A 115,343-nucleotide genomic window follows, 5' to 3' on the forward strand; every position below is an offset into this window, starting at 1 on the left:
CACTTTTCGCTACATTGCTCACGGGTTTCTTTGCCAATTACGGCATGAAAATCTCTCACCATCATCGGGTAAGGATGAGGTCCTGCTACCGAGCCTAGTATATAGTGAGTGCTTTCAACGTTAGTTACCCAATCTCGAATTGCTTCACTAGTAGCATCCTTGAGTGTACCTGTCCCCGCCGAAACGGGTTCAACCCTTGCTCCTAAAAGACGCATCCGAAAGACATTGAGCTTTTGTCTTTCCATATCTTCTACGCCCATGTAAATAATACATTCCAAGCCAAAGCGAGCGCAGACGGTGGCTGTTGCTACTCCGTGTTGTCCTGCCCCTGTTTCGGCAATAATTCGCTTTTTGCCCATACGAATTGCTAATAAAGCCTGAGCGATCGCATTATTGATTTTGTGCGCTCCCGTATGGTTTAGGTCTTCTCTTTTGAGATAAATTTCAGGTTGAAAATCAGGACGAGCATAATGTTGACTAAGACGTTCAGCAAAATAAAGAGGATTAGCTCTACCAACATAATCTTTTAATAACCCCTGTAGCTCTTTTTGAAATTCAGGGTCATTTTTGTATTTGTTATAGGCAGTTTCTAATTCAGCTAAAGCGGGCATCAATGTTTCAGGTACATATTTCCCTCCATAAGGACCAAAGCGTCCTAGCTCATCTGGTACATTTGCTGAAGCTTTAATAGGAGTAGCAGTCATAAAAGTGTTTTGTAATTTTAATAGCAGGTGCTATGACAATTTTACAATTATTCATAACCTCTGATGTGAATTGTCTTTATGTATATTATGCAAAAAAGTTTGGCGTTGCTAATTTCATCAGGTGATCCCCGCGCATGGTGAAACATAATTTCGATCCGCTTTGTTCTAAGGCGGACAGACGCGCTGCACAGGCAAGCTGGATAATAATCTGACAAAAAAAGAATGTTCGAGTAAAGATTTAGGGGACATCAATCAACTCAATTAAGAAAATCCATGTCTGGATTCAGCAACGCCAAAGGTTTTAAGAATGTGAAGCCTAATAATTCTCTTAAAGTTATTCTGCTAATGCTTTGTTTTGGCGGTTTTTGCTGGCTAAGCTTTAAACTAATTGATAAGTACACTCATATACAACAATTTAAGCAAGCCAACAATTTACTAAACCTCAAGCAATATTCTTTGGCGATTGATGCTTATGACAAGTTATTGCCAACGATGATCGGGCAAAAACACCCTATATGGGTTAATCGTGGCTATGCTTTTATGGGTCTAAATCAGTATCAAGATATGTTAGATTCCTGCTCTACAGCTATTTTAATCGAGCCAAAAGCTGATTTGGGATGGAACTGTCAAGGGGAAGCTATGTATCATTTGAAACAGTATCAAAAAGCATTAATAGCTTTTGACCAAGCTACCGCTCTTAATGGTAAAGAAGCAACTTTTTGGCTAAATAAAAGTCGAGTTTTATTCCAGCTTCAAGAATATGAAAAAGCAATCGGGGCTAGTGAAAAGGCGATCGCCTTAACTAAAGAATATCAGTCTCAAAATTCAACCGCAGAGCCTAATTTAGCGATCGCTTTTAATCAAAAAGGTCACAGCCTACTTAAACTCAATCAATATTCACCAGCACTAACCGCTTTCAATCAAGCTCTAGAAAACTCTCCTAACTATATATCGGCTCAACAGGGAAAAGGCATTTCTCTCTATAATTTGGGTAAATATAATCAGGCAATTGAAATCTTTGAACAGATTGTACAGCTTAGTAACTTAGCTCCAAAGCAAAAAATAATGAGTTGGCTATATCAAGGAGTTATTTACTGTCAACTTAAACAGCCTGCTACTGCTAAAGAGGCTTTTGCAACGGTTTTAAAGTTCACCTCAGATCCTCAGTCTCAAAAAATTGCTCAGGCAGAATGCGGCATTCGCTAAAGTTCTCAAAATTAACTGTTAACATTTTGATGAAACCAAGCGGTTATAGCGATCGCCAAAGCGTCAGCAGCATCGTCAGGACGGGGAATAAAGTCGAGGGATAATTCTCTGGCAACAGCTTCTTGAACCTCTATTTTGGCAGCGTTACCGTATCCTGTTAGAGCCTGCTTGATTTCTGGTGGGGTAAACTCAACATAGGGAAGACCAGCCTGACCCAAGACGAGCATTAATACTCCTCTTGCTTGAGCTACGGTAATTGTATGACTCATCCGATAAAAAAATAATTTTTCAATCGCCACTAAATCGGGTTGGATCTCATTAACTAAAGTATGAAGATCATCATATATAATACAAAGGCGATCGCCTAAAGGAGTTTTTGCCTGAGTTTTAATGATCCCAAAATCATCTAACTTAACTAGGGTAGAATCTGTCACTTTGCTCGATTGTTGACCAACAATTGTGCCAAATCCCAATGTAGCTATGCCTGGATCTAATCCTAATATTTTTATTTTTGTCACTGTCTGGGGTGGATAAATCTGGCAATTCTCAGCTTGGCAATCATTACGGTGTTAATAAGTTATTTCAATCTCTTAGGTCGTTTCAAGCTAAATCGTTTATGTTTGTTTATGATAACTACTCTGGCTTGGTAAATAAATAATATCCCTAAACTGAGATGAAAAACTCATCTTCTCCAATCAAGAAGAATATTCGCCACAGAAATCGAGTCTTTAAGTGGCTGGCACCTGGATTATTTATCAAACGCTGGCTGTTGTTGAGTGCTGGCGGTTTTTGTTTGGCGGTGGTTGGTACTGCTATTTGGAGTAAGCTAACGCCAATTTATCGCATATTATCCTTTGTTTCCCGAATTTTAGAATTTCTAACTACCGTTATTCCCAGCTATATTTCAGGGCCTATAGTCTTAATTGCGGGAGTTTTTCTGATATTTTGGGGACAATCCCGCACTGTTGACTCAATTACCGACGTTTTAGGAGTTGGTAAAGGTAAAAAGCTAGTGGATATGTTGCACGATCGCCGTCGTCTCAAGCGTGGTCCCAAAATTGTGGTGGTAGGTGGCGGGACTGGTTTGTCAACTTTGTTACGGGGTCTGAAAGAGTATAGTAGCAACATTTCAGCGATCGTCACAGTAGCCGACGATGGAGGCTCTTCAGGCAGATTGAGAAGAGAAATCGGCGTGCTGCCACCAGGAGACATTCGTAACTGCATAGCAGCATTAGCAGACGAGGAAGAATTACTCACCGAGCTATTCCAGTATCGTTTTGAAGCGGGAGATGGTCTTATTGGTCATAGTTTTGGTAATTTGTTTTTGACCGCCATGAGCAAAATTACGGGTGACTTAGAACAGGCTGTAATTGCTAGCTCTAAAGTGTTGGCAATTAGCGGTAAAGTTTTACCTTCTACCCTGAGTGACGTTAGTTTGTGGGCAGAAATGGAAGATGGCAGGATAATTGAAGGGGAATCTAATATCCCCGAAGCTAAGGGCAAAATTAAAACTATTGGCTGTATGCCAGCCAATCCTCCCGCTCTTCCCGCAGCGATTAAGGCAATTAAAGAAGCAGAATATATTATTATCGGACCAGGTAGCCTTTATACCAGTATTATTCCTAATCTTCTTGTTCCTGAAATTAGAAATGCGATCGCCAAAGCTAATGTTCCGCGTATATATGTGTGCAATATTATGACTCAACCAGGGGAAACTGAAGGTTATAGCGTTGCCGATCACATCAAGGAAATCGATCGCGTCAGCAAGGTTAAACTATTTGATGCTGTTTTGGTGCATGGCAAACCCCCGACCACAGTATCTTTACAACGCTATGCCCTAGAAAATTCACATCCAGTTTATCTAGATCGTCAAGAGATTATTGAACTCAACCGTCGTATAGTTATGGCAAACGTCATGGATGAAGATCCCATTCGCGGTCATGTGCGCCACAATTCTATTCAGTTAGCTAGAGTTTTATTGCGATGGTACAGTGGCAAGTGGCAACCCAAAATTTAACGCTTAAGAAGTTATGATTGTAGAGGTTACTTCTGGCTAACTTAAGAAATATTGATAATGGTCAAAAGAGGTAAGGGGAGCAACAATACAAAACAGTTTAATTAGTCTATCTTGATTTGCTGTCCCGACTTAAAGTTACTTGGCTTATTGATAAATATATCAACTGAATATAAAGGAAGTGTATTGTGTTCTGCTAATTACTGTAAAATTTCGATGAACTTTTTTATTTGATTAAAATAATTATGATTTATCGTGAATCTAGTTGGTTATCTTGTTTCCAAATTCAAATTTTCAAGTTATGTTAACCATATTTTTATCAAGCCATCAAGATACTCAAAATTTTGGCTATCTCCTTGGTAAACATCTGCCAGCGGGGAGTAATATTCTGCTTTCTGGTAATTTAGGTGCAGGTAAAACCACTTTGGTTCAGGGAATTGGTCGAGGTTTAAGTATTGTTGAACCGATAGTTAGTCCGACATTTACTTTAATCAATGAATATTTAGATGGTCGTTTACCTTTATATCATTTAGATCTATATCGTTTAGAATCAAGTCAGGTTGATAGTATTTATCCTGAGATATATTGGTCAGGCATTGAGGTTGCGCTTGGTATTACGGCGATTGAATGGTCAGAACGTCTTTTAATTAAACCAGAAAGTTATCTGCAAATAGAGTTGTTTACTTCAGCATCTCAAGGAAGACAAGTTAACTTGCAGCAATATGGCATCGCTAATCAGAATTTAGAGTTTATCCAAAATTTTGCCCAGACTGCTCAACTTAGTGACCAGTAACTGAATCGAGTATTTTAGTCATATATGTTTGACAATTATCATTGATCTACTCAAAATTGTTAATCATGGCGCGATCGCGTCCTGCTTTTTTTTGCCTAATTAAAAATACTGACCAATAAAACTTTTCAATTCAACCAGCTTATAAATTTTTAATAATGTTTTGGCGAGGATTAAACTGTTCTAATTCCCGTAGTTTTTCATATAGCTCTTTTTCTTCAGGGCTAATTTCTTTAGGAGTAAAGATCTGAATTTCTACTAGCTGATCGCCTCTATTACCTAATTTATCAAAATAGCCTTTATTTGCCAAGCGCAGACGTTGACCCGATCGCACTCCGTTAGGTACGCTAACCTTAACTAAGCCATCGATAGTGGGAACTTCAATCGCACTACCTAAAATTGCTTCTGTAGGCGTAATCGGAATCTGGCAATATATATTTCCTCCCTGGATCTCAAAGAAGGGATGGCGTGCCACGGTAATTTTAAGATAAAGATTTCCCCCTTCAATGCCCTGTCCCTTGAGGCGAATCCGCTGCCCGTCAATCATGCCAGTCGGCATTTCTACTTCTAAAGATCTACCGTCTTCGAGGCGAATCTTTCGCTTGCCTCCCCGATATGCCTCATCTAAGCCCAAGGTTAGTTTTGCCTCAATATCTCGACTCTGAGGACGGGTTGATACTACCCTTTCCCGCTTAGTTCTTTCAGGGCGATAGTCTTGACTATCTACTCTCGTGCTTCCTCTGGAATTGTCGCGATTATTGCGTCCAAAATTACCAAAAGAAGCCCCTTTATTAGCAAAGTTTTTACGGCTAATAGACTGATCGTACTGTACCCGCCTAGTTTGGTCTGATAGTACCTCGTATGCTTCGTTAATGTCTTTAAATTTTTCTTCAGCAGCTTTGTTTCCCAAATTGCGATCGGGATGATATCTAATGGCTAGTGTGCGATAAGCTTTTTTAATCTCATTACTAGGGGCATTTTTATCAACGCCCAGCATTTCATAATAGTTACGCACTGTTGGCATATCTTCAGTTGTTAGTTCTTAGTTCTTAGTTCTTAGTCTTTAGCTAATAGCTAATAGCTCTGAAGCTCATAGCTATGAACAGTAACACCTTTGAGCCAATACTTTCAATCGGCAACGTTTTTAAAACCATTCATCGTCCTCATCATCCCAGTCATTTTCATAGGGCATATTGCTGCGGGTAGCATTGCGACCATTGTAACGGTCTTGGGGCGGTGGGTTGTCACGACCACCACGGCTAGTTCTACGTGGTTCTTTTCTAGGTGCATATTGGTCTGAACTGCCGTAGGAATCGTCATAGCCAGGGCGACTCGGCTGCGTGCCATAGCCAGTATCTTCATAAGTATCGTATCCTGTGTTGGGACGACGAGACTCATTATCATAGCCTATATCTCGACTATCGTTATAGGCAGGACGGCGGGGCTGCGTATCATAATCTCCACCATAATTATCGTATCCTGTGTTGGGACGAGCAGCACCACGTTCTGAGGGATAGCCATAACTATCGTTGCCACCGTAGTAATCAGAGGCGCGAGGATCGTAGGAATAATCCTCATCAAATTTATTGTCATCCCCCAAAAATGTCTTCTTAATTGCGCCTAAAAAGTCATCGTCCTCCTCGTCTTCATATTGCAGCCTAACCTCACGATTTAGCTCATACAGAGTGTCTTGCAAGTCGGCTTCTGCCCTATCTAAATTGCGTTCATCATCTTGTTCTAAGCTTTTCAAGATGTCTTCACACAAAACATCAATGCGACGACGATAGTAGCCAGCAAATTGACTACCAAAATCAAGGGTTACTTCTTTTAGTTTTCTTTGTGCCTGATCTGTTAAAGCTTTGGCGCGATTGCGTTTTTCGATTCTCTCTCTTCTAGCGCGATCTTCCTCGGCAAATTTGTCTGCCTCGTCAATCATGCGTTTGATCTCGGCACTACTTAAGGTTGAAGCACCAGAAACCGTAATTCCCTGTTCTCTACCAGTGGTTTTATCTCGCGCGGTGACTTGCAGAATACCATTGGCATCAATATCGAAAGACACCTGAACTTGAGGTACACCTCTGGGGGCGGGAGGAATACCCGTCAGCTTAAATTTGCCCAGGGATTTGTTACCAGTTGCCATTTCCCGTTCTCCCTGGAGGGCATGAATTTCGACTACGGTTTGATTGTTTTCGCCTGTGGAAAAAATATCTGAACGGCGGACAGGAATAGTAGTATTGCGGGGCAACAGCTTTTTCATTACGCCCCCAATAGTTTCTAAGCCAAGGGAGAGGGGCGTAACGTCTAGCAGGAGAATATCTTTGATTTCGTTAGTCATAATACCCGACTGGATGGCAGCACCAATAGCCACTACTTCATCAGGGTTAACGTTTTGATTGGGTTCCAAATCGATGTAGCTACGAACCAATTCCTGCACCATGGGAATGCGAGTTGAACCACCGACTAGAACCACTTCATCAATTTCCATTGGACCAATGCCCGCATCCGAAATTGCCCGCTTAAGAGGACGACGCAGACGACTAACCAAGTCTCCACACAGTTCTTCAAACTTGGCACGACCTAGCTTAATTTCAATGTGCTTAGGTCCATCTTCGGTAGCGGTGATAAAGGGTAAGTTGATTTCGGTAACCGATACTCCAGATAGTTCGATCTTGGCTTTTTCCGCTGCTTCTGTAAGCCTTTGGAGAGCCTGGCGATCGCTTTTTCTGAGGTCAACTCCTTCCTGCTTGAGAAATTCTTCAGCTAACCAGTCTACAATACGGCGATCAAAGTCATTTCCCCCTAGTTGAGTATCCCCGCTGGTAGCTCTAACTTCAAATACGCCTTCACCAATATCAAGAATAGAAACATCAAATGTTCCTCCCCCCAGGTCAAATACCATGATGGTTTGGGGACGACGTTCATCTAAGCCATAAGCTAAAGCAGCAGCAGTCGGTTCATTGATAATGCGTAGTACTTCTAACCCTGCAATCTGACCAGCATCTCTAGTTGCTTGGCGTTGGGAGTCATTAAAGTAAGCAGGTACGGTAATTACTGCACCAGTAATTTCTTCTCCTAGATAACGTTCTGCTTCTTCTGCTAGTTTTCGTAGAATCATAGCGGAGACTTCTTCAGGGGCAAATTCTTTTTTTAGCTTAGGACAGCGAATTTTGATGTTGCCTAACTCGTCTCGCTTGATAGTGTACGGCACTCTTTTTAATTCTGGTTGCAGTTCACTATACTGACGACCCATGAATCTTTTGACACCATAAAATGTGTTGTCTGGATTGAGAACACTTTGCCGTCTGGCAAGTTGACCTACTACCAATTCGCCATCTTTATTAAAGCCAACTACAGAGGGGGTAGTTCTCATTCCTTCTGCATTGGCAATTACTGTGGGTTTACCACCCTCCATTACCGCTACTACGGAATTGGTTGTTCCCAAATCTATGCCGACTACTTTTCCCATGTGTGCAATGGTCTCCTAGAATCGTTCCCCAGAATATATATATTACGAGCTTTTAATTCGCTTTGGCGGGTTTAAGCTATTTTTTATTTATTGTCTCTAGTTTACTGTAAGAAAAACTGTGTAATTGTAAAGCTCATTAACTAAATTTTCTGTAAAACCAGAAAAAGGATGTAAATAAAAGGCTCACTCAGAGGACATCTAAAAAGTTTTTTCGGCTAAATCTTGTGAATCTAACCATTCGAGATGTTCTTTGAGACTAGATTAAACTAAATCGCTATTAATTTCCATTCATCCTGTAAATTTAAGTACGATTAACCATAACTAAATCTCGGTTTTTATGTACCAAGAGGATTTAGTATAATTATGTCTGCGCGATCGCTAAAAACTAACCGTCTAATCAGTTTAATCCCACCAGTTTTTCGCTTAATTCCCAAAGACGATTACCTTTATTGTCATCCATTGCCTCATTAGAAATTTCTTGCTTAAAGGCTGCGCGATCTTCCTGCTGACGATTTCCCCAACTATAGTAAACTCCAGACTCATTAAATCCAGAATCGGCGACAACTTTAGCGACTCTTTCTCCCGCTAACTCCTCTGTAACATAGCCTTTAGTTACGTTTTTCTGAAACCAAGGAAAAATAGTCCGAAACAAGGAATAGTGATTGCGGAATAAGCCAGTTTCGGCTACACAACCAGGATAAAGAGCATTGAAAACAATTCCTGTAGACTGATGATAGCGATCGTGCAATTCTCGCATCGTCAGCATATTACAAAGCTTACTATCTTTATAGGCTTTTCCAGGCTTAAACTTCTTACCATCAATCATAGTAATAGGTGCTTTAAAACCCTCTTCCATACCTTTTAAGTCCCCCAAGTTAGGAGGTGCGGGAATAGGAATTTTACCTCCCAATTCTTTCGGGTTCGCGGTAACAGTACCTAAAATTACCAGTCTTTTTTCTGGCGCGGAGGACTTTTGTAAATCTTCCAGCATTAAGTTACATAAGAGAAAGTGTCCTAAATGATTAGTAGCAACGCTTAACTCATAACCTTCTTTGCTGCGCTGGGGTTCTTTTTCTAAAGGAAGATAAACGGCAGCATTACATACCAAAGCATCGAGAGATTTACCAGTAGCGCGAAAATCGGCTACGAACTGACGCACACTGTCTAAAGAGGCTAAATCAAGCTGAATAATACTATATTTGTCTTTAGGTATACCTACTTCTGCTGCCACCTGTTCGGTTTTAGGCAAATTACGGCAAGCCATGACTACGTGCCAGCCTCTTTGGGCTAGAGCTTTGGCAGCATACAAGCCAACTCCAGAAGATGCCCCTGTTACGACAACGGTTGATTGCTTTTCTACCATCTTGTTAAAAATCTATTGATCGTTTACGCCTGTCTTAAAAATCTCACACTATATACCCTAAATTGATCGGCAAGTTATAAAGTGTCATGAACCTATCACGCTTACAAATTCTCTAATTTCTGACTTCTAATTTCTTTCTTATAATATGGGATATGTAGAATAAAACACTTAGAGGTTCAATATGAAATAATAAGCAGCTAAGATTTACAGTGTAAGTGTAATGTAATTTAATTAGTTAATGTTTCTATGAACCTAGCAGCAAATCATATTTATCCTGTCTTGTGGTCAGAAGATAAAGTATTATTAATCGATCAAACTCGTTTGCCAGGGGAATATACTATGGTTGAAATTAGCCGTAGCTCTGATATGGCGCAGGCAATTAAAACTATGATTGTGCGAGGTGCGCCAGCTATTGGAGTTGCAGCAGCTTATGGAATGTATTTGGGATCAAGAGAAATTAAGACAAGCGATCGCGCTAAGTTTTTGCAACATTTAGAAGCAGTAGCTGATTTATTACGCCAGACTCGTCCGACAGCAGTTAATTTGTTTTGGGCAATCGCGCGAATGTTAAGAACCGCCTATGAAGAAATTGGCACTATTGATGAGATAAAAATTACTCTACTCGAAACTGCCCAAACAATTCAAGCTGAAGACTTGGCAACCTGTCAGGCGATCGGCGATCATGGTTTGACGGTTTTGCCCCAAACGCTAGGGAAATTAAGAATTTTGACCCATTGTAATGCTGGTTCTCTGGCTACTGCTGGCTATGGTACTGCTTTAGGGGTAGTTCGCTCTGCTTGGCGAGAACAACGTCTGGAGAGAGTTTATGCCGACGAAACTCGCCCCCGCCTCCAGGGAGCAAAATTAACAGCTTGGGAATGTGTTCAAGAGCATATCCCTGTAACGGTGATTGCTGATAGTATGGCTGCTCACTGTATGCAGCAAAAGATGATTGACCTAGTGGTAGTGGGGGCGGATCGAATTGCTGCCAATGGGGATGCTGCAAATAAGATTGGCACTTATTCACTGGCGATCGCAGCCCAGGCTCATCAAGTTCCTTTTTACGTTGCTGCACCCTTTTCGACAATCGATTTTGACTTAGTTAGCGGTAGTCAAATTCCGATTGAAGAAAGAGATGCTCAAGAAATATATCAGATTAATGATATTGATATTTGTGCCAAAGGTGCAGAGTTTTACAACCCTGCTTTTGATGTCACCCCTGCCAGTTTAATCACGGGGATTATTACCGAAAAAGGAGTGATTAAACCTGACTTTTTAATCGATCATCGTCGTGCTGTAGCTTAAAGTTTGGCTCGACACGATCATCACCGCACTCTTAAATGTTTTGAATTTGCCAGTTTTAATTCATATTTAGCAAGCCATTCTATAGGCTGATAAGTTCTAAAAACATGATCCCACCAATCTACAGCCAACCCGAAGTTACTGTCCCATTGATTGTTCTGGTGATGAACGTAGTGGACAGGCATTTTCATCCAAAAACATTGAGTAGGATTGTAGTGCTGTATCTGATGAGCATAAGAAGCGAATGCTGCAAAAGCTATCGTCCCTAAAACCATAATAGTTCCGAACGAAAGAGAAATAAAAAAAGCTGGTAATACCAATAAGGCTACCAGACTAAAATCTAGAAAATCTCCCAAAAACCCTTTGGTTGTATTGCTGCGATGATGACCATAGTGAGCGGTAATTCTGTTGCCAAATACAGGCCAGATGTGCATTAAACGGTGAACCCAGTATTCCAGAAAGCTACCAAAAATGAAAGCAAATATAAAACACGCGATAGACTGCATTATTTTTTAGTTTGTCCTGAAGTAACGTTTTGTAAAGCTTAGTATATAAAATAATTTTTAGTCTGTCCTGAAGACGACTTTATTGAGTTTACTCTATAAGGCGTTACTAACTGGGTAATGTCCAAACTAGCTTCAAACAATAATATAGCTAATACAGAGCAAAATGCCTAAAGCCAAGCCAAAAATTATCTCAATCAATAACGCTCATTAAAATCCCTGGACGACCTAAGTGAAATCCTTGTGCATAGTCAATTTTCAAGTCCCTGACAGTATCTAAAATATGCTGATTTTCCACAAATTCAGCCACAGTTTTTAACCCAATTCCCTCTGCTATATGATTAATCGCTTCTACCATTACTTTTGAGGAATTATCATTATTTAGTTCTCTAATAAAAGAACCATCTATTTTCAAATAATCTACAGGTAAGTTTTTTAAATAAGTCAAAGAAGACATTCCCGTACCAAAGTCATCTAAGGCAAAACTACAGCCTAACTTTTTGAGAGAAGTAATAAAGTTGGCAACTTTGCTAAGTTCAGCAATAGCTACAGTTTCGGTAATTTCAAAGCAAAATATGTCAGGGGGAAGATGATAATCAGCTAGTCTTTGCGAGAGAAATTCTAAAAATGATTCTTGATTTAAAGATGCACCCGAAAGATTGACGGCAAAGCGATGATTTTGCCAATGTGTCGGATCTTTATTAACTGCCAGCGTCTCTAATAAAGTATTAATCACCCAGGTATCAATATCAGGCATTAAAAAATTACGGTTGGCAATATCTAAAAAAACATTGGGGCTAATAATTTGTCCATCTTCATCCGTAAGACGCAAGAGAATTTCAAAATACCGTTTTTGGTCGTTTGTTTCCAAGGGAGTTATAGCTTGAGCATAGAGACTAAACAAATTATTTTTGATAGCTGACTGTAGACGTTGAACCCAGCGAAGCTCAAGCTCTTGCCGATCTTTTGAATGAGAAATAGCTTCTGGATAAACAGCAACGCAGTCTCGACCTCGCCCTTTAGCTTTATATAAAGCTAAATCGGCAGCTTCTAACAGCAAACGAGGAGCATCTTGTGAGTTGGGGACTGTACTAGCTACACCGACGCTAATGGTAACAATGGAGTTGACGGTGGAATTGAGATGAGGAATGTTTAATTTTTTGACGGCAACTCTCATGGCTTCAGCAACTTGAATTGCCCCAAACTTAGGTGTTTGGGGCAGAATTACCGTGAATTCTTCTCCTCCATAACGAGCTAAAATATCAGCGGATCTTTTTAAGACGGTAGTTAGTGCTTGAGCGACTTTTTGCAGACATTCATCTCCCTGTTGATGACCGTAAGTGTCGTTATAAATTTTGAAACAGTCTACATCGCATATAATCAGTGACATAGGTGCAGAACCACGCCGTAGTCTCCGCCATTCTATATTCATTTGTTGATTGAAATAGCGACGATTGTAAATATGGGTGAGGGGATCGATAACGGCCTGTAGAGATAGTTGCTGGTGCAGTAGTCCTTGTTTAATGCCAATAGCTAACTGAGTAGTTAATCTTTTGAGCAGTTCAATTTCTTCTACTTGCCATTGTCGGCATTCAAGCTGTTCGGCAATTAACCAGCCCCATAAAACATTAGTATTATTAACAGTACGATCTATAACCTTAGGACAATTGATTAAAATAGGTGAGATTAATTTGGCTTGAGATTCAAAGACAAATGATGTTTTGTTGGCATCAAAATGACCACAATTTTCAATAGCTTGAATCTTACCCATAAGATAATCCCGATATTTTTCTTGGTTGGGACATAGATAATCCCAGGGAATAGTTGTGTGAGGATCGATCTTAATATCTGTAGCCGAAGAATAGGCTTCTAAAGAAACAATTTTTTTATCTAAATGAGCCAAGCAAACAAAGTCACAATCTAAGAAAGATCTTATCTCTTTAGTTGCAGTTTTTAATATAGATTTTAAATCTAAAGATTGACGAATGCGATCGCTAATTTCAAACAATAATTTTTGTTGGGCAACATCTCTGACTAAACGTTGATTCAGACTTTGCAGAGAAAGATGAGTTTCTATTCTTGCTAATAATTCTTCTTTCTCGATTGGTTTAGTTATGTAATCTACTGCACCTGATTTAAACCCATGTATTTTATACTTGGTTTCTGCTAAGGCAGTCATAAAGATAATAGGAATATCTTTAGTTTCGGGGTGAGTTTTTAAATTGCGACAGGTAGCAAAACCATCAATCTCAGGCATCATCACGTCTAATAAAATCAAGTCAGGATGAGCAAGTAAAGCAGTTTTAATAGCCTTGTCTCCACTTTGAGCTACCAATAGTCTATAGCCAATATCTTTTAAATATTTAAATAAAAGTTGTAAATTGTTTGGAGTATCATCAACAATCAAGATAGTCTTGGATGATTTACGATTTATTAATTTAGTCATCTAATAATATCTATATGTAACTTTGATCACATATATTATTTGTAGCTGATTTTGTACTAATAGTAATGGGTCAAAACACCAAGCTTACTGTTTTTAAAAGTTTTATTGAACAATTAGATCTAAGTCAAAACACTCAGTAAGCTCTGATAATAATGTTAAATTTATCAACTAACTGTCAGAAATATAATTTATCTAGTTAGTCGACTCGTTATTATTACTGATTTTAAGATTTAGACCTTGGGTAATTACTGAATTATGCTAGTGAATTGCCAATAATAGCTTTTTGGAAATCCTTTTGTATCCGAATCAATTCTAGCGATTAATAAAATTGCGGATAAAACTTTCTAGCTTCTGCTGTTGAAAACTATTAGTAAATTGTCGTATCTCTTGAGCAAAAGCTTGGTACTGAGAGTTTGATAATTCTAAAGAATTTATTTTTGATTCTAAAGCCTCCATATCGCCGATATCGGCTAGTTTTAGTAATTCGTTCAACTTCTGTTGAGAAGGAGTGACTAATGTAGACAAATCTGTTTTTAGAGCTAAATCTTTTTGCCAATCTAGCTCTAAATAATTGTCTAATAATTCTAACAATTGTGCAAGATCTACTGGTTTGGCTAGAAAAGCATGACAGTTAACGTTAGAAGATTCAAGTATAGATTGACCGTTAGCCGAAATAGTAATAATCACTGTATTTTCTAGCTCAGGCTCTTGTTTGACTTTAGCAATCATATCTTTGCCATCCATTACAGGCATAGCCAAATCTGCTAAAATAGCGTTTGGTTGAAAAGTTTTGGCAATTTCTAAACCTTCTTTGCCGTTACTTGCTTCAGCTAAAGTGAAGCCGAAAAGCTCTAGGTAAGTTATTAGTAAGAAGCGATTATCATCATCATCATCCACTACCAATATTTTGACTGAAAAACTCAATTGCCCTCCCGTTGGAAAAATAGATCCAGACAAAGTGGGTAATAAACTTGTTTCTGCTAAGGGAAGTTCTAAATCAAACCAAAAAGTAGTTCCCTGAGAGATTTTACTTGTTAGTTCGATTTTTCCGCCCATCAGTTGAATAATATCTTGACTAATAGTTAACCCAAGACCAGTTCCTTCTCGATCCGAACTACTTTTGCCTTGTTTAAATGGTGCAAAAATTTCAGTCAATTCATCGGCGGGAATGCCTTTTCCTGTATCTTCAACTTGAAAGCGAATTTTTGTAAAGCGTGTATAAGAGTTATCAGGGTTTGGAGTATATGGTTCAAATTCTTCGACATAGCCGACTTTTAGCATCACGCTACCTACATCGGTAAATTTAACGGCATTGCTAAGTAAGTTAAATAAAACCTGTCGCAATTTAGTCTCATCACTACAAACGGCTTTAGGTAGCAAGGGCAAGATTTGCGTTTTAAAGCTTAAACCCTTTTGCTGGGCGCGAAGCTGAAAAATACTGGCAATTTCCTCTAAAAATTGAATTAAATTAAATATCTGCGGTTCTAATGCTGATTTTTGGGCATTTAATTTAGCAAAATCGAGAATGTTGTTAATTAGGGTTAGTAAATGTTGACCTGACTGATGAATAATATTAACTGAATGGAGCTTTTGAGGATCGAGCCTAAGTTCATCTTGTAAAACACCGCTAAAGCCAAGAATGCTATTTAAAGGAGTGCGTAATTCATGACTAATGCGGGCGATAAAATCATCTTTGGCTTGGCTTGCTTGCTCTAGCTGCTCGCGACTTTGGGCTAGTGCTAGTTCCGTTTGTTTGCGATCGCTGATATCTTCAACTATAGCGATAAAATGGGCTGACTCTCCTTGGGCTAATATAGCTAGACTAAAAGTCAGATTAGCCCAAATGACTGAACCATCAGCACAAATATAACGTTTTTCATAGGTGCAGCTATCGAGTATCCCAGCTATAATTTGAGGAACGTATTTTTTATCCAAGGCTAAATCTTCAGGATAAGTAATGTCTTGAAATCTAAGTTTCATTAGTTCTTGACTGGTATAGCCTAAAATATCGCATAGTTTTCGATTAACCCAAAGAAATCTTCCTTCTAAGGAGATGTGCGTTATACCTACGGTTGCTTGCTCAAATGTATTACGACAGCGATTTTCGCTCTTTTCAAGGGCTTTTTTTGTTTGCATGGTAGCAATAGATTGTCCAATATCTCTAGCCATCAACTCAATTATTTCTCGTTTGTAAGGCTCAAAATCTTTACTAGGAGGAGAAACAGAAACGAAATTTAACGTTCCGTATAGCATCCCGTTCACAAAGATTGGTGTACCGATAAAAGATTTCAACTGAAAATTGAGATATAAAGGATGATTTTGCATCTGAGGTATCTCGTCCACATTGAAATAAGCAACTGTTTGCTGCTTTTCTATTACTTCTGCGCAAAAAGTATGTTGGCAAAGAGTCTCAAATCCAGCGTACACTTCTTCCATTGGGGACTGTACTGCTACAACTTTGTAGATCTGGTCTTCAATTTGACTGACAATACCAGTGGAAAGCTCGAATATATTACACCCTGTAGATATATATTCGGCAAATAAATCTTCTATATCTTCATAATGATTTGTCGCTATCAGATGTATCTGCCTAAGTTTGTCACTAAAATCTGCAAGAGTTTGAGTACGTTCATTTACCCGCTGTTCTAAATCACTATTTGCTTGGAGTATTTGTTGTCGAGCTTGTTTAATTTCGCTAACATCTCGACAAACATAAATTAAATTAGCTTGGAGAGTAAAAGTTAGTTCTGCACAAAAAGTATGACCGTCGCGATGTCTAGCTAGAACTTCCCCACGCCATTTCCCTTGTTCCATCAGAATCGGAAATATTTCTTGGTCAAATCGAGCTAGTTCTTCAGGTTCGTAGAGAAGGCACCAAGATTTACCAATTAATTCTGGTTTAGCATAGCCAAAAATTTCTGCGTGAGCCTGATTGAGATAAATAAATTTATCATCATTGAGTACTGCAATGCCATCGCTGGCGGTTTCCAATGCCGTTAACTGACGATTTTTTTCTTTTAATGTTTGGTTCAACTGTAGCTGAACTTGCTTGAGATCGTCAATTTGAATAAAGCTAATGACAATGCCATCGTTTTGGCGTTTCTCTGTTTGATAGAGGTTAATGCGCATTAAGAGATAGGAATTGCTGTGCTTAAGCCTAACTTCTAATTTTATGGCTTGTTTGGTTTTAATTACCTCTTCTAATAACTCAGTCAAATTAGGACATTCAATCTTATAAGTAAGTTCTTTTAAAGGACGCTCTATATCTGTGTTGCGTAAAGCGATCGCCTTGGTAGCCGCAGGAGTAAACTTGCGAATCTTTAGCTCTTTATCTAGAAAAATTACCCCAATATCCGTACTTTTGAGCAGGTTATCAATATCGTTATTTACTTGAGTTAGTTCTAAAATCTTGGACTTATATTCTAGATTAACGGTGTGCAGTTCTTCATTAGAGATAGTCAATATCTCATTAAAAGCTTCTTGTTCTTCGTTAATGGTTTCTAATTCTTCTACTAATGCCTGAAGATTTTCGCAAGTCTGCTGTAGTTCGTGTTCCAACTCTAAGATTCTGCGTTGAGCTTTATTGTCAATTTCTAAGTTGAGTTGGTCTGCTTTTGTAAAGTCTGAGGGATTATTAGATTCAATTTCTTGTTCAGACATGGCTATCGGCTATAGATAAAACTGGCGTTGCTGATTACAGATCTGATTTTGCACCCTCGCTTATCTTCCCGAAGAGAAAACGCGACCTTCCCATCCAACATAAATGCGATTTCCTAAAGTGCAGCTTATCTGTAAATCGTGCATCTAAGATAACTTAAAGTCCCCCATTATTGGGAATATTGAGGAAGTAGTTCAAAAGTTGTTTTTTTTTAGTTCTATAATTAAACTCACTCTCTCAACCTGTTTGGGAGCTTGAATTTGCTGATAAAGATCGATTGCATCTTCAAAACACTTCTGGCTTTTGCCGTGCCGATCGCTTTTTAAGGTAATACCCCATTGAACATAGGCTTCTGCAAGGTCGCATTTAGCGGTAATTTGATCGAGTAATTCTATAGACTGCTGATGATAGTTATGAGCGAGGCTGAAGTTACCCGCTTGGCGTTCGATACAGCCTAAACCGATTAAAGATTTGGCTTTTATTTGAGTATAGTGGCTCGATTGAGAAAAGGCGATCGCTTTTTGCCACATTATTTTAGCTGGCTTTAGTTCTTGATGATTAAAAAGTATTTGTCCGAGAATTTGCATAAAATAAGCAAAGCGTCCTGTATTGTAGGTTCGATCTTCTAAATCTACAATTAATCGATAAAGCTTGCGCACAAGATGATTGGGTTCATCGGTAGTTCCCAAATAAGAATTTACCAATGCTAATCCTAAAGCTGCCTTTTCTGACCAAGAATGATGCTTGGTATTGTTAGCCAGAGCGATCGCCTGTTGAAATAAACCTGCTGCGGTAGTTAGTTCCCAAAGGTCGATATGATACAGTCCTAGACTTAAGAGAGAATCGACCTCCAGCATCCGCCAGTAATATAGGTCGTGTTTATTGGCTAAAGTCACAGCAATTGATTGCAGACAGTGTTGGCTGGTGGCAATAGTCTCTTGCTGATGAGAAATTGCCTGATGCACTTTTCCCGTAGTCCAGTATAAATCTCCTAAAATATTATTTAGTTCGCTACGATGGCGATCGTTTTTCACCCTGTCTATAATTTGGTTAATAGCATTTAAGAGCGGTTGAATGATACCCAGGCGATTAAGAGTTGTGCCTAAAGTTAGAAATTGTCCCCATTGGTTTTCTCGACTATAAAGAATAACTTTAGCTGCACTGGCATAATCTTCAGTTGCCGTGTAGTGATAGTATGCTTCTAAAGCAGTTAAGCCATCTTGAATATTATTGATTCGGGTAATACTCTCCGTCAGAAACATCGCAATCTGACAATGGGTTTGTTGCCATTCTGGTTGAGATAGCTGCAACCTCGATTTTGCTTCAGCCTGTACCATTGGATGTAGCCAGTATTCACCCTGAGCAAATTCTAACAAAGAACGATTACGCAGAGATTTGATTACTCTTTGCTGCTTAGTTACATCCCACAACAGACAAAGTAATCCTGGTAAAGTGATTTTGGCTAAATCTTGATAGCGATAACAACCTAAACGGCAAAGCAGCAAATAAGCCTGGGCATCCAAATCTTGCAGACGATTAAATTGGCTGACAACTAAATTTTTTAAATCTGTCTCAACTAAAGGATCGTGACTATTTTCCTGCCAATATTGCTCTAAATCCCCATCATAATCTTCTCGAACAATGCCACACAGGATGCCCATTACCTTGGCATTGCCACCATAGGTTTGATGAATCTGAGCAATTGCTTGATTGTTCGTTTCAATGTGATGTGCCGTAAAATATTGTTGCCAAGCAGCTAAATCTAATCCTGATAAACGATAGTGTTCTAGGTTAATTTCTGCTTCGCACAGGCGATCGCGACTAGTTATTATAGTCACTGAACGTACTTTAGTATCGGCTAAGATTCTCAGTAGCTCAATATAGTCGCGATGAGCGTCAATAAGTTTGCCGTGCCTATCTAAAGCAGGTTCTAGATTGTCAATTAAAATTCCTACCGTGTGCTGTTCTAAATATCGTTTAAATCTGGCTAGGGTAACGCCAAATTCTTTGCCCGATTCTTGATGCAAATCTCGCTGCAACCATTCTTCCACCACACTATCTACCGAAATAATATTGGCTGTCTCTTTTGCCATCAAGACTTCTAAAATCAACTCAAAACCTTGATTAGCTAAAAACTGTTGCGCTAACGTGGTTTTGCCTATTCCTCCTTCCCCTTGTAGTACAATAATTTTGTGATTTTGCTTGACTAAATTTTGGAGAGTGGCGATCGCTTTTTGTCTACCAATAAAGCTAGAATCGCCATTAATCTGGTCAATAGCCACAGCCAAGTTTTCGATATTTTTCTTGTCTGTATTATTTAAAGACTGAAGTTGTCTTTTAATCAAGCTGCGAAAATTATTTTTAGTTACCTTTTTATCCCAGGCTGCCGATAACAATTTCCAAAGTAGCGAACCCGTATCCTTTACGTGTCCTTCTGTACAGCCGTATTCGTCCGCAATTTCCAGATATTTCTGGCGTTGCCAAACTTGAGTAACAATAGCCTGCTGTAGATCATTTAGATGCTTTTGGGTACGATGATAAACTTCTCGATCTACCAAGGCTATTACTGCTTCTATATCCATAGTTAAAGCTATTATAAGCAAGTAATAATTAATATAGTTAAATTTTAGTTTTTTAGGTTTTGCAGTTATTGACGCTTACCTACTTAAATAAACATTTAAATTAAAAATTTATTTTTTGCTAATATTTTTTAATTCTGACTTAGGTGAATACTTCTTAAATATATGCTATTTAGTAAAAGCGCTTAAGGAGTTAAATGCTTGATTACCGAAAAATTAGCGACTAATTTAACAGACGAGGAGAGGTCTGAATAAACCTATTCATAACAGAAATTGCGATCGCTTTTCTATCGGTCAATATTCTAGAATTAGAACATGGCAAATAAACACCAGAAAATCTCATGGTAGCTTCTCCACAAAATTCCTATCTAACAACCGAAGAATATCTGCAACTAGAAACAGCTAGCGATATTAAGCACGAGTATTTCGACGGTGAAATATTTGCTATGGCTGGTGCAACTGACACTCATGTAACTATTGCCTTGAATATGGCTATATTATTACGCAATCACCTTAGAGGATCGGGGTGTCGGGTATATATATCGGATATGAAAGTAAGGATCGAGGCGAAAAACCGTTTTTTCTACCCTGACGTAATGGTGACTTGCGAAACAAAAGATCGAGAAAATACTATTTATAAAGAGTTTCCCCTTCTAGTTATTGAAGTGTTGTCAGATTCAACAGAAGCTTTTGATCGCGGTGATAAATTTGCTGACTATCAGTCTTTGCCCAGTCTACAGGAATACGTTTTAATTAATACAAAAAAAGCCAGGATTGAATGTTTCCGTCGTACAGATGATGGTTTATGGCTATTGCAATTTTATGAGCTAGATAAGATAAACTTTGAATTAACTAGCGTAGATTTTTCTGGAAAGATTGAAGAAGTCTATCAAGAAGTTGATTTTTCTTTACCAACAGATTCAATAAATAAATAGACTTTTTATAGTAAAGCGATCGCTTTTTCCTAATTAAAACTTAGCTAATACGATTAGAGTTTAAATTACTTAATATTGTATAAGAGTTTAGCAATCGCCTTTATTTCAACAACTCGATTGAGCGAAGGCGCATATCCACCCTCGTTCAATTTTTCAAAGTATCAAAAATTTGAAATTTCTAATTACCGTGTTCTATCGGTTTATTTTTCAGGGTTATTTAATTCTAACAAGATTTGTTCAGAGTTATTACTGCGTTTTAGACTTACCAAGTTAATATTTATTCTTTTTAAAGCTACTTATAATCTATTCTTAACCATTAATTTAATTTATTTTTACTTATTGGTGAGATTATCAAGCGTGGACTGACTTATTAAGATCAGAATGTAGTTACTAATTGTTAACTACTGATTATCAATTATTTAATAACTTTTCTATCTCAAATTTACATGAATAATTCTATTGAATTAAAACAAATTAGTCGCTACGATTCAGGCATTTTTGATGAAGGGGCAGCCGAAATTACGGCTTACGATCCTCAAAGTCAACAGTTATTTGTAATTAATGGCGCAAACAGTACAATTGATATTTTAGATGTTAGCGATCCGACCAATCCTACCTTTACCAAGGCGATCGCCATTGAAGAGTTTGGCGGTGGTATTAACAGTATTGCCATAAAAGACGGTACAGTTGCCGCAGCTATTGAAGGGGAATCAGCACAAGATCTTGGTAGCATTGTCTTTTTTGATACGGACGGTAAAGCCTTAAATCAAGTGACTGTAGGGGCATTACCCGATATGGTTACTTTTACTCCTGATGGGACAAAGGTTCTAGTCGCTAACGAAGGCGAACCAAACGAAGACGATCCAACTGATAATCCAGAAGGTTCGGTTAGCATTATCGACATTTCAGGTGGGGTAGAAAATGCTACTGCAACTACTGCTGACTTTACGGCTTATAACGGACAGGAAGAGGAATTAAGAGGCAGAGGAGTTAGAATTTTCCCAGAGTCAAACTTTGCCAACGATGTTGAACCAGAATATATTGCTGTAAGTCCCGATGGTAGTCAGGCTTTTGTCACGCTTCAAGAAAACAATGCGATCGCCGTAGTCGATTTAGAGACGGGAGAGGTAAGCGATATTCAACCTCTGGGTTTGAAAGATTTTAGTCGCGGTTTACCAGAACTAACTAACTACACTTGGGATCTCAGCGAGGAAGTATTAGGTAAGACTCCCGCAGGACAAGAGATACTTTTGGGTGGTATGTCTGGTCTATTTTATGAAGGAGAAACTAAAGATGGTAAGTTAAAGTTTATCGCCACACCCGATCGCGGCCCTAATGGCGAACCGACAGATCTTGATGGCGATGGCGTAAAAGAAAGACCATTCCCGCTACCAGATTATCAGGCGAAGCTAGTTCGCTTTACTCTCGATCGCGACTCTGGGGAAATCGCGATCGCTGATGAAATAGAATTAACTAGAAAAGACGGACATACTCCCATTACTGGCTTACCCAATCTTCAGGCTGGTGAACCAGGTACGGCATATACAGATGAAGAACCCATCGACCTTAATGGAAATCTCCTAGCCAACGATCCTTTTGGCGCAGATCTAGAATCAGTTATCGTCGCGCCTGACGGTAGTTTTTGGCTGTCGGATGAATATCGTCCTGCTATTTATCATTTTGATGCCAAAGGAGTATTAATCGATCGCCTTATTCCTCAAGGTACTGCCGAATCTGTGGGACATCCAAAGGGTTCATTTGGGACAGAAACCCTACCCGCAGTATATGCCCAACGTCGCAGTAATCGTGGTTTTGAAGGCATGGCGTTAAATACTGACAACGGTAATCTGTATGCTTTTATTCAAAGTCCCCTGGATAATCCTGATGTAAGTGACTCAAAAGCAGAAGCAGCAGGCGAAAAGAGTGATTTTAATTCCCGCAATTCTCAGGCATTAAGAATCTTAGAAGTAGACCCTACTACAGGAGAACCAGTAGGGGAATATGTTTACTTCCTTGAAGGTTCGGAAGAAGTAGATAAAATTGGGGATGCAGTATATGCAGGGGACGGTAAATTTTACGTTATCGAACGGGATTCTGGTACAGATGCCGACTCAAAAAAGTTTATCTTTGAGGTAGATTTAACAGGCGCGACTAATATCCTTGGTACAGATTTAGCTACTGCTACGGGAGAAGATACGGCCTTAGAAAGTATGACTCCTGACGAGTTGGCAGCAATGGACATCCAGCCTGTCAATAAAACTGAGGTATTAAATTTACCTTCTATTGGCTACACCGCAGGAGACAAGCCTGAAGGATTAGCATTGTTAGATGATGGATCTTTCGCCGTAATCAACGATAACGACTTTGGTTTGTTAGACGAAGAAATACCTGGGGATGGTTCAGTCCCTTTCAACCCCGATCCTACCCAAACCGTCTTAGGGCTAATTGAATTTAGCGGGTCAAATGGTTTAGATCCAAGTGATGAAGATGGAATTAATATTCGCCAAGAACCTGTATATGGACTGTATCAGCCAGATGCGATCGCAGCCTATGAAGTAGATGGCGCAACCTATTATGTCACGGCTAATGAAGGTGATGCCAGAAGTGAAGACGAACGAGTCGAAGATTTAAAACTAGACCCTACAGCTTTTCCTAAGGCAACATTACAAACTGATACTGAAATCGGACGTTTAGAAGTCTCTAACATTGATGGGGATCTTGATGGTGATGGTGACTATGACCAATTAGTGTCCTACGGTGGACGTTCTTTTAGTATTCGTGATGCCCAGGGAAACTTAGTTTTCGATAGTGGCGACCAACTGGCACAAATCACTGCCGAACAAGTCCCCGAAATATTTAACTCCGACGGTACAGTAGATTCTTTTGATAGCCGTAGTGATAATAAGGGAGTTGAAGCTGAAGGGGTAGTAATCGGCGAGATAGATAGTAAAAACTACGCTTTTGTCGGTTTAGAAAGAGTTGGTGGTGTAGCAGTGTATGACATTAGCGATCCTGCTAATGCTGAGTTTATTCAATACATTAACCCCATCGATAAAAAGACAGGAGACGCTTTAGATCTTGCCCCTGAGGGCTTACAGTTTATCTCCGCAGAAGATAGTCCTAATGGTTCACCATTATTAACCGTATCCAATGAAGTCAGCGGTACGGTTAGCGTATATCAAATCGATATTCCCAAACCTGAAGTAAATACTTCTGAAGAAATCGAATTTCTCGGTGAAGCTAGTTTTGCCACTGGTACGATGTTTGAGGATACAGAAGTTGGGGGAATTTCTGGTTTAACTTATGATGCAGCCAACTCTACCTATTATGCCCTTGCCGACGATCGCAGTACTATTAATGATGCTCGTTACTATGATGTATCCATAGATCTAAGTGACGGCAGCTTGGATGATGGGGATGTAGATTTTACAGGAGTAACAACCCTACTCAATGTAGGAGAATCACCTTTTTCTCCTTCTAGTCTCGATCCAGAAGGCATCACTTTAGCCAAAGATGGAACATTATTTATCTCTTCTGAAGGAGATGCTGATAATTTAGTCGATCCCTTTATCGGCAAGTTCACCCCAGACGGACAAATATTTAATGAGTTAGATATCCCCGATAAATTCTTACCAACAGTCGATCAAAGTAGCGGTATCAGAAATAATGAAGCCTTTGAAAGTCTTACCACTACCCCCGATGGAAAATCTCTGTTTACAGCTACCGAAAATGCTTTATTTCAAGATGGCGAACCAGCTTCAATTGAATCTGGTAGTCCAGTTAGAATCACTCAGTATGACTTAGCCACAGAAAAAGTTGTCGGCGAATTTGTTTATGAAACCGATCCTATTCCCGTACCTGCCGATCCTGCTGATGGCTTTGCCGATAATGGTTTAGTAGAATTACAGGCTACAGAAGAATATGGTAAGTTTCTGGCTTTAGAACGTTCATTTGCCGAGGGAGTAGGTAATAACATCCGACTCTATGAAGTCAATCTTGGCGATGCTACTGATGTTAGCAAAACCGATAGTCTTAGTGGTGCAGATATTGAACCCGTAGATAAAGAGTTGTTGTTAGATTTTGGCGATTTAGGAATTGAGCTAGATAATAGTGAAGCTGTATCTTTTGGCGAAACTTTGCCTGACGGAAGGCAGTCTCTTATTGTTGCCAGCGATAATAATTTTAATGATAGTCAAAAAACTCAATTCTTAGCCTTTGCTGTTGGCGACTCCATAGAAGAAGGTAATACTTTAATAAGTTCTGGCGATCAAGAACTGGCTACTTTAACAGGAATTAATTCTGATAGTTTTATTTAATAGTAAAGTTGGTTCATTATTATAGTGCTTGATTCTCAACAGCGGAGTGGAATATGCTAAGGCGCGTTTTGGGTAAGAAGCTTCTTACTCAAAAGCCGCCGTCCCTACACGGGAGCATTTCCTCCGCTCAATAGAGCGATCGCATTTTTTTCATGTTCAAACTGTAAAAAAATATTATTGTTAGAACATAGCTAGAGCGATCGCATTTTGAAATTACCCGATAGGCAATAATCTGACTCTAAAACCATCGTCTTTGACCGAAATGATTGCCCCGTTTTCTAATTCTCTGCTGCATTGAAACAAAACATCATCTAGATATTCTTCAATTACTTCTCTGCTTTCATTGCCTAAGCGAAATAAGACAACACTGGGTAGTTTTGCGCCACTCACAGCCAGCAAGTAACCAAAATCCAAGTCAACAGTTAAAACAATTCTTTTCTCTTTTTCGGCTTTAAGCAAAATCTCTCGATCTTCAAGTTTTTCTAAACCTTCTTCAATTAGATGAATGGCATCATAGCCTTGTTTTCTCAGTTTAGCTGCTGTTCGAGGCGAAATTCCCATATCTGCAAAAAACTTTATCCTGCTAATTTATTTGCTTTGGGATAATATTGCTCTCTAGCTAACCATGCACCATAAACTAAAGATTGCTGAATATCTTCTACTTCTAAATAAGGATAGTCAGCAATAATATCTTCTGTAGTTTTGCCGTTTGTTAGTAGATTTAAGACCAAAGAAACGGGGACACGCATTCCACGAATACAGGCTTGTCCCGCCATTATCTTAGGATCAAAAGTAATTCTATCAACGTTAAGCATATAATTTCTATTTATTCATACATCAAAATTTTATTTTAGTTTAGCAGTTACCTCACAAAGATAAACTTGATTACAAATCATTTTAGCGATCGCCTTTCTATTCAATTTTTTAAGCTGTTAAAATATTTATGTTTTTTAATTGTGATATCAGACATTTATAATTTTTTCTCGCTATGCCAGGATTTAGGATGTAGTAAATCTCTCTAATATCGATGAACAAGCTAGAAGAAATTCAACAAATAGCCTCTCAAATTATACTAATTTTAGACAATCCTCAATCGGTAAAGCTTCAAGTAAAGCAGATTACATTAGCTCAGAAGCAACTAAGGGCAATTAAAAAAGAAATTAATGCGCTAATTCGTAATATCAATCAGCAAGCAACCCAATCTGGTACTGATAGTCTTGTATCTGTTGGTTTAGATGTTTTTGGCAAACATAAATGGGCTGGAAGAATGAGGGCGGAAACTAGACGGGCAATGGAAAGAGACAAAAAATCTGCCCGTCAGCCATATATGGAATTGAAAGAAGCGATTGATAAATTGATTTTAGAAGGGGATAGGCTTAAGTTAAAAGCAGATGAATACTTGATAGCACATTGATATAATAGTGGATATTTTTTGATCGTCAATATGATTCAGTACCAAGTTGCCATACATTTATGTATCCATTATCGTCACCAGCAACTATAGTTTTACTGTCTTGACTAAAACTTATAGAGTTATACCTTTTAAACTTTTGACTGGAAGCAATGGATAAAGTTTGTATAAGCTTACCTGTATTAATATTCCATAAAAAGATGTTGCCACTAATGTCGCTAGTAGCTAAAATCGTCCCATCATGACTAAAAGCAAGACCTTTCTCATTTTCACTGACAATAGTGTCAGGATACTCTGAAGAATAATCAAGAGTACGAATTAGTTCGCCTGTTTGAGCATTCCAAATATGAGCTGGTTTATCCTCAACAGCTTGAGCAAGTAGCTTTTCATCAGGACTAAAAGCCACATCCTCTGAGTATGGTGTACAGCGAGAATAAATAAACTTGCCAGTACTCAGGTTGAAAACTAGTAATATATCGACACACTCATAGAAATCATTAGGACATAAATTTCCAACAAAGGCTATGATTCGACTATTCGGAGCAACTGAAAGTGAGAAAAAAGTTAAATCTTCATCTTCAATAACTTTGATTAAGTGTTCTGTTTCTATATTCAATAGTTTGGTTTTATTTTTAAGTTTGGAAATAATTTTTTCTTTATATGCTTTATATATTTTTTTGGAATATGAGTGTAAAAGTTTTTGTTTTTTTAAATTCCAAGTTTGAGTGATTCCATCGTTACGCTCAATCGTAATATTTTGATTAGAGTCAATTTGAACTGATTTAATATCTTTCCAAAACATTGAATCAGACTGTCTTGAAACGCAGGTAGTATCAAAAGTAGCTAAGAAATCATAGTTTATCAGTCGATCTTCGATTATACCTTTATTATCTTTGTATTTTTTTATTTTGTTTAATTCAAAAAGGCTCGAACAATTATAATTCACATTCTTTTGAAATTTATAACTGTTAAATTTTATTTTCAAAGCTTGGTTAAAAGCAAAGTTAGCCTTTTGTTCTTTTCCTGATTTTATATAGATAAGACCTTTATTGTACCAAGCTCTATATTCATCAGGCTTTATTTTAATTACTTCTTCAGTTTCTTTTATTGCTTCATCATATTTACATAAATTCATTAAAATAGCACTTTTTGTTAATAATGCTTGCGTGAAATTTGGTTTTAAAGCAATAGATTTATTTACAGCTATTAAAGCTTCTTCCCAATCTACTGTTTTCCATAAAGAACGAGCTTTATACCACCAAGCTTCAGCACAGCTTTTATTGATTTCAATCATTTTTTCAGAACAAGTTAAAACTCCGCGGTATACTTCCAAGCCATATAGATATTCTGCTTCTTCTAGTAATTGATTTATTTGTTCGCAATAATAATTTGAATATTGATTTATATCGTTAGCAAGTGCAAATCCTCTCTTAATCAAATTTGACGAATATTTAGCTATATTAGGACTTGTAGATAAAATAATATTTTTGTTTTTTTCCATATCTATTAGCCAAATTTTGTTTTTAATTCTTTGAGTTTTTTCATAGCACTATTAATTTGCTTATCCAATTCATTAGCCATATCTGCTAACAAATCTTGTCCGACTTTTTCTGCTTCAATGATTTTAGTTTTAAGTTGAAAAAGTTCGGTTTGTTCTAAAGTTGTAATTTCTAATTGGATGGATTTTAAACGATCGCGACTTTGGGCTATTTGTCTAATAATGCGAATCAACTCGAAACTAATTCCTTCGCCTTTAATTGATTCGGGACTATTTTCCCAATCTTGTAAAATCGATTTGAGTTTTTCTAAATTACCGTTTTCGTAGGCGATATTAGCTTCCGCCATTAATTCTTGTCTGCGTTGACGTTCTTCGTCATCAGTTGCCAAATCTGGATGAATTTTTTTTGCTACTTCGCGGTACAGTTTCTTTAATTCTAGTGATGGCTTGAAATCTCGATCCGATTCTAAAAATGCTATGTATTCTTCAATTTGAGCTTCTATGCGATCTAGTTCTGTATAGCGAATACCAATTACTCGCATATATTCATTTTCAAAACTACTTAATTCAGCTTGAAAAGTGACTAAATTTAATTCCTTTTCAGCCAACTCGGTTTCTAATACTGCTAATTCAGCTTTCTTTTTTTCTAGTTCTTCTTGTTCTGGCGTAAGTTTATGTATAATTTCATGTTCCATAATTTCGCATAAATTACGATATAAAATTGTGTTTCCACAATCCTAATCTTGAAACTTATACAAAGACTTCAGTAAGATCAGCTAAAGATAAAAAATTGTATTGGCTTTTATTCACAAAAGCGATCGCTTTTTTCTCACTTCCCCAAAATATTAAAATATTCCTTGTCAGAAACTTACCCCATCATGTATCATTAGTGATTGTGGTTAAAACTGGCAAATCTCACCTAATAGATAAAAATCTAGTCCACCCCCTCAGTCGCAGAATACAAGTGATTTTCGCTTTTACTTCTAAGACTAAATTAGTGAGTTTTCACAGTGTTTATTCACCATAGAAAACAATCTCGTTACGGGGTTAGTGAGAAATTTATAGGGTTTGCTGCCTCCTCATTGGGGATACTGAAGAAGCAATTTTTCTTTAAGTCTTAGAGGGTACAAGGTAACTTTGAAGGTTGGCAACAGCAATAAGCTGAATGCGAGCGTAAATCTTAGAAAAAAAATTATATATTTGCTGCTGTACATCTTGTTAATAGCGGTTCGACCAAGAGCGATTTTATGTAAAAACATGAATGAGATTCTAGGAAGTACCGGTCAAGATGGTTATTTTTTGTCAGTTGATGTTGCACCGCCTTTTGATAGCAGTAATCTGCGGCAATACATCTAAGCCCAAAGCTCTTGAGAAATAGAGCTTAATCTATTATGTTGCAATTATAGAGGAGTTTAAACTCGTGTCTATCGGCATTCTTGGCACTAAAGTTGGCATGACCCAAGTTTTTGACAAAGAGACAGGAAATGCAGTTCCCGTTACTGTTGTTCAAGCTGGACCGTGTATCGTAACTCAAGTCAAAACTAAAGAGACGGACGGTTATAGTTCAGTTCAAATTGGCTATGGAGAGGTAAAAGAAAAAGCTTTGTCCAGGCCTGAACTGGGTCATCTTAAAAAAGTTGGTGCTAGTCCTCTACGCCATCTGAAAGAGTATCGTCTGGAAAAAACTGAAGATTATGAACTAGGCAAAGCTTTAGACATATCGGAAATTTTTAATACTGATACTACCGTTGATGTTAGTGGTAAAACGATGGGTCGTGGTTTTGCTGGTTATCATAAGCGGCACAACTTTAAGCGTGGTTTGATGAGTCATGGTTCTAAAAGCCATCGTGCGCCTGGTTCAACTGGTGCGGGAACAACTCCTGGTCGTGTCTATCCTGGTAAGAAAATGGCAGGACGCTACGGCGGAAAACAGGTAACCACCCGCAAATTAAAAGTTGTCAAAATTGATGTTGAGCAAAACTTGTTACTTATTAAAGGAGCAATTCCTGGTAAGCCTGGATCACTGCTTAGTATCTCTCCCAGCAACATTGTGGGGCAGAAGTAGTAGGGCAGAAATAACAGCTTGTTATTTTGAGAACATAAAGTATAGATAACAAATAACTATGGTTAATTGTGTAGTCAAAAATTGGCAGGGGGAAGATGCTGGAGAAGCAACCCTAGAACTTAAAGTAGCCAAAGCAGAAAACGCCGAACATATTGTTCATCGTGCATTAGTTCGTCAGCTAAATAATGCTCGTCAAGGTACGGCATCTAGCAAAACTCGAGCAGAAGTTCGCGGTGGTGGACGCAAACCTTGGAGACAAAAAGGAACTGGACGCGCTCGTGCAGGTTCGATTCGTTCTCCATTATGGCGTGGTGGTGGTGTAATTTTTGGACCAAAACCCAGAGATTTCAGCACCAAGATGAACCGCAAAGAGAGACGTTTGGCGTTGAGAACAGCTTTTAGTTCCCGCGTTGAAGATATAGTTGTTGTCGAGAATTTTGGTTCTGAACTTGACCGCCCTAAAACAAAAGAAGTTTTAGCAGCTTTAGACCGTTGGGGTGTTGAACCTGACTCTAAGGTTTTACTGATTCTTAAAGAGGTTTCTGATAACGTCAATTTGTCTACTCGCAACATTGCTAAAGTCAAACTAATTAAGGCAACTAACCTCAACGTTCTTGATGTGCTTCATGCCAACAAAATTGTCATCTCGAAAGATGCTTTAGAACAGATACAGGAGGTTTACAGTGACTAGATACCAAGAGAGAGATTTAGCCGACTTGATCCTCAAGCCGATCATTACTGAAAAAGGCACGATCCAGATGGAGCTTGGTAAATACGTTTTTGATGTATTGCCTAAAGCAACCAAGCCCGATATTAGAGCAGCTATTGAAAGCCTGTTTGATGTCACTGTTGTCAAGGTAAATACTTTGACTTTGCCTCGTAAAAAGCGTCGAGTAGGCAAGTTTTTGGGTTACAAGGCTCAATATAAAAGAGCAATTGTCACGCTCAAAGATGGGGATTCAATTGCCCTATTCCCTGACGTATAAAACGTAGATCAAAATATAGAACTCGAAAAAGCTAATCTAAAAGCAAATTATGGGTACTCGTTCATTTAGACCATACACACCAGGAACACGCCAAGCGATAGTTCCCGATTTTTCAGAAATTACCAAAAGTACGCCCGAAAAATCTTTAACCAAATACAAACATCGTAAAAAAGGGCGTAATAACCGCGGTGTAATTACTAGCCGTCGTCGTGGCGGAGGACACAAACGTCTTTACCGTATTATCGATTTTCGGCGTGATAAGCGCAATATCCCAGCCGAAGTAGTTGCGATCGAATACGATCCCAACCGCAATTCTCGTATTGCTCTAGTTCAGTATGAAGACGGCGAAAAACGCTACATATTGGCTGCTGTAGGGATGAAAGTAGGCACACCAATTATTGCCAGTGAAAATGCGCCAATTGAGGTTGGTAATGCCTTACCTCTGAGCAAAATGCCTCTAGGTGAAACTGTTCACAACGTTGAGCTTGTAGCTGGTAGAGGCGGACAAATTGTTCGGGCTGCTGGCGCTGCTGCCAAGGTAATGGCAAAAGAAGGGGATTATGTAACTATTGGTCTTCCTTCAAAGGAAGTAAGAATGGTGCGCAAAGAATGCTATGCCACTATCGGACAGGTTGGTAACGTTGAGTACCGTAATCTTAAGCTGGGTAAAGCAGGTAGAATGCGCCATTTGGGTAGAAGACCTGAAGTTCGCGGTAGTGCGATGAACCCCTGCGATCACCCTCATGGTGGTGGTGAAGGACGCGCTCCTATTGGTAGAAGCGGTCCTGTTTCCCCTTGGGGTAAACCAGCTTTGGGTAAGAAAACTCGCAAGAAGAACAAACCTAGCAACAGGCTGATTGTTCGTCGTCGTCGTTAATTCATTATTAATTGAAAAAATATGAGTCGTTCTTTAAAAAAGGGACCATTTATCGCCGACAGTCTCCTCAAAAAAATTGAGAGGTTGAACGCTGGTAACAAAAAAGAAGTAATCAAAACTTGGTCGAGAGCTTCAACTATTTTGCCTCTAATGGTGGGACATACAATTGCCGTCCACAATGGTCGCCAGCACATTCCTGTGTTTATTAGTGACCAGATGGTCGGACATAAACTGGGAGAATTTTCTCCTACCCGTACTTTTAGGGGTCATTCTAAAAGCGACAAAAAAGGGAGACGCTAGATATTAAGTACCACTATGCCAATAGATACTAATAACGAAGTAAAGGCGATCGCTAAATACATCCGGATGTCTCCTTTTAAGGTCAGACGGGTGTTAGATCAAATTCGTGGTCGCCAATATCGGGAAGCATTAATCATTCTCGAATTCATGCCTTATAAAGCCTGCGATCCAATTTTAAAAGCATTGCGATCGGCTGTGGCTAACGCAGAACATAACAACGGCTTAGATCCCGCAACTTTGGTAGTCAGCAAAGCTTTTGCCGATGGGGGTCCTGTTCTCAAACGTTATCGTCCTAGAGCGCAAGGTAGGGCTTATCAAATTCGTAAGCCAACCTGTCACATTACAGTGGCTGTTGCTCCTGAAGTAACCAATTAGAATCCTTAAAGTTCAGAATTTAATTAATTACTATTACGAGGAAACATTTGTGGGACAAAAGATACACCCAACGGGCTTTCGTCTGGGTATTACCAAAGAACATCAATCTTGCTGGTACGCTGACGCTAAACGCTATCCAGAATTATTGCTAGAAGATCGTTTAATCAGGGAATACGTTAACAAAGAACTGAGCAATGCGGGCATTTCTCAGGTCAAAATTGAGCGTAAAGCCGATCAAATTGATTTAGCAATTCACACCGCTAGACCTGGTGTGGTTGTCGGTCGTGGTGGTTCAGGGATTGAGAAATTAAGAACTGAATTACAGGCGAAGGTTGGTAACGCACGCCAAATTCGGATCAACGTCATAGAAGTACCTCGCGTGGATGCTGATGCAGCCTTGATTGCTGAGTATATTTGTCAGCAGTTAGAGCGAAGAGTTTCTTTTCGTCGAGTAGTTCGTCAAGCGGTTCAAAGAGCGCAGCGGGCTGAAGTCCTGGGTATTAAAATTCAGGTCAGTGGTCGCTTAAACGGTGCAGAAATTGCCCGTACAGAATGGGTTAGGGAAGGTCGAGTCCCTTTACACACCCTTAGAGCAGATATTGATTACTCTTATCGCACTGCCTTAACTATTTACGGAATTCTTGGAGTTAAGGTTTGGGTATTTAAAGGCGAAATTATTCCAGGACAAGAAGAAGCAGCAGCCGCTGTTCCTAGTCAAGCTCCTCGCCGTCAACGTCGCCGTCAGAAATTTGACGATCGCTCTGAGTAATAACTATTAACAAGACTTGTTTAGCAAAATAATACTATTATGCTTAGTCCCAGAAGAACGAAATATCGTAAACAGCATCGCGGTCGCATGAGAGGCATGGCTTATCGCGGTAGCACCTTGAACTTTGGTGATTACGCTCTCCAGGCAACAGAACCCTCTTGGATTACCTCCCGTCAAATTGAGGCTGCCCGTCGAGCTATGACGCGCTACGTCAAACGGGGTGGTAAAATCTGGATTCGCATTTTCCCAGATAAGCCCGTGACCATGCGTCCCGCCGAAACCCGTATGGGTTCTGGTAAAGGTTCTCCCGAATTTTGGGTAGCAGTGGTCAAGCCAGGCAGAATCATGTTTGAAATGGCTGGTGTAACTGAAGAAGTGGCAAAAGAGGCAATGCGTTTAGCGGCTCAAAAGCTACCGATCAAAACCAAATTCATTACTCGCGAAGAGGATTATAACTAATATGGCTTTACCCAAAATTGCTGAAGCCAGAAAACTCAGTGATGAAGAACTGGCTGAAGAAATTCTAGCAGTTAAGCGACAGTTGTTTCAGTTAAGGCTAGAGCAGGCAACTCGCCGTTTAGAAAAACCTCATCTGTTTAAACATACAAAACATCGTCTTTGTCAGCTATTAACTATAGAACGCGAGCGTGAAATCGCTGCTGAAGGAGAAAACTAGATTATGGCAGTCAAAGAAAGAGTAGGGGAAGTAGTTAGCGACAAAATGGATAAAACCGTCGTGGTTGCCATTGAAAACCGCTCTCCTCACCCCAAATACGGCAAAATTGTCGTCAGAACCAAAAAGTATAAAGCTCATGATGCCGAGAACCAATGTAAGATTGGCGATCGCGTGCGGATCAAGGAAACTCGTCCCCTCAGCAAAACCAAACGCTGGACGGTCGAGGAAATAATTGAATCCCAAAAATCCTAAATTCTACTAACCTAATTTTCCTGGTCGAGATCGAAAATGATTCAACAACAGACCTATTTAAATGTCGCTGACAACAGTGGCGCACGCAAACTAATGTGTTTGCGCGTAATTGGCAAAGGCAATAGTCCCTATGCCTTTATCGGTGATGTCGTAGTGGCAGTGGTCAAAGACGCTTTACCCAATATGGGAGTCAAAAAATCTGAAGTTGTCAAAGCAGTAATTGTAAGAACTAAGCAGTCTGTCAGTCGCCCTAGTGGCATGAGCATTCGCTTTGACGATAACGCTGCAGTAATTATCAACGAACAGAATAACCCCAGAGGTACGCGTGTCTTTGGTCCTGTGGCAAGAGAACTGAGAGATAGAAACTTTACCAAGATCGTCTCTTTAGCTCCTGAGGTAATTTAAATGACGAAAACCAAAAAAGCACCAATCCGCTATAAAATGCACGTCAAAAAAGGGGATACCATCCAGATAATCTCTGGACGTGATAAAGGCAAGGTCGGTGAAATATCCAGAGTAATTCCCAAGACAAGCCAAGTAGTTGTAGAAGGCGTGAATGTACGTACCAAACACGTCAAACCTCAGCAAGAAGGAGAATCAGGTCAAATTGTGACTTTTGAAGCTCCCATACACAGTTCTAACGTCATGCTCTATTCCAATAAAGAGAAAACCGTTAGTCGTGTTGGCTATACCTTTACCGAAGAAGGTCGTAAAGTACGGATGCTCAAAAAGACAGGCGAGATTATCGACTAGTTTTTTAGGCATTTGTAAAACGCTGATAATTTTAAATTTATAGTTCCTGACCAAGCCCAGGAAAAGAAAAACATCATGGCAAAATCGTTAAAATCTCAGTATTTGGAAGATATTGTTCCCAAGTTAAGCGAACAGTTTAGTTACGGCAACCTTCATCAAGTTCCCAAAGTAGTCAAAATCGTCATTAACCGTGGTTTAGGAGAAGCATCGCAAAATGCTAAAGCCCTAGAATCATCCCTAAATGAACTATCTGTGATTACAGGGCAAAAGCCAGTGGTTACCAGAGCTAAAAAAGCGATCGCGAGTTTTAAAATTCGTCAAGGAATGCCCGTGGGGATGATGGTTACCCTCCGTGGTGAACGGATGTATGCCTTTCTAGAGCGGCTGATTTGTCTGGCTCTACCTCGTATTCGCGACTTTCGCGGTATTAGCCCCAAAAGCTTCGACGGTCGAGGTAACTACTGTTTAGGAGTTAGAGAGCAGCTGATGTTTCCCGAAATTGAATACGATAGCATCGATCAAATTAGAGGGATGGATATTTCAATCGTCACTTCAGCAAACAATGATGAAGAAGGACGAGCTTTACTCAAAGAAATGGGAATGCCTTTCCGTGACAACTAAATTCTTAGTATCTAAATATAAAAATAGGAAATAATGGCAGCAACCGATACTATTTCAGATATGCTGACCCGCATTCGTAATGCCTGTATGGTCAAGCATCAAACTACTAAAGTTCCTTCTACTCGTATGACTAAGGCGATCGCTCTAGTTTTACAAAGTGAAGGATTTATCGACAGCTTTGAAGAAACAGGGGAAGTACCCCAGAAATTCATCGAAATTTCTCTCAAGTATAAAGGCAGAAATCGTCAACCAATTATCAGCACCCTTAAGCGGGTAAGTAAACCAGGACTAAGGGTCTACTCTCGTAAAAAAGATATTCCTCGTGTCCTTGGCGGTATTGGTATTGCGATCGTTTCCACTTCCCGTGGAGTAATGACCGATAGAGAAGCTCGCAGCCAAGGAGTTGGCGGCGAAATCCTCTGTTATGTTTGGTAATCAAAGAAGAGGACTAAATTATGTCTCGTATTGGCAAACAGCCTATTCCCATTCCTGATAAAGTAAGCGCGCAGATTTCAGGACAGCACGTCACAATCAAAGGACCAAAAGGTACTTTAGAGCGCAACATTCCTCAACCTATTGAGGTAAAACAAGAGGGTGACACCATAGTCGTAAATCCGACCGATGGTTCTCGTATTGGTCGTCAACGTCATGGTCTTTGTCGTACCCTAGTTGCCAATATGGTTGATGGAGTATCTCAAGGATTCCAAAAGCGTCTGGCAATTCAAGGGGTAGGTTATCGAGCCCAGGCTCAAGGCAAAAAGCTAACTCTTAACGTTGGCTATAGTAATCCTGTGGAGATGGAAATGCCAGACGGTATAGATGTGGCAGTAGAAAATAGAAATACTGAAGTTATTGTTAGTGGCATTGATAAAGAAATAGTAGGCAACATTGCTGCTCAAATTCGAGGAGTAAGACCTCCAGAGCCTTATAAAGGTAAAGGAATACGCTACTTTGATGAGCAGGTCAAACGCAAAGCTGGTAAGACAGGTAAGTAGAAATTATGAAGCTTTCACGTAGAGAATTAGTCAAACGCCGTCACCGTCGAGTACGCAAAGCAGTAAATGGTACGCCCGAACGTCCCCGTTTATGCGTTTTCCGTTCCAATAATCATATTTATGCTCAAGTTATTGATGATGTGGCACAGCACACTTTAGCAGCAGCATCGGACTTTAACGTCAAATCTGGTGGTGCTACTTGCGAAGTCTCGGCAGAAGTCGGCAAACTTGTAGCTCAAAAAGCGATAGAACAAGGAATTGCTAAAGTAGTCTTTGACAGAGGGGGAAATCTTTACCACGGTCGAGTCAAAGCTTTAGCTGATGCTGCTCGCGAAGCAGGGTTAGATTTTTAAATCAAAACAGTAATATTAAACTATGGCTAAATCCAACTCACGTAAAAAAAATCGCTCTAAAGAAAAAGATTCTAACTGGCAAGAACGAGTAGTTCAAATTCGTCGCGTCAGTAAGGTAGTCAAAGGCGGTAAAAAACTTAGTTTTCGCGCCATTGTCGTCGTTGGCAATGAAAAGGGACAAGTAGGTGTAGGCGTAGGTAAGGCGGCTGATGTCATCGGCGCAGTACGTAAAGGCGTTGCTGATGCCAAAAAGCAGTTAGTTGAAGTCTCTCTTACCAAAGCCAGTTCTATTGTTCATGTAACTAACGGTGTTGCTGGTGGGGCAAAAGTATTTATGCGTCCTGCTGCTCCTGGTACTGGGGTAATCGCTGGTGGCGCAGTCCGTACTGTTTTAGAACTAGCTGGGGTAAAAAATATTTTGGCAAAGCAACTAGGTTCTAATAGCCCCCTTAACAATGCTAGAGCAGCTATGAATGCCCTAGACGGTTTGCGAACCTTTGCCGAGGTTGCAAGAGAAAGAGATATTCCTTTAGAACAGTTATACGCCTAATCATTGAACATTTATCATTGAACATTTATCACCATGAAGCTAGAGAATCTTAGTCCCAAAGAGGGATCAAAAAGACGCAAAAAAAGAGTGGGTCGCGGTATTGCAGCGGGACAGGGAGCTAGCTGTGGTTTTGGTATGCGTGGTCAAAAATCTCGTTCAGGTACAGGAACAAAGGCTGGCTTTGAGGGGGGACAAATGCCTCTTTATCGCCGAGTTCCCAAATTAAAGCACTTTACTCTCATCAACCAAAAGCACTATACCACAGTTAACGTAGAAGCTTTAAGCTCTCTTGCTGCTAACACAGAAGTGACCCTAGACTCTCTATTAAAGAACGGCATTGTTACTACCAACGATGGTCTTCTTAAAATTCTGGGCAATGGTGAACTAAAAGTAGCCTTAAACGTCAAAGCAGCAGCTTTTACTAAGAGTGCAATCCAAAAAATAGAAGCTGCTGGCGGTAGCTGCGAAGTAATTACCAAGTAGATAAAAAACTACTCCACTTCACTCTAAAGGGAAGCGATGAGTTATTGCAGCTAGGCATCATGATTGGTTTATCATAAGAACCTAGGGTAGAAAATTAAATTTATATAATATTTCTCCGTAAATAACTTAATTTAGCACCAAGCATATAAGAGGTAAACCTATATGGTTAGAGAAAAAACTCCATCGGCACAGGAGACATTTTTACAGATGGCAAAAGCTGCTGGTCTTCGAGGCAGGCTGCTTGTAACCATTGGTCTTCTGGTGTTGGTAAGACTGGGGGTATTTATACCCGTTCCAGGAATTGACCGCGAGGTCTTCGGTAATTTTATTAATAGTTCAGGAAATTCTTCAATCGTCGGATTTTTGGACATTTTTACTGGCGGTGGTATTTCTGCCCTGGGAATATTTGCCCTGGGAATTTTACCCTTTATTAATGCCTCTATCATTATGCAGTTGCTGGCAACCGCTATTCCTAGCCTGGAAGATCTGCAAAAAAATGAGGGAGAAGCGGGAAGACGTAAAATTTCCCAGATCACTCGTTACGTTGCTTTGGGCGGAGCTATCATTCAGAGTTTTGGTATCACTTTAGGTTTACTGGTTAATAACGGCATTATTGAAAAAAGTATTTTTCCCATTGGCGAAACCGTACTGGCTTTAACCGCTGGTTCAATGTTCGTTATGTGGATATCTGAGTTGATTACCGAAAAGGGCATTGGTAATGGAGCTTCACTATTGATTTTTGTTAATATTGTAGCGGTATTACCCAGAACTTTAGGAACTACAATTGAATTTGCTCAAAGCGGTGGCAGAAGCGAGATTGCTCAGGTAGTAGTTCTTTTGCTGGTCTTTTTGGCAATGATTGTCGGCATTGTATTTATTCAAGAAGGAACTCGCCGTATTCCCATTATTTCTGCTCGCCGTCAGGTTGGCAGAAGAGTATACCGTGAAAGAAGTAATTATCTGCCTTTGAGATTAAATCAGGGTGGAGTAATGCCAATTATTTTTGCATCTTCAGTGCTGTTTCTTCCCGCTCAGTTGATTGGATTTATACCTGGTGATGGGGCAGTTAAAAACGTGTTTAATCAGATTGCCGCAGCAGTGCAGCCTGGAAACTGGGCTTATGTAGCGGTTTATCTAGTTCTAATTTTGTTTTTTAGCTATTTCTATGCTTCTTTGATCGTCAATCCTGTAGATATGTCTCAAAATCTTAAAAAAATGGGCGCATCTATTCCAGGGATTAGACCAGGTAAAGCAACTAGTGCTTATTTAGAAAAGGTGCTTAATCGTTTAACACTTTTGGGCGCAATTTTCTTGGGGTTAGTGGCAACTATACCTACTTTAGTAGAAAGTACTATTCCCGCAGGTACTACTGTATTTAGTGGATTTGGTGCGACATCTTTACTTATTTTGGTGGGCGTGGCAATTGACACAGCCAAGCAAATACAAACCTACGTAATTTCTCAACGTTACGAAGGTATGGTTAAGCAGTAAAAACGGTGGAGCGATCGCGGTAAGCCTAAGCCCATTAATTATTTGGTTTTAGGCTTGCTACTTCCAACAAAACTTTTTAAATAAATAAATTGGTATGACAAAGCGATTGATATTCTTGGGACCTCCTGGTTCAGGAAAGGGAACTCAAGCCCAAAAACTATCTGAACATCATCAGATTCCCCATGTGTCCACTGGAGATATCTTAAGAGAAGCCGTGGCTCAACAAACTTCCTTGGGAAAAGAGGCTAAAGATTATATGGATAAAGGAGAATTAGTTCCTGATACTCTAATTCTTAACCTGATTCAAGACCGACTATCTCATGATGATGCTGCCAACGGCTGGATACTTGATGGCTTTCCTAGAAATGTCAATCAAGCTGCCTTTTTAGAGGAACTATTGATTAAATTGAACCAGAATGCTGACTGTGTGCTTAATTTAGAAGTTCCTGATGATGTTTTGGTAGAAAGACTGCTGGCAAGGCAACGTAAAGATGATAATGAAGAAACTATTCGTCGTCGTTTAGAAGTTTATCATCATAACGCTGTACCAGTAATTGACTTTTATCATCAGAAGCAGACCTTAAAAACTATTGATGGGAATCAAGAAATGGAACAGGTAACTAAATCTTTAAGCGAAGCAGTATCTTAGGCAGTTTAATTTTAGATGGCGCTTGCCAATTTATGGCTTTCACCGCTTAAGACAAATAAAAATGTAAAATACATATAGGTTGCTGTATTAAAAAAATGCTTGAGGCATTTGCCAAGTAAACCGATGAATAGTAAAAGTTGCCGTTAGCTATTCATCTAAAAATAGCGGAGAATATGAAGATTGGCTAAACAAGATTTAATTGAAATGGAAGGGACTGTGACCGAATCTCTGCCTAATGCAATGTTTCGCGTCGACTTGGATAACGACTTTAATGTACTAGCTCATATTTCAGGTAAAATTCGGCGTAACTACATTAAAATTTTACCAGGCGATCGCGTCAAAGTTGAGTTAACTCCTTACGATTTGACTAAGGGTAGAATAACTTATCGCCTCAAAAATAAGTAAAACACTTTTTTTTGGTGATTTTATTGTGTTTGACACAAAAACAAATTAATAGATATAATAATAGGCTTGCAGTGTGGCCAAAATAAGGCATGAAAGTTAGACCATCAGTAAAAAAAATGTGTGAAAAATGTCGCGTAATAAAAAGACGTGGCAGAGTAATGGTGATTTGCAGCGGTAATCCTAAGCATAAACAGCGTCAAGGATAATTGTTAGTCGCTACACTAGGTATGCTTAATTCATTTACTTTTAAGCAGTCAAAAAGATTAAAAATAAAAACAATTAGGGAGATAAAAACGTGGCAAGGATTTCTGGCGTAGACCTTCCTCGTGATAAGCGTGTGGAAATCGCGCTAACCTACATTTTTGGTGTAGGTCTATCACGAGCGCAAAAGGCGATCGCTGAAACTGGAGTTAATCCAGATACTAGGGTTCGCGATCTTGAGGATGAAGATACAGCGAAGCTTAGAGCATATATTGAAGACAACTATCAGGTAGAAGGTGACTTGAGGCGTTGGGAATCAATGAATATTAAGCGTCTGGCGGATATCGGTACTTATCGCGGTCGCCGTCATCGTATGGGCTTACCTCTTCGAGGTCAAAGAACTCGCACTAATGCTCGTACTAGAAGAGGTAGAAGGCTTACCGTAGCTGGTAAAAAGAAAGCTCCAGGTAAGAAGTAAATAATTAATTCACCATATTTAAGTATAACCACATCACACGAAAAGTAAAATGGCGCAACCAAAAAGAAGAACTGGCGCAAAGAAAAACAAAAAAAACGTTCCCAATGGTGTGGCTCATATTCAGTCCACATTTAACAATACCATTGTAACAATTTCTGATACAAGAGGAGACGTAGTATCTTGGTCTTCTGCTGGTGCAAGTGGTTTTAAAGGAGCAAAAAAAGGCACTCCTTTTGCGGCACAAACAGCAGCAGATAGCGCAGGAAGACGGGCAATGGATCAAGGAATGCGTCAAGTTGAGGTTATGGTAAGCGGTCCTGGGGCTGGAAGAGAAACAGCTATAAGAGCCTTACAGGGTGTAGGTTTAGAAATTACTTTAATCCGTGATGTCACACCTATCCCTCACAATGGCTGTCGTCCGCCTAAAAGACGCAGAGTATAGCCGTAGTTAGCAATTATTATAGTTGCGACTGGGTAGAGTATATTTATTTAATTTCCATCTTGATTTACCAGATCGCTTGTCGAATAGAAGGGAGAGTAGCCTGTGGCGCAATTTCAAATTGAGTGTGTAGAATCTAAAACCCTAAAAAACCAGCACCAATATAGCAAGTTTATGCTTGAGCCTCTAGATAGAGGTCAAGGTATTACTTTGGGTAACGCCTTAAGAAGAGTTTTGTTGTCAAACTTGGAGGGTGCAGCTGTTACAGCAATCCGCATTGGTGGAGGCATGGCAAAAGATGGCAGCAAACAAGAACATAAGTTTGGGTTTGCTACTCATGAATTTGCCACCATTGAAGGAGTTAGAGAGGACGTTTTAGAGATTATTCTCAATATGAAGGAAATAGTCCTCAAAAGTTATACCAATCAGCCTCAAATAGGTCGTTTGGTCGCTACTGGACCAGGAACCGTAACCGCTGCCCAGTTTGAGTTACCTTCTGAGATAGAAACCGTAGACTCTAATCAGTATGTTGCTACTATAGCAGAAGGCACAAGCTTGGAGATGGAATTTCGGGTTGAAAAGGGCAAAGGCTACCGTGCAGTAGAAAGAGGCAAAGAAGAAGGCAGTTCCCTAGACTTCCTCCAAATTGACGCTGTGTTTATGCCCGTGACCAAAGTTAACTATAGTGTTGAAGATGCCCGTGTAGATGGTTCAGGAATCCGCGAACGTCTAATTATGGAAATTTGGACTAACGGTAGCGTCAAGCCTGAAGAGGCGTTGTCTCAAGCTGCTGGAATTGTCGTGGAATTATTTAATCCTTTAAAAGATCTGACTTTAGAGGCAATTGAACCCGACTATGTAGAAGACGAAGATCCCACTAGCCAAATACCCATCGAAGAATTGCAGTTGTCGGTTAGAGCTTACAACTGTTTGAAGCGAGCGCAAATTAACTCTGTATCTGACTTACTTGATTACACTCAAGAAGACCTGCTGGAAATTAAAAACTTTGGGCAAAAATCTGCTGATGAGGTGATTGAAGCTTTGCAGCAACGTTTGGGAATTACTCTATCTCAAGAAAAATCAGCAAAATAAACATCAACCAAATATTATCAATCATGCGTCATCGATGTAAAGTATCACTACTAGGATTGCCAGCCGATCAAAGGAAGGCTTTGTTACGTTCCTTGGCAACTGAAATTATTCGTCATGGTCAAATCAAAACTACCAAAACTCGTGCTAAAGCAGTCCGTAGCGAGGTTGAAAGAATGATCAGCTTGGCTAAAGATGGTTCATTAGCAGCTAGAAGGAGAGCTTTAGGCTATATCTATGACAAAGATCTAGTTAGCGAGCTTTTTAAAGCTGTCCAGGATCGCTATGGCGATCGCCAGGGCGGTTATACTCGCATCGTCAGAACCAAAAGCCGTCGTGGCGACAATGCAGAAATGGCAATTATCGAGCTAGTTTAACTGGGTGTTGCACAAATGGCTGTAGTCTGCCAATCTCCAGGAAACTCCTCAACTAGAATAGCCTTAGTTATTCAGTATTTAGGAACTAACTTTCACGGCTGGCAAAAACAACCAAACATCATAAGCATTCAGGGCTGTATTGAAAAGGCAATTTCTGAAGTTGTGGGTCATCCAGTACTTGTTTATGGGGCAGGTAGAACTGATTCAGGTGTTCATGCAGCTGCTCAGGTGGCTCATTTTGAGTACGAAGGATCTATTCCTGCTTATAAATGGGCGAAGATCATTAACGCCAGACTGCCAGAAGGTATACTAATTAGAGCATCGGCTCAAGTAAAGGGTAACTGGCACGCTCGTTTTTCGGCTGTTTGGCGACGTTACCGCTATACCATTTATACAGATGAGCAACCTAATATATTTGTCAGTCAAACCTGTTGGCATTATTACCAGTCAGTCTTGCAAGAATCTTTAATTCAACAAGCTTTATACCCTTTAATTGGCGAACATGACCTATCAGCTTTCAAGCGTACGGGTTCAGATAGAGCCGATGCCAGGGTGGAAGTACAGACTGTACAATGTTATCGTCAAGGAGCATTCTTGTATCTAGAGATTCAAGCAAACGGCTTTCTGTATGGCATGGTTCGCCTTCTGGTGGGAATGTTGGTAGAGGTGGGAATTGGCAAGCGATCGCCCGAAAGCTTTACTGAAATTTGGCAAAATCAACGTCGAGATCTGGTCAAATACTCTGCTCCTGCTAAGGGTTTATGTTTACTGAGGGTTGGTTATCCTGAATTTCCTTTTGCTAAACATCTCTGGTTTGATACCCAGCCCAATTTTCTTTTAGCTTAAATAAAGTTCTTATTTAAAATAATTCACAAAATACTATTACTCTGACAATGAACAAAACTCCCTTACCAAACCAACAAACCATAGAGCATAAGTGGTACATAGTTGATGCCGAAGGACAACGCTTAGGTCGTCTGGCTACCGAAATTGCCATGATCCTACGCGGCAAAAATAAGCCTAGCTTCACTCCAAATATAGATACTGGGGACTTTGTGGTAGTAATTAACGCTGAAAAAGTCGTGGTCACAGGCAGAAAAAATGAGCAGAAGCTTTATCGTCGCCACTCTGGTAGACCTGGAGGCATGAAGACTGAGACTTTCGATCAGCTACAAAGAAGGATTCCTGAACGTATTGTCGAAAAAGCAGTCAAAGGAATGCTGCCCAAAAACGTTATGGGACGCAAACTATTTACCAAACTTAAAGTTTACACAGGTGCAGATCATCCCCATGCTGCTCAAATTCCTGAAACTTTAAACATTAACACTATTCCAGCGAGGAACTAAAACATGGAAGGAACACAAGATCGAGTAGTGTACTGGGGTACAGGTCGTCGCAAATCGGCGATCGCCAGAGTTCGTTTAGTACCAGGTGAAGGAAATCTGACCGTTAATGGCAAAACGGGAGATGATTATTTTAATCGTATCCCTAGCTATTTAATGTCTATCAAAGGTCCTTTAGAAACCTTGGGTTTTGAAAACGAGTACGACATTCTGGTCAATGCTCATGGCGGTGGTTTAACTGGTCAAGCAGATGCTGTTAAACTAGGCGTTGCTAGAGCCTTGTGCAAACAAGATCCCAATAATCGTCAGCCTTTAAAAACAGAAGGATACCTAACTCGCGATCCTCGTTGTAAGGAACGGAAGAAATACGGTTTGAAGAAAGCTCGTAAAGCTCCTCAGTTCTCTAAACGATAATTTTTTAAGCTATTAGCTTCTTGACACAATAGCTCTATGAGGGAAACCCTCAAGACCGCTTTGTGTCGCTTTTAGCCGTTAGCTCTTAGCTTAACGATTGCACTTTTGAAATAGTAACAACCTAAATTAAAATTAGTTAATGGCTATGTATTAAAGTAATCAATACATTGTTTGAAAGAAAAAATTATGCCTAAACCTGAAATACACCCAACTTGGTATCCAGATGCCAAAGTAATCTGTAATGGCGAAGTCGTCATGACTGTCGGTTCAACTCAACCTGAAATTAGCGTTGATGTATGGTCTGGTAATCATCCTTTTTATACTGGTACACAAAAAATCATTGATACAGAAGGTCGAGTCGATCGCTTTTTACGTAAATACGGTATGCTCGATGCCAGCAACGATGCTGAGTCTGACGCAAAAAAATAGCCATTTAAGACAAGGTATAGACCCAGTAGTTAGCTTCAATTGACTGCTGGGTTTGTTGTATTTAAATTAATTTTTTTAATAAATCATTTTGCTTTTTATAAAAGACTAAAATTATGGCTGAAGCATACCTATTAGACAAACTAAAATCTGTAGAGCAAACTTTTCAAGAACTTACCTATCGTCTAGCAGACCCCGATATTGCAACTAACCCCGATGAACTACAAAAAGTAGCTAAAGCTCGATCTTCTTTAGAAGAAACCGTTATAGCATATCAAGAATGGCAGCAAGCAACAGAAGAGTTAGCAGAGGCAAAAGAAATTTTCAAACAAGCTAACGATCCTGAGATGAAGGAAATGGCTAGCATGGAGGTAAGTGAACTTGAATCACAACTTGAGCAGCTAGAAACTAAACTCAAAGTCCTTTTATTACCTCGCGATCCTAATGACGATAAAAACATTATGCTAGAAATTCGTGCAGGTACAGGAGGTGATGAAGCTAGTATTTGGGCTGGAGATCTAGTCAGAATGTACTCTAGATATGCCGAAGGTCAAAACTGGAAAGTATTTTTGCTTAGTGAATCCGCAGCAGATATGGGTGGTTTTAAAGAAGCTATTTTAGAAGTCACAGGAAACTCTGTGTATAGCAAGCTAAAGTTTGAGGCAGGAGTACATCGGGTGCAGCGAGTACCTCAAACCGAAGCAGGCGGGAGAGTTCATACCTCTACGGCTACAGTGGCGGTGATGCCTGAAGTAGATGATGTTGAAGTGCAAATCGATCCCAAAGATATAGAGCTTAAAACCGCTCGTTCTGGTGGTGCTGGAGGACAAAACGTCAACAAGGTAGAAACTGCCGTCGATTTAATTCATAAACCAACAGGAATTAGAATCTTTTGTACCGAAGAGCGATCGCAATTGCAAAACCGCGAACGAGCAATGCAGATTCTAAGAGCCAAGCTGTACGATATTAAGTTGGCAGAACAACAAAAAGAAGTCAGAGGTTTAAGACTGTCTCAGGTAGGAACAGGCGCACGATCTGAGAAAATTCGTACTTATAACTATAAAGACAATCGTATTACCGATCATCGTCTGGGACAAAACTTTGCTTTAGCTAACTCCCTTGAAGGAGATATCGATGTCATGATTCAATCTTGTATCTCTCAAGATCAGCAAGATAGATTAGAAGAATTGGCTAGCTCTCCAAATACTGCTCAGGCTTTAATTTAATTGAAAACTAATTGCTACGCTCAAATATTACGGCTTGGATAGATTAATAAATATTCTGAATGTAAATATTCTTTTTAAGCTAATGTCTTCTCACCAAGAAAAACCATGCTGCTAGAAGTTAAAAGAATTATAGTTCCACCAGGACAAACGGTAGTTTTAGAAAATATTAGCTGGGACGAATTTGAGGCTATTTTAGAAGATTTGGGAGAAAGTCGCGGTTCTCGCATAGCCTATGACAATGGAAAGCTAGAAATAATGACACCTTTACCTGAACATGAGATTAATAAAGAATATATCAGCGATTTTGTAAAAGTTTTGCTCGAAGAACTAGATATTGAATTTTGTCCTTTAGGTTCTACTACTTTTAAAAATCAGGCAATGTTTAAGGGGATTGAACCTGACAGTTGTTTTTATATCCAAAATGAAGCAGCAGTCAGAGGTAAAAACAGATTAGATTTAACAGTCGATCCACCACCAGATTTGGCTTTAGAAGTAGATATCACCAATCGTAGTCATCCAGAGATATATCAATCTTTAGGCGTAGCTGAACTATGGCAATACAAAAGAGGTGAGCTAAAGTTTTTATTGCTAGTAGACGGTAAATATATTGAGTCTGAAACAAGCTTCAATTTTCCCAATTTTTCTTTGCTCGAAGTTATTCCCCAATATTTAAACCAATGTCGTACCGAAGGCAGAAATAAAGGCATGAAGGCTTTTCGTAGTTGGGTAAAAGAGCAATTATGAAGATATAAAAGGTATGCCAGAAAAATTCGATAGCTAAAGGCTGAGATTGCAAAAACAGGATTTGTTTATTTACCTAAACGTGGCAAAGGTAGTCATGAACGTTAGCGACATCCTTTACTCAGCAAAACATTAACAATTTCAGGCAAGGATGGAGATGATGTCCCACTATACTTAGAAAAACAGTTAGCTAAGTTATTAGTAGAATTAAACGAGATAGAAGAAAAAGATTCATGAATCAATACAGCATGATTATCCAATGGAGTAATGAAGATCGGCTTTTCTTAGTTACGATTCCAGAATTTGAAGATCGTGTTATTATGCCTTGCACTCACGGTAAAACTCGTGAAGAAGCAATTCGTAACGGAGAAGAAGTGATTGAAATGTATTTAGAATCTTGGCAAGCAGAAGGACAATCTATCCCTGAACCAAGCACTCTACAAATTGCTTAAGTTTTCAAACTCAAGGAAGAATAGAAACATGAGGTTTTTGGAAAGGCAAATACCATGATTTAAAACAATTTATCTTAACGAAAGACTAGTATCAATTCTACATACATAAAATGAGATCGAGCGATCGCTTTAATAGATTCTAATTTTTTTATTCAAATTAGCAACATCAAAATCTAAATGACCCAACTAAACTAATTGGGATTAAGACAATTTTTAAATTTATTTCCTTATTGCTAGTAGCTTTAGGACTATTTCTTAGTTTATGGATTATAGTTCCTGCGCCCACCTTATTCTTACTAATTTTTGGTGTGGGTGTACCAGAGCTTAGTCCTTGGATAGTGGGATTGGATCTAATTGCCTTGAGCTTTATATTGGTCAAATTCCAGCCTAACTATCTTTACATCGCTTTTTTCTTAGCAAGTTTGATGGCTCTTGCTCTTAGTCTTATTCCTTTAATGCAGTTTGAAGCAGCTAACGCTGGATTTCAGCTACAGATGGAAACTAGATTAGGCAAAGACTATCTTCAGCAACTGCCGACAGCTTTAATTGCTCAAATGCGTCCTCAACCTTTTGTATTGGCAGATGTATTTCGAGGAATTACTCTCAAAGATGTACGAATTCAGCGTGATATTCAGTTTGCTAGTCCTGATGGTCAACGGTTAAAGCTTAACGTTTATCAACCGTTAGCTTCTGGTAAACATCCTGCTTTAATTGTCATCTATGGTGGAGCTTGGAGACAGGGTGAACCTAGTAATCACGAAACTTTTAGCCGTTATATTGCTGCTCAGGGTTATTGTGTAATTGCTGTTGATTATCGTCATGCGCCTGAATATAGATTTCCTACTCAGCTAGAAGATGTTCAAACGGCTTTAAATTACATTCGCGATCGCGCCGAGCGATGGGAAATCGATCTCCAAAGGGTAGCATTAATTGGGCGATCGGCAGGAGCGCAACTGGCTACAATTATCGCCTATCAAAATCAATCAACAATTAACTTTAAAGCTATTATCAACTATTATGGTCCTGTAAATTTAGTAGATGGATATCAACATCTTCCGCTACCAGATCCAATTAATACTCGTCAAGTTTTAGAAGATTTTTTAGGTGGTACGCCTAAAACAAAATTAAAACTCTATCAGCAAGCTTCACCCATTAACTACGTCCAGCCTAAACTACCTGTATCTTTATTGATCTATAATGGCAAAGATCATATAGTTCAGCCTACATATGGCAAAATGCTTTATGAAAAGCTGCTAGCTAATGATAATAAGGTTATTTTGTTGACAATTCCTTGGGCCGATCACGCTTTTGATACTGTTTTTTCTGGCGTAAGTAATCAACTTGCATTATATTATACTGAAAGATTTTTGGCATGGAGCTTACACAGTAATTAGTGTGGATTTTTACGTAAATTAGTTAACTCTTTTCTTAAAGATAAAGGCTGATAGCCAAGAGCAAAAGCTTTACTACTATCTAAAGAAGTGTCAGGCGATCGCGGTGCTACGGCAGCTACATCTGACTGTTTGCCAGGTTTAATTAGATTTGTTGGTAATTGCCAAATGTCCGCCAACAATAAGCCAAAATCATAACGAGAAATTCGCTCTTTTCCTCCTAAATGTAATATCCCCTGCACTTTTTCCACCGCTAATAACAATCCTTGAGACGTAGCTCTAGCACTAGCAGGTGTACGAAATTCATCAGTAAACAAGTTAATTTCTTTACCTGCTTTTAAGTTGCTAATCATTCCCTGCATAAAGCTAGCAGCGACGGGAGAAGGCGCACCAAACATCAAAGGCATTCGACAAATTGCGATCGCAGGATATACCTCGCGCATCTTTTGTTCGGCGGTTACTTTTTGTTCGCCATAATAATTGATCGGGCAAACAGGATCGGTTTCTTTATAAAAAGGCTTTTTACCATCAAAGACTAAATCTGTAGATGTAAAGGCAAGAGGGATATTACGTTCGCCACACAGACGAGCAATATTTACCGCAGCCGTAACGTTAATTGCCAAAGATTCATGAGGGTTAGTTTGACAAAAATTAGGTTTAGAAGCAGCAGCAGTGTGAATCACCCCATCAGGCTTGATATCTTTAAAAAGTCGATCAAGTGCAGCAAAATCCTTTAAGTCAGTCTTATATAAAGTCGCTCCAGGTATTTTTACCTCATGACTAAAATAAGTCCCGTATACTTGCCAGTTAGTTTGGGCATAATGACACAAGTTCCAGCCTAAAAAACCACTTGCACCTGTAACTAATAGTTTTTTCATCGATAATAAATCTGTCAATAACGTTAGACTAAGTGATAATTTTGCATAACCTAGTTCATCTAATCACGGTTGCACCACATTTTATTCCTGAAGTGCTAGAAAAATCGTCAATACGTAATCCCATAGCCGTCAGCTTAGGCGCGATCGCTGGTTCTCTCAGCCGTTATTATTTGAGCATTTGGCTAGCTCAACGATTTGGCACAAGCTTCCCCTACGCAACTTTATTTATTAATTTAACTGGTTCTTTTGCAATGGGGCTATTAACAACTCTAGTACTCGAAAGAGCATTATTAATTTCTCCAGAGATGCGTTTACTAATTGCTGTCGGGTTTTTGGGTTCTTATACTACTTTTTCGACTTATGAGCTTGATAGTATTAGTCTAATACGAGATTCTCAGCTAAATGAAGCATTTATATATTGGCTAGGTAGTGCTGTATTGGGTTCTGTTGTGCTTTATCTGGGAATTATTACAGCTAGATTACTTAGAATATAGTTGCTCTAGTTGTTTGACGGTTATTTTGGCAATAGGAAATATTTTGGTTGTCGCGCTCGCCAGAGTTAAATCTTGATATTGAGCAAAAGCTAAATTTTCTCTAATCGAAATATCTAAAGATGGTTGAGCTTCAAGTATATCGAGAATGTCAGTTGCGATCGCTTTTATATCTTGGATATTTTGCAAATCATTGCTCAAAAATGATATCAAGATATAATATCATAAAATTGATTGCAATTGAAATGTGGGCGTTACTTTCGGTTTCATACCTAAAATCAGCAACGCTAAAATGTGAAATAATTAATATGACTGATTTGAGCAGCAGTGTATGAATAGCAAGCAACGTCAAACTCTTGCTGCTATTTTCTCTACCCCCATTCGTTCTGATATTAAATGGATAAATATAGAAAGCTTATTTAAAGCTCTCGGAGGCACAATTTCTCAGGGAAAAGGCTCAAGAGTTCGAGTGTCTTTAAATGGAGTTAAAGCGGTGTTCCACAACCCTCATCCAGAAAGAGAAACAAATAAGGGTGCAGTCAAATCAGTACAGGAATTTTTAATTAATGCTGGCGTGAACAATCACGATTATTAACTCAAAACCAACTATGAAATACAAAGGATATACAGCATCTACTGAAATAGATGAAATAGAAGGAATCTTGTTTGGCAAAGTATTAGATATTAAAGATGTAATTACGTTTCAAGCTAATACCGTAGCCGAGTTGGAACAAGAATTTCATAATTCCGTAGATGACTACTTAGAATGGTGCGCTGAAATCAACGAAAAGCCAGATAAATCTTTTTCAGGTAAGCTACCTTTTAGAACATCTGGAGAACGTCACCGCCAAATTTATTTGGCAGCAGAAAAAGCTAACAAGAGTATTAATGCCTGGATGGATGATGTTTTATCTGAAGCAATAAAAGCTAGTAATTTGTAAAAATATAAATTACCTTCATTTTTTGCAAAACTCGCTAATTGTTCATTTAAAAAAAATACAGTTGTTCAAGTTGACTAGGGGTAATTTTCGCAACGGGAAATATTTTAGTCGTTGCCGTCGCCAGAGTTAAATCTTGATATTGAGCAAAAGCTAAATCGTTGATAGTAACTGGGATATGTAAAGCGGGTTGAGTTTCCAGCCAATTGCGAATTTCTATAGAGATAGCTTGAATTTCTGCTGAGGTTAACTTAGCATCAATAGTTCCTAAACGTAGATAAAAGTCATTATCTATATCGTCAGCAGTCGTATGATATTTATGCAGCAGACCAAATTGCTGTAAGTCACGGCGCAGATTATCTATTGCCAGAGAGACGCTATTATTTAACCATGACCAACCAATCAATACAGGTATAGTTTGATTGTCTGCTGGTTGGAGTTGAAAAGAACGCTCATAAAGATGTTGGTTGCGACTGAGAAAATTGTAATCGGTATGGCGATCGCACCCTCCAAACCTTATATTTAAAGGAAAATCAACTCGATTCTGGAGATAGTTGACTAAACCAGGAAAATCTATATATCTGGTTTCTTCTCTACGTTCATAAAACCATTTATTAATTACCCCAGCCTCAGTTTTATAGCCTTCGCAGCCAATAATTGTCCCGTGAATCTGTTCTAGCTGATAGGGGACAAATTTATCTTTAATTAATTGATTTGTAAGACGGGTTTGTAACTTTTGAATTAGGTTAATTAACTGAACAGGTTTATCACCATAAAAACTAATCAGGCTAAGGTTCATGATCGAACACGCTTGGCTTTTGACTTTATTATTAACCAAAGTTTTGAATTTGTGCAGAAGTCTAAGATTCAATAAAGTGTGCGATCGCCATTTACTAACGATAAAACGATAAATGGTATTAAGTTTGTACCTTCATGATTTCTGACTCAATGTCTTGTAAATCTGTAAGTAAACTGCCCAAGTAATTTGTTTGAGTTGGATAGGCAAACTCAATATCATGTTTAGCAAATTCAGATTTGATGCCCAAATTAATTTGCTGTTGAGCATCCATATAGATACTGTAATCATTACTATCAATAAAGTAGACCACTTCAAACTCCAAGCAATACTCTCCATAGCCTGAAAAGTGGGCGCGATCGAAAACTGTATGTTGAGTTTGATTAATAACTTGCTCTAATACAGCAGGAATTTGCTCTAATTGCTCTGTGCTGGTTTCGTAGACTACGCCCAACTTGAATACTATTCGACGTTGACGCATCCGTTTAAAATTGCGAATCCGAGAACTAGTTAAATCTGTATTGGCAATAACTATTTCTTCGCCACTGATGCTCTTTAACCTTGTAGTTTTGATGCCCACATAATCGACTGTACCCAAATAATCGCCCACAATAATAAAATCTCCCAACTCAAAAGGGCGATCTAAGAGGATTGAAAAGTAGCTAAATAGATCCTGTAATACGCCTTGAGAAGCAAGAGCGATCGCCACACCGCCAATTCCTAAACTAGCTACTACCGCCGAGATATTAAAGCCTAAATTATCTAATAAAAATATAATTCCAATTAACCAAACAACAACTTTAATTGCGGGAACTAAAGCATTAATACTATTTTCTATATTGGCATTGTCGTGGTGATAGGTAATCCAATATAATTTGACAGCATATTCTGCGATCGCCGTTAGTAATCTAATAGCCAATATTGTTGAGGCGAGAATTACTAAAACCTCAACTACGCGACTTAAGATCGGATGTAAAGTTAAATTGCTAATGGCTAAATAAATACTACCAATATAAGTAATGGGCATGAAATTTTTTTCTAAAATTCTGACAATTGCATCATCATAAATATTTTCAGTTTTAGCTGCCCATTTGCTTAAGTTTTTAAATGTCCAAAGCTTGACTACTCTAATGATAATAATGCAGGATAAGAAGATTGCTAGAGCTAGCAAATAGTCTCCTAGTTTGTTGTTTAATAATTCCCACGATAGAAAATTTAGGTTCATAAAATAATTTAGCCAAATCTAAATATGTGCCTGTATTTATTTCTCACTAATGAAATAATTTTGGCTCTATCATTACATCGATTTAATTAATTTGCCTACATCCAAATCGGCATATTTTTCCAAGCTTTAATGTCTTTGTAAATCTTTATTAACTAGATGAGAAAATCATCTAAAGAAAGACGACAGTTTATTATGCGACAACTATATTCAATTACAATAATCTTGTATTAATAAATTTAGCTTATGCGTTTAGGAACTTTAGTCGGCTTTTTGGCTATTTTAATTGCTCTTTATATTTTGTGGCGAATTAAACAGGTTTTGCTGCTAGCTTTTGCTGCGGTCGTTTTTGCCACGGCAATTAATCAACTTGTCAAGCTATTACAAGCAAAATTTAAATTAAATCGCCGAATAGCGATCGCCATTTCCGTTGGTGGAATATTAATATTTATTGTTGGCTTTATTGCTTTAGTTATACCCCCTTTCATTGAACAATTTAAAGAGCTAGTTACTTTAGTTCCTGATGGTTTAGAAAAGCTTAATGGTTGGAATAAATGGTTACGTAACTTTTTACCAAATAGGTTAATTGAAGATTTTCAGGGTATAGAAGCTTTAACGCAAAATCTTAGATCCTGGATGAATGGATTAGTTAGTAATTTTTTCGATCTATTTTCTAGCACATTAGCAGTATTTCTTAATTCACTATTAGTAATAGTAGTAACGATTATGTTGCTGGTTAGTCCTACTCCTTATAAGCAGGTTTTCTTATTAATGTTTCCTGCTTTTTATCGTCGCCGAATTCAAAGCATCTTGAAAAAGTGTGAAAAAAATTTAGGGGGATGGTCAATCGGCATACTGTTCAATATGGCGGTTATTGCTATTTTAAGCGGTATTGGGCTATGGGCATTGGGAGTTAGGCTACCTTTGGCAAACAGTTTATTAGCAGGAATGTTAACTTTTATACCAAACTTAGGACCTGTTTTAAGTGTTGTTCCCCCAACAGCAATGGCTTTGCTAGATGCGCCCTGGAAAGCATTAGCCGTGGTCATTCTTTATGTTGTTATTCAACAAGTTGAAAGCAATATTCTTACTCCTATTGTGATGAAGAAACAGGTATCCTTGTTGCCTGCAATTACTTTACTTTCTCAAGTGGCTTTTGCCGTTTTTTTTGGTGTTCTGGGCTTATTTTTGGCTCTACCGATTACCGTAGTGGCTCAAGTTTGGCTCAAAGAAATAGTAGTTAAAGATATCTTGGATCTTTGGCAGCCAAAATCAGATAAATATGGCTTTATTCCTCACAAATCAAAAGCAAAAAATAGATTATCAAATAAATAACCTAAGCGTGTGAGTTATTATATGAAATACTTAAATGTTTGCTACAAATGATTAATTTTGATTCCTTCGGGACTTGGGGACTGGGGGACTGGGGGACTGGGGGACTGGAGGACTGGGGGACTTGGGGACTTAGGGACTTGGGGACTTAGAGACTTGGAGACTTGGATATCGATAAAACCGAAGGTTCCCCCCGTCACCCCGTCACCCCGTCACCTGATTCATATCTTTCTTTTTTGGAATTCATATTATTTGTCTGTTATTTTCCCCTAGCCAACTTCAGCTAAAGCAGCATTAATAGTTAAAGAATCTGCCCCAGGTAAACAAGCGTGTTGACTAATATAGCGTTTCCAGGCTTTTGTCCCAGGCTGCTCAGCAAATAGCTGTAACATATGACGGCTAATAGAATTAAGTCTTGTTTCTCTATTAATCCAATAGTCAATGTAGGGAATCATTGCCTTAACAATCTGCTGACGTGTCAAAGGAGTTGTGTCTTCTCCATAAATATCTCTATCTACCGTAGCGAAAATATAGGGACGATCGTAGGCAGCCCTGCCAATCATAGCTGCATCTACAAACTGAAGGTGTGTTTTCGCTTGTTCAATATTAGCAATACCACCGTTAATCTCAATAAAAAGATGGGGAAAATCGTGTTTAAGACGATACACATCTTCGTAGCGCAATGGAGGAACATGACGATTTTCTTTAGGACTCAAACCCTGTAACCAAGCTTTACGCGCGTGAATCGAAAAGTTAGTGCAGCCAGCCCCCCAGACAATACGCACAAAGTTAACCATGTCTTCATAGCGATCGCACTCGTCTACGCCGATACGATGTTTTACAGTGACAGGGATATCTACTGCCTTTTGCATCGCTTCTACCCCCGCAGCGACTAATTCTGGCTGGGTCATTAAACAGGCACCAAAGTTCCCGTTTTGCACCCTGGGACTAGGACAACCAATATTTAAATTAAGACCGTCGTAGCCCCAATCTGCGCCAATCTTGGCACATTCTGCCAACTGAATAGGATCATCTCCTCCTAGCTGTAATACCAAAGGCTTTTCTTCGGGAGAAAAATCTAATAGCTTATGGCGATCGCCATGAATAATTGCCTGGGTAGTAATCATCTCTGTGTACAGCAAAGTGCGACGACTGATTTGACGCATAAAATAACGATAATGACGATCTGTACGATCCATCATTGGCGCAATACTCAGAGGATTATTAACAATGGCTTGTTTGTTTAAATTATTGCTGTTCATAGTGCCATTTATCTAATGCTGATTAGATAGTAGTTCTCGCCTTGCCTCAGTTGCTAATATTTTAGATATATCTCATCAAACTAAAAAAATTATAAGCTTATGGCTCGTTTAAATATTCATAGTCTGTCGATGCAAATCAGTCGTATGTTTGAGCAAGGGCAGTCTTTTTTCTGTGCTATTAAGGTGCAAGACTGGCTGAGAGAAAGAAATGAAAACCCTGATGATTATGATATTTTATTTCATGAAAAACCTGCACCGCCAGGATCGGGATTAATCATCATGCGAGAAATTGAGTTGCGTCGCAAAGACGGCAAACCAGTTGAGGCTTGGTTACAAGAGGATATAAATAGCTATACCTAATTGAACTGAACCTGAGTGGGTATTTCTCAAACTATACGACCATAATCTAGTTTAATAGATGCGATCGCTATTTTGCAGAAGGCGATCGCATCTATTAAATCAGCATCAAATAATTTACTTACTTATTCCAGGCATTTCAATAAATAATGGTAGTTTTTTGATGCGATCGCACCATTGATTTATAGCAGGATATTTATCTAACATTACACCGCCTTCTGGAGCTAAAGCAATATACGGAAAACAAGCGATCTCTGCAATGGTAGGGCGATCTAAGGCTAACCACTGATGTTGGTTTAAATGTTGTTCGATTATAGTTAGAATTGACTCTGCTTTTTGTTGTGCCAGTTCTAAATCAACGGCAAGGCCGAACTTTTTGTTGAGCCTTGCATCATTTAGACCACGAGCAATTTCGTTTGCTGCTATGGATAACCATTGAGTTACCTTTGCCATTCCTAGTGCATCGCTAGGAAACCAAGCTTCACCGCCATGTTTTTTAGCTAGATAAACTAAAATTGCTTGGGAATCTCTCAAAATTAGACCGTCATCTTCTAACACTGGAATTTGTCCCAATGGATTTAACTGCAAAAATTCTGGTGATTTGTGTTGTCCACCCATAAAATCAACGCTTACTAGCTCATATTCAATATTAAGCAAGGATAAAAATAAACGTATTTTGTAGCAATTTCCTGAAAGTTCTAAATCGTATAGTTTCATAGTCGAAATATTTTGAGTATCTTGTTTGATATTAGATGGATAGATTTGGTCAAATTCTAAGACGTTGCCATCAGGATCGCGGATGAAACAGACTCGACGGCGTTCTCCAAGATATATTGGTCCCTCTGTGACTTGAATATTCTCTTGCTTTAATTTTTTTAGTAGCAGATCGATATCTTCGACAACAAAGGCTGGATGAGTAATTCCTGGATACTTGATGGGTTCGTCCATGAGAATGTTGCGTAAGCGTTTTGCTCCATTAAAAATCAAATTAATATAAACGCCATCGGCTGTAACTAACTCGCTTGCTTGGTGTTTGGGAAAATATCTTTCTTCGATAAATCCTAGTTTTTCGTAAAATTTCAGAGCTAAAGCGCGATCGCTAACACGAATGCCTATATGTTCGTAATCAATAATTTTCATGGTTTTCGATTTTTTTATACCGAACGTTCTGTACACAATTATTGTACCGAACAATCGGTATAATGTAAATATGACTAACAAGAGTACCTAAAAAACGGCTTAAATTTCATGTCTAAAGAACAAGCGATAATTAAATTAATTCCCGCTTTTAGAGAGTATGGCTATGAAGGTGCAACCTTATCTTTGCTTTCAAAAGCCAGTAGTTTAGGCAAAGCGAGCCTGTATCATCATTTTCCTGGTGGTAAATCAGAAATGGCTGCTGCTGTATTTGAATATGTCGGTAGTTGTTTTAGCGATGTGGTACTGAAAAGTTTACAGGGAGAAAATAAACCAGAAGCGAAAATTCAAGCTATGTGCAAGAGTCTGCAAGATTTTTATAACGATGGAAAAAATTCTTGTTTTTTAGCTATTATGTCTTTTGGTGAAGCCGATAAACTATTTCACGAGAGAGTAAAAGCAAAACTCCAACAGATCATTGAAACTTTAGCTCAAGTTTTGATCGATGCAAAGATTGAACCAGAAATTGCCCAAAAGCGATCGCAAGATGCCATTGGCACAATTCAGGGAGCATTAATTTTAGTTAGAATTTTAGATGATACCGAACCTTTTAATCGAGTAATCAAGAGCTTGCCAGAAAAGCTGTTAGGTTAATTAGCGACAAGGCTTAAGTAATTGGACAAAATTAAATTCAACGTTGATGCTTGAAGTCAGAGGTCAGAGGTCAATTCGAGCATTCCCTTGCTAGGGCAGCGTTTCCTTGCTAGCGGGTGTGGAACATGGCTCCTGGACGGAGCCGTTTCCACCCGCTCTGACGGCGACGCGGGGTCTGCCCTCTTACCGCCGACGCGGTGAGACAGTTGCGGTGGTGAGACACTTGCGTTGCGGACGGCAGTTTTTGAGGCGAGGAAACGCCCCCGTTTAGGGGGCTTGTTCCACTCGCCTGTTGGGACAGAATACTCTGACCCAACCTCGACAGTTCCTTTAAGCGGGGGAACCCCGCCAACGGACTGTCTCGCAAAACACGCCTCGTCTGTGACCCGTTGGGAGACAAAACCGTTGCGGTGAGGCAGTTGCGTTGGTGAAGCATTGCGGTCTTGGGGGTTTCCCCCATGAGCAAATGCTGAAAGGCTTCCCCGACTTGAGCAAAGGCACGAACCCGAAGGGGGGTTCCCCCCGTTGAGGTACCTGCGGGGGGTACCCCTTGGTTGTCGAGGGCGAGCAAAGTGTCGAAAGGTTTCACCGGCATAAGCAAACTGTCTCACCCTTTAGGGGGTCTCGAAAGAGGTCAGTAATAATTAACTGTAGTTATTTCTGTCCATGTGTTTACCACCAGTGTGCTACCAAAGATAGAGCTTTGTTCACATCGCAAATATTGAATCTTAAAGCAAAAAAAAGCTTTAGCATGATCTCGAAATAACAATATTTTTTACAGTCCCCAATATTCGATTCTTTGCTGTAGCCAACCCGATTTTTGCCAATGATAGATCGCCCGATCGACTTTATTACGTAGTTCCTGGTACTGTAAACCTTTCGGCATCACAATTGCCAATGCTGCCCCAGAAATCCTCTCTGGAAGAAGTTTATAAGCAGGATATTCTTGTATCCAACCTGTAAGTACAGAGCGATCGGCGGCAAAGGCATCAGCTTGTTTGGTTTCAATTAGCTGTAGTGCGTCTTGATAAGACTTTGCACCAATTAAAGTGGCATTGGGTAGTTTATTTCTGACTACGGCGATAGTTGCCGAATTTTCTAGTACAGCTATTTTGCTGTTGTTTAAACCTTTAATATTCTTAATTTCAGCGTTTTTGGTAATGATGCCTGTGCCATCAAGATAATAATAAGGGCTAAAATCGACTATTCTACTACGGGAAGAAGTAAGGGCGACTCTGGCGATCGCCATATCTACTCGATCGTTTAGAACTACCTGCAAACGTTCTTTGTTAGTCACAGGTAAAAACTCTACCGCCTCAGCCTCACCGAGTAATTCTTCTGCTAACTTATGAGCAATATCAATTTCTAGCCCAACTAAATTCCCTTTTTTATTGATAAAGCCCAAAGGACGCAAATTATCTTTTACAGCGACTTTTAGTTCTCCTCTTGAGGCAATTTCTGACCATTCCTCTGCAAGTATTAGTTGCGGGTTAGTTGCTAAAAAAGCGATCGCCAAGCTAGTCGAAGATATTGCCGTAACCAGACTTAAAAGTCTTTGTTTCATTCTGCTATTGCATTTGTTTGCTGAAGCAAATTTAACACTCAATGGTAATTTTGTTGAACAACTCAAATTTCAACTCCTCAATCCAGTAAAATTAAAAACTATTAAAAGGAGGTATGTGAGTGTATCGAGTTTATGGAGATATTCAGTCTGGCAATTGCTACAAAATCAAGCTGCTAATGAATCATCTTGAAATTGAGCATCAGTGGATAGAACTGGACATCCTGCAAGGTGAGACGAGAACCGAGAAATTTATAGCTAAGAACCCCAGCGGTAAAATTCCTGTACTTGAACCTACTCGGAGCGCATTCTCCTTCCAAGCGTTAGCTTGGTGGGGGTTAGCGACGACCAGGATTTAAATAGGCGAGTCTTGAGACTCTATATACTGTTTTACTATTTCTAATGGTGCGCCACCTGTAGAGACAATACAATATGCACCAGTCCAAAAAACTGGTTTATGATAAAACCGATCTAGGTGCGCTTGATAGTCTCTACGTATCAAGCGACTAGAGACGGTTTTTAGAGTATTAACCAGCCTCGATGGAGCAATATCTGGGTACATTTCTACGAGCAAATGGCAATGGTCTTCTTCTCCATTAAAACTAGTCAACTGACACTTTTTGCCTTCGCATAACCTAGTAAATATCTTTTCTAAGTCGTCAAGTATTTCTTTAGTTATTACTTTGCGCCGATATTTAGTTACAAAAACAATATGTACACTAAGTCGATAAACACAGCCTCTAGCCTTATTTAAGCTATTGTTTTTCATAACACACTAAAGTACAATACTCCTATGAGTATAACCCGTAGAGTAACTTTTAGGCTTTATCCCAGTGTGGTGCAGAACAATAAACTGCACTACTGGAGGAAGCTGCATAAATTGCTCTACAACGCCTGTGTGTCTCATAGAACTACCCAGTACAAGCAGTTTGGCGAGTCGATAGATTACTTCGACCAACAGAACTGCTTACCAGCGTTTAAAGAATGCTGGACTGAGTACAAAGAGCTTGGCTCTCATGCTCTTCAGGCGACGGTAAAACGGGTTGATTTTGCGTTCCTACGATTCTTTAGAATCAAGTCAGGATATCCCAAATTCAAGTCTTCTAGATTGTATAAAGGTTGGACGTATCCCTGTAAAGCTGGTTGGAAAGCCTGTACTTCAGGTAAAAATGGTTATCTCAAGCTATCAAACTTAGGTAACGTTAAAATGCGCGGTCAAGCCCGTGACTGGGGCGTTCCAAAGACCTGCACCATTTTGTTCAAGCAAGGCAAATGGTATGCTTCAATAACTGTTGAGTGTGTACCAAGCCGAATACAAACAGGTAATGGTGCAGTAGGTTTGGATTTTGGGACTCATCATGCAGTTGCATATAGTGATGGTACGATTGTTGATAATCCTCGGTTTGTTAAGCAGTCTCAAGAACAAGTTAACCGACTGGCTAAAAAAGGAAGGAGGAAGCGCACTCCTAACTGGAAAAAGAGAATCAAAGCCTCTCGTCGCTGGAAAAGAGCTAATAAAGCTGTAGCTAAAATACAGTCAAAAGTAGCCAGACAAAGACAAGATTGGCAACACAAGTTGGCTTCAGACATAGTTAGCTGTAATAGCTTCGTAGCCACAGAAAAATTAAACCTAAAAAACCTAACCCGTAAAGCTAAGAAGCGGTGCGACCCCGCGTCGCCGTTAGGCGCAAGGGAACGCGCACCAAGACAAGGCAGTAAGAGAAAAGCTCAGAAAACTGGACTCAATCGTAGCCTTTTAGATGTTGGGATAGGTAATCTAAAAAGCCTAATTAAGTACAAAGTAACCGAAGCGGGTGGCATTTACATCGAAGTGCCTACTCGCAAGCTTGCTCCATCTCAGACCTGTCCAGGCTGTGCCGCCAAACGCAAAAAGAACTTGAGTGAGAGATTCCACGTCTGCGATTGCGGTGTCCAACAACCATTAGACAGAGATGTAGCAGCAGCAATGGTTATGATTAATTACGCTAGGGGTAAGGAACTTGCCTCTACAGACGCGAGTAGTTTACCTGCTCATAAAGAGTCGTCAAGCTCTACTTCCTGCGGTAGCATGAAGCAACTTGGGGCGTTGAAGCGTCAGAAACTTACACCAAATCTTTGATTTGGTGTAAGTAGTTCATCTGACTTCAGGAAAATGTCTTTGGGAGTCTAATGCAATACTTAACTATTTAGCACACAACACCAGCTATTTACCTAATGAGCCATGGTCAAGAGCCAATGTTCTCAAGTGGCAGTTCTTTGAACAATATAGCCACGAACCTTATATTGCGGTAGCTAGATTTATTGCTAAATATCTTGGATTACCAGAAGCGCGCAGAGAAGAATTTGAGGCTAAACAAGTAGGTGGTAACAAAGCTCTTGCTGTTATGGAGCGACAACTGGCAGAAACTAAATTTTTAGTCAATGACACACTAACCATTGCAGATATATCCTTGTACGCCACTCCCATCCCATGTTTATTTTAGAAGAATTGTTTCGCGACCTAGATGATGTCTTGATTCAGTCGCTTCAAGTCGGGGAACCTCCGCAACGCTATTGGAAAGCATTCCCTAGCAAGGGAACGCGCCCGAACCCGAAGGGTTATCAGCCTAAGAAGCCTTCTCTCGATCTTGAAAAGGATTTAGCTCAATATGCTTAACCCGAACTCAGGTTATTTACTAACGGGCTTTCACGGACTGCACGTTACTGCTGGCATTATCTTACTGACCATCATGCTGCTCCGCTCTTTTATTCCCCGTATTTATCGAGATGGTCACTATGGGTTAACGGCAATTTCTTTGTTCTGGCACTTTGTTGATGTACTTTGGATCTTCCTGTTTTCTCTAATTTATCTCTGGTAATAAATACAGGGAGTAAAAAGTAGGTTACTTTTGTATCGTTAATATCTACCCCACATAAGTAGTTGTGCAAAATTAATTTCCTATTTGAGATCGGGGAAAGGTAAAGGCTATCGCAACTCGACTTATTCTCAAGTAGGTTGTAAGAAACTGCCAGCTACTTCGACTAACCAATCTACAAAAGTTAGAATCAATGGTTCTTTTGAGTGGTTTTCTAAATACACTGCTGAATAGTTAAAACCGTCTAGCGATACATTAAGAGGCTGGACTAAAAAACCTAACGCCAGATCATCAGCGACATGAATATTGCTGCATAACGCTACCCCTTGACCGGCGATCGCGGCTTGAATGGCTAAACTTTCCTCATCAAATGTCAGTCCTCGATTTGGGTCAATATCGTTTAGCTTTGTGAGGATAAACCAGTTTTTCCAATCAGGAGCGTCTGTGCCAAAGTGAATCCACTCAAAATGCAGCAGAGGATAATGCACTAAATCATCAGGCTTTTTAATTAGATGTTTACCCTCCAACAACCGTGGATTACAGACAGGCAGAAACACATCAGACATGAGCTTACGGACGGTAAACCCAGGATAGTTGCCTTTGCCATAACGAATGGCTAAATCAACCGTCTGCTTATTCAGGTCTACTACATCATTCGAGGTTTGTAGACGCAGATCGATGTCAGGATGAGCTTGCTGAAACTCAGATAAACGGGGAACCAACCACTTGGCTGCAAACACCGTCGTTACACTTACGGTCAAAGTATTAGATTCTGGAGTTTTCGTTAGCTGGGCGATCGCCGTTGCGATCGCGTGCAGGCTTTCGCGTACTGCTGGATACAGGAGTTGCCCTGCTTCAGTCAACGCCAGAGGACGAGGGCGACGGCGAAATAAGGTTACTCTCAGGTGTTCTTCGAGAACTTTGATTTGATGACTGACTGCGGTTGGCGTGACATCGAGTTCTTCAGCAGCTTGCTGGAAACTCAGGTGTCGAGCTGCAACCTCAAAGGTGTGCAAGGCGTTGAGCGGTGGCAGCGAGCGCATATATTTGTGGGTAAGTTTTTCTCATCTTAAACGTGAGCAAATTGAATTTGCAATCCCTCCTTATCCCTTGTTACTTTGAGAAGGAAGTGAAATTCTTAAAGAAATTATGGAATCAGACTTAGACACAATTAAGGTCATCAACACCTCCCAACTCTCGAATAGTTTTCTGGGCGATGTCATCGAAATTTGTATCGTTACTCGCGATTATCAGCAAACAATGGCAGGGTTTGTCCAGTTGGGTATAGATCCCTGGCGAGTTTACACCTTTAATGCTGAAACCGTTACAGAACAGATTTACAGAGGACACCCCGCTGAATATGCAATTAAAGTCTGTTTTGCTCAGTCCAAAAATGTAATCTGGGAAATTATGCAGCCCTTGTCTGGACCGACGATTTTTCAAAAATTTTTGGATCGGCACGATCAGGGAATTCATCACATTGCGTTTAACTGTGGCGATCGCCCCTGGAATGAGCGAATTCAGGAGTTTGAGTCCAGAGGATTTCGCTTGCTCCAGTTGGGCAAATGGATGGGGCAAAATACCTTTGCATTTTTGGGGACTGAGGATGCCACCAGCACCATCTTTGAAACTTACTTTTTTCCACCAGATTTTGAGTACCCAGAGCCTGAAGCCTGATTTCCAGAAGCCCCTTAGTAGGACAGCACATAGATGACGACAGTATTAAAAATTAAAGTAACGAAGCAATCTTCCCATTAACATAAGAACTAACATGAAAGAATTTAACGTGAACCTCAAACAGATTTCAACCGAGCCTGACCCCTATCAACCTTTTCTTTTATCTCAAGGGATTCAGGTTGGAGACTTAGTGTTCATTTCAGGACAAGCTGGTTATGCTGATAACGGAAAGATTGTTGCTGGTGGTTTCCGCGCCCAAGGTGAGCAGGCATTTTCCAACCTCGATCGCGCACTTATAGCTGGTGGCTCCAACCTCAATAACGTCGCTAAAGTGACCATTTTCCTGACGGACATGAGCAACTTTGATGAAATTGTCGAACTCCGCCGCAAGTATTTCAGCCTTCCCTATCCAGCCGATAGCATTGTCGAAGTTTCCAGACTCTACACGCCAGAAGCAATGATCGAAATCGAAGCAATTGGTGTAGTGAGCGAGGTGCGTCGCGACGTTGGTTGAATTTAATAAAAGAGATTTTTGACTGCATCAAAATTGCTGAGAGTCAGTGACCACCATGTCATTCCCATCGAATATTAGGAATTTGGAAATGAGTATTAAAATTAAAGTTTATTCGGACTACGTATGTCCTTACTGCTTTTTGGCAAAACAGACTTTAGATAAAGTTGCCAAAGAACAAGAGGTAGAAATAGAGTGGATGCCTTTCGAGTTAAGACCCTATCCTACACCTACGCTCAAACCTGAAGACGATTACCTACCGAGAGTGTGGCAACAGTCTGTTTATCCGCTGGCAGAAGCAATGGAAATTTCTATTCAGTTACCTAGTATTTCGCCACAGCCATATACTCATTCGGCTTTTGAAGGTTATCAATTTGCCAAAGCACATGGCAAGGCAGAGGCTTATAACGATAGAGTACTAAAAGCTTTTTTTCAAGAAGATCGTGATATTGGAGAACTTGAAGTACTTGTACAGTTGGCAGAAGAAATTGGTTTGCCAAAACAAGAATTCAAGCAGGCTTTAATTGAACGTAGATATAAAGCTATTCATCAGCAGGCTTTGAAACACGCTTATGAGTCAGTAGGAGTAACTTCTGTACCTACATTGGTAATTGGAGGACAAATATTCCTAGGTATACCTCGAAAAGAAAACTTACAACAAGCGATCAAGACAGCAAAAGCGAATTAACGCTTGAAATGACAGCACAAGCTAGATTAATCGGAATTTGTCAACGCCAAATCATCAAGTATTTAAAAAATATGACATCAAAAACCAACGTACCCCATCTTCTTAGTCCTTTAGAGAAAAGCTTATTTTTAAAGAACCGTGTCGTAATGGCTCCTATGACTCGCGGACGAGCAGGAGAAAAAAGAACGCCTAATTCCTTGATGACAGAATATTATGCTCAACGTACGGGTGCGGGCTTAATTGTTTCTGAAGGTACTGCGATCTCTCTGCAAGGTTATGGCTGGACTCATAGTCCAGGAATTTATACTTCCGAACAAATAGAAGCTTGGAAAGAGATAGTTAATGCGGTACACGCCCAGGGAACGCCAATTTTTTTGCAACTATGGCATACGGGTAGAGCATCCCACAGCAGTTTTCAGCCGAATAATCAGCTTCCCATCGCTCCATCGGCCATCAAAATTGAGGGAGCCCAAGCTCATACGCTTGACGGTAAAAAGCCCTATGAAACACCTAGAGCTTTAGAAACCGAGGAAATTCCCAGAGTGATTGAGGAATATCGTCAAGCAGCAGCAAATGCAAAAGAGGCTGGTTGTGATGGCGTAGAAATCCACGGGGCAAACGGCTATCTAATTGATGAGTTTTTGCAGTCGAAAACAAATCAGCGCAACGATAAATATGGTGGCAGTATTGAAAATCGCTATCGCTTTTTAAAAGAGGTGGTACAAGCAGTATTAACTGTTTGGGATGCGGGAAGTGTAGGAGTTAGACTTTCTCCCAACGGTAATTTTAACGACATGGGTTCGCCTGATTACCGTGACGCTTTTACCTATACTGTTCGACAACTAAATAACTATAAATTAGCATATCTGCACCTTGTTGATGGTTTGGCTTTTGGCTTTCATGAATTAGGAGAGCCAATGACCATCGCCGAATTTAGAAAGATCTATGATGGGGTGTTAATGGGTAACTGTGGTTACGATCGCCATGATGCAGAACAGGCGATCGCCTCGGGAAATGCCGATTTAGTGGCATTTGGTAGACTATATATCAGCAATCCAGATCTAGTAGATCGTTTTGTTAACAACTGGGAACTAAATCCCGATGCAAAGATGGATATTTGGTATTCTGCTGGTGCAGAAGGTTATATCGATTTTTCTACTTACAAAGAAGGGTCGTGATTACTAATTATTAATTAGAGTGGCGTACAGTTAAACTAATCTGACTATATCTAAACTTTCCACAAAAGAAAAAAGGTTAGCGCTCACGCCAACCCCAATTATACTGTTACGAAATTTGTAAATCTAAACCTTAGCCCCCTGCAACCGCAGGAACAATACTAACTTCATCACCATCACTTAGTGCTGTATCTGTACCCTCAAGGAAACGGATATCTTCACTGTTGACATAAAGATTTAAAAAACGACGAGGCTTTCCGCTTTCGTCACAAATACGAGCCTTGATACCAGGACAATTAGTTTCTAGAGAGTTAATTAGCTCGTCTATATTACTACCAGCACAGTCGATAGTGGCTTGATTGTTGGTGAACTTTTGCAGGGGGGTAGGAACTAATACTTTAACGGTCATGATCGATAGAAAAAGATTTAATAATGAATAGTTGAACCATTTACCTAGTTGGAAAAAATGATCGATGGTAAATGATAAATGTTAAACGCTGGTTTGTTGCCATTCCAAACGTTCTAGAGTACGAGAGCGTTCTAATGCACGTTCAAAGCTGTCTAGTTTTGGTTCAATAGTTAGAGGCTCACCAATGTATCCTTGTACTGCTTCTTGAGTTTTCAAGCCATTACCAGTGATATAGATAACTGTTTTCTCGTCTGGGTTAATTTTACCTGCTTCTACCAGCTTTTTAAGGACGGCAACAGTAGTACCACCAGCAGTTTCGGTAAAGATACCTTCGGTTTCAGCCAAAAGCTTCATACCTTCAATAATTTCAGCATCTGTAACAGATTCAATGTTGCCGTTAGTTTTGCGAGCAACATCTAAAGCGTAGTAGCCATCTGCGGGATTACCGATCGCAATAGATTTAGCGATCGTATTTGGCTTAACAGGAGTAACAAAGTCTCTGCCTTCTTTAAATGCTTGAGCAATGGGAGAACAGCCTTCTGCCTGTGCGCCACTAAAGCGAACTTTTTTGTCTTCTACTAAACCAACTTTAACGAACTCATTAAAGCCTTTATAGATTTTGGTAAATAATGAACCAGAAGCCAAAGGTGCAACTATATGATCGGGTAGTTCCCAGCCTAACTGTTCGGCTACTTCATAACCAAGAGTTTTGGAACCTTCAGAGTAGTAAGGGCGAAGATTGATGTTGACGAAACCCCAGCCATAGCTATTACCAACTTCAGAACAAAGTCGATTGACCTGATCGTAGTTGCCTTTAACTGCCATTACGGTAGGGTTATAAATCAGGGTACCCATGATTTTTCCTGCCTCTAAGTCCGCAGGAATAAATACGCAACAGTCCATACCTGCGTGTGCTGCGATCGCTGCTGTCGAATTAGCTAAGTTACCAGTACTAGCGCAGGAAACAGTAGAAAATCCTAGCTCTTTGGCGCGAGTCAAGGCTACAGACACTACCCTATCTTTGAAACTGAGGGTAGGCATATTAACCGCATCATTTTTAATATAAAGATTTTTTAGACCCAAACGACGAGCTAAACGATTGGACTTAACCAAAGGAGTCATGCCTGTACCGACATCAATCGGATTTTCGCTTTCAACTGGCAAAAATGCTTTGTAACGCCAAATTGAATTGGGCCCTGCCGCAATAGTTTCACGGCTGACTTGACGACGAATTTCATCGTAATCATATTCAACTTCTAGAGGCGAAAATGTTTCTTCGCAAACATTGAGAGCCTTAAGAGGATATCTTACACCACCTTCTTTGGATATTAGGTTGGTGAAAGTTCTTCCTTTAGTGGTTTTGATGGGTGTTTGGGTCATGATTTATTTTTTACTTCGTCAACAGTGATTTTGATAGTATCACAGGTAAAAAGAACCAGTCAATCATACCCGATAATTTTGGTCGGGTATAAACAAACACTTTAAAAAATGGGTTTTTAGAGCAAAAACGAACGATAAATTGAGACTTTTCCCAGGTTTTGTGAATTAATATAAATTTTTAAGCAAAAACAACTTGATTTAGTCGCTGTTTTTTTAGTAATCTACTAAAACTGTTTACTTAGAAAATTGTTATTTTGGCGACAGATTTTGAATAAATATTTAGATAGCGCGGTTATGATGACTAGTGTTTGCTCAATAACTTTAGCAACTTTCTCCTTCGCCGCAGATAAAAACCCCGATCCACAATCTCATCTAGTCAATAAAATTCAACTACAGAAACTAGATCGATCCTCAAAGGTTAATTTAAAAAATTTAGAAACCGAAACTCGGCAAACTCCTAGAAAGACAAGCTTAAAAAAGATAACTCCCAAACCCATTTCTCCTGTAGCAATTAATCTCATCAAGGAGTTCGAGGGATTTGAAAGGCAGGCTTATATAGATACTGACGGTGAGGCTGTAATTGGCTATGGCTTATCGCAAATAGAGGGTAAACCAGTTCAGGTTGGCGATCGCGTTTCTGCCGAACAAGCTAATGCTGCCTTAAAAGCTCAAGTGCAAGAAATTCAGCAAGAGTTGGATCGAGCTATCAAAGTCAAATTGAGCGATCGCCAATTAAGTGCATTAGCTTCACTCTCCTTTAATGTGGGCGTAGATTATATTGCAGAAAGTACCCTGATCAGAAAAATTAATGCCAAAGATTATGCTGGTGCAGCCAATGAGTTTTTACGCTGGGACAAAGCCAATGTCGGAGGCGCACTGGTACAAATGCCAGGACTAACTAGAAGAAGACAAGCAGAAAGACAGCTATTTTTAGAGGGACAAAGCCTTTAGCCGCATGTAGGGATGAAGAATAGACCTCTTGCACGAACATAAATCTTAGTTAAATATGAAGTCAGAGGTCAGAGGTCAGAGGTCAGAGGTCAGAAATTAACATCGAAAATATCTAAAAAATATTTATGTAAGAAGTCTAATAATGACTAAAGCTTTAATCATGACAAATCCAATCAAGATATTTAGGTTCATCAACCAAATCTTGAGCCAATAAAAAACTAGATATTGTCCAATTCTGATATTTTCTGGCTTCTTTGCCGACTAAGCGACCGTTTTTACCATCATAATATTCTGCCCACTCATCTTTATGTAAGCGTTTGGCTGCAATTTCAATCGCTCTTTTAGCCAAGTCTAAACGATCCATTTTTATCGCTGCTGCTGCCATAAAACATAACAACACTGGCCAATTGCCCCCGTTGTGATATGACCATGGACGATTTTTGGGGTCACAACCTGTAAGTATTTGCCAATCTCTACCTTTGAGGGCAGGAAAACAAATTTTCATTGGCATCCAGCCGACCAAATCTTCCCATTTGGTATCGATGGTGTGCATAATGATTTGCCCCTGTTGACGCATGACCAAAGAAGATAAAATTGCCATCATATTACCCAAAGCAAAGAAACGACAGTCCAAATGGGATGGTCCTAGATTGCCTGCCAAATATCCTCCTTCTTCGGGAAACCATTCGCTTAATTCGGCATAGGGAATAGATTCTGCATAAATATTAAACTGGTTTAAAGCATCTTCTCCATACTCTTCAGAGTGGTAGCGATAAATAACGTTTAACTTTTCTGGATCTAGCCAATAATTGTGACGAATGTGGCTGGTTAAAGCTGCAAGACGACCATCAATTGCTTGGAGAATTTTATCATTTTCCTGATTATTTAAAAGCAATTCTCTGGCACATTTCAAAGTTGTATGAAACAAAGCCTGGATTTCTAAAGGATGCCCATTAATTCCCATACGACGGTCAATCATGCACGCCCCATCAGGAACGAGTAAAGTTGGATACATATCAAATCTTGCCGACAGACAAAGCTCAATAATGAGTCGAATTCCTTTCTGCATTTCTGGAGTATGAGCAAAAGAATTTTCTGCTGTCGCTCTGACATAAGCCCTCAACAAAAACATCCACCATAAACAAGAGTCTACAGGAGTAACTCTACCAATAGCATGATCGCCAAAATCAGCCTTGAGAAATTCTTCACCTCCTTGATGCAGCACTTTAAAACTAGCGGGCATCAAGCCTCTTCCTGGTTCGAGAAAATCTAGCTGTTTTTCCTTAATTTGCAGTTTTAGGGTTTCCAGCAAAAAATTATGGACGACTTCGGATCTACCTCTGATCAGAAAAATCAAGGCTGCCGGAACAAAGTCACGTACAAAACACTGATCGTAATTTAGTGAGGGTGAACTGTAATCACTAGCAGCCAAAGTCCCTATAGGGCGACCTCGATAATAAATGATAGATGATTCAAGAGCTTGCCATGCCTCGGCAGCGATAAGATAACTTTGTTTGGCAATCAATTTTTTTAAATCCCTAGATATGATGAGACCGCTGGTTTTTAATTAGCTTTATCTGCTGTAAGGCGTTTTGCTAGTTAATATAGTTGATTTTATATCATCGTTAGTTTATCAACAAAATTAGGCACTAGTATCATCAAAGTGAAACGCGATCGCTCCTAAAATGTCTAATTTCTGCTCAAAATTCATTTCTTGATCCTGGAAATTGCCATATCGGTATTTACCCGAATATAACCACCAGCAAAGACATTGTAAATTCGCAAAATTGCTTAAATTAGATATTTTGTCTGGTTTTTGTCTACCAAAAGTATGGTATATGCTTAACCTTTTGTTTGAAACCAATTTCAGTTTTCAGACGTACTAAGATTAAGTGTAGATGTTGCTTTTATTAATCAAGTTGCTGGGACGATTGAGTTAAATATGACAAGCTTGAGCTTAGATTCGCGAAAAAAACTATTAAACAGACGTTACTATCTTCATGAATTGATAGCTCAAAGTAGCAACAGTAGAGTTTTTTTGGCTAGCGATCTAGTTTTAAGACATCAAAAATGCGTCATCAAACAGTTGTGTCTAAATTTTTCTTCTGCTCAGGAAAAGCAGACAAGAGAGCTAATCTTCCAAGAAGAAGCCCAAATATTAAAAAAACTTGCTGGTAAACATTCTCAAATCTGCCAATTTTATGATTACTTCAGTGATTCTCACGGTTTATATTTGGTGCAGGAATGGATTCAAGGAGTTACTTTAGAACAAAAATTAAGTAGTCAACAAAAGCTATCAGAGTCTGAAACTAGAGACATTTTACTAAATTTGTTACCTGTTTTAGAATGTATTCATAGCTTGGGAATTGTTCACCGCGATATTAAACCAAGCAACATTATTTTACGGGCAAAAGATAATTTACCAGTGCTGATTGATTTTGGTGTTGCCCACAGGGTTAGCACTCGTCGCCAAAAACTCATAGTTGGTACACCAGGATATATGTCTCTAGAACAAGCAATGGGGCATACAACTTATAATAACGACCTCTATAGTTTAGGTTTAACAGCGATTCATCTTTTAACAGGGAAATCGCCACTAACTTTCGATTTTGAAATAAATCAAAGCAATTTTGAACAACAAAAAAGGACTGCTTCTAATCAGAATCTAATGGTAGTCATCGAACGTGCGATCGCTCCTAATTATAGTCAAAGATTTGCTTCTGCCAAGGAAATGCTTTCAGCGTTGCAGTTTCCCAAAGCAACATCATCTTTAACTCCGACAAATACTCATAAATTTCGCTTAAAATCATGGGCAATATATTTCATGATTGGTATACAGCTTACTTGGGTGTGTCTAGGCTTGAATTACCTAACCTCGGAACTTGATGAGCGACCACCGATAAACTTGTTAGACTCCCAAGCTAAATTGCTTCTCCCAACTGACGATGATATTGAACCTATAGATAAGAAAACCAAGAATTTACCAACTAAGAATAATGCTCTTCAAGCTGTAATTTTTATTCCTGGGACTTCAGAAAGCAAAATCCTTCAGGCTTTAGGAGAACCTGTTTGGCGCCAACCAGGTTTTTGGGCAAATAGTATTGCCTGGTCTTATGAAAATGTTGTTTCCAAGGGAATTGACCTGGGATATGTGTTTGACACTCAAACAAATAAGCTGCGTCAAGCAGAAATAGCTGTTCCACCTGCAACTAACTTTAATACAGTCTACTCTGCCCTAGATTCGCTTTTGGCAGTAGAACCCACCCCTGACTTAAAACAAGGATTACAAGCCGTATATCGTCGTCAAAAAACTACCTATGATTTTTCGGTAAATGGCTTAAAAGGTATTATTCAGCGCAATCAGAAAGACCGCATCTATATAGCGGTTTGGGAAGCAGATTTTCATTAATTTAAATTTAAAGTTTAGATGAATCCAATTGCCTTGCATGAGCGTACTAACAATAGAGGCAGAGTTAAATTAATCTCTGTCTGCCGTGACAATCCTAATTGAGGTTTCTAAATAGGCTAGATAAAAGTTAGGGATACTATCTATCTCTTAGACCTTTTAGGGTTGTGCAGCGATTAGCATGAGTCCCACGATAGTATACGGATTTTGCAACCGCAAAAGGCGATCGCTTGTTCTATTTATTAAAAAATAGGGCAAGTTTCGCTATGAAAAAATTAGCCAGAGATTTAATTTTTATGGAATACAAAGTAGATTTAAGTACACTCAACAGTTCATTTGGTTCTGATGCCAGTGGCGAGGCGAAACTAACCCTTGATGCACCAACTAAAGATACTCGTACTCTGCGAGTTCAAGTTGACGCTAGCGACTTAGAAGATCTTAGCGATATTGGTGGAGTCCACGTTGCCCATATTCACGGACAGTTTGTAGGAAATGCTGACAAGCCTCTCTTAGAACAGGGTGATGGTAGCTTTTTTGATGGGACGGGAGGAGAACCCGTAAATTCAATTCTGCCAACTGTAGCCAATAGTGATGTTGACGGTGATGGCTTTGTTAATTTCCTTGAAGGTCGTCCCAACTATGGTCCAGTAGTTCTCAATTTGACCTCAGAACAGATTGAATCAGCACCAGATGGCACACCACCTCTAACTAATTTCCTCAATTTAGCGACAGCAGGTGAAATTAATCCAGCCGAGCTATTTCCTTCAGGCACAGAGTTTAATCTAGATACTACCTATACCTTCGACTTAAACGATCCAGATCAACTGCGTCAGTATAACAATTTAACGCCCCTAGACGAGCGAGAAGTGGTTGTACATGGTTTGACAATTCCTACAGAAACTTCTGAGGCGATCGACGAAACTGCTATGGGAACAGCACCAGCAGGGATGGATCTGGGTAATGGCGAAGCTTTCCGCATTACTGCACCTGTAGCAGCAGGAGAAATCAAAGCACAAAAATCAACAGATGTTTCTCAGCTTGTAGCCTTAACCGACCATAACTCATTAGTCTCATTTGACTCTAATAATCCTGGTGCAAGTCAGTTTACCGATGTTACTGGAGTTGAAGGTACGTTGTTGGGTATTGATACTCGTCCTGCCGATGGTTCTATTTACGGTATTTCAACTGCCAATAATATTTATACTATTGATGCGGATAGCGGTGCAGCTATTTATGTTAGCACCCTTGATACGCCCTTTGAAGGGGGAACTATATCGGGATTTGACTTTAATCCTGTTGCCGATCGCCTGCGTTTAGTAGGAGATAACGATCAAGACTTTCGGATTAACGTAGATACGGGAGAAGTAACCGTTGATGGGACTTTAGCATTCGGTTCAGGAGATTCTAATGAGGGCGTAAATCCTAACGTTACTGCTGCTGCCTATACTAACTCCTTTGATGGCACTATTTCCACTCAGCTATACGATATTGATACTTTGTTAAATGACGTAGTATTGCAAGATCCTCCTAACGATGGCACATTAGTTACCGTTGGCGATTTAGGCATTGATTTTGATACTCTAGGTGGATTTGACATTGTTTCTGCTGTAGAAGGCGATAATACAGCTTTTGCTGTTTCTAACACGACTTTATATTCGATAGATTTAGAAAGTGGTGCAGCCAATAGTTTAGGCGATGTTGGCTCAATTGATCCTTTAAATTTACAAGGATTGACCGCAGTTCAAGCTCCACCAACAATTGACGAAATTTTAGCCAACTCCAAATTTGTAGCCTTAACTGATAACAATACTTTAGTTTCTTTCGCTTCTGATAACCTAACAGATTCAGATTCAGTAGAAATTACGGGAGTAGAAGGAACATTACTCGGTATTGATACTCGTCCTGCCGATGGCTCTATCTACGGTATTTCTACTGCCAATAATATTTATACCATTGATGCAGATAGCGGTGCAGCTACATACATCAGCACCCTAGATACGCCCTTTGAAGGAGGAACTATATCGGGATTTGACTTTAATCCTGCTGCCGATCGCCTGCGTTTGGTAGGAGATAATGATCAAGACCTTCGGATCAATGTGGACACTGGCGAAGTAACCGTTGATGGAACTTTGGCTTTCGATGAAAGCGATTTCAATCAGGGCGTAAACCCCAATATTACTGCTGCTGCTTATACTAACTCTTTTGATGGTACTGATAGCACTCAGCTATACGATATTGATACTCTGTTAAATGACTTGGTGCTACAAGATCCGCCCAATGAAGGAACTTTAGTTAGCGTCGGCGATTTGGGAATTGATATTGATACTTTGGGTGGCTTTGATATTGTCTCTTCTCTTGATGGAGATAATGCAGCTTTTGCTGTCTCAGACTCAACTTTCTATTCCGTTAACCTTGGTACGGGAGAAGCGTTGAGTTTGGGTGAAATTGGTGAAATTGATGATTCAAATGCTGATAACCTTCAGGGATTAACTGTCGTTACTGATTTTGTCTAAAATAAATCGCCCTTTGTCGATCTCAAACTTGGGAGAGTAAATTAACTCAAAGTCTTCCAAGTTTGAACGTGATGGGGTATGGCGAGGAAACTTCGCCATACCCCATCACTCTGTTGGCGGATTTAGCGACCGTTACTAAAACTGACTAATTTCAGATTTACCGTCTACAATCTTGCCGACTAGAATAATATCTGCCACGCCAACGAACAAGCCATTTTCTAGCACTCCTGGAAAATTATTGATCGTTTTTTCCATTTCCTCAGGGTTGGTAATATGGTCAAATTTTACATCAATAACTAAATTGCCTTGGTCTGTGACCACTGGTCCAGCTTTTTTTACACCCATCCGCAATTCTGGTTTTCCCCCTAGCTTTTCTAAGCTTCGCATCACAGGAGCAACCGCCATAGGAATTACTTCTACAGGCAGCAAGAAAGTTGAACCGAGTTTATCAACTAGTTTGCCTTCATCTACGACGACAATAAATTCTTTAGCTAGAGAATCTACAACCTTTTCACGAGTGTGTGCTGCGCCACCACCTTTAATTAAGTTTTTTTGAGGATCGACTTCATCCGCACCATCGATCGCAATATCAATATGATCGATAGCATCTAGAGTAACTAAGGGGATGTTAAATTTTTTTGCCAATACTTCTGCCTGAAAAGAAGTAGGTACACCGACAATATTTTTAATTTCCCCCTTTGCCAGGCGATCGCCTATATACTCAATAGCATAGGCAGCAGTAGAACCAGATCCTAGTCCGACGATAGAGTCTGATTTTACGCGATCGGCAGCAGCTTTCCCTACCTCTTGCTTCATAGTTTTGACAGGATCGCTCATTGATTTTATCTCCGTATATTATCTTGTTGGATTTATTCAATCTGGGACTTATTTTCGCAGATATTTTCCCAAAACCCTAAAAAAATTACGGTGTCCAATTCCTCCTAGTTACCTAGAGAGTTATTGTCACCGTGTCATTTCATTGAGCGTTTAGCATTTAACATTGGTTTGGAAGTAGGCTTGAAACCAAAAAATGTTCAATGAGTGGTCAAAACCTGAAGCCTATAGCTACAAACGAACTGTTACTGACTAACTATAAATAAATCTAATTATTAGCAGAGGCTAACATTTCTTTGAGTTTAGCTAATTCATCTGCCCAGCGAGGATCTGGTTGAATACTACCCTGCTGTTTTTGACTGCTGCTGCTACTACTAGATTTTTTACCACTACGCTTAGTATTGTTACTAGCGTTAGCGTTGTTGACTTTGGGTTTAGGAGCGTTATTAGCGTTACCTTCTGCCACTGGTGCGCCTTCTTCATCTCCTTTAGAACGTGGTAAAGCCTTTTCAATTTTCAAAGGATTATCCATAAACGATTGACCATTATATTTTTCAATAAATTGGTCTGCTGCTTCATCACTTTCGACAGTAACAAAAGCAAAACCACGACATTTTCCTGTTTTACGGTCTTTAATCACTTTGGTTGTGATCTGTTCAGATTCAGCAAACATAGTTGCCAAGGCTTCGCGATCAATTTCTTCTTTAGGTAAATTACCTACATACAAACGGATAGACATACTGTATCTCCCAAGCTAGTTTAATTTTAAAATAGTGTGCAGAGCGAACGCTTTTCTGATGGCAGCTACGCCAAAATATACTAAATTGTCCAAAAGCTTTATTTATAGATGGAGCTTTTTAAGTAACTATTTCAACTGTACACAAATACGCACCCAAACATTTACCCTTTCTAAAGCTATCCAGAAAAAAAACACTAAGGTTGCACCCTGAAAATGTACCAGCTATTAAATATGACGCTACTAATTACTGCCACAGTATCAAAACACCTGTATAACGCAAAATGCCCATTGATTTGAGTCCATGCTGTGCTTTAGAAAACCCAAAGCAGTTCACATTCAATTTAAAAAATTGAATTATATTTTAAATTCTGCACTATCTCTAATTATTACAGAATGTTTACACCATTGACCAATATGTTCTCTTAAATTTGCTTTTTTTTCTTGACAATCTTCCTTTAGGAGGAAAAATCTAGCCAACAATTGACAATTAACTATCGCCAGATATATAACTAATATTATCTAATGTCAATTAATTGTTACATTAGATAATATTAAAGTCAAAATGTCGTTGTTAAGTCATAGATGGAAGTACACATAAAATGTCAAACTCAATGGAATTATCTTTGGAGCAAAAGTTTAATATTCGCTCTTTTGAAAGTCAGGTAAAAGGGATGAGTCACGAACAGGCTCAAGATTTTTTGGTAAAACTATATGAACAAATGTTAATTAAAGATAATATGTATCAAAACTTTATCCGCCATCAGTGGGGTATAGATTCTCCACCTGGAGCATAAAGATAAATCTGCGCACCTCTTGAATCATGCAGCCTCCTTCTCTTGCTGGTTTCCATTGAAAAAAGCTGGGGTTGATGGGGTTTAGACTCAGGTGAAAGACTAAGAAAATTAAGATTATAGAAACTAATAATACTTTTTTTGCTAGTGTTAGAAAAAAGATATTCGCTATTTAGCTTCTATGTTTCAAAGCTGCTTGATTTGCACTGACTTTACCGATGGTTTGTATCGCTTTGTTGACTGTGTACCTAGTCTGTCTCAGTGCGGTTTAAAAAAAATTGTCTTCTTCCATAGTGTTCCTTTTTGGCAAGAAGGAGAAGTTCCCAGAATAGATGAAGAAAAAGTAGAAAAAGCTAAACAACGTTTTCAGATAGCTTTAGAAAATGCCTCTGAATCAATAGATGTTCAAATCGAGGTTCTTTCAGGCAAACCCCTCGACACAATTCCTAGAATATTAAAGAAACATCAGATAGATGTAATCATGACAGGAACGCCGATCAGAAGTTCGCTGCAAGAAAGCTTTTTTGGTAGTACTAGTACAGGCTTGGCAAAAATCACTAGTCAACCTCTTAATATTATTCGCCCAGAACTGATTACTACCTATACTCGCGAAGAGTTAGACTTGCGCTGTCAGCACCTTTGGCGGTATTTACTTATTCCTTATAATGATAGTGAAACTGCTCACTATTTAATAGAAGAGATTAAGAAATATGCCCAGGATCGCCCAGAAAATTCTCTCAAGCAGTGTATGTTGATGAGCGTGGTTGACGATGGCGGTAGAAAGTCAATGATGGTTGAACAACGGCTGAAAGATGCCCAAAGCAAGCTAGATTCAGTTAAACAAGAATTAAAGGCTTTGGATATTGAAGTTAATACTCTAGTCAAGCAAGGCAATCCTTTACAAGAGATTACCATGACTGCATTAGACTTTGATATTAGTGCGATCGCGATCGCCACAGATTATCGTAACAGCCTTTTGCAGTGGACAGTTCGTAGTTTTGCTAATGACTTGATGCGTAGTAGCTGGTTTCCAGTGTTATTATTCTCGCCTAAAAAGTAAACTTACCATAATTGTAGCTCTTAGCTGTCTTGTCGAGCGTATATGCGGGCATACCGCGACCCATTAGCCCGCATATCTTACGCCCTCATAAAGTTACTAATACTTATGGCGATCGCATTATCAAATATTGCCAAGAAAATAAATTGAAGTTTTTGGGCGATCGCACTATGCCTGTCTAGAGCTTATATCGCAGTACGTCAATCGGTTAGCGGTGCGACCCCCGCGCATGGTTCAGCATCGCAAAGCATTCCCTTGCTAGGGAACGCGCACCAAGAAAGTAAAAAGTAAAAAGTAGCTAAGGTGTACCCACCGCAGGGAGTGTTTTAACACAGCCTCGTATTGCTATATCTCTTGAAACTGTTCTTGAGTTAGTTGGCTCGGACTGACACCCAGCACTACTGCCAACTGCTCACCTTGATAACTAATAAAGCTATTAACTCTACCAGCAATTTCCAGTTCATCGTCGGTAATATTATCAGCTAAACCAAGGCGATCTTGATTAAGTTCAAAATCACGAATCCAATCGAGACTTCCTTTTATATTTTCTAAATAAAACAGATCCTTTCCCTCTTCGCCAAGAAGAACATCAATCCCTCCATTGCCGATCAAAACATCATCACCATCGCCACCGTTTAGTCGATCGAACTGCTGACCACCGTTGAGAGTATCATTGCCAGCCTTACCGTTCAGGATATTTTTCTTAGTGGTGCCAGTTAAGATATCATCACCTAGACCGCCATCAATAATCTCAAGATTAGCAGTATCAATCGATCCTGGTTGAACTTCATACGCACCAATGTCGGTTTGTAGAAGAGAACGTTCTAATCCTCGCTGGTCGGTAGTTAGTTTTTTGGAGTTGTTACCTGCATTAATTGCTGAGGAGTCGGGAAGCAGAGCATGAGTAAAAGTCAAACCGCCATTGTCTTTCAACTCACCTAAGCGAGATTTGGCAGGAGCATCAGCAGTGCCGACTAAATCTCCCTTGACACCATCGCTAAAAGCTTTTGTATTATCTGCATTACCAATTAAATTATTACCACCGCTTGTACCATTGCCTAAAAAATCATCATTTTTGCCATTGCCAGAAATAATACTGCTAGTAAAAGTACTGCTGGAAAATTGAGCAGAGACTCCACTACCGTTGCCTCCAGGAAAATTACGGCTATTCATAGCAGTATTTTTAGTAATTGTACTATTGTTAACTTCTAATATGGTATCAAAAGCATCAATACCGCCACCTTGACCCTTAGCAGTATTACCACTAATCGTACTGTTGTTAACTATAGTTGACCCACCCTCGAAACTGGAGCTAGAAATACCGCCACCTCCATATTTCGTCGAATTGTTGTTGCTAATAGTAGAGTTATTGATAGTAGTAGTAGAGTCAGAATTTGACACACCACCACCACCTTGAGCTGAATTATCGCTAACAGTAGAGTTATTGATAGTTGTTGTGGCAAAGTTGTTCGTCAATACACCACCACCACCTTGAGCTGAATTATCGCTAATAATTGATTTGTTAACTGTCAGATTTTCGTGATTATTAATCCCTCCTCCACCTTCTTCGCCAGCATTTGCGCCGCTGATAGTTAATTTGCCGATGGTCACATCAAGATCGCTATCAGAACCATTATCAACATTAAATACCCGACTCTTGTTATCAGCATCTATGGTTAACTTATCTGCACCTAAGCCAGTTATATTTAGGCTTTTGTCTACAGCTAACTCTCCTAAAGTCAGAGTAATCTTTCCGCCACTAAGGCTAGGATCGAAAGTAATACTATCTCCAGAATTGCTCTCTAGAATTGCTTCTCGCAGGGAAATATCATCTACACTCAAATCACCATCATCTTCATCATCGAGAGTTGTTACTATCCTTGATGTTGGTTCTGGTGGCAGAAACGGGAGATCGTAAATCGAGTCAGTATCGGCTTCAAAAGCTCCAATATCAGGGGCATCAAACAAAACACGCTCAAACCCTTTCCCCCGTTGATCGGTAGTTAGTTTTTCAGGGTTGCTACCTGTATTAATCGCTATACTTTCAGGTAAAAGAGCATGAGTAAAGGTATTTCCACCATTATCCTTTAGCTCACCTAGTTGGGGATCTATTGGCTTATTAGCAGTACCGACAAGATCGCCATTAAATAGATTGACAAAATCTGGCGCACCATCGCCATTGCCAATTAGGTTATTACCTCCAGAGATGATACCTGCACCATTTGCATCATTGTTGTCTACGTTGCCTGCAATGATGCTGCTGGTAATATTTATTTGATCTGAGCCAAGTTGATATATTCCTCCACCTTCTGGAGCCGAGTTATCAGCTATGGTACTGTTGGTTACGGTATTGAAACTACCAAAAAGAGTATGTAAGTAAATGCCCCCACCTAGTGCTGTCGAGGTGTTGCCACTAATAGTACTATTACAAATAGTACTGCTGGCATCAGATCCATCAATATTAATACCAGCACCAATCTCAGCTTGATTACTATTGATAGTGCTGTTGACTATATCAGCAAAATTAGAGGAAATACCGCCACCAGATTTAGCTTTATTTTCACTAATAGTACTATCTATAATCGTGACATCATCATTGTAAATACCACCACCCCTACCAAATTTGGCATCATTTTGATAAATGTCGCTATTTCTAATTTTTATCGATACGGCATAGCCATAAATACCACCGCCACTACCAGATTTAGCTGAATTGCCACTGATGATACTACCATTCACAATTAAAGTATTAGGATCGCCGGAAGTAAAACTATTGCTATTTAAGGAAACACCGCCGCCAGTGTTTTTAGCCGTGTTATTACTAATTACGCTGTTGTTAATGGTTGTTGTTGCATCATACTCTTGGAAATCATCATCAGTATCATTGGAAGTATTATAAATACCCCCGCCATCTTTAGCTGTATTGCCAGTTATAGTACTATTGTTAATAGTTAAATTGTCTGTATTTTTAATTCCACCACCATCTTGCTTGTCAGCATTACCACCTGTAATAGCTAAATTCTCTAAGGTTACGTCTAAAGTTTTTTGAGAGCGATCGCCAATGTTGAAAACTCGACTTTTATTATTACCATCTATAGTCAGTTGACCATTATCAAAACCTTGAAGAGTTAGACTTTTATCGATATTTAATTCGCCACGAGTCAGCAAAATAGTTTTATTCTTCAGGCTATTATCGAAGCTAACTTTACTTCCATCTTGGCTATGGACAATTGCCTCGCGCAGGGAAATGTCATTTGCAGCTAAGTTTCCATCATCTTCGTCATCTAAAATCGTAACAATAGGATTATTTAGACTTAGATTCTCTGGGGAATTTTCCATAATTTTTAAGCTTTAGGAACTTGAAGTATTGTTGAGAAAACTTTCGATAGTTGCAAAATTGCGTAGCGAAGCTATGTCGTAGGCGCGATCGCGATTTCAACTAGATTTTGTACTTGTCTATACTATTCGCAGTAAAAATTTTTCTAAGCGCAGAATCTTAATGTCCTGTATAACAGGTCTTGTTTTAAGAGCATTATTAAGATATATGTATTTTTTAGTTTGTGGCTAAACTAAAATCTCAACTTGGCGATCGCATTCAAGATCGAGAAGATGGAGGACAGATAGTGGTATGTCCCGTCTTAAGTTGGTTGCCGTTATCAGAATGTAATATTAGTTTTTATCTAAAAAACTTTTATCTATAAATTGGCAAAATTTATTTTTCAATTGAGCATACGTTTGGTCAATTATTCTTCTTCAGTATTCCATTGCTTAGATTCCTCGGCTGCTTTAAGCTGCCGTTTTTTAACTTTAGGTTTGGGAGTTGTAATTAGCTTTAGCTGTCTAGGTCGGTCGTCGTCTTGTTCCCCCCGACGACGTTGGGAGGTTCTTTCTTCGCTGGTGTTTTCGGTAACAACTTCGTAGAGAATTGCCTGTTTGTTGCTGGTGTTGCCTTTTCTCAGCACTCTACCCAACCTTTGGATATATTCTCTAGTTGAGCCTGTACCCGAAAGGATAATAGCTATTCTGGCATCGGGAACATCTACACCCTCGTTAAGTACATGAGAGGCGACTAAGGTTTTATATTCACCTGCTTTAAATCTGGTTAGTATCTCATGACGCTCTTTGACTGCGGTTTGATAGGTGATGGCAGGGATCAGAAACTGTTGGGAGATACGATAAACCGTAGCGTTGTCGTTGGTAAAGATTAAAATGCGTTCGGCATGATGTTTTTGGATCAGATCGATCAAGATACGGAGTTTGGCATCTGTACCCAAGGCGATCTCTTTAGCTTCACGGTGCGCTAACATGGCTTTTCTACCCTCGGGCGATCGCGCGCTGGCTTGAACAAATAGCTGCCATCCTTCAAGGCTACCTAAAGATATATTAGACTGACGTAGGAACTTGCTTCTAGTGGCGATCGCTTTCTCATATTTCTCCTGTTCTACAGCCAACAGCTTGACTCTCATCTGTACTATTTTATGTTCGGCTAAAGCACCGCCAGAGAGTTCTTCAGGGGTTTTACGATAGACTATTTTGCCAATTAAGGTATCTAAATGGCGGTGTGTACCGTCGCTACGTTCGGGAGTTGCAGTTAAGCCCAAACGATAGGGTGCGATCGCGTATTCGGCAATTACTTTAAAAAAGTCTGTAGGTAAATGGTGGCACTCATCGAAGATCTGGAGTGCATAGCGATTTCCCAGGGTTTCGGCGTGTATAGCTGCGCTGTGGTAGGTGGCAATCAGAATAGGAGTGCGATCGCGCGAACCACCACCTAATAAGCCTATTTCCGCCTGGGGAAAAGCGGCTTCAATTTGAGCATACCACTGGTGCATCAAATCTAAAGTCGGCACCACAATTAGGGTTGTGCGGGGGGTAGCTTCCATTGCTAGCTGTGCTAGATAAGTTTTTCCTGCTGCGGTGGGTAAAACTACTACTCCCTGTCTTTTGGCTTGTTTCCAAGCCTGTAGTGCTTCTGCTTGATGGGGATAGGGTTCAAACTGCGATACAGCTTTTAACTCTAGGTTATAAAATTCTTTAGCATCATCAATAATGTTTTTATCGTCTGCTTGAAGTGCTTCAACCAAAGGACGATAATAAATTGCAGGTATGCGAAACTTTTCAACGCGATCGTCCCAGGTTGCATAGTCTAACCAGGCTTTTCCCTTGGGTGGAGGATGGAGAATTAAAGTTCCACGATCAAATTTTAATTTAGGCGATCGAGGCATATACAGATAAAATAAAGAACAGGTAAACCTATTTATTAACTATTCAATTGCCAATTAATATTATTAAAGCTAGTTTTTTGACACTTAAATAAAATATTAATCTGCTATTAAACATAGCAATTATTGAATCAATATTTCAAATATTGATATATTGATACCGTATAACAAAGGTACAGAATAGGTAAGACAAGCTAAAAACAAATACAAAACAGCGACCGAGCTTAGTGAATAGTATTATCAACAAAACCTGAAAATCTTCAAGTATAAGTTGGAAAATTTCTGAAATTTAGAGCAATTAATTTTTCTTTCTCTATAACAAATTGTAGGTTAAAAGTCTTTTTAGTATAAATCACCATGTCAAAGGTTTTAGTTACCGGCGGTGCTGGTTACATTGGTTCTCATACTGTAAAAATGCTAGGAGAAGCAGGTTACGAAATTGTGATTTACGACAACCTATCTACAGGTTCAGCGATCGCTGTATTATATGGAGAATTAATTAAAGGTGAACTTAGCAATACCGAACAGCTAGCACAAGTTTTTGCTCAACACAAATTCGACGCAGTGCTACACTTTGCAGCTAGTATTTCTGTTCCCGAATCATTAGAAAAACCTTTGGCATACTATCACAACAATACTTGTAACGTAATTAATGTATTGCAGTGTTGTGAAGAGTTTGGTGTTAATCGGTTTATTTTTGCCAGTACCGCAGCCGTATATGGAGAAATTAAAAATTACCCTGTTCAAGAAACAGCTTCAACTTTGCCGATCAATCCTTATGGTCAATCTAAATTGATGAGCGAGAGGATTATCTGTGACTATGCTCAAAGTTCAAGACTTAAATATGTAATCTTACGTTATTTTAACGTTGCAGGAGCAGATAGTTCAGGCAAAATCGGTCAAATGGGTAAAGCTGCTCACTTGATTCGAGTAGGTTGTGATGCAGCTTTGAGTATTCGTCCATCTGCTAGTATCTTTGGTACAGATTATTCAACTCCAGACGGCACAGGCATCCGCGACTATATTCATGTCGAAGACTTAGCTGCTGCCCATGTAGATGCTTTAGCTTATTTAGAAACAGAATCCCCCAGTCAAATTTTAAACTGCGGCTATGGTACTGGCTATAGCGTTAGAGAAGTATTATCCAAAATCAAAGAGATTTCAGGAGTAGATTTTCCGATTGAGGAGACTCTTCGTAGACAAGGAGATCCTGCTTGTGTAGTAGCATCAGGAGACAAAATTCGCGAAGTTATTGGCTGGCAACCACAACACAATTCTTTAGATAAGATTGTTAGTTCGGCTTTAGAGTGGGAAAAGAAAAAAATTAAGTAGCTAAACTTATTTGATAATGGTGAAGCCTTAATAGTCCGACAACTACGACGCAACATCTTTAGGACTAGCGAAACTAAAATCACCAAGATAAGGTTATGGTAAAAACTGGCTCAAACATCATGAATCGAGACTAAAGCGTGAAACCAGGTATTTTATACGGCGTTAGTGTCGGCACAGGGGATCCTGAATTAATTACTGTCAAAGGATTACGGATCTTACAAACTAGCGATATTATTGCCTTTCCTGCTGGTATTAATAATCGTCCAGGAATAGCTCAAAATATTATTGAGCGTTGGTTACAGCCACAACAGCAAATTTTGCCCTTAAAGTTTCCTTACACTCAAGATGTGGAAGTTTTACAAGCAGCTTGGTCAGAAGCAGCAGACCAAGTTTGGCAGTATCTTGACCAGGGAGTAAACATTACTTTTGCCTGTTTAGGAGACGTTAGCTTTTATAGCACCTTTACTTATTTAGCTCAAGCTTTAGAGCGATCGCATCCAGAAGCAAAGATAGAAACTGTCCCTGGAGTTTGTTCGCCAATGGCGATCGCCTCTGTCTTAAAGATACCTCTCACCATCAACCATCAGCGTTTGGCGGTATTACCTGCTCTACATACAGTTAAAGAATTAGAAATAGCTTTGGACTGGGCAGAGATAATTGTATTACTCAAAGTAAGTTCTGTTTACCAGCAGGTTTGGCAAATTTTAGAGCAGCGAAATCTCTTAAATTCTAGCTATATTGTCGAAAAAGCAACTTTTCCTGAGCAAAAAATATATGATGATCTTGCCAACTATCCTCAGCTTAAACTGTCTTACTTTTCAATTATGCTCATTAACAATAGCTAAACTTTTAAGCTGGTGAAATCAACAAATATTTCAAAGGCTTATGGGTTATAGGTTATATGCGATTATGAACCAAGCTTAAAGGCTTCTAGAAATAAACTAAAGGTTAAACCAATTTTAAATAAATTGAATACGTCTACATAAAGCGATCGCCTGACGGGTAAAAAAGCTGCTTGTTGACGGTTGCGACGACTATAAGCAAACTTACTGGTTAATTCAGTAAAGATAAGCAAAACCGCTGCTGCGGGAACATCCCAGACTGCATCCTGTCCCGCAGTAGTTGCAATTGCCGAACCCATAAAAAATCCAAAAAGAAAACTAATCAAGCTCAAGGCAATACGTCGCCAAGGATTACTAAACATCAATTCTAAGCGTGAGTCTGTAATCTCTACCAGACTGTTAAGACGAGTACGTTGCATTTCAATTATCAATTACTATTTAGTGGGCAACAAAAGCTGATTGGTAGGTAAAATACAAAACTATTTTTTGCCCACCCTACAATGTTTAATGCTTATCAATACGGTTAAAAATCCAAAAAGAACTTACCAAACCAACAAAATGACCAGCGATAATATTGATACAGGCTTGGATAATAAATACATCTAAAGAATTAACAAATTCTGTATTGCTTTGATTATTAAAAACTTTTGCAGGATCAAAAGACAAAGTTTTCGAGAGGACAAGACCCGCGATGGTTTCCGCACCCAATATAGTGATTAATGTACCGACTAGACTAGTAATAATACCAATTTGAATTATTTTGATCGTGGTAGATTTTTTGGGTGGAGCAGTGTTTGGTTGAGCAAATTTAGCTGCCATCTTGCCATATCTAAAGGCAATACAAATACCGACGATTAAACAGATCAATCCACATACACCGCAAAATATGCTAAATCCAACGCCTGGAGTACTTCTTTGCGCTCGATTGGTAATGGCTAAAGCTAAGGTAACAGAAGAGACAACTCCTAAAAATACTTGAATCCAGAATCCAGCTAACCCACCCCACTTGAGGGCATTAGCTGCTTGAAGCATTCGGGCAGATTTTGTAGCTGGGGCAGTACGTGAACTAGGATCTTGGGAAAATGGGGTAATTTCTGATTCTTTTGCCATGGTTGAGTTTTCCTTGGTAGTTGATGATTAATAAAAGTACACTTAATATCTAGTAAATTTTTTGAGGCTAGTTTTCTGAGCAATAAAGGCTATTTTAACTATAGTTATTCATTTAATTATTTGAGATATATCAATCAATAATAAACTAGATAGATGAGAGAGTTAGCGAGGTAGTTGCAAATTTGTCCTTGGAGGCAGATTTGAGGAAAGTCCGGACTCCCGAAAGACCATACTTGCTGGATAATTCCCAGTGCGAGCGATCGCGAGGAGAGTGCCACAGAAAAATACCGCCTTTTCATTGAACATTGAACATTGAACAGCAAAAACTGATAAATGATAAATGTTTAATGATAAATGAGTTTGGTAAGGGTGCAAAGGTGCGGTAAGAGCGCACCAGCAGTATCGAGAGGTACTGGCTCGGTAAACCCCGGTAGGGAGCAAGGACGGAGGGATTATGGTTGGTCTTTTTCCAGTCCCGTTTTTGGCGGTGAGGGACTTCGAGCTACCCAGTCGCCGAAGGGCGCACTGGGTAGCTCGAATTGCTGCTTCTTAAGCAGCTTGTCCAATCACCGCTTTGGAGAGCCGCAAGAGGTGTTTGGTAACAAACATCCCAGATAGATAACTACCCTTGGCTGAAGTTGATGTAGCATTTTGTTACATTATCTAAGTTTGAGAACAGAATCCGGCTTACGTTCTAACTCTCTCTATTCTATTTTGTCCCTAGCTAAATGTTTGCAGATCCCAGACGACAAAAACAATTAGAAAAATTTCTAGGCAAGCTTGGGTTACCGTCTGCTGTAGACGTTGACCTGTCTTTGCTTGATTTGGCTTTGACTCATCCTAGTATCTCTCGCACTCACAACTATGAGCAGCTAGAGTTTGTTGGCGATTCTGTGGTCAGGTTAATTGCAGCAGAACTATTATTAGAAACCTATCCCCAAGAATCGGTAGGGGAATTTGCTGCTATTCGTTCTATTTTAGTAAGCGATCGCGTTTTGGCGGAGTTGGCTGAAAGTTACGGAGTTGAACCATATTTATTGATTGGTACCAATGCCACAGGCAACCCTATCGGCAGACAGTCTTGGTTAGCAGACGCTTTTGAAGCAGTATTAGGAGCTTTATACCTCAGCACTCACAATATGGATTTGATTCGTCCTTGGCTAGATGGGGCATTAAAAACTAGAGCAGCAGAGGTTTTAAACGATCCTGCTCGCTTTAATTATAAAGATGCTCTACAGGAATGGACTCAGAGAAAACACAAAATTTTGCCTGAATACCGAGTTCGGGAAAACAAAGATTTCAAACTAGCCAAAACCGAAGCAACACCAGATCCTTCTTCATATCAAGCTCATCGCTTCATAGCTGAAGTCTGGTTGGAAAATCGCTGTTTAGCTACAGGGATAGGACGTTCTAAAAAAGCTGCCGAACAAGCAGCAGCAAAAGAAGCTCTTTTAGCTATACCAAATGAATGATTATCAATTAATAGTTTTGCGCCAATACAATCAAATAGTAGTATGGGAAAATATAAGATTTTAGCTAGTCTGGTGATAAATCACTGGGCGTGGAATATGCTGCTTATAAAGCAGCATATTCCACGCCCACTAGGAATTAGATAATAAAACAGCCTTTAGAAGCGATGATGAAAAATGATGATCTAAATTTAATCGAAAACGAATCCAGTAATCCTTTAGGTCAAACAAGTTCTACAAACTTATCATCAGAAATTCCTCCACCAGACCCAGAGCGAATGCTGGAGTTATTAGAATCGACAACTGCTGCCGATAGAATGTTAGCAGCAAGGGCTTTTTGTGAATTGAAAGATCCCCGCTCTATTCCTTTATTAATTAAACTTTTAGATGATACTTGCCCTTTGGTTAGAGTTAGTACTACCTATGCTTTAGGTCGCAATACCGATGCTAGTACTGTTGAACCGCTGATTGAATTATTAGCCAGAGATTTTAATGGTTATGTGCGTAAGGGAATTGTTTGGGCTTTGGGCAACAGTAAAGATCGTCGCGCTCTTAAACCCCTAATTCACGCCTTGAAAACTGATATCTCGGCGGTTAGACTTTGGGCAGCTAGTGGTTTAGCGCAGATAGCTCCTTTAGACTATGACGATATTATTGCTGCTATTCCGCCTTTGATTCAAGGTTTAAGACGAGACCCCACCGCAGCAGTACGCAGTAACTGTGCTTGGGCAATTGGGCAACTATGTCGCGAACTACCTTCTAACGTGGTTTATGCCACGGCGATCGATGCTTTAGTTGAGTCTTTGGTTGAAGATGACGATCTTAGCGTCAAAGATGATGCCAGAAGTGCTATTCTCAAGGTCGGCGATCCTGGCGGTCTACAAATGATCGAAGAATTGGAATTTGAAGGATTAATTTAATCGATAAAATATTACATGACAAAACCCCTGATTGTAGGCGTAAGCGGTGCTTCGGGACTGATTTATGCTGTGCGCGCTTTGAAGTATTTACTGGCTGCTGACTATTCAATTGAGCTAGTTGCTTCTCGTGCTACCTATATGGTTTGGCAAGCAGAAGAAAACATTCGGATGCCCACCGACCCAGAAGAACAAGAATTATTTTGGCGAGAAAAGGCGGGAATTATGCAGGGGGGAACCCTTAACTGTCATCGCTGGAATGATGTGGGGGACAATATCGCTAGTGGTTCTTTTCGGACTTTGGGTATGATCGTTATTCCCTGTAGCATGAGTACAGTAGCTAAAATTGCCACAGGTTTAAGCTCCGATCTATTAGAAAGAGCCTCAGATGTACAGATTAAAGAGGGCAAACCTTTAGTAGTTGTTCCTAGAGAAACCCCATTTAGTCTCATTCACCTGCGCAACCTAACTACTTTAGCTGAGGCTGGGGTTAAAATTGTTCCTGCTATTCCTGCCTGGTATCATCATCCTCAAACTATTGAAGATTTAGTGGATTTTGTGGTAGCTCGTGCTTTAGATACTCTCGATATTGATTGCATTCCGCTCAAGCGTTGGAAAAGCAGTTAGCAATTGCTGATACCAAATTAAATAATATTTACTACAAATATCTCGTTAGGGCGAACGGCCGTTCGCCCCTACAAATAATAATGTGTTGTGTCTTTAATTTAAATTGGTATGATTATCTCGATACTGCTTGATATTACGAATCATTTAAAAGCTTACAGCTATAGGTTTTCAAGCGACTCACTCCGTTTTTAAATTCACACCAAGTAGAGCAACATAATTAAACTGAAAATAGAATTCTTCTAGTCCCCCAGCCCCCTAGGTCTCCCAGTCAATCTATACCAAGGTTTATTGTTTCCTGCCTACTTAGACGTAATTACTGGAAAAACATATTGTCTTGCTGCATGAACTAAAGGCAATAAAGCCCCAGCTTGTTCTGTACCGTTAACTCCCAAGTCACTATGACAAAGAAATATTGTTTCTGCTCTTGCCATAACATCTCGCAGGATACGCTCCAAACGAGCTTTATCCATCTCATATTCATCTTCAGGCATCCAGACTCTTCCTGACCATTGTTTAAGAAATAAAGGAGCAGCAAATAGAGTTGCCGCACCGCCCTGTGACCAGAGAGGTGAACTAGCATCCAGCCAAAACTGCCAGGGATGATGCGATCGCAGGGAACGATACTGGAATACAGTAGCTAGGGTAACTGCCTCTACTTGAGGAGAAAATTGACTCATTGGGCGAGGATTAGCGGTAATTGTGCCACGACGCAACAGGTTGATGAATTGGGCTATGGTAGCAGCCTGGGTTTGAAAACTAGGTTCATTTTGTCGCAGGCGACGATCTACTTCCCAAAAGTGTTGGGCGGTTTCCATTAATTCTCGCAGTATTGCCAGCCTGTCACTGGTTAAATGTGCGCCATTGTTTAAAAAGTGCTTAATAGCTTCTGATAACAAAATCGTCGGTGTAAAAAAACTTTGCTGCTGCTGTCGAACTTTGGTGTTTTCAATCCAGCTAACAATTTCTTGATAGGCTATGGTGGCTTGATGTCCCAAACGATCCCAACGGGGAAAAGTTTCTACAGCAGACAAATAAGGATGTTCTGGATCGACATGATAACAGTAGTCGGCGATTAAGCCCGCCCGCACTGGATCGATGTGAGAAGTTAATCGATCATTTTGAAATTTTTGACTAAATACCGTTAACATTTCGGCGATGGAGTCACGGTCAACCAAGCGACCTAAATCGGAGTAAATTAAACCTAATAAGGTAAGTAGACTTCTGACTAAAGGCGAGCTAATGATAGGACGTTGTTCGTTGAGAGGTATCACGGGAATACCTTTAGCAGCCAGAATTTCGATTAAAGTATAGCGGGCAATTTCATCTAAACCAGGGGCAATAATGGCAATATCTGAAGGCTTAAGCCCCTGCTGTTGAACAGCCTGGATTATCATCTCGGCAGTTTGACGCAATAATTCCGCACGGGAAATGGTTTGTACCGACTGAATAGCTTCGGGGGCATCAACGAGATAGGCTGCTTCTGTGACCAAATCTACTGCGGTATCAGCAAAAACGGCTATATTACTAGTAGAAGGAGATAATTTTTCCTGCTGACAGCGAGCAGCTAAACCTGCTATGTAATCTGGATCGGCGTTTAAGCCCAAGCGAATTTTGCCATCGGGATTATAGGTAAAAACGGAATATGCACCTCGATCGAGCATAAACTCAAATAGATCGCGAGCGATCGCTGGATAATCATCTACATCATCGGCAAAAACTGCCTGATAACGGTTTGTCAAGTGTTGCTGATATTGAGGATTGGGTAATAAATAACGCCAGTAAAGCTCGTAAATTAGACCATAGGTCAACAAACCCCGTTCCAAACACCAAGATCGCCAGAGTAACAGTAATTCTCCCATTCTTTGCCAGAGATGGCTTTTATCTTGCTCAACTAAATCTAATCCTGCTAAACCCTGAGATAACATGGTGGAGATATCTTCGGTTGGCACACCGCTAGTCCCCGCTAGCTGCATTAGATCTAAAGTTTGTCTTACCAAACGGTATTCGTTGTCAAATTCACACAAAGCTGACCAATCTGCTTGCGATCGCCATAGCTGAGTTGCTAACTCTTGTTCGGTTTCAGGGCGCAGTCGCAACGGAAATTGTGCCTTAAGATTCAACTGTTCAAAAATTAAGGGAAAGAATAACATCACCTCATCGGTAATAAAGCCTACAGAAGTTTTACAAACTACGGGATAAGTTCCATCTACAGCGAGAACAAGGCGATCGCTTAATTGGCGACGGCTTTGATTATTAGCAGCAAAGACTAAAATAGCAGAAGCTAAATTTTGAGGCAGAGCTTTAATCTTAGGTTTTAATAACTGTTTTCTTACCCAAGCAGAAAATTCCGTTACCAAACGAGAAGTTTTGCCTGTACGAGTTGTTCCTGTAATCCAAAGGGATGAAGTAGACACAATCTATTAACCTATAATCTATTAACCTATAACCTATAACTGAGGGCGACCCCGCGTCGCCGTCAGGCGCAAGGGAACGCGCCCGAACCCGAAGGGCTATAACCTATAACTTCCTACTTCTTACTTATTAGTATATATACGCCCAATACTTGAGTATCATAAAGGTTGTAATCCTGCTCTCTATAATCAAGCAAAAATTCAACCTGATTACTGATGGTGTTGTTTTAAATTAAATGAAACTTCAAGATATTTTAAATGCCAGTAGACGTTGGTTATCTAGCACTCCTGAAAGAGCTTTAGATGCGGCTTATCGAGCAGCAATTAAGATTAAGGCGATCGAAGATGATCATTTTGATGGGCAAATGGTGTCTGCTAGCTCAGTGGAATACTCAGATAGCGTAATAAAAGTATTTCGCAGCGACGTTAATAATTATCTCAGCACCATCAAAGCCAGGCTAGCAGAATTTAGGATTAGCAGAGGTTTACTGATTTTTTCTGATACCCAGCCTAATAATTCTAGTCAAAGTATCGTTCGCTATACTAACGGTTTTAAAGATGCCCGTGGCGAACTTACAGTAGTAGAAAAGTTGGCATATATTGACGCCATTATTTACAAATATAAGAATCCCACGGTTGAAGATGTTGAAGTTATCCCCACCCGCCGTTTAGAGAAAAATCAAAAGAATAACCGTTTAATTATTAACAATAATAAGCGATCGCTTGCCTTAAATCAATCTATTTCCGAGAAAAACGCCAAGGATTCCAATACAGAAACTATTACTGATAAAACTAGTGTCTTGCCTCGTTCTTTTATGCGGACTCTTGGTCGGATTAGGCAGGAAATCGATCCGCAAGCAGAAAATACCGAAGAAGAAGTAGTTAAAAGATTTCGTAAAAGCCGTAATAAAACTGCAATTTCAATTCGTTTTTTATTAATTCTAATTATTATTCCCTTATTAACCCATCAAGTCTCAAAAAGCTTGATTATTATGCCTTTGGTAAAGCAATATTCTGTCGATCATCAACAACAAGTTTTATTTATCAACCAAGATCTCGAAGAAGAAGCTTTTATGGAGCTTCGTAATTACGAAGAAGAACTTCGTTTCAAAAGTATGATTGGTTTAATACCTGCTCTTTCTCCTGAAGAACAAGAAAAGAAAATCATCGAAAAAGCTGAAGAATTATCATTAGCATTTAAAGGTCGAGGAATTAATGCGATCGGCAATGTTTTTGCTGATTTATTTTCTTTATTGGCTTTTGCAGGGATTATTTATTTCTGTAAACGAGAAATTCAAGTTATCAAATCTTTTCTTGATGAAATAGCCTATGGTTTGAGCGATAGTGCCAAGGCTTTTTTAATTATTTTGTTAACTGATATGTTTGTAGGTTATCATTCTCCTCACGGTTGGGAGATCATCTTAGAAGGCATTGCTCGTCATTTAGGACTACCTGAAAATAGAGAGTTTAACTTCCTGTTTATTGCTACTTTTCCAGTAATTTTAGACACGGTTTTAAAATACTGGATTTTCCGCTATCTCAATCGAATTTCACCCTCTTCCGTGGCAACTTATAAAAATATGAACGAATAAATAAATTTACCCGTTTGCTAAAAACGTTTGCCTAATGCGACGCAGATAATTACCGCCACAGCAAAACCAAGAGTTGTAATTGTCAAAGTCTCCTTGAGCAATATTGCTGATGCTAAAATTGTCAGAAAAGGCTGAATTAATTGAATTTGGCTAACACGAGCAATACCACCTATGGCGAGACCTTGATACCAAGCAATAAAGCCCAGAAACATACTAAAAACGCTGACGTAAAAAAAACCCAGCCAAGCATTTAGAGATATAGACTCCAGCGAAGTAGGAGAGTGTTTAAGTACAATTGGCAACAAAATTGGCATAGAGAGTACCAATGCCCAACAAATAACCTGCCAAGCAGCAAAAGTACGTGCTAAGATAGCTCCTTCAGCATATCCCAAACCACAGGTTACAACTGCCCCTAATAAAGCAAGATCCGCTAGGCTAATCGATTTTGCGCCAGACATCAGGGCAAAGCTAACTACTAAGCCACTGCCAATTAGGGCAAAAATCCAAAAAGAGATAGAGACTTTTTCATTCCCTCGCCATACACCACACAGGACAGTAGCTAATGGCATGAGTCCGATAATTACCGCTGCATAAGAAGCAGGAGTATTCTGTAAAGCGATCGCCGTTAGTAATGGAAAGCCAATAATTACCCCAATAACTACAATCCCAAATCTCGGTATAAATCTCCAAGGCGGTATGGTTTGACGAGTAGCAATCAACAAAATTAACGACAATCCTGCTGCTACAATTGAGCGACCAAGACCAACAAAAACTGGATCTAATTCGGCGACAGCCAGACGAGTCGCAGGCAAAGTTAGACTGAAAATTAGTACTCCTATAAATCCGTATCCAAAGCCGATTAATTCTTGTCGCGATTTTAAATCTGACATTGGTTATTTCTTTTTGGAGTGGAGACTACCAAGATATTCACCATAGAATTTGCTAAATTGCCAAAACTTTTGACAGAAGAGAATTATTTTGTTTTCTTCTATTTCTATTTTTTCGTAAACTAAATCTGGTTTGTTTTTAGACGGGTTCATTTTAAATTCCTCTTTAAATATTAAATTAGTTTAGCTATTTTGCCTGAGCGTAATAACTTTTTTCAAGCCATATTCTCACTTCTTGTTCGTCAGAAAAATGATTATATGAACCTGTAATTGGATTGAAAACTACCCAATAACTATTACCTTCGCGATCGCCTTTTCGCCAAATTTTTAATTCTGTTCTTTTCTTACTTAACTTTGACCAAAAATTATCAATTATAGAAATCGTATTTTGAATAATTTTCATTACATTTACTAGATAAACTCTAGCCAAAAAACCTACTATCACTATCGCCAATTAAATTAAAAATAAGAAGGTACAAAAAGCGAAAATATTGCTAGTACAGTTACTTTTTTAAACAAACTGTTCTATTAAAAACTAGTCAAAAGCGTACCAGCAAAACTAGCAAGAGATAACGTAAGATAACGGAAGGCGAATTGAGTAACTAGAAAGTGAAAATTCCTATCGACCGTCAAGCAGTAAAACCAGTCTACTTACAAATTCGCGATCGCCTTAGTCGTTTGATTAAATCAGGAAGTTTAAAAACAGGCGATCGTTTACCTTCAATTCGTTCTTTGGCAAAAAATGCTCAGGTTAATAAACTAACTGTAATTGAGGCTTATAGTGTTTTAGAAGCAGATGGATTGATTCATGCTCGTCCAGGTTCGGGTTATTTTGTAAACCCAGAATCTTTAATTTCAGTTCAACCAAAGTCCAATTTTGCCCCAATTCAAGAAGTAATTATTCCCCAACAAAAAAGTATTTCCTTTTTCGATATTTATCAACTTTCCGTACAGGCAAATAATAAACCTGGAGTAATTGATTTTAGTAGTGGTTTTCCTATTTCGTCTGGTTTAAAAGATTTACAGCGTCATGCCAGACGAGCGATGAAACAGGTAACAGAAACCTTATACAACTATGACTTTCCCCAAGGACAGCTTATTTTAAGACAGCAAATTACCAAAATGCTGATTCAGTTGGGATTAGAAGTTTCTGCCGATGATTTAATTATTACCAATGGCTCAAAACAAGGATTATCCCTGGTAATGAATTATTATCTCCAGGCTGAAGATTGGATAGTAACTGAAAGTCCAACTTATTACGGCACTTTAGATATTATTGAAAATATTGGCGCGAGGACTATTGGTATTCCCATGCAGGCATCGGGAATGAACTTAGAGCTTTTAGAACAGTATTTGCAAAGTCATCACCCTAAGCTGATTTACACTGTCTCGACTTTTCAAAATCCTACAGGTATTACAACTACTCTCCAGCATCGGCAGCAACTATTAGCTTTAGCCGAAAAATATGGGTGTTTAGTTTTAGAAGATAATTCCTATGAAGGTTTAAACTTTGAACCTGTACCTCCACCAATCAAATCCATAGATGGCAGTGATTCGGTTATTTATACTGGCACATTTTCTAAAACCTTGATGCCAGGCTTGAGAGTTGGTTATCTGTTAGCTACTGGAAAACATTATCGTCCCTTGTTAGAACAAAAGCTGTTTCACGATCTTCATGTTTCTACAGTTTCTCAGGCAATTGTCAGCGAATATCTGGCTTCGGGGCATCATCGTCGTCATCTCAATCATCTCCGAGCTAGCAACTTGTGTAGTCGCAACGCCATGCTACAAGCCTTAGAACGTTATTTCCCTCAAGAAGCTACTTGGACTATACCCAATGGTGGCTTATTTCTTTGGGTGCAGTTACCAGATGAAGTTTCACTGGTGACAATTGCTCGTCAAGCTTGGCAAGAAAATGTGTTTGTTTGTCCTGGTATGCCGTTTTTCCCAGGACAAAAAGGTTATAACGCTTTGCGCCTCAACTTTTCCCATACTCCAGAAACAATTGATCAAGGTATTAGTATTTTAGGTAAGTTACTAAAGAAACACTTAGCGAAAACAACTCAAATCGACAAAAATCATTATTAACAGGACTTACGCAGAGAGACTATATGTAGCGTGGTCAATGCCCAGCTTACGATATATGCAGAATTAAAAAGTTTATTTTGCGCAAGTCCTAATTAACTCAAATTTTTAAATTAAAGTCATTTTCAGAAACCAAATAAATTCTCCGCTCAATTCAGTCAAAATGAAATAACCCTGTCACAGTTGCAAGAAGTCTAATCGCTTGTTGTTTTCTGGTAACAAAAAAGACAAAAAGACTAATTCACCATCAGAATTGCGGAAATGATGAGTTACATATCTAATCTGGGAATTCTATGAATAAGAAAGCTGGATTCTGATTTTAGTGAATTTTAATGAATAGCAAAAAAACTAAGCACATTAATTCAAAGTCTCCCAAATCTTTTCATAATATCTTAGATATCGATCTTTTTAGGGTTGCAATTACCGCTATTGGACTGACAGTTATTGTTTACGGAGTGTGTCTTTTATTCATCAACTCATATCTTGGTGAATTGCTGTATAAACGAGGCTTTACTCAGTACCTCACAATTTTATTAGCTAGTGTTGTAGCGGTATTTACTTGGTTCAAGTTTAATAAAATTAATTCTGAATGGAACAAATTATCCAAGAATTTAATTCCTGAACACATTAATTTCGACAATTATGATTCTTTTGAGCTTGTCGATTTACAAAAAAGTTTATCTCAAGGCAAAAGTTTTATTTCTATTCGCTGCGGTCGAGTTTTGGCAGCTTATATAAGCTCAGGAAATAGAACTACAGTAGCAGAATTTATTGCAGACGACTCGTCATTTTATACTGCTGCTTCTGCATCTTCTTATGTGTTGCCAAGAATTTTAATTTGGGCTATCCCTCTCATGGGATTTATTGGCACTGTTATGGGAATTAGTTCGGCGGTAACTGGATTTTCTAGTTTTTTAAGTGGGGCTGAGGAAATTGAGCAAATCAAAGAAGGAATTGGCTTAGTTACTAGCGGTTTGGCGATCGCTTTTGATACAACGCTGTTAGCATTACTTCTGAGTGTATTAGTGATGCTGCCTTTAGTGGCAATTGAACGTTTTGAATCTCAATTATTGTTGGCAGTTGATATTTATCTTAACGATCAACTACTTACAAAAATCAAAGATAAAGCGCAAAACTCAGTAGAATCTTTAGCTATTAATCGTACTCAAAAATTTGTTGAAGAAGCCAGCAAAATTCAGACAGCAAATACTCAATTATTAGAGCAAATAGATTTGACAACTAATGTTTTAGAAAAACGAGTAGCTATTGTGACACAACTTCAGCAAGGTTTAAATATTAGTTCAGAATTAGGTACATCATCTCAATTAGACAAAGTTTTAGAGCGAGTAAGTGATAACCTCGCCCAACTTGAACCTGTTCTTAAAGAACTAAATTTACCTCGTCGCCTGGTATTAGTTGAAGAAAAAAATCAAAATAACAAACTATAATGCGCCATCGATCTTCATCTTCTCCACCTGAGATAGATTTATTCCCTTTTCTATCTATTTTGTTTTGTACTATTGGCACGTTAGTTTTAATAATTATTTTATTGGTTGTTCAAGCAAATGGGAATACTAAAAAAGTTACAATCATTGCCAAAAATAGTGGCTCAATAAATCAAAATAAAATACCTCTATATGTTGAATGTCAAAAAAATGGTGTAATTATTCATCCCAGTCAAGAATTTGTAGCAACTGAGGACTTGAACCAATCAAATTCAGTTTTAAACCAGCTTTTTTCGCAAATAAAAGCAGAAAAAGAAGAATATATAATTGTAGCAATTAGACCCGATGGTATTGAAGTATTCCAAAAAATTAGAGAATTAATTGAGTCTGAAGGAATTGATATTGGTTATGAGCCTATAGATCAAGATTGGCAACTGCAAATCAAACCATCAAAATAAGTAATGAAAAAAAGAAAATATTTAAACCAAGCTAATCCAAGTCAAAATCTAGACTCTTTTTTAGATATTCTCACGAATACAGTTGGTGTATTGATATTTATTTGTTTATTTGTCTATCTTGTTGCCGCTCAGGCGACTACAACAATTAAAACTCCTGTGATTACTAAAAGCGATAAGCAGCCTCGTTTTTTTGAAGTTCGCAATCAAAAAGTTAATTACGTTAACCAAGAAAATATTGATCTGCAAATCAAAAAGCTGGTTTCTTCATTACCTGAATGTTATGAACCAAATATTCCCGAACAGATTAGTCCAAGTTTATATCGTCACTATTCAAATCAAATTGAAGATTATCAAGCTTGCCAAAAAGAGCAGATTGAAGCAGTAGAAAATTTTAAAGCCAGCACCAAATATTATGATGTTCAGCTAGTTGGTGAGTCTTTAGTTTATAAGCCTAAAGATTCAATTGTAGGAGAAACTCCATCAAGATTAAATCAAGCTAATTCTGAATTTCAAACAATTCTGAAAGATCTCGATCCCGAAACAGACTTTTTGGCATTTGTTGTCAAAGCTGATAGTTATGAAGCTTTTAGAGTTGCCAGACAACAAGCTTGGGATCGAGGTTTTGATGTAGGCTGGGAACCCCAAACAGTAGATACAAAACTAGCATTTCAAGTATTTGGTTCGGGTGGTAGAAAGATTAATGTTCAGTAGCTGTATTTTCAGTAACTACTTTCTTATAGTAGCTAAAAGCTCTATTAGAATAATTCTTCTAAAAACAATTCTACTAATTCTTGAGTAGTAACAAGAGTTTCTGTGCCGTGTGAATACAAGTCTTGAGTGCGATAACCCTGGGAGAGAATTGTATCCCTAGCCTGTTGTAAACTTTTTACCGCAGCTACTTCACCCCATTGTTCTAACATCATCATTGCACTAGCTAAAGTCCCCAAAGGATTAGCCAAATTTTTTCCTGCTATATTAGGTGCAGTGCCATGAATCGCTTCGTACATACCAAAGCCTGACTCGTTAAGACTAGCAGAACCTAATAAACCTATTGAGCCAACTAAAGCACCACCAAGATCGCTTAAAATATCCCCAAATAAGTTACCTGCCAAAATAACATCAAAATGCTGGGGATTTATTATCAACTGCATAGCTAAATTATCTACTAGCATCGGCTCAACAATAACATCAGGATATTCTTGAGCAACTTCTTCTACTAATTTTGTCCAAGGTAAATGAGGTAAGGCGTTTTCCTTATGAGCTACCGTAAGTAAGCCTCGTCTTGCTTTGGCTTTTGCTAGAGCAACTTCAGCAATACGTTTAATCTGCCAGTCGTAATACTGCATGGTGTGATAACCATAGTTACCCAGCGCATCTTCTCCTCTCCCTGATGCGCCAAAGTAAATCCCGCTAACTAACTCCCGAACAAATAAAATGTCTACTCCTGCAAGGCGATCGCTTTTTAAACTAGATTTATCTAATAAGCTAGGAATTATTTTAACTGGACGCAGATTAACAAAAAAATCAAACTTCTTTCTTAGTTCTAATAATCCACCTCTACTAACTGCACCAAAGAGGATACCATCTGCTTGACTACATAATTGAGATGTTGATTCGGGAAAATACGAGCCATACTGTTGAAATGCTGCTTGTCCAATTACGCCATAGTCTACTTGCAGTTTAAAATCATGTTTTATAGCTACCTGTTGCAAAATTGTCAGCGTCGCCTCCACTACTTCTAAACCAATTCCCTCTCCTGGTAAAGCAGCTATTTGATATTCTTTGGTCATTATTTCATTATTCATTGTTGAATTAGAGTCAACCCAGCAAATTTGCTTCAATAACAAACTCATAACCTGAAAACAACCCCAAGCCACTTCGCAAATAGGAATTATTCTCAACACCTCGATTGGATATGCGCGAGTAAGGCTTTAGCCGCAACTGACCCACGCATCCCTCTCGGTCATTTGTGAAGCGACCTGTTGCCACTTTAAAAGGTTGTAAAGAATTTATCTAATCAAATAATAGAGTACAAGCGATCGCATATCTTAGATCCTTCACCTGTAGATACGAAACATGACGCTTAAAAATTATTCAATACAAGCTAAAAGTCTGACTCTAATTGCGCGATCGCTTCTATAGTAGACCTCTTGCATGAATAGAAAGAAAATAAGGAAAGTAAGATGATGATGCGATCGCGAAAGAAAATATGACCTACGAACAAATCAAAAATTTAAGTGAGAAGAAGTTCAAGCGTTTTTGTGAGGTAAAGCCACAACTGTTTGAGGAGATGGCAGGTGTGCTGAGACAAAAAGTACCCGAATCAAAAGAGTTGTCGGGAAATAAAAAACAGAAAAGCAATTCTTCTGAGAGCTTTTTCTTACCGCCGATTTAGCTGAAATATTCAAACAATTACTTTATTCTCCAACAATCTTGGCTTATTTAGTTCTCTATTCACTCTTAGGGTGATAGTTTAAACTTTGCTGCATCTGGGAATTGTCTTCAGTCAAGGAGTTCTACTGCCCCGACATTTGCTGCATCTGTTTCATCATTTGCTCCAGTTGTTGACGGTTTTGTTGCAGTTGTTCTGGGGTCATTTGCTCGACTTGCTGCTGCATTTGCCGCAACATTTGCTGCATCTGTCCGAGAGTTTGATGGTACTGTATTTGCTCAGGAGTCGTGGACTGCGACACAATATTGTTAGGCATTGTCTGCATTTTTGGCGTTGTCTGCGCCTGGGTTAAAGTTGGACTTAGCAGCGATGATATTATTCCAGCTAACACAGCTAGACTAAAGGTTTTACTAATCAACTTTATTTTCATTTTTGTTAAATTTACTATAAATCTCTCTATCACTGTTTATATGATAGACCTTTTGCATGAATCGAGAGAAAATGAGGAAAGTAGGTCAGAGAGTAGAAAAAAGAATGACCTACAAACAAATAGAAAATCTAAAAGACAAAGGGCTTGCACGCATATAAGAATTTAAGCGATTGTGTGGGGTGAATTTAGCGCAATCGCCTGATTCATGCAAGAGGTGTAGTTTTATATTAATATTCTGAGCTAAAGGCTATTACCAATCCCACATTATGGGTTTGTTATCAAGATGATCGGTTACTTGTCTACCAATTTGATCGATTTGCTGCAATTCATCAGAAGATAAAGTAACTGAAGCTGCTTTAGCATTATCTACTGCTTGCTCTGCATTTCGTGCGCCAGCGATCGCATTTGCTTGAGGTTGAGCGATCAACCAGGCTAAGGAAAGTTGCGCCAAAGTGCAATTATGGCTTTTAGCAATGGGACGAAGTTGATCTAAAGCTTTTTGAGCGCGTTGATAGTTTTCTCCTTTAAAAAGCGTATTATCAGTTCGATGATCTCCTTCGGCAAACTGATGATCTAAGCCAAATTTACCTGTAAGTAATCCTTGCGCTAGGGAGGAATAAGCCAAAATTGAGATATCATTGGCTACACAATATGGCACAGCATCATTTTCTATTTTGCGCCAAAAGAGGGAATAAGGAGGCTGTAAACTATCAATCCGTCCATACTGGCTTGCTTCTTCTAATTGAGTACCAGAAAAATTAGAAACCCCAATCGCTCGAATTTTACCTTGTTCTTTGAGTTTATTTAAAGCACTCATAGTTTCTTCGATAGGCACAGCTTCGCTATTAAAAGAACCAGAAGGCCAATGAATTTGATATAGATCGATATAGTCGGTATTAAGATTTTCTAAAGAGCGATCGCAAGCTTCGATTACCTGATTATATTCAAGATGATTGGCAAATACTTTGGAGGCATAAACGACATTATCCCGTTCGTCACTCAAAGCTTTAGCAACAATCTGTTCTGAATGACCTGTGCCATAAACTTCGGCTGTATCTATAGTAGTTATCCCAGCTTCATAAGCCTGGCGAATAGCTTTAATGGTTTCTGCATCTTCAATTCCTACCCACATCTTTTTACCTGCTTGCCAAGTTCCCATCAGGACAGGAGTAATTTTGATCTCAGATTTTCCTAGCGATCGCGTTTCCATAATCTATAATCTTTTGGTGTATCGATTCTTATAGATATTATGATCTATTTTAAGCGTCGTGTTTTCTGCATTAGCGTTTAACAGTGCGAGGATCTCAAAAATCTGTATTTAAACTGTTTTGTTGTTTTTGATATTCTCTATTTTGACGACGATCTTCTTGGCGGGATTTTTTGTCTGGGGTTAGGCGATCGCAACAATAGGGACAAGAGATATATGATTCGTATTGAGGAGAGTTTTTATCCGCTTCTGATATAGGATGTCCACAGGCGTAGCATAGTTCATAATTACCAATCTCTAATCCTTCTTTAACTGCAACTCGTTCATCAAAGACAAAGCATTCTCCTGACCACATACTTTCTTGGGGAGGCACGTTTTCTAAATATTTCAAAATTCCTCCCTGGAGATGATACACCTCTTTAAATCCTTGGGAAAGCATATAAGACGAAGCTTTTTCGCAGCGTATTCCTCCCGTGCAGAACATGGCTACTTTTGAATGCTGTTTGGGGTCGATATTTTTGGCTACGTATTCAGGAAATTCGCGAAAAGATTGAGTATTGGGGTTTTTTGCTCGTTGAAAACTGCCAATTTCTACTTCATAGTCGTTTCTGGTGTCAATTACTACTACTTCTGGATCGCTGATGATCTGATTCCAGTCCTGGGGTGCAACATAAGTACCCACTTGCTGAGTCGGATTTACTTCGGGTATGCCTAGAGTAACTATTTCTGATTTAATTTTTACCTTTAGTCGGACAAAAGGTAGCTTTTGGGAGGTTGATTGTTTGTATTCTAAATCCGCTAAACCAGGAATGGTACGTAAATAAGATAATACAGTTGAGATCGCCTTATTGCCTCCAGCGATCGTACCGTTAATTCCTTCTTGCGCCAGAATAATTGTACCTTTAACTTTATTTTCTCGACAAAATGCCAATATTTGCCCTCTTCTTGCTTCAATCTCCGAGATGGTCACAAATTTATAAAAAGTGGCAATGGTATAAGACATGAATGAGTAATAAGTAATACGTAATACGTAATACGTCTAATGCGAATTAACTTTTATACTATCAGCTTATAAAAAGCTTAATCTTTCAAGGAATAAAAAGAGCTTACAAGAATCGTATTCAATCATTGCTAAAATCAAGGTTAATCTAATGCTACGGAAGGGGTTTGGGGAGGGTCGTCACCTCCCCAACAGGGGGTCTGGGGGAAAGTTCCCCCAGGGTTAAGTAATGGTTTTACAGACAAATTTGAGATATTGAGAGAGAATTAACCCTTTTTAATTCACATCAGACGTAAGTAATAAGTAACGAAAATAGATCGTAATATCTTGATTACTTGGTTTTACATTTAATTTCACCAATCTACTCATGACTGAGGAAACTCTTTATTTTGTACTTCTTGACTAAATTCTTGAACGGCATCACTAATAACCTGCCGTAAGTTGACGTAAGATTTAGCAAAAGGTGGCTGTTTGGCTGACAAGCCTAATAAGTCGGCGGTAACCAAAACTTGACCATCACATTTATTCCCTGCACCAATACCAATGGTAGGAATAGTTAGCTTAGAAGTAATGGTGGCAGCTAAATCTCTAGGGATATGTTCGAGAACAATCGCAAATGCTCCCGCTTGCTGTAAGGCGATCGCCTGATCGATAATTAAATTTGCGTTTTCAATCGTTTTTCCCTGTTGCTTGTAGCCTAAAATCCGAAATGACTGGGGAGTTAAGCCAACATGACCCATGACAGGAATACCTACGGCGGTTAATTCGGCAACTGTTTCAACGATGCGCGAACTTCCTCCTTCCAACTTTATAGCTGCTGCATCCGTTTCTTTTAGCACTCTTGCTGCTGCTTCCATTGCCTGCGTGATACTAGCTTGATAGCTCATAAAAGGCAAATCACAGACAACCAAGGCTTTTTTGACCCCGCGACAAACGGCTTTAGCATGATGAATCATTTCGTCTAGGGTTACAGGCAGAGTACTATTATGACCCAAGCCCACCATCGCCAAAGAATCTCCTACCAGAATTATGTCTACTCCTGCTAGATCTAATACCTGCGCCAGACTATATTCCCAGGCTGTGAGAGAAATAATCGACCGTCCTGCTTCTTTCCATTGAGTTAATTGCTGTATAGTTACTGCCATTGCTCCCTTAAGCTGGTTATACAATCTTATCGGCTGTCTTCCTATTATAAAAGCTGAAATAAAATAACTTATTTATTTAGACATGGCAAAACTAAAATTACTAAATTTACAAAAAAAATACCGTCCTGATGTCATTCCAGTTAAAGACATTTCCTTAGAAGTTGACGATGGTGAATTTTTAACTTTATTAGGACCTTCAGGCTGTGGTAAGTCTACCTTATTACGGCTGATTGCGGGTTTAGAGCCACCCACCAAAGGTCAGGTGATGATTGGGCAAAAAAACCTCAATCAGGCTGCTCCAGGCGATCGCAATATGGCAATGGTCTTCCAAAGCTATGCCCTTTATCCCCACATGACCGCAGCCGAAAATATTGCCACTGCTTTAAAGCTGCGTAAAATGCCCCAGGATGAAATCAATCTTAAAGTGAATGATGCAGCGCATAAATTAGAGCTTACTAGTTTACTCAATCGCAAGCCTGGTCAGATGTCTGGTGGACAAAGACAAAGGGTAGCTTTAGCTAGGGCTTTAGTACGCGATCCTGAAGTATTTTTACTAGATGAACCTCTTAGTAATTTAGACGCTTTACTGCGAGAGCAGGTTAGGGCGCAGATGAAACAGCTATTTAAAGAGCAAAACAAGCCTGTAGTCTATGTTACCCACGATCAAACTGAGGCGATGTCTCTTTCTACCACGGTGGCAGTTTTAAAAGATGGTTTGATTCAGCAATTAGATCCTCCCAGTCGCATTTATTCCATCCAGCCAATGAATTTGTTGCCAGCTTTGTTGGTAGTCCGCAAATGAATATTTTAACCTTGAGATGCGAGGGCAACAAAGCACTTTTAGGCAAATATGAATTTGAGCTACCCCCCAAGACGAGTAGACTATCTAAAATCATCTTTGGTATACGCCCTGAAGATGTATCATTAGCGTCTTCTGAATTAGAGTCTAATATTATGGGTCGGGCTTATTTAGTTGAGCAGTTAGGAAAAGATAATTTAGTCAGCCTCAAGATTACTGATTCTAACCTGACTATTAGGGCATTATTACCCAGTGATGGTGATTGGCAAGATAACACTATTTCACTAGCAATTAAACCAAATAAAATTCATTGGTTTAATGCCGAAAATGGCGATCGCCTCGGTTAAAATCAGGGTGTAGGGGCGAACCACCGTTCGCCCCTACTTTTTACCTAAGCGCTTTTTCCGCCTTCGGTTTAGAGGCCATATAGTTAGCTAACTGAGTGTTAATCTGTTCTCTAACAATAAATCGATACTCGGTAAAGTGTTCTAAATAGGCACAAAGAGTTAAGTATATTTCTAGCTGACGAGGTTTTTTGAGCAATACTTGAATCAAATTAGCCCAAAACTTTACGCGAGTCTGAGCTATAATTCCCTGCTTCCATAGAATCAAAAGCAGCGCGCGAATTGATTTGAGGCTAGGTCTTTTAGATACCACGTTTTTAGCTTCACCCAATTTCATATAGTAGCGAAAGATGCGATCTAGATAAGCTGAAGGATCGTAAAGCTGCCAAAACGCATTAACGTATTCTGTGGCGATGTCTTCAATGTTTCTCGTCGGCACAAAATTCATTAAGGTAGTCTGATTGATATTTGCTGCTGAATTGAGCAATCTACCCTCTTTTTCCAACCTATCCCACAGAGCGGTGCTGGGTAAAGCCTGAAGCATACTAAACATTGCCAAAGGAATCTCGGTTTGCTCGACAAACTGGACAATGCGATCGCCTGCATGAGGTTTTTCGCCATCAAAACCAATGATAAACCCAGCCATTACCTGCATTCCCGCTCTAGTGATTTTATCAATAGATTCGGTTAGAGGATCGCGAGTGTTTTGAAATTTACTGGTAAGAGCTAGGCTATCTTTATCTGGTGTTTCAATGCCCAAGAAAACTTTTTTAAAGTTGCATTCCACCATCAGCTTGAGTAGCTCTTCATCTTGAGCTAAATCTACCGAAGCCTCTGTAGTTAAGCCAAAAGGATAACCTTTATCTGCCATCCAAACTTTTAATTCATTAAGCAACAGTTTAACGTTGCGTTTATTACCAATAAAATTATCATCTACCATAAACACGGCACCGCGCCAACCTAGATCGTAGATTCGCTCTAATTCAGCCAATAACTGTTGGGGATTTTTGGTGCGGGGTTTACGTCCATAAAGAACAATGATGTCGCAAAATTCACACTGAAAAGGACAGCCACGGGAAAACTGCACCGACATATTATCGTAGGCGTTAAGATCTAGTAGGTCATAACGAGGAATTGGAGTTTCCGTTACCGCTGGCTTTTCTGTAGAGCGAAAAACCCCACTGCGATCGCCACGCTCAACAGCAGCAATAAACATGGGTAATGTAATTTCTCCCTCATCTAAGACTAAAAAATCGGCAGACTCTACTTCTTGGGGAGATGTAGTAGCGTAAGGACCACCTACGGCTACCAGCTTATTTCTTTTTTTAGCTTCTCCTATCTGAACGAGCATATCTTTTTTCTGCACAATCATGCCCGACAAAATGACTAACTCTGCCCACTCCCAGTCCGACTCAGCGATTTTCTGGACATTATGGTCTACTAGTTTAAATTCCCACTCTTGAGGCAGAATAGCAGCTACAGTAATTAAACCTAAAGGTGGCATAAGAGCTTTGCAGTCTACTAAAGCCAAAGTCTTTTCAAATGACCAGAAACTTTTAGGAAATAGGGGGTATAACAATAAAACCCGCATGATGTGATGCCTCAGATTAACAATTTAAAGTTATATAAGCTTACCTGCCTAATAGGTTAAAAGTCGTTAAAGATTTATGTAATTTTTACTACTAAATCTTTATACTATCTAACCGTCAAATGCGGCAATCTAATACAACAATTTAGAGAGCGAATTTTAAAAACACAAAAAACACCTGATAATATGCAGTTTTTTTGAATTTTTTGTTAAATTAGAAAGCAGCAAAAACATCAGTCGCCAATTGGTTAAGGTAGTATAAAAAAAGTATTTATCTGTATTTTTACGTAGATAAGTTAGGTTAAGCAATAATCAGTAAATGTCTAAAAAAATACTGGTCATTCAGTATAAATACATAGTTTATTTTTTAGTCTAATTCTTCTGTAAATCTCTATTGCAATAGCTTTTTTAGACTAAAGTTTAATTGATTAACACTTAGCAATTGACTATTTTAAATTTATCAGAAAAATTAAACCAATTTAATATTTAATAAAATTGATATAATATACGTTAGGGATCAAGCCCTGAGTTTTTATTAAATTAAGCGAAAACTGACTATTTTCAGCTTTCATTTAATTGCTAGGAAATATATCTTAAGTAAGAGATTTAGTAAATATTCAAATACTACACATTCCTAAGCAAAAAGCATACCAACCACAGACCTATAGCTAGATTGAAACAATGTTATCTTCCACCGCACACCCTCCTTCTGAAGCCGCACTCTGCTGTTATGTAAATGCTACTGCTCATACTGAGATTGTACGCATTACTAATATTCCCCACTGGTACTTTGAGCGAGTAGTTTTTCCTGGGCAACGTCTGATTTTTGAAGCTCCAGCTATAGCTAAACTGGAAATTCATACAGGTATGGCTATTAGCTCTATTTTGTCTGAAACAATTGATTGTCAAGAATTGCAGCTAACTTCTTCTTCTGCTGCTTCAGATTCATTAGCCTAATATAATTTATAAAATCGTCAAGAAAAGAGCGATCGCAGTCAATCCAGGCGATCGCCTTTTTATTTAATCAAATGCTTTAGCTCCCTTTAACAGCTTTTCCCTCTTAGAAAAACATTAGGGTTTGCCGTAGCCTCCGCCACCTGGAGTTTCAATCACAAAAGTATCGCCAGGCTGCATTTCCACAGTAGCTTTACTGTCTAGTTTTTCAATAGTTTCATTTTGTTGTACATAATTCTCACCAGCTTTTCCAGCTTCTCCCCCTGCCAAGCCAAAGGGTAAAATACGACGACGATTAGATAAAATTCCCGCTGTCATATTTTCGAGGAAACGTATTTTTCTGACAACACCATTGCCACCATATTTAAAGCCTTTTCCTCCGCTATTTTCGCGAATGCTAAACTCTTCCAGCAATACAGGAAAACGTAATTCCAATACTTCAGGATCGGTAAGCCGAGAGTTGGTCATCTGAGTTTGTACTGCATCAGTGCCATTAAAGTCTTTTCCCGCACCAGATCCACCACAGATAGTTTCATAGTACTGATACTGCTGATTGCCAAAGGTAAAATTGTTCATTGTTCCCTGAGAAGCTGCCATAATTCCCAAAGCAGCGTATAAACAATCAGTAATGTTTTGAGAAGTTTCTACGTTTCCTGCTACTACTGCTGCGGGATATTGCGGGTTGAGCATACAGCCTTGAGGAATAATAATTTTTAGTGGTTTGAGACAACCAGCATTCAGGGGAATATTATCTTTAACCAAAGTCCGAAAAACATAAAGAATAGCTGCTTTGCATACAGCAGCAGGAGCATTAAAGTTGTTTTCTAGCTGACTAGAAGTACCTGTAAAGTCAATATTCGCTGCTAAATTTTGATGATCTATAGTTATTTTGACCTGAATTTTGGCACCATTGTCCATTTCACAGCTAAACTCGCCATTATGTAATAAGGCGATCGCTTTTTTAACCGCTGCTTCAGCATTATCTTGTACAAACTGCATATATGCCTGTACGGTTTCTAATCCGTATTGCTCAACCATCTTTAAAAGTTCGGTCTGACCGCGATTATTAGCTGCAATCTGCGCCTGGAAATCAGCTATATTTTGGGTAGGGTTACGGGCAGGATATTGATGATCTGCCAATTTTTGTCTGATAGCATTCTCTTTAAAGTTTCCCGCCTCAACCAGTAGGAAGTTATTGAGTAGTATTCCTTCTTCTTCAATATGTTGGCTTTCAGGAGGCATTGAACCTGGAGTTATACCGCCAATGTCTGCCTGATGTCCACGAGAGGCTACATAAAATATTGGTTTTACTCGATCTTGCTTGCCAAACACAGGCGTAATTATGGTTACATCGGGCAGATGTGTCCCACCGTTATAAGGATTGTTTGATAAATAAACATTGCCTGGTTTTATTTTAGCTGCTAATTCGTTAATCAAACTGCTTACGCTTGCACTCATTGAGCCAAGATGTACGGGAATGTGGGGCGCATTAGCGACTAATAAGCCATAGCTATCAAAAATTGCACAAGAAAAGTCTAATCGCTCTTTTATGTTTACTGAGGCTGCGGTATTTTGCAGCACAATACCCATTTGTTCAGCAATAAATTGATAGAGATTTTTAAAGATCTCTAGACGAACAGGATCTGGTTGATCGATGACACTCATAAAGTACGTCTGAGGTGAATTACTTCGCTCTAGTTTATTTGTTTTTAGCTCTTAGCTTTTAAAAATCACAATTCATTTAAAAACAATTATTGCTTTAATTATTAGAAATAGCGTAATCTTCCATTTTTTATTTCCATGACCAAACAACGTATTTTAATTTGGTATCGCCAAGATTTAAGAGTACATGACTTATTAGCTCTTGATGAGGCAGTTCAACAACAAGCAGAAATAGTTCCTGTTTATTGTTTTGACGAGCGCAACTTTGGCGAAACTTCCTTTGGCTTTCCCAAAACGGGTAGCTTCCGCGCTCAATTTCTAGTTGAAAGCGTTACCGATCTACGTTCTTCTCTGCAAAAGTTAGGCAGTAACTTAATTGTACGTCGAGGTTTACCAGAAGAAATTATTCCCGCGATCGCCCAGCAGCTAAATGTGGATCGGGTTCACTATAGCCAAGAGGCTACACCCGAGGAAAAGCAGGTTGAGAAAAAGCTGAGAAAAGCCCTATCAGCCCAAAAAATTAAAGTTAATACTTATTGGGATGCAACTTTATATTCCCCAGAAGATTTGCCTTTCGAGATTAAACAGACACCAGAGTTATATACAAATTTTCGTAAGCAGGTTGAAAAGAAAGCAAAAATCAATAGTGCTATTCCTGCACCTAAGAAGTTACCAGCCATTCCCGAAATAGAAATAGGAAATATCCCCAGATTAGCCGAATTATGCCTAGAAACCCCAAAATTTGACCAAAGAGCAGTACTAAAATTTAAAGGTGGAGAAACTGAAGCCATCAAACGCTTACAGGACTACTTTTGGCAATCAGATTGTCTGCGAGAATACAAAGAAACCCGCAATGGAATGTTGGGTGCTAACTATTCTTCTAAATTCTCTCCCTGGTTAGCTATGGGCTGTATTTCTCCACGCTATATCAACGATCAGGTAATTAAATACGAAGCTGAAAGAGTAAAAAATAATTCTACCTACTGGCTAATATTTGAACTGATTTGGCGTGACTTTTTTCGCTTTATTGTGGCAAAACACGGCAATCAAGTATTTAAAATTACAGGAATGCAGGGGCTAGAAATACCCTGGAAAGAAGATTGGCAAAGGTTCGATCTCTGGCGTGAGGGCAAGACTGGCTATCCCCTAATCGATGCCAACATGAGAGAAATAGCAGCCACAGGCTTCATGTCTAACCGAGGCAGACAAAATGTGGCTAGTTTCCTGACTAAAAACCTGGGCATCAATTGGATGATGGGCGCAGAATGGTTTGAATCACTTTTGGTTGATTACGACGTGTACAGCAACTGGGGTAACTGGAACTACACCGCAGGAGTTGGTAACGATGCACGAGGCTTCCGCTATTTTAATATTCCTAAACAAACCAAAGATTACGATCCTCAAGGAGAATATATTAAGCACTGGCTACCAGAATTAGCATCTCTGACTGGTGATAAAGTTCGTGAACCATGGAAACTAAGCCAGGATGAACAAAAACGTTATGGAGTACGCTTAGGTGTAGATTATCCCCACCCAGTCGTGGACTTTTTTAAATCAGTTAAAGCTAACGAAAAGATTTATCAAAGCGTCAAGAATTAGCAGCAGTTTTCTCGAAAAATAAATAATTAATAGACATAAAAAGTAAGAAGTGAAAAAAATTGAAGCAATTATTCATTCCCATAAACTTGATGATGTTAAAACCAGCCTGATTTCTGTAGGCGTAATTGGTATGACCATCTCAGAGATTAAAGGATATGGACACAAAAAGGGCTTAACCAATCGTTATAGAGGTACAGAATATCGAGTTGACTTTACTACCAAAGTCAAAATTGAAACCATAGTCGAAGACGAAATGCAGGATATGGTAGTGCGCCAAATATCTCTGGCTGGTCGTACAGGAGAAATTGGCGATGGTAAAATTTTTGTTTCTAATGCCGAGCAAATTATCAGAATCAGAACAAAAGAAACAGGAATTACGGCAATTTAACTTTAAGTACCTATAGTTTTAAACTATCATTTAAAAAACCTTAACTTATAGAGATTAAGCTAGCAACTGTATTCATGGAGTTAGCTTTGTTACTAATTAAAATTGTCGCTGTTGCTGGATTATTGCTTCTAATAGGAGATTTCCTATCTACTTTTGCTTATCATGTACCAGAACACGTTTTTGGTAAAATTCACACCATAGTTCATCATGGCAAAAATCGTAGTTTTTTTCATTATGCAGTTTTGAGCAAAAATCCTCTGGTGATTGTAGATGGCTTTTTGGGAGCATTACCATACTTTATTTTTATACCTTTTGGTTGGCAAATATCTCCTGTTGGTACGGCTATTGGACTGATTTTGGGTGAACTGCACGTTATTTGGCGACACGTTTCTATTATCAATTGGCAAACTCCCAAGGCGATCGCTTTTTGCTGTCGATTATGTTTTATTACTACTCCAGAACGGCATTGGCAACATCATCAAAATGTTAATTTGGCATACGGAGATATTTTTACTTTTTTCCATCTTCCTGCTATAGCTTGGATGCAATTTTTAATTTCCTTGAAAAAAAAGTATCAAAAGCCTTTAGATATATCCAAAGCTTAACCCTATCCTCATTCTTTGTTTACTTTTCTAATCTATAGTAAAAATCAAGTTAATATAATCACGTAATAACAATTGATCTAAATTATGTTTCTGAGTCACAAACCAAGCTCTAAACTATATCTAGGAAGAAGCGTCGAGGAGTTACCTTTACAAAGATATGAAAGAGGAGACGAAATCGTTACCCTAGATTCAGAGATTTGGCAGATTTATCGAGGCGTGGTGCAGTTAAACCGCGTCCAGTTAGATGGCAGGGAAGTAGTTGTCGGCTGGGTAACATCAAATGGTGTTTTTGGTAGTTTAGATGATTCACTTATTTCCTATCGTGCTGTTGCCTTGGGGGATGTTTATGCCAGACGTTATACAGCTCAAGACATAATTAAATATCCTCAGTTAGGACAGCAATTTTTGAGTCAATTTAGCGATCGCCTGCTCAAAGCACAGCAGCTATTAGCAATTATCGCCATCAGAAAAGTTGAAGATCGCTTAAAAAATTTGTTGTTATTAATGAAGCAAGAAATTGGGCAACCCGTGAGCGATGGCGTTCGATTGCAGGTGCGTTTTACTCATCAGCACCTAGCAGAAGCTATTAATACTACCAGAGTTACAGTGACCAGAACTTTAGGAGATTTTCAACGTCAAGAATTAGTTTACATTGATAGGGAAAAACATATAGTGATCAAAAGTTAGTAAGCTGTTAGATCTGATTACTAAAGTAGTTCACATATATCAGCAAAATGTACCTTTGATAAAAGATAATAATCCTGTATAATCATATATTTGGAGATATTTTGTAACTGTAGTGTCAATTTCAAAGGGGAAATAATATATGTCTCGCTATAGAGGTCCGCGTTTGCGGATCGTCCGCCGTTTAGGAGACTTACCAGGTCTAACTAGAAAAAGCGCACGTAAGGCTTATCCACCAGGACAGCATGGGCAAAACCGTCGCAAGCGTTCTGAATATGCTATTCGTCTAGAAGAAAAGCAGAAGCTTCGTTTCAACTACGGCATTACCGAAAAACAACTAGTACGCTATGTGCGTAAAGCTCGTAGAGTTGCTGGTTCTACAGGACAGACCTTACTCGAATTACTAGAAATGCGTTTGGATAACACCATTTTCCGCATGGGAATGGCTGGTACTATTCCTGCTGCACGTCAATTAGTCAACCATGGGCATATTTTGGTAAACGATCGCGTTGTAAATATTGCCAGCTATCAGTGTCGTCCTGGAGATGTGGTCAAAATCAGAGATCGCGATCGCTCGCGTAAGCTAGTAGAAACTAACATGGAGTATCCAGGTTTAGCCAATCTACCTAGCCATTTGGAATTTAGCAAAGATACCTTTACAGGTAAGGTTAATGGCATAATTGAGCGGGAGTGGATCGCCCTTCAGGTGAACGAACTACTCGTTGTTGAGTACTATTCTCGGATGGCGTAAAGACTTTGAGAGTCAATTGGCTCAATTAATGAGTTTTCTGCTCGTAGCTTCTTGATTCAGTCGCTTATCGACGAGAAAGGCGCACTTCCGCATCTGCCGCCGAGTCCGCGCTGAATCGCTATTAGCTTTAAGCTAATAGCCCTGAAAGCTAATAGCCAATTGAATTATTGTCAAACGCAAATAAAAAAATTAAGGCTGAGGTAAAAGAAGTAAAGATGTCAAATTTTCTAGTATCTTTCATCCCTTCTTTCATCTCTTCGCCCTCATCTTTTATCCTCCAATTTGGGACATGGTACGGGTATAAGTTCCAGCTTCAGTACCAGAGTCCCGCTCTTTAAAGTTAATTTCTGGCTTAAGCAGCAAAAGCTGACTGATTTTAGCCTGTAAGTTTTCACTGCTCACACCGTCACGCAAGG

The 115,343-nt window shown here is 39.3% G+C and carries 120 protein-coding genes, 1 other RNA gene and 5 pseudogenes (2 of these 126 only partly in view); 82 read left to right on the top strand and 44 right to left on the bottom strand.

The features are described from left to right. Positions 1-704, bottom strand: partial view of a tryptophan synthase subunit beta gene (gene trpB, locus SLP02_RS15380; RefSeq protein ID WP_319421566.1) — the 5' portion only. It extends 529 nt beyond the left edge of the window; 704 of the gene's 1,233 nt are visible here — the first part of the coding sequence; its start codon is at positions 702-704; its stop codon lies off the left edge, out of view. A 273-nt stretch (positions 705-977) separates the two neighbouring features. Here trpB and SLP02_RS15385 point away from each other — a divergent pair, with 273 nt between their 5' ends. Then, positions 978-1,910 carry a tetratricopeptide repeat protein gene (locus tag SLP02_RS15385; RefSeq protein WP_319421567.1) on the top strand — a complete coding sequence of 311 codons (933 nt, stop codon included), beginning with the start codon at positions 978-980 and terminating at the stop codon, positions 1,908-1,910. An 11-nt stretch (positions 1,911-1,921) separates the two neighbouring features. On the opposite strand, the gene ruvC is transcribed toward SLP02_RS15385, so the two are convergent. Beyond that, entirely contained in the window at positions 1,922-2,428 is a 507-nt protein-coding gene (gene ruvC / locus SLP02_RS15390; protein WP_319421568.1) for a crossover junction endodeoxyribonuclease RuvC, read from the bottom strand. 155 nt (positions 2,429-2,583) lie between these two features. Between ruvC and SLP02_RS15395 the strand changes: the two genes are divergently transcribed. Together SLP02_RS15395 and tsaE are read left to right on the top strand one after the other, a co-directional pair. Continuing rightward, the gene (locus SLP02_RS15395) at positions 2,584-3,927 is read left to right on the top strand and encodes a gluconeogenesis factor YvcK family protein (protein ID WP_319421569.1); all 1,344 of its coding nucleotides are present in this window, start codon (positions 2,584-2,586) and stop codon (positions 3,925-3,927) included. 298 nt (positions 3,928-4,225) lie between these two features. Beyond that, positions 4,226-4,717, top strand: coding sequence for a tRNA (adenosine(37)-N6)-threonylcarbamoyltransferase complex ATPase subunit type 1 TsaE (gene tsaE, locus SLP02_RS15400; RefSeq protein ID WP_319421570.1), 492 nt, complete (start codon positions 4,226-4,228; stop codon positions 4,715-4,717). A gap of 139 nt (positions 4,718-4,856) precedes the next feature. Here the strand turns inward: tsaE and SLP02_RS15405 are convergent, their stop codons facing one another. The 3 genes from SLP02_RS15405 to SLP02_RS15415 form a co-directional block, all read right to left on the bottom strand. Continuing rightward, on the bottom strand, positions 4,857-5,738 hold the full coding sequence (locus SLP02_RS15405; RefSeq protein ID WP_319421571.1) for a J domain-containing protein: 882 nt from the start codon (positions 5,736-5,738) through the stop codon (positions 4,857-4,859). Positions 5,739-5,858: 120 nt separating this feature from the next. Beyond that, entirely contained in the window at positions 5,859-8,180 is a 2,322-nt protein-coding gene (dnaK, locus tag SLP02_RS15410) for a molecular chaperone DnaK (protein ID WP_319421572.1), read from the bottom strand. 397 nt (positions 8,181-8,577) lie between these two features. Continuing rightward, positions 8,578-9,543 carry a protochlorophyllide reductase gene (locus tag SLP02_RS15415; protein WP_319421573.1) on the bottom strand — a complete coding sequence of 322 codons (966 nt, stop codon included), beginning with the start codon at positions 9,541-9,543 and terminating at the stop codon, positions 8,578-8,580. Between the two features lie 246 nt (positions 9,544-9,789). On the opposite strand from SLP02_RS15415, the gene mtnA reads away from it, so the two are divergent. Continuing rightward, positions 9,790-10,848, top strand: a complete 1,059-nt coding sequence (gene mtnA, locus SLP02_RS15420) for an S-methyl-5-thioribose-1-phosphate isomerase (RefSeq protein ID WP_319421574.1) — start codon at positions 9,790-9,792, stop codon at positions 10,846-10,848. Positions 10,849-10,868: 20 nt separating this feature from the next. Here mtnA and SLP02_RS15425 read toward each other — a convergent pair whose 3' ends face one another. The 4 genes from SLP02_RS15425 to SLP02_RS15440 form a co-directional block, all read right to left on the bottom strand. Further along, positions 10,869-11,351, bottom strand: a complete 483-nt coding sequence (locus SLP02_RS15425; RefSeq protein WP_319421575.1) for a sterol desaturase family protein — start codon at positions 11,349-11,351, stop codon at positions 10,869-10,871. 190 nt (positions 11,352-11,541) lie between these two features. Beyond that, entirely contained in the window at positions 11,542-13,794 is a 2,253-nt protein-coding gene (locus SLP02_RS15430) for an EAL domain-containing protein (protein WP_319421576.1), read from the bottom strand. A 312-nt stretch (positions 13,795-14,106) separates the two neighbouring features. Then, a complete protein-coding gene (locus SLP02_RS15435; protein WP_319421577.1) occupies positions 14,107-17,454 on the bottom strand; it encodes a PAS domain S-box protein in 3,348 nt (1,115 codons plus the stop codon). A 192-nt stretch (positions 17,455-17,646) separates the two neighbouring features. Beyond that, positions 17,647-20,034 carry an NB-ARC domain-containing protein gene (locus tag SLP02_RS15440; RefSeq protein ID WP_319421578.1) on the bottom strand — a complete coding sequence of 796 codons (2,388 nt, stop codon included), beginning with the start codon at positions 20,032-20,034 and terminating at the stop codon, positions 17,647-17,649. Between the two features lie 338 nt (positions 20,035-20,372). Here SLP02_RS15440 and SLP02_RS15445 point away from each other — a divergent pair, with 338 nt between their 5' ends. Both SLP02_RS15445 and SLP02_RS15450 read left to right on the top strand, forming a co-directional pair. Continuing rightward, positions 20,373-20,966 (top strand): Uma2 family endonuclease, encoded by a 594-nt coding sequence (locus SLP02_RS15445; RefSeq protein WP_319421579.1) that lies wholly within the window; start codon positions 20,373-20,375, stop codon positions 20,964-20,966. Positions 20,967-21,412: 446 nt separating this feature from the next. Continuing rightward, positions 21,413-25,282 (top strand): choice-of-anchor I family protein, encoded by a 3,870-nt coding sequence (locus tag SLP02_RS15450; protein ID WP_319421580.1) that lies wholly within the window; start codon positions 21,413-21,415, stop codon positions 25,280-25,282. A gap of 213 nt (positions 25,283-25,495) precedes the next feature. Here the strand turns inward: SLP02_RS15450 and SLP02_RS15455 are convergent, their stop codons facing one another. Together SLP02_RS15455 and SLP02_RS15460 are read right to left on the bottom strand one after the other, a co-directional pair. Beyond that, positions 25,496-25,861 carry a DUF5615 family PIN-like protein gene (locus SLP02_RS15455; protein WP_413467385.1) on the bottom strand — a complete coding sequence of 122 codons (366 nt, stop codon included), beginning with the start codon at positions 25,859-25,861 and terminating at the stop codon, positions 25,496-25,498. Continuing rightward, positions 25,858-26,097, bottom strand: coding sequence for a DUF433 domain-containing protein (locus SLP02_RS15460; RefSeq protein WP_319421581.1), 240 nt, complete (start codon positions 26,095-26,097; stop codon positions 25,858-25,860). The genes SLP02_RS15455 and SLP02_RS15460 overlap by 4 nt, the downstream gene beginning before the upstream one ends. 212 nt (positions 26,098-26,309) lie before the next feature. On the opposite strand from SLP02_RS15460, the gene SLP02_RS15465 reads away from it, so the two are divergent. Further along, positions 26,310-26,696 (top strand): hypothetical protein, encoded by a 387-nt coding sequence (locus SLP02_RS15465; protein ID WP_319421582.1) that lies wholly within the window; start codon positions 26,310-26,312, stop codon positions 26,694-26,696. Positions 26,697-26,721: 25 nt separating this feature from the next. Here SLP02_RS15465 and SLP02_RS15470 read toward each other — a convergent pair whose 3' ends face one another. Both SLP02_RS15470 and SLP02_RS15475 read right to left on the bottom strand, forming a co-directional pair. Next, on the bottom strand, positions 26,722-28,194 hold the full coding sequence (locus tag SLP02_RS15470; RefSeq protein WP_319421583.1) for a tetratricopeptide repeat protein: 1,473 nt from the start codon (positions 28,192-28,194) through the stop codon (positions 26,722-26,724). A gap of 5 nt (positions 28,195-28,199) precedes the next feature. Continuing rightward, positions 28,200-28,886 carry a hypothetical protein gene (locus SLP02_RS15475; protein ID WP_319421584.1) on the bottom strand — a complete coding sequence of 229 codons (687 nt, stop codon included), beginning with the start codon at positions 28,884-28,886 and terminating at the stop codon, positions 28,200-28,202. Between the two features lie 725 nt (positions 28,887-29,611). On the opposite strand from SLP02_RS15475, the gene rplC reads away from it, so the two are divergent. The 35 genes and pseudogenes from rplC to SLP02_RS15645 all read left to right on the top strand — a co-directional run bounded on the left by rplC (position 29,612) and on the right by SLP02_RS15645 (position 49,371). After that, the gene (gene rplC, locus SLP02_RS15480; protein WP_319421585.1) at positions 29,612-30,256 is read left to right on the top strand and encodes a 50S ribosomal protein L3; all 645 of its coding nucleotides are present in this window, start codon (positions 29,612-29,614) and stop codon (positions 30,254-30,256) included. 58 nt (positions 30,257-30,314) lie between these two features. Further along, positions 30,315-30,947, top strand: a complete 633-nt coding sequence (rplD, locus tag SLP02_RS15485) for a 50S ribosomal protein L4 (protein WP_319421586.1) — start codon at positions 30,315-30,317, stop codon at positions 30,945-30,947. Continuing rightward, positions 30,940-31,242, top strand: coding sequence for a 50S ribosomal protein L23 (locus SLP02_RS15490; RefSeq protein WP_319421587.1), 303 nt, complete (start codon positions 30,940-30,942; stop codon positions 31,240-31,242). Before rplD ends, SLP02_RS15490 begins: the two co-directional genes overlap by 8 nt. A 49-nt stretch (positions 31,243-31,291) precedes the next feature. Further along, positions 31,292-32,119 carry a 50S ribosomal protein L2 gene (gene rplB / locus SLP02_RS15495; RefSeq protein ID WP_319421588.1) on the top strand — a complete coding sequence of 276 codons (828 nt, stop codon included), beginning with the start codon at positions 31,292-31,294 and terminating at the stop codon, positions 32,117-32,119. Between the two features lie 21 nt (positions 32,120-32,140). After that, positions 32,141-32,419: a 30S ribosomal protein S19 gene (gene rpsS / locus SLP02_RS15500; protein WP_319421589.1), complete on the top strand. Its 279-nt coding sequence runs from the start codon at positions 32,141-32,143 to the stop codon at positions 32,417-32,419. A 15-nt stretch (positions 32,420-32,434) separates the two neighbouring features. Then, positions 32,435-32,794 (top strand): 50S ribosomal protein L22, encoded by a 360-nt coding sequence (gene rplV / locus SLP02_RS15505; RefSeq protein ID WP_319421590.1) that lies wholly within the window; start codon positions 32,435-32,437, stop codon positions 32,792-32,794. A gap of 49 nt (positions 32,795-32,843) precedes the next feature. Beyond that, positions 32,844-33,563: a 30S ribosomal protein S3 gene (rpsC, locus tag SLP02_RS15510; protein WP_319421591.1), complete on the top strand. Its 720-nt coding sequence runs from the start codon at positions 32,844-32,846 to the stop codon at positions 33,561-33,563. 39 nt (positions 33,564-33,602) lie between these two features. Further along, complete coding sequence (gene rplP, locus SLP02_RS15515) at positions 33,603-34,022, top strand: 50S ribosomal protein L16 (RefSeq protein WP_319421592.1); 420 nt, start codon at positions 33,603-33,605, stop codon at positions 34,020-34,022. Between the two features lies 1 nt (position 34,023). Next, positions 34,024-34,239, top strand: coding sequence for a 50S ribosomal protein L29 (gene rpmC, locus SLP02_RS15520; RefSeq protein WP_319421593.1), 216 nt, complete (start codon positions 34,024-34,026; stop codon positions 34,237-34,239). A 3-nt stretch (positions 34,240-34,242) separates the two neighbouring features. Then, positions 34,243-34,491, top strand: a complete 249-nt coding sequence (gene rpsQ / locus SLP02_RS15525; RefSeq protein WP_319421594.1) for a 30S ribosomal protein S17 — start codon at positions 34,243-34,245, stop codon at positions 34,489-34,491. Between the two features lie 36 nt (positions 34,492-34,527). Then, a complete protein-coding gene (rplN, locus tag SLP02_RS15530) occupies positions 34,528-34,896 on the top strand; it encodes a 50S ribosomal protein L14 (RefSeq protein ID WP_319421595.1) in 369 nt (122 codons plus the stop codon). Beyond that, positions 34,897-35,244 (top strand): 50S ribosomal protein L24, encoded by a 348-nt coding sequence (gene rplX, locus SLP02_RS15535; RefSeq protein WP_413467212.1) that lies wholly within the window; start codon positions 34,897-34,899, stop codon positions 35,242-35,244. It abuts the gene before it with no gap. A gap of 75 nt (positions 35,245-35,319) precedes the next feature. After that, a complete protein-coding gene (gene rplE / locus SLP02_RS15540; protein WP_319421596.1) occupies positions 35,320-35,865 on the top strand; it encodes a 50S ribosomal protein L5 in 546 nt (181 codons plus the stop codon). A gap of 33 nt (positions 35,866-35,898) precedes the next feature. Next, the gene (rpsH, locus tag SLP02_RS15545; protein WP_319421597.1) at positions 35,899-36,300 is read left to right on the top strand and encodes a 30S ribosomal protein S8; all 402 of its coding nucleotides are present in this window, start codon (positions 35,899-35,901) and stop codon (positions 36,298-36,300) included. A gap of 20 nt (positions 36,301-36,320) precedes the next feature. Beyond that, positions 36,321-36,860, top strand: a complete 540-nt coding sequence (rplF, locus tag SLP02_RS15550) for a 50S ribosomal protein L6 (protein WP_319421598.1) — start codon at positions 36,321-36,323, stop codon at positions 36,858-36,860. 5 nt (positions 36,861-36,865) lie between these two features. Next, positions 36,866-37,213: a 50S ribosomal protein L18 gene (gene rplR / locus SLP02_RS15555; protein ID WP_319421599.1), complete on the top strand. Its 348-nt coding sequence runs from the start codon at positions 36,866-36,868 to the stop codon at positions 37,211-37,213. Between the two features lie 22 nt (positions 37,214-37,235). Next, complete coding sequence (gene rpsE / locus SLP02_RS15560) at positions 37,236-37,763, top strand: 30S ribosomal protein S5 (protein ID WP_319421600.1); 528 nt, start codon at positions 37,236-37,238, stop codon at positions 37,761-37,763. Between the two features lie 33 nt (positions 37,764-37,796). Then, complete coding sequence (rplO, locus tag SLP02_RS15565) at positions 37,797-38,246, top strand: 50S ribosomal protein L15 (RefSeq protein WP_319421601.1); 450 nt, start codon at positions 37,797-37,799, stop codon at positions 38,244-38,246. Between the two features lie 162 nt (positions 38,247-38,408). Next, positions 38,409-39,737: a preprotein translocase subunit SecY gene (secY, locus tag SLP02_RS15570; protein ID WP_319421602.1), complete on the top strand. Its 1,329-nt coding sequence runs from the start codon at positions 38,409-38,411 to the stop codon at positions 39,735-39,737. 94 nt (positions 39,738-39,831) lie between these two features. Next, entirely contained in the window at positions 39,832-40,386 is a 555-nt protein-coding gene (locus SLP02_RS15575; RefSeq protein ID WP_319421603.1) for an adenylate kinase, read from the top strand. Between the two features lie 180 nt (positions 40,387-40,566). After that, positions 40,567-40,791, top strand: coding sequence for a translation initiation factor IF-1 (gene infA / locus SLP02_RS15580; RefSeq protein ID WP_319421604.1), 225 nt, complete (start codon positions 40,567-40,569; stop codon positions 40,789-40,791). A gap of 89 nt (positions 40,792-40,880) precedes the next feature. Further along, complete coding sequence (gene rpmJ, locus SLP02_RS15585; protein WP_319421605.1) at positions 40,881-40,997, top strand: 50S ribosomal protein L36; 117 nt, start codon at positions 40,881-40,883, stop codon at positions 40,995-40,997. An 89-nt stretch (positions 40,998-41,086) separates the two neighbouring features. Further along, entirely contained in the window at positions 41,087-41,470 is a 384-nt protein-coding gene (gene rpsM, locus SLP02_RS15590) for a 30S ribosomal protein S13 (RefSeq protein WP_319421606.1), read from the top strand. A gap of 49 nt (positions 41,471-41,519) precedes the next feature. Then, positions 41,520-41,912 (top strand): 30S ribosomal protein S11, encoded by a 393-nt coding sequence (rpsK, locus tag SLP02_RS15595; RefSeq protein WP_319421607.1) that lies wholly within the window; start codon positions 41,520-41,522, stop codon positions 41,910-41,912. A 102-nt stretch (positions 41,913-42,014) separates the two neighbouring features. Continuing rightward, complete coding sequence (locus SLP02_RS15600) at positions 42,015-43,001, top strand: DNA-directed RNA polymerase subunit alpha (RefSeq protein ID WP_319421608.1); 987 nt, start codon at positions 42,015-42,017, stop codon at positions 42,999-43,001. Between the two features lie 23 nt (positions 43,002-43,024). Next, a complete protein-coding gene (gene rplQ / locus SLP02_RS15605) occupies positions 43,025-43,375 on the top strand; it encodes a 50S ribosomal protein L17 (RefSeq protein ID WP_319421609.1) in 351 nt (116 codons plus the stop codon). Between the two features lie 15 nt (positions 43,376-43,390). Then, a complete protein-coding gene (gene truA, locus SLP02_RS15610) occupies positions 43,391-44,221 on the top strand; it encodes a tRNA pseudouridine(38-40) synthase TruA (RefSeq protein WP_319421610.1) in 831 nt (276 codons plus the stop codon). Positions 44,222-44,268: 47 nt separating this feature from the next. After that, complete coding sequence (gene rplM, locus SLP02_RS15615; protein ID WP_319421612.1) at positions 44,269-44,721, top strand: 50S ribosomal protein L13; 453 nt, start codon at positions 44,269-44,271, stop codon at positions 44,719-44,721. Positions 44,722-44,724: 3 nt separating this feature from the next. After that, on the top strand, positions 44,725-45,132 hold the full coding sequence (gene rpsI, locus SLP02_RS15620) for a 30S ribosomal protein S9 (RefSeq protein ID WP_319421613.1): 408 nt from the start codon (positions 44,725-44,727) through the stop codon (positions 45,130-45,132). A 186-nt stretch (positions 45,133-45,318) separates the two neighbouring features. Beyond that, positions 45,319-45,561, top strand: coding sequence for a 50S ribosomal protein L31 (gene rpmE / locus SLP02_RS15625; RefSeq protein ID WP_319421615.1), 243 nt, complete (start codon positions 45,319-45,321; stop codon positions 45,559-45,561). 113 nt (positions 45,562-45,674) lie between these two features. Continuing rightward, positions 45,675-46,784 (top strand): peptide chain release factor 1, encoded by a 1,110-nt coding sequence (gene prfA, locus SLP02_RS15630; protein WP_319421616.1) that lies wholly within the window; start codon positions 45,675-45,677, stop codon positions 46,782-46,784. A gap of 105 nt (positions 46,785-46,889) precedes the next feature. Further along, positions 46,890-47,528, top strand: a complete 639-nt coding sequence (locus SLP02_RS15635) for a Uma2 family endonuclease (RefSeq protein ID WP_319421618.1) — start codon at positions 46,890-46,892, stop codon at positions 47,526-47,528. A gap of 45 nt (positions 47,529-47,573) precedes the next feature. Then, positions 47,574-47,762 (top strand): annotated as a pseudogene (locus SLP02_RS26720) (type II toxin-antitoxin system HicA family toxin). After that, entirely contained in the window at positions 47,759-47,977 is a 219-nt protein-coding gene (locus SLP02_RS15640) for a type II toxin-antitoxin system HicB family antitoxin (protein ID WP_319421619.1), read from the top strand. Before SLP02_RS26720 ends, SLP02_RS15640 begins: the two are co-directional and overlap by 4 nt. A 230-nt stretch (positions 47,978-48,207) precedes the next feature. Further along, entirely contained in the window at positions 48,208-49,371 is a 1,164-nt protein-coding gene (locus SLP02_RS15645) for an alpha/beta hydrolase (protein WP_319421620.1), read from the top strand. Here the strand turns inward: SLP02_RS15645 and SLP02_RS15650 are convergent. Next, a complete protein-coding gene (locus tag SLP02_RS15650; RefSeq protein ID WP_319421621.1) occupies positions 49,368-50,246 on the bottom strand; it encodes an SDR family oxidoreductase in 879 nt (292 codons plus the stop codon). The two genes, SLP02_RS15645 and SLP02_RS15650, sit on opposite strands and share 4 nt — an antisense overlap. 35 nt (positions 50,247-50,281) lie before the next feature. On the opposite strand from SLP02_RS15650, the gene crcB reads away from it, so the two are divergent. Beyond that, positions 50,282-50,740: a fluoride efflux transporter CrcB gene (gene crcB, locus SLP02_RS15655; protein WP_413467386.1), complete on the top strand. Its 459-nt coding sequence runs from the start codon at positions 50,282-50,284 to the stop codon at positions 50,738-50,740. On the opposite strand, the gene SLP02_RS15660 is transcribed toward crcB, so the two are convergent. Further along, complete coding sequence (locus SLP02_RS15660) at positions 50,726-50,938, bottom strand: hypothetical protein (RefSeq protein ID WP_319421623.1); 213 nt, start codon at positions 50,936-50,938, stop codon at positions 50,726-50,728. The two genes, crcB and SLP02_RS15660, sit on opposite strands and share 15 nt — an antisense overlap. A gap of 130 nt (positions 50,939-51,068) precedes the next feature. Here SLP02_RS15660 and SLP02_RS15665 point away from each other — a divergent pair, with 130 nt between their 5' ends. Both SLP02_RS15665 and SLP02_RS15670 read left to right on the top strand, forming a co-directional pair. Continuing rightward, positions 51,069-51,332, top strand: coding sequence for a type II toxin-antitoxin system HicA family toxin (locus tag SLP02_RS15665; protein ID WP_319421624.1), 264 nt, complete (start codon positions 51,069-51,071; stop codon positions 51,330-51,332). Between the two features lie 13 nt (positions 51,333-51,345). Then, positions 51,346-51,678, top strand: coding sequence for a type II toxin-antitoxin system HicB family antitoxin (locus SLP02_RS15670; protein WP_319421625.1), 333 nt, complete (start codon positions 51,346-51,348; stop codon positions 51,676-51,678). 46 nt (positions 51,679-51,724) lie between these two features. Here the strand turns inward: SLP02_RS15670 and SLP02_RS15675 are convergent, their stop codons facing one another. Beyond that, positions 51,725-52,474 carry a hypothetical protein gene (locus tag SLP02_RS15675; protein ID WP_319421626.1) on the bottom strand — a complete coding sequence of 250 codons (750 nt, stop codon included), beginning with the start codon at positions 52,472-52,474 and terminating at the stop codon, positions 51,725-51,727. Between the two features lie 118 nt (positions 52,475-52,592). Next, positions 52,593-53,696 carry a mechanosensitive ion channel family protein gene (locus tag SLP02_RS15680; RefSeq protein WP_319421627.1) on the bottom strand — a complete coding sequence of 368 codons (1,104 nt, stop codon included), beginning with the start codon at positions 53,694-53,696 and terminating at the stop codon, positions 52,593-52,595. A gap of 243 nt (positions 53,697-53,939) precedes the next feature. On the opposite strand from SLP02_RS15680, the gene SLP02_RS15685 reads away from it, so the two are divergent. After that, the gene (locus SLP02_RS15685; RefSeq protein WP_319421628.1) at positions 53,940-55,028 is read left to right on the top strand and encodes an AI-2E family transporter; all 1,089 of its coding nucleotides are present in this window, start codon (positions 53,940-53,942) and stop codon (positions 55,026-55,028) included. 266 nt (positions 55,029-55,294) lie between these two features. Here SLP02_RS15685 and dusA read toward each other — a convergent pair whose 3' ends face one another. Beyond that, entirely contained in the window at positions 55,295-56,287 is a 993-nt protein-coding gene (gene dusA, locus SLP02_RS15690; RefSeq protein WP_319421629.1) for a tRNA dihydrouridine(20/20a) synthase DusA, read from the bottom strand. 99 nt (positions 56,288-56,386) lie between these two features. On the opposite strand from dusA, the gene SLP02_RS15695 reads away from it, so the two are divergent. Next, positions 56,387-56,647, top strand: a complete 261-nt coding sequence (locus SLP02_RS15695; protein WP_319421630.1) for a hypothetical protein — start codon at positions 56,387-56,389, stop codon at positions 56,645-56,647. A gap of 114 nt (positions 56,648-56,761) precedes the next feature. On the opposite strand, the gene SLP02_RS15700 is transcribed toward SLP02_RS15695, so the two are convergent. After that, the gene (locus SLP02_RS15700) at positions 56,762-57,784 is read right to left on the bottom strand and encodes a glutathione S-transferase N-terminal domain-containing protein (protein WP_319421631.1); all 1,023 of its coding nucleotides are present in this window, start codon (positions 57,782-57,784) and stop codon (positions 56,762-56,764) included. A 108-nt stretch (positions 57,785-57,892) separates the two neighbouring features. Here SLP02_RS15700 and SLP02_RS15705 point away from each other — a divergent pair, with 108 nt between their 5' ends. Further along, entirely contained in the window at positions 57,893-58,435 is a 543-nt protein-coding gene (locus SLP02_RS15705; RefSeq protein WP_319421632.1) for a TetR/AcrR family transcriptional regulator, read from the top strand. Positions 58,436-59,210: 775 nt separating this feature from the next. On the opposite strand, the gene SLP02_RS15710 is transcribed toward SLP02_RS15705, so the two are convergent. Next, complete coding sequence (locus SLP02_RS15710; RefSeq protein WP_319421633.1) at positions 59,211-59,999, bottom strand: transporter substrate-binding domain-containing protein; 789 nt, start codon at positions 59,997-59,999, stop codon at positions 59,211-59,213. Positions 60,000-60,118: 119 nt separating this feature from the next. Here SLP02_RS15710 and SLP02_RS15715 point away from each other — a divergent pair. Then, positions 60,119-60,289, top strand: a pseudogene (locus tag SLP02_RS15715) (glutathione S-transferase family protein); the annotation flags it as partial. A 62-nt stretch (positions 60,290-60,351) separates the two neighbouring features. Here SLP02_RS15715 and tnpA read toward each other — a convergent pair. Then, entirely contained in the window at positions 60,352-60,765 is a 414-nt protein-coding gene (tnpA, locus tag SLP02_RS15720; RefSeq protein ID WP_319421635.1) for an IS200/IS605 family transposase, read from the bottom strand. 24 nt (positions 60,766-60,789) lie between these two features. On the opposite strand from tnpA, the gene SLP02_RS15725 reads away from it, so the two are divergent. The 3 genes and pseudogenes from SLP02_RS15725 to SLP02_RS15730 form a co-directional block, all read left to right on the top strand. Next, entirely contained in the window at positions 60,790-62,115 is a 1,326-nt protein-coding gene (locus tag SLP02_RS15725; protein WP_319421636.1) for an RNA-guided endonuclease InsQ/TnpB family protein, read from the top strand. Positions 62,116-62,125: 10 nt separating this feature from the next. After that, positions 62,126-62,455, top strand: a pseudogene (locus tag SLP02_RS26725) (glutathione S-transferase family protein); the annotation flags it as partial. Between the two features lie 210 nt (positions 62,456-62,665). Then, positions 62,666-62,854 (top strand): annotated as a pseudogene (locus SLP02_RS15730) (cytochrome c oxidase subunit 3); the annotation flags it as partial. A 128-nt stretch (positions 62,855-62,982) separates the two neighbouring features. Here the strand turns inward: SLP02_RS15730 and gcvA are convergent. Further along, on the bottom strand, positions 62,983-63,894 hold the full coding sequence (gene gcvA, locus SLP02_RS15735) for a transcriptional regulator GcvA (RefSeq protein ID WP_319421638.1): 912 nt from the start codon (positions 63,892-63,894) through the stop codon (positions 62,983-62,985). Positions 63,895-64,000: 106 nt separating this feature from the next. On the opposite strand from gcvA, the gene SLP02_RS15740 reads away from it, so the two are divergent. From SLP02_RS15740 to SLP02_RS15755, 4 genes are all read left to right on the top strand, one after another. Next, entirely contained in the window at positions 64,001-64,528 is a 528-nt protein-coding gene (locus SLP02_RS15740) for a VOC family protein (protein WP_319421639.1), read from the top strand. A 94-nt stretch (positions 64,529-64,622) separates the two neighbouring features. After that, entirely contained in the window at positions 64,623-65,042 is a 420-nt protein-coding gene (locus SLP02_RS15745) for a RidA family protein (protein WP_319421640.1), read from the top strand. 88 nt (positions 65,043-65,130) lie between these two features. Then, positions 65,131-65,727, top strand: coding sequence for a DsbA family oxidoreductase (locus SLP02_RS15750; RefSeq protein WP_319421641.1), 597 nt, complete (start codon positions 65,131-65,133; stop codon positions 65,725-65,727). Positions 65,728-65,798: 71 nt separating this feature from the next. Then, entirely contained in the window at positions 65,799-66,905 is a 1,107-nt protein-coding gene (locus SLP02_RS15755; protein WP_319421642.1) for an alkene reductase, read from the top strand. 130 nt (positions 66,906-67,035) lie between these two features. Here SLP02_RS15755 and SLP02_RS15760 read toward each other — a convergent pair whose 3' ends face one another. Both SLP02_RS15760 and thrC read right to left on the bottom strand, forming a co-directional pair. Continuing rightward, positions 67,036-67,311, bottom strand: a complete 276-nt coding sequence (locus tag SLP02_RS15760; protein ID WP_319421643.1) for a MoaD/ThiS family protein — start codon at positions 67,309-67,311, stop codon at positions 67,036-67,038. An 81-nt stretch (positions 67,312-67,392) separates the two neighbouring features. Beyond that, the gene (gene thrC, locus SLP02_RS15765) at positions 67,393-68,691 is read right to left on the bottom strand and encodes a threonine synthase (protein WP_319421644.1); all 1,299 of its coding nucleotides are present in this window, start codon (positions 68,689-68,691) and stop codon (positions 67,393-67,395) included. Positions 68,692-68,985: 294 nt separating this feature from the next. Here thrC and SLP02_RS15770 point away from each other — a divergent pair, with 294 nt between their 5' ends. After that, positions 68,986-69,642 (top strand): lysozyme, encoded by a 657-nt coding sequence (locus tag SLP02_RS15770; RefSeq protein WP_319421645.1) that lies wholly within the window; start codon positions 68,986-68,988, stop codon positions 69,640-69,642. Positions 69,643-69,796: 154 nt separating this feature from the next. Here SLP02_RS15770 and SLP02_RS15775 read toward each other — a convergent pair whose 3' ends face one another. Then, positions 69,797-71,164 (bottom strand): glycoside hydrolase 100 family protein, encoded by a 1,368-nt coding sequence (locus tag SLP02_RS15775; RefSeq protein WP_413467387.1) that lies wholly within the window; start codon positions 71,162-71,164, stop codon positions 69,797-69,799. Positions 71,165-71,284: 120 nt separating this feature from the next. After that, positions 71,285-71,506, bottom strand: coding sequence for a hypothetical protein (locus SLP02_RS15780; protein ID WP_319421647.1), 222 nt, complete (start codon positions 71,504-71,506; stop codon positions 71,285-71,287). Positions 71,507-71,584: 78 nt separating this feature from the next. Here SLP02_RS15780 and SLP02_RS15785 point away from each other — a divergent pair, with 78 nt between their 5' ends. Then, on the top strand, positions 71,585-73,051 hold the full coding sequence (locus tag SLP02_RS15785; protein ID WP_319421648.1) for a serine/threonine protein kinase: 1,467 nt from the start codon (positions 71,585-71,587) through the stop codon (positions 73,049-73,051). Positions 73,052-73,314: 263 nt separating this feature from the next. After that, on the top strand, positions 73,315-75,561 hold the full coding sequence (locus tag SLP02_RS15790) for a DUF4394 domain-containing protein (protein WP_319421649.1): 2,247 nt from the start codon (positions 73,315-73,317) through the stop codon (positions 75,559-75,561). A 135-nt stretch (positions 75,562-75,696) separates the two neighbouring features. Here SLP02_RS15790 and rpiA read toward each other — a convergent pair whose 3' ends face one another. Together rpiA and SLP02_RS15800 are read right to left on the bottom strand one after the other, a co-directional pair. Next, a complete protein-coding gene (gene rpiA / locus SLP02_RS15795; protein ID WP_319421650.1) occupies positions 75,697-76,398 on the bottom strand; it encodes a ribose-5-phosphate isomerase RpiA in 702 nt (233 codons plus the stop codon). A 265-nt stretch (positions 76,399-76,663) separates the two neighbouring features. Then, entirely contained in the window at positions 76,664-77,134 is a 471-nt protein-coding gene (locus tag SLP02_RS15800; RefSeq protein ID WP_319421651.1) for an RNA recognition motif domain-containing protein, read from the bottom strand. A gap of 599 nt (positions 77,135-77,733) precedes the next feature. On the opposite strand from SLP02_RS15800, the gene SLP02_RS15805 reads away from it, so the two are divergent. The 3 genes from SLP02_RS15805 (at position 77,734) to SLP02_RS15815 (ending at position 79,164) form a co-directional block, all read left to right on the top strand. After that, positions 77,734-77,928, top strand: coding sequence for an NblA/ycf18 family protein (locus SLP02_RS15805; RefSeq protein ID WP_319421652.1), 195 nt, complete (start codon positions 77,734-77,736; stop codon positions 77,926-77,928). Positions 77,929-78,106: 178 nt separating this feature from the next. After that, positions 78,107-78,985 carry a universal stress protein gene (locus tag SLP02_RS15810; RefSeq protein WP_319421653.1) on the top strand — a complete coding sequence of 293 codons (879 nt, stop codon included), beginning with the start codon at positions 78,107-78,109 and terminating at the stop codon, positions 78,983-78,985. Positions 78,986-79,014: 29 nt separating this feature from the next. Beyond that, positions 79,015-79,164 carry a hypothetical protein gene (locus SLP02_RS15815; protein ID WP_319421654.1) on the top strand — a complete coding sequence of 50 codons (150 nt, stop codon included), beginning with the start codon at positions 79,015-79,017 and terminating at the stop codon, positions 79,162-79,164. Positions 79,165-79,327: 163 nt separating this feature from the next. Here the strand turns inward: SLP02_RS15815 and SLP02_RS15820 are convergent, their stop codons facing one another. Then, positions 79,328-82,321, bottom strand: coding sequence for a choice-of-anchor Q domain-containing protein (locus SLP02_RS15820; RefSeq protein ID WP_319421655.1), 2,994 nt, complete (start codon positions 82,319-82,321; stop codon positions 79,328-79,330). A 221-nt stretch (positions 82,322-82,542) separates the two neighbouring features. On the opposite strand from SLP02_RS15820, the gene SLP02_RS15825 reads away from it, so the two are divergent. Next, positions 82,543-82,683, top strand: a complete 141-nt coding sequence (locus tag SLP02_RS15825; protein ID WP_319421656.1) for a hypothetical protein — start codon at positions 82,543-82,545, stop codon at positions 82,681-82,683. A 42-nt stretch (positions 82,684-82,725) separates the two neighbouring features. Here SLP02_RS15825 and SLP02_RS15830 read toward each other — a convergent pair whose 3' ends face one another. Beyond that, positions 82,726-84,207 carry a DEAD/DEAH box helicase gene (locus SLP02_RS15830; protein WP_319421657.1) on the bottom strand — a complete coding sequence of 494 codons (1,482 nt, stop codon included), beginning with the start codon at positions 84,205-84,207 and terminating at the stop codon, positions 82,726-82,728. 354 nt (positions 84,208-84,561) lie between these two features. Here SLP02_RS15830 and galE point away from each other — a divergent pair, with 354 nt between their 5' ends. Together galE and SLP02_RS15840 are read left to right on the top strand one after the other, a co-directional pair. Next, positions 84,562-85,536 (top strand): UDP-glucose 4-epimerase GalE, encoded by a 975-nt coding sequence (gene galE / locus SLP02_RS15835; protein WP_319421658.1) that lies wholly within the window; start codon positions 84,562-84,564, stop codon positions 85,534-85,536. A gap of 137 nt (positions 85,537-85,673) precedes the next feature. Further along, on the top strand, positions 85,674-86,381 hold the full coding sequence (locus SLP02_RS15840) for a precorrin-2 C(20)-methyltransferase (protein ID WP_319421659.1): 708 nt from the start codon (positions 85,674-85,676) through the stop codon (positions 86,379-86,381). Positions 86,382-86,443: 62 nt separating this feature from the next. Here SLP02_RS15840 and SLP02_RS15845 read toward each other — a convergent pair whose 3' ends face one another. Further along, a complete protein-coding gene (locus tag SLP02_RS15845) occupies positions 86,444-86,797 on the bottom strand; it encodes a DUF565 domain-containing protein (RefSeq protein WP_319421660.1) in 354 nt (117 codons plus the stop codon). Between the two features lie 85 nt (positions 86,798-86,882). Continuing rightward, a complete protein-coding gene (locus SLP02_RS15850; RefSeq protein WP_319421661.1) occupies positions 86,883-87,488 on the bottom strand; it encodes a DUF3611 family protein in 606 nt (201 codons plus the stop codon). 158 nt (positions 87,489-87,646) lie between these two features. Here SLP02_RS15850 and rnpB point away from each other — a divergent pair. From rnpB to SLP02_RS15870, 4 genes are all read left to right on the top strand, one after another. Beyond that, an RNA gene (rnpB, locus tag SLP02_RS15855) (RNase P RNA component class A) lies at positions 87,647-88,194 on the top strand. A 22-nt stretch (positions 88,195-88,216) separates the two neighbouring features. Beyond that, the gene (gene rnc / locus SLP02_RS15860) at positions 88,217-88,960 is read left to right on the top strand and encodes a ribonuclease III (RefSeq protein ID WP_319421662.1); all 744 of its coding nucleotides are present in this window, start codon (positions 88,217-88,219) and stop codon (positions 88,958-88,960) included. 167 nt (positions 88,961-89,127) lie between these two features. Continuing rightward, complete coding sequence (locus tag SLP02_RS15865; protein ID WP_413467388.1) at positions 89,128-89,877, top strand: HEAT repeat domain-containing protein; 750 nt, start codon at positions 89,128-89,130, stop codon at positions 89,875-89,877. A gap of 15 nt (positions 89,878-89,892) precedes the next feature. Continuing rightward, the gene (locus tag SLP02_RS15870) at positions 89,893-90,501 is read left to right on the top strand and encodes a flavin prenyltransferase UbiX (protein WP_319421664.1); all 609 of its coding nucleotides are present in this window, start codon (positions 89,893-89,895) and stop codon (positions 90,499-90,501) included. 299 nt (positions 90,502-90,800) lie between these two features. Here SLP02_RS15870 and SLP02_RS15875 read toward each other — a convergent pair whose 3' ends face one another. Further along, entirely contained in the window at positions 90,801-92,915 is a 2,115-nt protein-coding gene (locus SLP02_RS15875) for a DEAD/DEAH box helicase (protein ID WP_319421665.1), read from the bottom strand. Between the two features lie 233 nt (positions 92,916-93,148). On the opposite strand from SLP02_RS15875, the gene SLP02_RS15880 reads away from it, so the two are divergent. Next, on the top strand, positions 93,149-94,504 hold the full coding sequence (locus SLP02_RS15880; RefSeq protein WP_319421666.1) for a proton extrusion protein PcxA: 1,356 nt from the start codon (positions 93,149-93,151) through the stop codon (positions 94,502-94,504). A 17-nt stretch (positions 94,505-94,521) separates the two neighbouring features. Here the strand turns inward: SLP02_RS15880 and SLP02_RS15885 are convergent, their stop codons facing one another. The 3 genes from SLP02_RS15885 to SLP02_RS15895 are packed head-to-tail and all read right to left on the bottom strand — an operon-like array spanning position 94,522 to position 95,794. After that, on the bottom strand, positions 94,522-95,394 hold the full coding sequence (locus SLP02_RS15885; protein ID WP_319421667.1) for a DMT family transporter: 873 nt from the start codon (positions 95,392-95,394) through the stop codon (positions 94,522-94,524). Positions 95,395-95,397: 3 nt separating this feature from the next. Further along, positions 95,398-95,544: a hypothetical protein gene (locus SLP02_RS15890; RefSeq protein WP_319421668.1), complete on the bottom strand. Its 147-nt coding sequence runs from the start codon at positions 95,542-95,544 to the stop codon at positions 95,398-95,400. A 34-nt stretch (positions 95,545-95,578) separates the two neighbouring features. After that, positions 95,579-95,794: a hypothetical protein gene (locus SLP02_RS15895; RefSeq protein WP_319421669.1), complete on the bottom strand. Its 216-nt coding sequence runs from the start codon at positions 95,792-95,794 to the stop codon at positions 95,579-95,581. Between the two features lie 206 nt (positions 95,795-96,000). Between SLP02_RS15895 and SLP02_RS15900 the strand changes: the two genes are divergently transcribed. The 4 genes from SLP02_RS15900 to SLP02_RS15915 all read left to right on the top strand — a co-directional run bounded on the left by SLP02_RS15900 (position 96,001) and on the right by SLP02_RS15915 (position 100,090). After that, positions 96,001-97,479 (top strand): aminotransferase-like domain-containing protein, encoded by a 1,479-nt coding sequence (locus tag SLP02_RS15900; protein WP_319421670.1) that lies wholly within the window; start codon positions 96,001-96,003, stop codon positions 97,477-97,479. A gap of 329 nt (positions 97,480-97,808) precedes the next feature. Next, positions 97,809-98,924: a MotA/TolQ/ExbB proton channel family protein gene (locus tag SLP02_RS15905; RefSeq protein WP_319421671.1), complete on the top strand. Its 1,116-nt coding sequence runs from the start codon at positions 97,809-97,811 to the stop codon at positions 98,922-98,924. A gap of 101 nt (positions 98,925-99,025) precedes the next feature. Continuing rightward, positions 99,026-99,379, top strand: a complete 354-nt coding sequence (locus SLP02_RS15910) for a hypothetical protein (RefSeq protein WP_319421672.1) — start codon at positions 99,026-99,028, stop codon at positions 99,377-99,379. A 3-nt stretch (positions 99,380-99,382) separates the two neighbouring features. Continuing rightward, positions 99,383-100,090, top strand: a complete 708-nt coding sequence (locus SLP02_RS15915) for a hypothetical protein (protein ID WP_319421673.1) — start codon at positions 99,383-99,385, stop codon at positions 100,088-100,090. Between the two features lie 44 nt (positions 100,091-100,134). Here SLP02_RS15915 and SLP02_RS15920 read toward each other — a convergent pair whose 3' ends face one another. After that, positions 100,135-101,169, bottom strand: coding sequence for an isocitrate/isopropylmalate dehydrogenase family protein (locus SLP02_RS15920; protein ID WP_413467389.1), 1,035 nt, complete (start codon positions 101,167-101,169; stop codon positions 100,135-100,137). 419 nt (positions 101,170-101,588) lie between these two features. On the opposite strand from SLP02_RS15920, the gene SLP02_RS15925 reads away from it, so the two are divergent. Next, positions 101,589-101,774, top strand: coding sequence for a hypothetical protein (locus SLP02_RS15925; RefSeq protein ID WP_319421675.1), 186 nt, complete (start codon positions 101,589-101,591; stop codon positions 101,772-101,774). A 121-nt stretch (positions 101,775-101,895) separates the two neighbouring features. Here SLP02_RS15925 and SLP02_RS15930 read toward each other — a convergent pair whose 3' ends face one another. The 4 genes from SLP02_RS15930 to panB all read right to left on the bottom strand — a co-directional run bounded on the left by SLP02_RS15930 (position 101,896) and on the right by panB (position 105,553). After that, the gene (locus SLP02_RS15930; protein WP_319421676.1) at positions 101,896-102,201 is read right to left on the bottom strand and encodes a hypothetical protein; all 306 of its coding nucleotides are present in this window, start codon (positions 102,199-102,201) and stop codon (positions 101,896-101,898) included. Positions 102,202-102,451: 250 nt separating this feature from the next. Next, positions 102,452-103,411: an aldo/keto reductase gene (locus SLP02_RS15935; protein WP_319421677.1), complete on the bottom strand. Its 960-nt coding sequence runs from the start codon at positions 103,409-103,411 to the stop codon at positions 102,452-102,454. A gap of 94 nt (positions 103,412-103,505) precedes the next feature. Next, a complete protein-coding gene (locus SLP02_RS15940; protein WP_319421678.1) occupies positions 103,506-104,411 on the bottom strand; it encodes an oxygen-dependent tRNA uridine(34) hydroxylase TrhO in 906 nt (301 codons plus the stop codon). A gap of 362 nt (positions 104,412-104,773) precedes the next feature. Continuing rightward, positions 104,774-105,553, bottom strand: a complete 780-nt coding sequence (gene panB / locus SLP02_RS15945) for a 3-methyl-2-oxobutanoate hydroxymethyltransferase (RefSeq protein WP_319421679.1) — start codon at positions 105,551-105,553, stop codon at positions 104,774-104,776. Between the two features lie 82 nt (positions 105,554-105,635). Between panB and SLP02_RS15950 the strand changes: the two are divergent. Continuing rightward, positions 105,636-106,699, top strand: a pseudogene (locus SLP02_RS15950) (ABC transporter ATP-binding protein). A 40-nt stretch (positions 106,700-106,739) separates the two neighbouring features. Here SLP02_RS15950 and SLP02_RS15960 read toward each other — a convergent pair. Beyond that, positions 106,740-108,287: a B12-binding domain-containing radical SAM protein gene (locus tag SLP02_RS15960; protein ID WP_319421682.1), complete on the bottom strand. Its 1,548-nt coding sequence runs from the start codon at positions 108,285-108,287 to the stop codon at positions 106,740-106,742. Between the two features lie 678 nt (positions 108,288-108,965). Here SLP02_RS15960 and SLP02_RS15965 point away from each other — a divergent pair. Then, on the top strand, positions 108,966-109,241 hold the full coding sequence (locus SLP02_RS15965; RefSeq protein WP_319421683.1) for a DUF1830 domain-containing protein: 276 nt from the start codon (positions 108,966-108,968) through the stop codon (positions 109,239-109,241). 114 nt (positions 109,242-109,355) lie between these two features. On the opposite strand, the gene SLP02_RS15970 is transcribed toward SLP02_RS15965, so the two are convergent. Then, positions 109,356-110,903, bottom strand: coding sequence for a hydantoinase B/oxoprolinase family protein (locus tag SLP02_RS15970; protein WP_319421684.1), 1,548 nt, complete (start codon positions 110,901-110,903; stop codon positions 109,356-109,358). Between the two features lie 135 nt (positions 110,904-111,038). Here SLP02_RS15970 and SLP02_RS15975 point away from each other — a divergent pair, with 135 nt between their 5' ends. From SLP02_RS15975 to rpsD, 5 genes are all read left to right on the top strand, one after another. After that, positions 111,039-112,499: a DASH family cryptochrome gene (locus tag SLP02_RS15975; protein ID WP_319421685.1), complete on the top strand. Its 1,461-nt coding sequence runs from the start codon at positions 111,039-111,041 to the stop codon at positions 112,497-112,499. Between the two features lie 49 nt (positions 112,500-112,548). After that, a complete protein-coding gene (locus SLP02_RS15980) occupies positions 112,549-112,887 on the top strand; it encodes a P-II family nitrogen regulator (protein ID WP_319421686.1) in 339 nt (112 codons plus the stop codon). 74 nt (positions 112,888-112,961) lie between these two features. After that, positions 112,962-113,492 carry a sterol desaturase gene (locus SLP02_RS15985; protein WP_319421687.1) on the top strand — a complete coding sequence of 177 codons (531 nt, stop codon included), beginning with the start codon at positions 112,962-112,964 and terminating at the stop codon, positions 113,490-113,492. Positions 113,493-113,576: 84 nt separating this feature from the next. Then, on the top strand, positions 113,577-114,179 hold the full coding sequence (locus tag SLP02_RS15990; RefSeq protein ID WP_319421688.1) for a Crp/Fnr family transcriptional regulator: 603 nt from the start codon (positions 113,577-113,579) through the stop codon (positions 114,177-114,179). Between the two features lie 139 nt (positions 114,180-114,318). Beyond that, positions 114,319-114,927: a 30S ribosomal protein S4 gene (gene rpsD, locus SLP02_RS15995; RefSeq protein WP_319421689.1), complete on the top strand. Its 609-nt coding sequence runs from the start codon at positions 114,319-114,321 to the stop codon at positions 114,925-114,927. A 270-nt stretch (positions 114,928-115,197) separates the two neighbouring features. Here rpsD and moaA read toward each other — a convergent pair whose 3' ends face one another. Beyond that, positions 115,198-115,343 carry the end of a GTP 3',8-cyclase MoaA gene (moaA, locus tag SLP02_RS16000; protein WP_319421690.1) on the bottom strand. 844 nt of this gene lie beyond the right edge of the window, so 146 of the gene's 990 nt are visible here — the last part of the coding sequence; the start codon falls outside the window, past its right edge; the stop codon is at positions 115,198-115,200.

The sequence above is a fragment of the Pleurocapsa sp. FMAR1 genome, from assembly GCF_963665995.1.
GTDB lineage: Bacteria > Cyanobacteriota > Cyanobacteriia > Cyanobacteriales > Xenococcaceae > Waterburya.

Excerpts from the sequence above, each read along its gene's own strand:
- rpmJ (WP_319421605.1), top strand. The coding sequence starts at position 40,881 with ATGAAAGTTAGACCATCAGTAAAAAAAATGTGTGAAAAATGTCGCGTA.
- SLP02_RS15710 (WP_319421633.1), bottom strand. The coding sequence starts at position 59,999 with ATGAAACAAAGACTTTTAAGTCTGGTTACGGCAATATCTTCGACTAGC.
- rplR (WP_319421599.1), top strand. The coding sequence starts at position 36,866 with ATGAAGCTTTCACGTAGAGAATTAGTCAAACGCCGTCACCGTCGAGTA.
- SLP02_RS15895 (WP_319421669.1), bottom strand. The coding sequence starts at position 95,794 with ATGAAAATTATTCAAAATACGATTTCTATAATTGATAATTTTTGGTCA.
- rplF (WP_319421598.1), top strand. The coding sequence starts at position 36,321 with ATGTCTCGTATTGGCAAACAGCCTATTCCCATTCCTGATAAAGTAAGC.
- SLP02_RS15915 (WP_319421673.1), top strand. The coding sequence starts at position 99,383 with ATGAAAAAAAGAAAATATTTAAACCAAGCTAATCCAAGTCAAAATCTA.
- SLP02_RS15695 (WP_319421630.1), top strand. The coding sequence starts at position 56,387 with ATGGCTCGTTTAAATATTCATAGTCTGTCGATGCAAATCAGTCGTATG.
- SLP02_RS15785 (WP_319421648.1), top strand. The coding sequence starts at position 71,585 with ATGACAAGCTTGAGCTTAGATTCGCGAAAAAAACTATTAAACAGACGT.
- rplQ (WP_319421609.1), top strand. The coding sequence starts at position 43,025 with ATGCGTCATCGATGTAAAGTATCACTACTAGGATTGCCAGCCGATCAA.
- mtnA (WP_319421574.1), top strand. The coding sequence starts at position 9,790 with ATGAACCTAGCAGCAAATCATATTTATCCTGTCTTGTGGTCAGAAGAT.
- tnpA (WP_319421635.1), bottom strand. The coding sequence starts at position 60,765 with ATGAAAAACAATAGCTTAAATAAGGCTAGAGGCTGTGTTTATCGACTT.
- rplX (WP_413467212.1), top strand. The coding sequence starts at position 34,897 with ATGACGAAAACCAAAAAAGCACCAATCCGCTATAAAATGCACGTCAAA.
- rpsK (WP_319421607.1), top strand. The coding sequence starts at position 41,520 with ATGGCGCAACCAAAAAGAAGAACTGGCGCAAAGAAAAACAAAAAAAAC.
- SLP02_RS15395 (WP_319421569.1), top strand. The coding sequence starts at position 2,584 with ATGAAAAACTCATCTTCTCCAATCAAGAAGAATATTCGCCACAGAAAT.
- rpsD (WP_319421689.1), top strand. The coding sequence starts at position 114,319 with ATGTCTCGCTATAGAGGTCCGCGTTTGCGGATCGTCCGCCGTTTAGGA.
- SLP02_RS15940 (WP_319421678.1), bottom strand. The coding sequence starts at position 104,411 with ATGTCTTATACCATTGCCACTTTTTATAAATTTGTGACCATCTCGGAG.
- tsaE (WP_319421570.1), top strand. The coding sequence starts at position 4,226 with ATGTTAACCATATTTTTATCAAGCCATCAAGATACTCAAAATTTTGGC.
- dusA (WP_319421629.1), bottom strand. The coding sequence starts at position 56,287 with ATGAACAGCAATAATTTAAACAAACAAGCCATTGTTAATAATCCTCTG.
- SLP02_RS15865 (WP_413467388.1), top strand. The coding sequence starts at position 89,128 with ATGAAAAATGATGATCTAAATTTAATCGAAAACGAATCCAGTAATCCT.
- SLP02_RS15990 (WP_319421688.1), top strand. The coding sequence starts at position 113,577 with ATGTTTCTGAGTCACAAACCAAGCTCTAAACTATATCTAGGAAGAAGC.
- rpsH (WP_319421597.1), top strand. The coding sequence starts at position 35,899 with ATGGCAGCAACCGATACTATTTCAGATATGCTGACCCGCATTCGTAAT.
- rpiA (WP_319421650.1), bottom strand. The coding sequence starts at position 76,398 with ATGAGCGATCCTGTCAAAACTATGAAGCAAGAGGTAGGGAAAGCTGCT.
- SLP02_RS15700 (WP_319421631.1), bottom strand. The coding sequence starts at position 57,784 with ATGAAAATTATTGATTACGAACATATAGGCATTCGTGTTAGCGATCGC.
- SLP02_RS15445 (WP_319421579.1), top strand. The coding sequence starts at position 20,373 with ATGGTAGCTTCTCCACAAAATTCCTATCTAACAACCGAAGAATATCTG.
- SLP02_RS15970 (WP_319421684.1), bottom strand. The coding sequence starts at position 110,903 with ATGAGTGTCATCGATCAACCAGATCCTGTTCGTCTAGAGATCTTTAAA.
- SLP02_RS15755 (WP_319421642.1), top strand. The coding sequence starts at position 65,799 with ATGACATCAAAAACCAACGTACCCCATCTTCTTAGTCCTTTAGAGAAA.
- panB (WP_319421679.1), bottom strand. The coding sequence starts at position 105,553 with ATGGCAGTAACTATACAGCAATTAACTCAATGGAAAGAAGCAGGACGG.
- rnc (WP_319421662.1), top strand. The coding sequence starts at position 88,217 with ATGTTTGCAGATCCCAGACGACAAAAACAATTAGAAAAATTTCTAGGC.
- SLP02_RS15470 (WP_319421583.1), bottom strand. The coding sequence starts at position 28,194 with ATGGAAAAAAACAAAAATATTATTTTATCTACAAGTCCTAATATAGCT.
- SLP02_RS15790 (WP_319421649.1), top strand. The coding sequence starts at position 73,315 with ATGAAAAAATTAGCCAGAGATTTAATTTTTATGGAATACAAAGTAGAT.
- SLP02_RS15890 (WP_319421668.1), bottom strand. The coding sequence starts at position 95,544 with ATGAACCCGTCTAAAAACAAACCAGATTTAGTTTACGAAAAAATAGAA.
- SLP02_RS15415 (WP_319421573.1), bottom strand. The coding sequence starts at position 9,543 with ATGGTAGAAAAGCAATCAACCGTTGTCGTAACAGGGGCATCTTCTGGA.
- SLP02_RS15635 (WP_319421618.1), top strand. The coding sequence starts at position 46,890 with ATGCTGCTAGAAGTTAAAAGAATTATAGTTCCACCAGGACAAACGGTA.
- SLP02_RS15870 (WP_319421664.1), top strand. The coding sequence starts at position 89,893 with ATGACAAAACCCCTGATTGTAGGCGTAAGCGGTGCTTCGGGACTGATT.
- SLP02_RS15745 (WP_319421640.1), top strand. The coding sequence starts at position 64,623 with ATGAAAGAATTTAACGTGAACCTCAAACAGATTTCAACCGAGCCTGAC.
- SLP02_RS15920 (WP_413467389.1), bottom strand. The coding sequence starts at position 101,169 with ATGACCAAAGAATATCAAATAGCTGCTTTACCAGGAGAGGGAATTGGT.
- SLP02_RS15665 (WP_319421624.1), top strand. The coding sequence starts at position 51,069 with ATGAATAGCAAGCAACGTCAAACTCTTGCTGCTATTTTCTCTACCCCC.
- thrC (WP_319421644.1), bottom strand. The coding sequence starts at position 68,691 with ATGACCCAAACACCCATCAAAACCACTAAAGGAAGAACTTTCACCAAC.
- rpsE (WP_319421600.1), top strand. The coding sequence starts at position 37,236 with ATGGCTAAATCCAACTCACGTAAAAAAAATCGCTCTAAAGAAAAAGAT.
- prfA (WP_319421616.1), top strand. The coding sequence starts at position 45,675 with ATGGCTGAAGCATACCTATTAGACAAACTAAAATCTGTAGAGCAAACT.
- SLP02_RS15760 (WP_319421643.1), bottom strand. The coding sequence starts at position 67,311 with ATGACCGTTAAAGTATTAGTTCCTACCCCCCTGCAAAAGTTCACCAAC.
- rplM (WP_319421612.1), top strand. The coding sequence starts at position 44,269 with ATGAACAAAACTCCCTTACCAAACCAACAAACCATAGAGCATAAGTGG.
- dnaK (WP_319421572.1), bottom strand. The coding sequence starts at position 8,180 with ATGGGAAAAGTAGTCGGCATAGATTTGGGAACAACCAATTCCGTAGTA.
- SLP02_RS15800 (WP_319421651.1), bottom strand. The coding sequence starts at position 77,134 with ATGTCTATCCGTTTGTATGTAGGTAATTTACCTAAAGAAGAAATTGAT.
- SLP02_RS15985 (WP_319421687.1), top strand. The coding sequence starts at position 112,962 with ATGGAGTTAGCTTTGTTACTAATTAAAATTGTCGCTGTTGCTGGATTA.
- SLP02_RS15960 (WP_319421682.1), bottom strand. The coding sequence starts at position 108,287 with ATGCGGGTTTTATTGTTATACCCCCTATTTCCTAAAAGTTTCTGGTCA.
- rplD (WP_319421586.1), top strand. The coding sequence starts at position 30,315 with ATGGTTAATTGTGTAGTCAAAAATTGGCAGGGGGAAGATGCTGGAGAA.
- rplN (WP_319421595.1), top strand. The coding sequence starts at position 34,528 with ATGATTCAACAACAGACCTATTTAAATGTCGCTGACAACAGTGGCGCA.
- SLP02_RS15465 (WP_319421582.1), top strand. The coding sequence starts at position 26,310 with ATGAACAAGCTAGAAGAAATTCAACAAATAGCCTCTCAAATTATACTA.
- galE (WP_319421658.1), top strand. The coding sequence starts at position 84,562 with ATGTCAAAGGTTTTAGTTACCGGCGGTGCTGGTTACATTGGTTCTCAT.
- SLP02_RS15845 (WP_319421660.1), bottom strand. The coding sequence starts at position 86,797 with ATGCAACGTACTCGTCTTAACAGTCTGGTAGAGATTACAGACTCACGC.
- SLP02_RS15850 (WP_319421661.1), bottom strand. The coding sequence starts at position 87,488 with ATGGCAAAAGAATCAGAAATTACCCCATTTTCCCAAGATCCTAGTTCA.
- SLP02_RS15750 (WP_319421641.1), top strand. The coding sequence starts at position 65,131 with ATGAGTATTAAAATTAAAGTTTATTCGGACTACGTATGTCCTTACTGC.
- rplB (WP_319421588.1), top strand. The coding sequence starts at position 31,292 with ATGGGTACTCGTTCATTTAGACCATACACACCAGGAACACGCCAAGCG.
- secY (WP_319421602.1), top strand. The coding sequence starts at position 38,409 with ATGGTTAGAGAAAAAACTCCATCGGCACAGGAGACATTTTTACAGATG.
- SLP02_RS15830 (WP_319421657.1), bottom strand. The coding sequence starts at position 84,207 with ATGCCTCGATCGCCTAAATTAAAATTTGATCGTGGAACTTTAATTCTC.
- SLP02_RS15725 (WP_319421636.1), top strand. The coding sequence starts at position 60,790 with ATGAGTATAACCCGTAGAGTAACTTTTAGGCTTTATCCCAGTGTGGTG.
- SLP02_RS15475 (WP_319421584.1), bottom strand. The coding sequence starts at position 28,886 with ATGGAACATGAAATTATACATAAACTTACGCCAGAACAAGAAGAACTA.
- truA (WP_319421610.1), top strand. The coding sequence starts at position 43,391 with ATGGCTGTAGTCTGCCAATCTCCAGGAAACTCCTCAACTAGAATAGCC.
- SLP02_RS15705 (WP_319421632.1), top strand. The coding sequence starts at position 57,893 with ATGTCTAAAGAACAAGCGATAATTAAATTAATTCCCGCTTTTAGAGAG.
- SLP02_RS15820 (WP_319421655.1), bottom strand. The coding sequence starts at position 82,321 with ATGGAAAATTCCCCAGAGAATCTAAGTCTAAATAATCCTATTGTTACG.
- SLP02_RS15425 (WP_319421575.1), bottom strand. The coding sequence starts at position 11,351 with ATGCAGTCTATCGCGTGTTTTATATTTGCTTTCATTTTTGGTAGCTTT.
- SLP02_RS15810 (WP_319421653.1), top strand. The coding sequence starts at position 78,107 with ATGTTTCAAAGCTGCTTGATTTGCACTGACTTTACCGATGGTTTGTAT.
- rplV (WP_319421590.1), top strand. The coding sequence starts at position 32,435 with ATGCCAATAGATACTAATAACGAAGTAAAGGCGATCGCTAAATACATC.
- SLP02_RS15670 (WP_319421625.1), top strand. The coding sequence starts at position 51,346 with ATGAAATACAAAGGATATACAGCATCTACTGAAATAGATGAAATAGAA.
- SLP02_RS15675 (WP_319421626.1), bottom strand. The coding sequence starts at position 52,474 with ATGAACCTTAGCCTGATTAGTTTTTATGGTGATAAACCTGTTCAGTTA.
- SLP02_RS15965 (WP_319421683.1), top strand. The coding sequence starts at position 108,966 with ATGTTATCTTCCACCGCACACCCTCCTTCTGAAGCCGCACTCTGCTGT.
- SLP02_RS15685 (WP_319421628.1), top strand. The coding sequence starts at position 53,940 with ATGCGTTTAGGAACTTTAGTCGGCTTTTTGGCTATTTTAATTGCTCTT.
- SLP02_RS15740 (WP_319421639.1), top strand. The coding sequence starts at position 64,001 with ATGGAATCAGACTTAGACACAATTAAGGTCATCAACACCTCCCAACTC.
- rpmC (WP_319421593.1), top strand. The coding sequence starts at position 34,024 with ATGGCTTTACCCAAAATTGCTGAAGCCAGAAAACTCAGTGATGAAGAA.
- SLP02_RS15460 (WP_319421581.1), bottom strand. The coding sequence starts at position 26,097 with ATGCTTAACGTTGATAGAATTACTTTTGATCCTAAGATAATGGCGGGA.
- SLP02_RS15880 (WP_319421666.1), top strand. The coding sequence starts at position 93,149 with ATGAAACTTCAAGATATTTTAAATGCCAGTAGACGTTGGTTATCTAGC.
- SLP02_RS15440 (WP_319421578.1), bottom strand. The coding sequence starts at position 20,034 with ATGGATATAGAAGCAGTAATAGCCTTGGTAGATCGAGAAGTTTATCAT.
- rpsQ (WP_319421594.1), top strand. The coding sequence starts at position 34,243 with ATGGCAGTCAAAGAAAGAGTAGGGGAAGTAGTTAGCGACAAAATGGAT.
- SLP02_RS15405 (WP_319421571.1), bottom strand. The coding sequence starts at position 5,738 with ATGCCAACAGTGCGTAACTATTATGAAATGCTGGGCGTTGATAAAAAT.
- SLP02_RS15430 (WP_319421576.1), bottom strand. The coding sequence starts at position 13,794 with ATGACTAAATTAATAAATCGTAAATCATCCAAGACTATCTTGATTGTT.
- rplE (WP_319421596.1), top strand. The coding sequence starts at position 35,320 with ATGGCAAAATCGTTAAAATCTCAGTATTTGGAAGATATTGTTCCCAAG.
- SLP02_RS15575 (WP_319421603.1), top strand. The coding sequence starts at position 39,832 with ATGACAAAGCGATTGATATTCTTGGGACCTCCTGGTTCAGGAAAGGGA.
- SLP02_RS15650 (WP_319421621.1), bottom strand. The coding sequence starts at position 50,246 with ATGAAAAAACTATTAGTTACAGGTGCAAGTGGTTTTTTAGGCTGGAAC.
- SLP02_RS15975 (WP_319421685.1), top strand. The coding sequence starts at position 111,039 with ATGACCAAACAACGTATTTTAATTTGGTATCGCCAAGATTTAAGAGTA.
- rplP (WP_319421592.1), top strand. The coding sequence starts at position 33,603 with ATGCTTAGTCCCAGAAGAACGAAATATCGTAAACAGCATCGCGGTCGC.
- SLP02_RS15935 (WP_319421677.1), bottom strand. The coding sequence starts at position 103,411 with ATGGAAACGCGATCGCTAGGAAAATCTGAGATCAAAATTACTCCTGTC.
- SLP02_RS15640 (WP_319421619.1), top strand. The coding sequence starts at position 47,759 with ATGAATCAATACAGCATGATTATCCAATGGAGTAATGAAGATCGGCTT.
- rpmE (WP_319421615.1), top strand. The coding sequence starts at position 45,319 with ATGCCTAAACCTGAAATACACCCAACTTGGTATCCAGATGCCAAAGTA.
- SLP02_RS15770 (WP_319421645.1), top strand. The coding sequence starts at position 68,986 with ATGATGACTAGTGTTTGCTCAATAACTTTAGCAACTTTCTCCTTCGCC.
- gcvA (WP_319421638.1), bottom strand. The coding sequence starts at position 63,894 with ATGCGCTCGCTGCCACCGCTCAACGCCTTGCACACCTTTGAGGTTGCA.
- SLP02_RS15805 (WP_319421652.1), top strand. The coding sequence starts at position 77,734 with ATGTCAAACTCAATGGAATTATCTTTGGAGCAAAAGTTTAATATTCGC.
- SLP02_RS15450 (WP_319421580.1), top strand. The coding sequence starts at position 21,413 with ATGAATAATTCTATTGAATTAAAACAAATTAGTCGCTACGATTCAGGC.
- SLP02_RS15930 (WP_319421676.1), bottom strand. The coding sequence starts at position 102,201 with ATGAAAATAAAGTTGATTAGTAAAACCTTTAGTCTAGCTGTGTTAGCT.
- SLP02_RS15905 (WP_319421671.1), top strand. The coding sequence starts at position 97,809 with ATGAATAGCAAAAAAACTAAGCACATTAATTCAAAGTCTCCCAAATCT.
- rpsI (WP_319421613.1), top strand. The coding sequence starts at position 44,725 with ATGGAAGGAACACAAGATCGAGTAGTGTACTGGGGTACAGGTCGTCGC.
- SLP02_RS15680 (WP_319421627.1), bottom strand. The coding sequence starts at position 53,696 with ATGAACCTAAATTTTCTATCGTGGGAATTATTAAACAACAAACTAGGA.
- SLP02_RS15385 (WP_319421567.1), top strand. The coding sequence starts at position 978 with ATGTCTGGATTCAGCAACGCCAAAGGTTTTAAGAATGTGAAGCCTAAT.
- SLP02_RS15885 (WP_319421667.1), bottom strand. The coding sequence starts at position 95,394 with ATGTCAGATTTAAAATCGCGACAAGAATTAATCGGCTTTGGATACGGA.
- SLP02_RS15435 (WP_319421577.1), bottom strand. The coding sequence starts at position 17,454 with ATGTCTGAACAAGAAATTGAATCTAATAATCCCTCAGACTTTACAAAA.
- SLP02_RS15925 (WP_319421675.1), top strand. The coding sequence starts at position 101,589 with ATGACCTACGAACAAATCAAAAATTTAAGTGAGAAGAAGTTCAAGCGT.
- rpsS (WP_319421589.1), top strand. The coding sequence starts at position 32,141 with ATGAGTCGTTCTTTAAAAAAGGGACCATTTATCGCCGACAGTCTCCTC.
- rplO (WP_319421601.1), top strand. The coding sequence starts at position 37,797 with ATGAAGCTAGAGAATCTTAGTCCCAAAGAGGGATCAAAAAGACGCAAA.